We start from the raw sequence: 115,343 nt of genomic DNA on the forward strand, positions 1-115,343 counted from the left end.
CCAATTAAGTGATCGGGTACCGGAGACGAATTTCTACCGTCGTTTAAAAGGCGTTTTGGATCTGCGTTTCCTTTACATGCTTACCCGTCCGTATTATGGTGAGAGCGGGCAGAAGAGCATCGACCCCGTGGTGTTCTTCAAGCTTTGTCTTGTGGGCTATCCGGAGAACATCATCAGTGACCGTAAGCTTATCGACCATTGTTCGATGCGCTTGGACATCCTGTATTTCATTGGCTATGATATCGACGAGGAGCTGCCATGGCATTCCACGATAAGCCGTACCCGGCAACTCTACCCGGAGTCGGTCTTCGAGGAAGTCTTTACAAAGGTGCTGGCCATGTGCGTGGATGCGGGCATGGTGAGCGGCCATACCCAGGCCATAGATTCGGCCCCCGTTAAGGCCAATGCCAGTATGGACACCTTGGAGCTCAAGGTGCCGGAAGATGAACTTGACGAGCACCTGAGAAAGGTACGTGCGCTCAGTTCGATGGACAAAGGGGAACCGCACAGAAAGAGCAAGGGCGACAGGTCCGACAAGGGCCAGCGCACTATTTCGGCCAACAAGAACGAACTCGATACGATAAAGGGCCGCAACAGGAAGTGGGCCAGGACTAGGACCAAAGGCCGGGAGCCGGGAACAAGGTGGCCAAGTATACCAGTAACAAGACCCATTATAGCCCTACGGACCCCGATGCGCGCATCAGCGTAAAACCGGGCAAGGCAAGAAAGCTGAACTACCTCTCCCAACTGAGCGTGGATACGGCCCACCACGTGATAACGGATATCAGGGCCTACCACGCCGACGGAAAGGACAACCAACAGTTGCCCGATATCGTCGACAGGCTCAGGAAACGGTTGTGGCAACAGGGCCTTGTGTGGGAGAACTGTGTGGCCGATACCGGCTACAGTAGCGGCGAGAACTATGCCTTTCTCGGAGGAAAGGGGACTTAAAAGCTTCATACCGCCCCATGGCACCTACAAGGGCGGGCCCGATGGGTTCCAATACATCGGGGAACACGACCATTACCTATGCCCAAAGGGAAAGGTAATACCGTTCACCAAGGTGTTCGACGACTATCGCACGGGAACGAAAAAGAAGGAATATAGGGCAAGAAAGCATGTCTGTACCGATTGCCCACTGCGCAGGAGCTGTCTTGGTAAAAGTGCCCAGGAGAAGAAGTTCAGCGTCACCTATTACCGCGAGGAATACGAACGCAACATCGCAAGGGTGGAGAGCCCACAGGGCCGTTACATGAAGGGCAAAAGGCAGGGCACCGTGGAGCCCGTGTTCGGGACCCTGACCCAGTTCATGGGGCTAAGGAAGATAAATACGATAGGGCTAGGGCAGGCCAACAAGGTGATGCACCTATCCGCCATCGCATATAATTTGAAGAAGTACCTGAAATTCGACCAAAAACGGGCAGAAAGCGGGGTAATGACACCAGCTTTGGCAAGATGGGCCAAAAGTGCCCTTGAACCGTTGTTCGGTGCTTTTGTAAAGCATCGGAATTTGGACTTCCGTTTCTGACCGGACAAGAAAAAAGCCCCTTAGAGGGGCTTGTACGGATCCATTTTTTCACGGATTAATATCTTGTGCAACGGTTACCAATGTTGGCAATAGTTATAGTTTAATCTAGGCACATAGTAATTCTATAAACCAAATTACATCTTTCTTAAAGAAAAAAAGTTGCGCCTACTCTCATTGTATTGATATCATTTGTAAAGTTTGGATACCAGCCAGCGTTGACTTTAAATTTGTTAGGGGTAATTATGTAATTAAAATTAACTTCAGCTTGCCAAATAGTGTCAAAATCAAACATTGTAACAATAGGATTTAAAAAAACAAATGCTTGTTTGCTAAATTTCAAGCTCATATTTGTTTGAAACCCGAAACCACTTTCTTTAGGTTCTGTTAAATACACGTAATTAACCCCTGGGAATAGTGATATATTCTTATTTAATACTATACCAACTACTGCACCAGCTGCTAAAGACCAAGTGTCTGAACCAAGTCCATTGTCGACAGAACCTGTTGGGATACTAATGTCTGCAAAAGGTGCAATGGCGATAACAGTTTTTGATATATTCCGCTTGACTGCATTAAAGTAACGCACTCTTACATCCGAAAGCCCAAACTTATTAGTTGCATCATTATACAAAAGTGGAACTTCTGCTAATAAAAGGTTATCAGGGTTGAAGGCATATTGAAAATTAATTCTCGTGCCATAGGTAGCAAAACCATCATAGGCATTGTACTCACCTAAGGTATTTATTTGCGTGTATAGATTGGTAGGCTTAGAAGGGTCTATTTCTACCGAAGTATCTTGTGCCTGTGTGTATTGAAGGCATAAAGAAAATAACAAGCATATTAAATATATATTTTTCATCTCTAACTAATTTTTTTTGTAAATGGTTTCTCCTTCTTTAATGGTTTCAAGGACTTTGATTTCTTTAATTTTCATAGGGTCTACTTTCAAGGGGTTATTGTCCGGAATAACTAAATCTGCTAGCTTACCATTTTCTAAAGTCCCTTTTTTAGCTTCTTCAAAATACTGATAAGCCGCATTGATGGTAATTGCTTTTAAGGCTTGATATGGCGAAATCCTTTCGTCCGCACCTATAACTTCACCATTTCTTGAAACTCTGTTTACAGCCGTCCAAACAACCATCATTTGGTCTATGGGTGCTACATTGAAATCTGTGTGGTTGGTAGGTTTCAATCCTTTTGAAATTGCCGTTTTCATTGGGCTTATAAAAGACGCTTGCTCCAAACCTCTATTTTTTATATGGGCATCCGCAAAAAAGAAAGTATGCTCAGTGTAGAGCGATGGAATCATATTATACTCCACATATTTATCTAATTGGTCCGGACGTACAAATTGAGAATGGATAATTGTAGTTCTGCGTTCTTTGGTTGGATTTCCATTGCTAGCGAATTCGTGAGCTTTTATACACATATCTATGGCACCATCACCATTAGCGTGAAAAGTTGATTGTAAACCTTTATCATACACGTTTTTTAGCATTTGGTTGACTTCGTCCTGCGAAAATGTAGATTCTCCTAACCAGTTTTCTTCACCACTAGGGCCACCAGTTAAATAAGGTGTTGTAAACAATGCTGTTCGTCCTTGAGGCGAGCCATCTATGGTTATTTTAATACCACCTAGTTTAAATCGATTATTGTATTTACCAAAATCATCAGCACTATAAAGTTTAAAAATTGTATCGAATTCGGTTATAAAAGGATAGGAAACAACATCAATGAATAAAGACTTATTATCTGCACCTTTTTGAACGATTTGTATATCTCCTAAATGAGCCGCTCCATCTTGTGCAGTTGTAACTCCAGCCGCTGCATAAATCATTTGCCCATCTTTAATTTGTTGTAACAGCTCTTCTTCAGTTGGCTTAGGTAATTGAGAAAAAATGGGTAAAAATGCGGTTTCCATTATCAAGCCATAAGGTTTATTGGTTCCAGGTTTTCTTACGATAATTCCTCCGGGTGGTGTTTCGGTTTTTTCAGAAAACCCAAATTGTTCTAAAGCTTTAGAGTTTAAAACAGCTCCGTGCAAAGAAACGTGCATCACCATTACAGGATTATTTGGAAAGGCTTCATCTAAGTCGTCCCGATTTAATAATTTACCTTCCGGCATCACGGTATCGTCATAGCCATAGCCCATTATTAATTTACCATCTGGTATGTTTTTTTCTGATTGAAGGTTTTGTAAAGCTTTTACTACACCAGCTACATTATCAGCTTCTCCAACAGGTGAGGGCGAACAATTGGCCTGAGTGCTCATTCCTAATGAATTAATAAAATGAGAATGTGGGTCGATAAAGCTAGGCATTAAGGTTTTACCATTTAAGTCTATCATTTGATGACCGTTTCCTGCTATTTCCATAGCTTCACTTGAGTCACCTACAAATAATATTCTACCGTCCCTAACTACAATCGCTTCGGCATATTCGGGATTTTCTCCTGTCATAGTAATAATGTCTCCACCATAATAGACAACAGCATTATTTTCTACTCGTTGTTTTTCATTTTTTTTACAAGAGAATAATAGACATATTCCCAAAATCAGTAACAAGGTTTTTTTTGTTTTCATATTCTTTGGTTTTAATTATTGCCAACGCCAGAGCTATGATTAGTTGCGGCGTTCATTGCCCAAAATACGATAAATAGACGCTTGGTTTGAAAATCCGTCTAGGATTTTCATACAGTCCTCAGGCCGAGCAATTAATCATAGGTTTTGTTAGCGTAACCGTGGCGTTCCCCTTTTCATGGGCAGGTAAGGGACATTGCCATTTGTTCCCGTACCCTTTTTGCCCTTTTAATCCACCACGGAGTGGGAAGTCTGCGTTCTGCTTGCGTACCCCTTGCGAACAGATTGGAAAGCCTTTTCCCGTCCGAGTCGGATCCTTTCTGCGCAGCCCTTGCGTACCGGGGCAAAAAAGGGAAGGTCCCGAACCGATAATTATTTTTTTAAGAGCACCGAAACCAAAACAGGGAAGTACGGATCGGAGAAAAAAAGACCCTTAAATTCCAAAAAGATCCCCGACCAATAATAACGGCATTTACGCTAACGGTCTCGTATAACCGTCAGTTACGGGTTAATATGCGTTAATTTTCGGTTTGACACTGGCGTTAGCAATTCCGAGTGGATTCGGACGCAGTCGAATCCGCCGTAATTGCGGTTATACATTGTTGTGCGTAGTTTTTATTTCAGTCAAAATTTATTCGGCAATATTAATTTTCAAATTTCCTTCTATATTGTCATATCCGACTACTTTTCCATTTTCAAGCTTTACTGTGCTCAATCCATACCATAAAACTTTTCCAAATCTACCATTGTCATTATAACCTGTCGGATTTCCCATAACTTCCAAAACTTTTTTTTCCGTTGAGCCAATTGTAAAGAAATCTTTGTCCGTAACCTTTTCGGGCTCCACTGATTGAACTTCTTTAGTGTTATTTTTTAAATCAGTAATTTCTTGTTCGAGAAGTCTATTTTTTTCTTCGAGGTTCTTTATATACTCCTTTTCAGTTTGATTGGATGAATTACAGCTTAAAATTAGAGTAATCATTGGAAGAATTAAATAAATGCATTTAATAATATTTTTCATTGGTTTAAAGTTTTAAATCATTTTTTAGGCTGCTGATTTCAAATTACGCACAACGTTACGGCTATGATTAGTTGCGGTTTGAAATCCGACAGGATTTCGGCCCGCAGACTAAACATACTAAATACGCGTGGATTTTCCGAAGGGAAAATCCGCCCGCAATTAATTATAGGTCTTGTTGGCCATAGTTTATTTCTTTTTTAAAAATTTGAATTTCAGCATAATCTTTAATAGTTAAAATGTCCAGCAGTGAAATCCACCCAAGAATCCCTTCTTTAAAGTAGTGAACAAAAATTTCTTTGTAGACCTTGAGTCTTTGCCATTCCGTTTGTAAAAAATTCACTTCTATTTTTTTTCCGTTTTTTAAAGTCAAAACAAAGATATTATCCAAGCCATGAGAGAGCCTTGGACTAAAACTATAAGATATTTTGTATCTGTTTTGTATATCCGATGCAACTACAAAGTCTAATTTTAAAATTTCAGAAATTTCAAATTCATCTTTATCAATTTGAATTTTACTTTCCGAAAATATTATTTCTCCACAATATTCGCCGACTTCTTTTTGTTCAATAAATTGGTTCCGAATTTCCACTACTATAAAGGAAAGTAAGAGAAAACCCATAGAAATGAATATGTAATCTTTAAGGCTAAATTCGAATATGTATTCTATGCTTATTAATATTGCAATAATTAAGCAGAGAATGACAAATACCCAATGATGAGGATATAAATAGAGTCCTTTTTTCTTTTTAAAAATTTTTAGCTTTTTTGGTTGCATTTGAAAATTATGGCCAACGGTTTAGGCTATGAGTATTTGCGTGTATTAGAATTTAACTTTGGAAATACAACCAAACTGAAAATCCGAGAGGATTTTCAGAAGTAGGTGGGACTAAGCAATTACTTATAGGCATTGTTGGCAATATTTTTTTATCTCGGTTATGTGATTCTTTTGAAATATTATTTTCTTATCCTAAAGAAAAAACGTTGCTCCAATTCTAATTGTATTTATATCATTTGTAAAATTAGGATACCACCCTGTGTTGACTTTAAATTTATTTGGGGTAATTATGTAGTTAAAGTTAACTTCAGCTTGCCAAATAGTGTCAAAATCAAACATTGTAACAATAGGATTTAAAAACACAAATGCTTGTTTACTAAAACTTAAGCTCATGTTGGTTTGAAACCCTAAACCACTTTCTTTAGGCTCTGTTAAATACACATAATTAACTCCAGGAAACAAGGATATGTTTTTATTCAAAACAAGCCCGACCACTCCACCTACCGCAATAGACCAGGTGTCAGAGCCAAGACCCTTTTCAGCTGAACCTGTTGGAATTGTAATATCAGTAAATGGCGCAATGGCTATAATAGTGCTTGATATATTTCTTTTTACTACGTTAAAGTAACGCAATCTAACATCTGAAAGCCCAAATTCATTTGTTGCATCATTATACAATAGCGGTACTTCTCCTAATAAAAGATTATTAGGATTGAAAGCATATTGAAAATTAACTCTTGTACCATAAGTTGCAAAACCGTCATAAGCGTTATATTCACCTAATGTGTTAATTTGTGTGTAAAGATTAGTAGGCTTGGAAGGGTCTATTTCTTCTTTTGTATTTTGTGCTTTTATACTATGAAAACAGAAAGCTATCAAGATCAAACTTAAAAATTTATATTTCATATTATTTATTTTTGAGAGAATTCTTTAGTAAAAGACTAATAACAAGACAACAATTATTATAATGCTTTTTTCGCCTTTGTTATGTACAACATTTACATTTTATTATTATTTAAATAAACAAAAATTTTATATTTACTAATTAATAGAATGTTTTCATAAATTTTTTTTAAATATAATGAATAAACTTTTCACACTTTTCTTATTAATATTTGTTATTCACTATACAAGTTTCTCACAAAATGATTCTCTCGTGCTAAATAACGGAGATTTTATTGTAGGAGACTTAAAAAGTATGTTCAAGGGTGTTTTGACTATTGAACCATCATATTCAGACTCAGATTTTAAAATTAAATGGAAAGACGTTAAAGAATTAAAGGCAACTCAGCGTTACTTCATAGCGCTTTCTGATGGGCTAAGAACTAATGGAACATTAAAAAGTTCAGGTATTGGAAAACTAATAATTCACAAAGGGGAAGGGGATTACCTAACTGTTAATCAAAGTGATGTTGTTTACATAAAAAGTATAGATAGTGGTTTTTTAAGCCGTCTTTCTGCTAATATAGATTTTGGTTTCACATTAACTAAAGCTAATAACCAACAACAACTAAACGGTAATTTAAGGATGGGATATTTGGCGGATAAGTGGACGACTAGACTATTTTATAACACGTTATTGACCAAACAAGATGATGCGTCAGATATACGGAGAAATGATGCTGGAATTGAATTTCTCTATATTTTGCCTGAAGATTGGGTTCTTGGCGCAAGCGTAAATCTACTATCAAATACAGAACAATCCTTAGACTTACGCTTAACAAGTAAAATGGGAATTGGTAATTATTTAAAATATTCTAATACGATGTATTGGAATGTTTTGGCTGGTTTTGCGTATAATACTGAAAGCTTCTTACCTATTTTAAATCCGAGCAAGGAATTACTACAACAACACCGAATAGAAAATCATTTGAGGGATTTTTGAAAACAGAATTAAACATATATGATCTCGGTGATTTAGAGCTTTTCACCAATATAATTCTATACCCTACAATTTTTTCAGATACCAATGTTAAGTCTCGGTCGCACTAGAGTAGACTTTAGATTCGATGTAAAGTATGATGATCTCTTTATTGAGGATTTTTACATCAGAGCAGGTTATAATCTCAATTATGATAATAGACCAGCTGAAGCAGGAAAAGCATTAGATTATATCTTTACTACAGGATTTGGCTGGGAATGGTAAATTCTACTACAATCAAAAAAACACCAAACTTGGTATTAGGGTTACCTTTTATAAACTTGTTTACCCTCTTTATAAGTTTCTAAAACTATAATGTTTTTTATTTCTTCTTCAGGCACTTTTAAAGGGTTTTTATCAAGAATAACTAAGTCGGCAAGCTTACCTTTTTCAAGAGTTCCTTTGGTGTCTTCTTCAAAATGCTGATAGGCTGACCAATCTGTAATGCCTTTGAGCGCTTCGTAGGGAGTTGTCTTCTCATCCGCACCAATCACTTGACCTGAACGGGACTTTCGCTCAACTGAAATCCCGACCATCCTCATTAAATTTGGCAGGGCTACAGGTGCATCTGTATGGATGGTTATCCTCAAACCTTTATCCAAGGCTGTTCTCGGTAGGACTGATAGAGTTTCCAAGGCTATCTCCAATAATCTGTTTGTGCCAGTCTCCCCAGTAATAGGTATGTAGCGGAAATAATGAAGCAATGACATTCAATTCCATAAAAGAATCAAGTTGATCTTCCCGAACATATTGACCGTGGATAAGAACACTTCTTCGGTCATCATTTCCAAATTCTTCTATGGCAGGCTTCATTGTACGTATCATCTCGGTCCATTGCCGCATCACCATTGCCATGGGTGAAAACTTAACAGTTGTTTTTAAACGCTTTTTTATACAATGACGTCACAACACTATCACTAGGAATTGCTGGATAACCGCTGTAATCTAGGTCTGCCCCATCTGGTGGAATTAAATACGGCTGAGTTTGCCAAACTGTTCTTCCCTATGGAGATTCATCAAGTGTTAAAAAGATGCAAAGCACAGCAAGTAATTAATTACGTTTTATTCACATAATAATTCCTATTTAATCATTTTTATAAACGCTTTTGCCTTCTTCTATGCATTCTGTAATCTTTGTTGAATGTATTTGCATTGGATTTATTTTTAATGAGTTTTCATCAAAAATAAACAAGTGGGCCAAAGCTTACTTTTTCAAACGTTTACTTTCATTTATTCTCGTAATTTGGCCCATATTTCAACTTTTGCCCTTTTAGTAAATATGATATTCCCAGCTGAGTCATAATCAATTTCTAATTCTTTTAATTTAGTATCATTTCCAGGTAGCTTAAACGCAAAAGATGACATCCCATTGGTAAAAACACCGGTGCCTTTTGGAGAGAATTCTTTTTCTGTGCCGTCGGACATTTTGACGCGTAGCTTTTTAAGCTTAACGGTTCCCCGAATACACTTTAACTTTATTGTAGAAATGTTTTGTTTTTTGCCAAGCATATTGACTTTATCTGTTTCAGCCATGTAAGACACAGTTTTTTCCGATAGTTTTATCCAACCCTTTTCTTCAGACTGCGCGAAGGAACGAAGCCCAAACGCAACAATCAATACCGGAGCTAATAGAATACTTTTTTTCATTTTATTGATATTTTAATTTTGTTAACCGACAACAGCGGTTCAATTCTTTGAGTGTTTTCAATCCAACTTATTTAAATTAATCATAACCTTTTTGGTCAAAAAGAACTGTACAACCATACCAGATTTGATCTTGGTGATAGGATTTATTCTTAATTTCGGTTAAGCCATTTAGCTTCAGGCGGTTGGTTTAAATTGCCCACAACGACCTGCTAAACGCAGTTCAGGTATGATAACGAAGATACAATAAAATGGATAAAAATGCCATGATATTGGACTGTTGGCATCATGGCATTGTTTGTCAATTAGATGGCGCAGCTATCGTGGATTGCCATTTTATTGAATTGGGAGTTAGAGTGCCTGATCCAAATTGCATTTAGCTCCGTGTTATGGCACGTTGAGCACTTGAGTGCGTCAGCTGGAGCTGTAGATAATAGAAAGGGTTTTAGCAATTTGGTTTAGCAGGTCGTTATGGTCACACTTGCTTGTGGGGCGGGAGTGCGCAGCACGTAGCCACGCAAGTCAGCTTCAGCTGATTGTGACCATAACGGTTTGTGCAAATGCAGTAACCGACGTTTGGAGGATGTTGGCATTTTGCACATTGTTGGCATCAGTTATCTTCTTTTTAATCTCCTTTTAGAAAAGCCAATACTTCTTCATTTTCTTCATTCATCAAAATCAAATTCAGTCCTTCTAATTTATAAAAGGCTACTTGATTAATTGCTTTGATAAAAGCCTCAGCAGTATCCATTTTATGGCACATTTTCTTGGTGGAGGCAAGATTTCCAAAAACAATTTGGTTTTCGGTCACTTTCTTTATCCCTCCTGAGTATTGATTGCATCCATCATATCCGAACACCTTCAGGTCGGTTAGGTTAATTTCCATTCTCGGTATCGGTGACATACGGTTAATGGGGTTTCCATTTATTCTTGTAGTTACCCAAATATCATGAAGTCTTTGATTTGGATTATTTGGCTTTTCTTTTATGAATTCAAGAATTTTCTTTTCCGTTTTATCAAAAAATATAACCGTCTCGCCTTGTATTTGATAAGTCGATATGGAGTTAAGTGTTTTTTGAAACTCAGGTTCAACATTTTTGTTGATGCACGCTTTTTTAGTACCTGCCACTGTTCCTAAAGATATTTCGGAAGCAGTCAGAGTCTCTATTTGACCTGTAAAATTATTGCAACCTCCATTTGCTGCCAATACTTTTTTAGAGAGTTCAATGGTGATAGTTGGTATAGCTACCATTCTGTTAAGTGGTGCATTGTTCAGTTTTACTAAAGTCCAATCACCGTTCAGTTCTGAGCGAATATCTTTTTGCTTATCCAATACTTTTATAAGTTCGTATTTAATAGAAGAGCCGTCAGCAGGTACTTCGTTTTTATCTAATCGGGTTTCCTTGACCTCAATCTTTTGAAGATAACCTTCTTCAAATTCAAAGCCTTTTATAGAAGCATAGAAGTTTTCCCAATTAGGGTTGTTTATATCTTCTCCCCTATAAATGTTTAAACATTGCATTTTCCCTGCTCCCGCAGAACATTCGGTTTTTATACCGCTTACCCGTAAAACTTTATTCATTTTGTTTGAGCATGATTGAATTAGTACCAGTAAAAATAAAATTAAAAGTAATTTTGTCAGATTCATTATTATTGATTTTACTTTTTTTAATTGATGCCAACGGTTTTGTGTATTAGTAGTAGCGGATATTAACCCACTAAACTTTCAGATAGCACTGACCTTTGATGTATACTTTTATGTTTCACATTAGCACTACACCCGCTATTGCTTATACACAATGTTACCTGCATATGGCTGTATGGTTCTTCAGTGGTCATGAACAGTAACAATACGCTTAATATGATTCAAAGCTTCAAAAGCAAAAGAATCTGAGTCGAAATAACCATTGTATCCTATTGAACCTTTAATGTTTTTGTTTCCCACTGGCTGTTTTTTACCCTCTACCACAGTGCCCCAAACCTTTATGTCTTTTATCTTTAATGGATCACAGGTTATTGGGTTGTCGGACAGAATTGTAAAGTTGGCCAGTTTTCCTGACTCAATAGAACCAATCTGATCTTCCAATTTTAGTGAATATGCAGCCTCAATTGTAACTGCTTTTAAGGCTCCTTCACGACTTACTTTTTAGTCCGGTGAAGCAACTCTCCCACTGGTCGTGATTCGGTTTACCCCACACCACATTAAGTATAATGGATCAGCTGGTGCCATAGGCATATCGCTGTGATATGAAAAGGAAACACCTGCTTTTTCCACATCGCCCATGCGTACCATATTGTCTGCTCTCTCGGTCCTAATCCAAACTGGCTGTAGTTGTCCGCCAGTGCGGCGGTATAATAAGGGTTGCCACTAACAATACATCCCAGTTTGGCCAGCCTGTCCACCTGATCTTTCTGACTAACTGCAAAGTGAACTATCACTGTCCGGTGATCAAATCTTGGATTTCTTCGCAGATTTTCTTCCAACGTATTGAGCACCCTGTCTAACCCTGCATCACCATTTACATGAATGTGTAATTGATATCCTGCATCCCGTGAAAATCCGAAAGGCTCTTTCAAATACTTCCTTATCAGTCATCCATTCACCATGGTGATTATCGAGGTAGGGTTCTCTCACTTGCATAAGCTGAGAATATATTGCGCCATCAGAAAAAAGCTTAATCTGATTTTTAGAAAGCGATGTTTTGCCATAGTACCAGTTTTCTAATTTACCAGCTTCTTCCAGTACCTTTGCGTCATCCTTATACTTGTCGCAAAGAGTTTTACCGTCTGCAATAAAACTCCACCTGAAAGGCATATCATTACCCGACATCACTGAGTTAACAGCGTCCTGCAGTTGTTTTACAAGTATTCCACCTGGTTCATTGCCAAAGGTAATACCTTTCGAATGCATATAATCTCTCATTATTTTCAGACCGGTTTCCAGTTTTTCAGGTGTTGCCAATACGGTTGCAATTTTAGGTGCCACAGCGAACATACCTTGCTCCCGTAAACGTCCTTCTGCGAAGTTTGATTGTTTTTGAGGCGTTTCTCCCCATGTTTTTATAAAGGCTTGATTGATTCCATATTTGTTGAGTGCCTTTGTATTCAATACAATCTCATGGCAACTGCGCAACCAAGCCAGCACCGGCCTGGTTGTACTGATTTTATCCAGATCGGCTTTGGTAAGTGATCCATAAAAACTTGGATGATACCCCCAGGTAACCAATGGTTCATCGGAATCTTTCATAAGTTTCTCGGCAACGGACAGCCGTGTCATAAAATCGTTTTTATCTTTGACCCCTGGTTTTATACCGCCGGGTAAGGATCAATCTTCAATTGATAACACCTCAGAGGCCATTGTAAGAGCGGCAAGTACCGGGTGGTCATGCTGTGCTATAAAACCAGGAACGATTACTTTGTCATTAAAGGTTTTGTCAATCCACGTTGGTTGATCGCCTATTAATTTTTGCAATTCTTCCAATGTACCAACGGCAAGAATCTTTCCATTGACCACGGCAACTGCTTCCGCTTTTGGTCGTGCAAGATTCATGGTGATTATTTCTTTAGCGGTATATATGGTTATTTGTGGTTTAGATTGAATACTGCCACCAATATCTTGTAAAGTCTGTCCAGTTGCAGAAAAGTTTATACTAATAATGCTTGCGACTGCTAGTACAATGACTTTTATAAATCTGTTATTTTTTCTTTGAGTGACCATATTGTTGCTTATTTAAGTTTATTTCTATTTTTGTCATTGCAGGTAACGGTCGACGCTACAGCGTCGGTGTGGTTAATTATACCAAAAGTAAGCAAAAAAACGATAGCCTGGATAAAATCCGCAGGATTTTATCCAAAAGTTGACTGCCCGAACACTGCGTTGTAGCGATTGTTACCACGTGCTAACATCATTCCGCAAGTATTTAAAAGTTAATTTGAAGCGAAAATATTGAATTTTATAGACAGCCAAAACGCCCAAAACTTTCCCTATTGCTACGAACTGTGTTCTTTCTGCCAAGTTTACTACAGAATTTTAATAGAAGGAAATTTTGCTTTAATTTTTTTTTGTTTACAAAAAAGCGATTACTTGATTTTACTCAGCCCGAAACCAAATAGGGAAGTAGTTGTTTTTAACTTTTGGAAAGCAAAATTTTAGTATGTGGTAACGGTCTCGTGTATGAGCAGTAGCGGATTTAACCCACAAAACTGTCAAATTACACTGACCTTAAATTTACACTTTTTAGTTTCAAAATAGCACAGAACCCGCTATTGCTTATACACATTGTTAGCCACTGGCTTTTTTCTTTCTGCGTTGGAAAAGCCATACTCTTTTGCAATTTTTGGCTTGTGTGTCGGCTGAAGCGAATTGCAAATGTGTATGGCTTTAGCGTTGGTTTATTCACTCGGAATTCTAAACCGAACTCCTACATACAATTCTCTCCCGCGAGTTGGTCCCCAAACTGAACTTGTGTCAAAAAACTGACCGAATGGGTCTTGCCAACCTATAATCGGTCGTTCTTGCCTAAAGTCAAAAATGTTTTCGCAACCTGCATACAATTCAAACTTTTTCAGGTTGTATGTAAATTGAGCATTTACAAGCACATAATTTTCTGAAAAGTCAGGTCGTTGAAATTCCGGTGGATTGCTCTGCGTATTTGGCAATCGTTGTTGACCGTACCAATGGATATTCATATCTACGTGATACTTTTTGGATAATGGTTTGTAGCCTAAAGTCGTTACTACTTTATGTCTTGGATTGAATGGCAATAGCACTTTTTGTCCGTCAATTTCCCGATAAACATCTAAAAAGCTGTAGCCTGTTTTAAATTCAAACTGTCGCCAAAAATTTAGATAGACTTCTGCCTGAAATGTATTGCTTACGCTCTTTCCTGAGAAGTTTTCAATGATTGCCTTTGTTGGGTCTGTATCGTAATCGGGAAATATTTGGTTCTGAAAATCAGTTCGGTAATAGTCCGCACTAAAAAAACCTGTAACATTCTCGCCATTGAATTTCTGTGTAAGATTAATACCTGTATTCAATGCTTTTTCAGGTTCAAGTTGTTCTGAAAAAACAATGTCTCGTGAACTTACCAATAAACCAATATTTTCACTAAACAAATTGACCGTTCGCCATCCTGTTCCAATGTTTGCACGTACAATGGTGTTTGGTGCAATATCATATTTTAAAAGTGTTCTTGGCGTTACTATTGTGCCAAATTGATTGTGATTATCAACTCGTATTCCTGCAATCCAAGTCAGTTTATCGTTGAGTAACTTTAAGGTATTTTCTGCAAATACACCTGCAATGTTTTCGTTTCGCAAATAATTGCCTGCATACGTTCTTTGCAAGTTGTTATTTGTAAAGGAAATATCTTCATCCAAATTCAAATGACGAAAGCTAAACCCTGTCTTTAGCGAGTTGTTGCCGTAATTGAATTCATATTGAAGGTTTCCATAAAAGTTGGTCTCGGTTGGCATTATACTTTACAGTTCCGAAGTAGGATTTTTGGTCTTGATAAAAACTTGAAGCGAATAAAACAAAATTGTGTTGGTCGTTTAAGCGATAGCCTGTTTTCGTCCAAATTTCGGGCTGATTGATATTTACCGTTTGTCCATAAACTTCTGTACTTCCTTTATCATTGTTTTCGTTAAAACTGGTTTGTCCGCCAATCCGCTGTTCGTTTACATATCGCAATCCTATTCGGCTGTTCCAACCCCAATCTGCGTCATTTCCATATTTTAGTTTATTGGAAACCATATATCGAGTAAGTTTTGGTAAGTCGAGAAAATTGTCGTTATCCCTGTCAAACTCATTCGCTGGTTGCACCGTATGAAGAGCTGTCAAGTTGCTCCATTTTCCTTTTTTTATTGCATAATTGGCGTTCAAATGCTTTTCTGAAAAGCTGTTGATATAGGCATTTAGCAAAAGTTTGTCGGTTTTGTCAGGTTCTTTGGTCTCTACATTTATTTGTCCGCTCATACTCTCAAAACCTTGTAAAACGCTGTTTGCCCCTTTTGAAATGTAAATGTTATCTACTAAAGTTCCTGGAATACTGCTAATCCCATATGTATAGGTCAAGCCCTGTATCATTGGAAAACCATCAATCAAAACTTGATTGTACACGCCTGAAAGTCCAAGAATACGAAGCTCTTTTGAATTTGTTATGACGTTTGTGGTTTGTGGTTGAACAGTTGTTTGTGTTTCAAAGCATCCTGCCAAATCACAACAAGCGGCTTTTCCTAATTCGGTTTGCGTAATCTGTTCTGTCTTTATTGGATTGAGATTTGAAATAATTACTCCGTCTCGTTGTCCTTTTACAACCACTTCATCAAGCTCTTGAGACTGCTCTAACTTAAACTCTACAAATGTTTGGTTCGTTATTTCTATGGTGTCTGCAATATGTCCGACATAACGAGCTATCAGAAGTTTAGGCGAAATATCCTTTGTAGTAAGTTCAAACTCGCCTTTAATGCCTGTTGTTGTGCCAATGGTTGTGTTAGCCCAAAAGACACTCGCTCCAACAAGAGGTTCGTTTTTTTCGTTGGTTACCTTTCCTAAAATACTTTGTGCAAACAAGGCATACGGAAACAGCAAACCAACAATGAATATATATTTTTTCATTGTTTCTTTTTTAAATGAGTTGAAAAGCAAAGCGTAATTCAATTACGCTTTGCCTTAAATCTGTTTACTGCTTTATTTTGTATGGTCTTTCGTCAGGATTTTCGCAACTTCCTGTATTTTGAATTGCTGAATGTATTTCCTTTTCTGTAATCAGAGCTGGATTATACACTATTTCAAATGTGGTTGTTGGTCCTGTTTTTCCTGCTTTGCAAGTGCTTACACCTTTTAGTTTCTCGACATTTGCCGAAATCATTTTTAGGTCTGTCGAGCAAGTAATGCCTTTAACTTTGGTTGTTAAAGTTTTTGTGGTGTCCGCAATTTGCACTTTTTCTTTTGTCGATTGTGCAAAAGTTACTGTTGTTGAGGCTAACATAAATGTGATAGCCATAACGAAAATATTTGAAAATTTCATTTTTCTGAATTTAAATTGTTTAACTAAAAGTTGAACCGAAGTTTCGGTTCTTTTCTGTGGTCGAAAGTGTTGTTAAACAAATTGTGGCGGTTGCCAAAAGTCAGAAATGAATTGAGAAGCTATAAATGATTGGTATCCGAAGAACTCTTCGGTTGAAAAATCAGTCTGTAACGCTGGAAAAAAAGGTGTACTAACACAAATCAAAAGGCAAGAGCCACAAATTTGAAATGGATTACACATTCCGTTATCTTTTTGTTCGTTCTGATTTTCTGAATTATGATTGTCAGAAATTGGATTACACTTACTACTGCTACAGCAAGTCTGTTGGGTTTCTGACGAAAACGGAATAGCATCAATCGCTGGTTTTACCGAGAGAAAGATTACCGTGAAGGCTAATATGTAAGTTAAAATTTTCATCAGATTGTTGCAAAGCTACAAAATTTCAATGAGTTTCCTTTCGAGCGTTGGCGAAAAACAGCTCTTTTGGTTTTTTCTGCGTTGGCTTTCGTGTCGGCAAAAACCAAATGTGCTGTTTGTGCGGCTGGCTTTTTAGCTTGTGGCTAACGGTTCGTGTATGATTAGTGCGGGTTGAAACCCGTAGGATTTCGGCCAGTACCATCGCTTTTAAATATACGTAGATTTTCCGTTAGGAAAATCGGCCAGCATTAATTATATATATTGTTAGCGTAATTGTGGCGTTGCCCTTTTCATGGGCAGAAAGCGGACATTTTCTTTTGTCCCAGTGCCCTTTTTGCCCTTTTCATCCACCACGGAGTGGGAAGTCTGAGTTCTGCTTGCGTACCCCTTGCGAACAGATTGGAAAGCCTTTTACACGTCCGAGTCGGATCCTTTCTGCGTACTCCTTGCGTACCGGGGCAAAAAAGGGAAGGCCCCGAACCGATAATTATTTTTTTAAGAACACCGAAACCAAAACAGGGGAGTACGGATCGGAGAACAAGAGACCCTTAAATTCCAAAAATAACCCCGACCAATAAATTTGAACGGCATTTACGCTAACGGTTGGGCTATGATTTCGTTGCGGACATTTCCAACGGAAATTGTCCGGGAGAAATCGGGCCCTGTTAATGGTTTATAGTTTTAAATTTAGCGAAAATGCAGCAATGAATTATAGCCGGTGTTAGAGAACGGTTTTATTATTTATTTTTTACTGCCTGAACTTGATAAAAAGGGAGCGAACATTTTTCGATGGCCTCGCTTTACCTCCAAATACAAAATGGGTTTTCTTTTTTTATTTTTTCGTCCGAGTGGGAGGTCGGACTGGGTATTAATGGCGACCGAGTAAAAGGTCGGTTCAGGTTTTGTTAACGGTTCGTCCGTGCCATGTTTGGTCGGGCTTTGCCCCACTGTTCTCTAACGCCCGAGCTATGATTAGTTGCGGCGTTCACGGCCCAAAATACGATAAATAGACGCTTGGTTTGAAAATCCGTCTAGGATTTTCATACAGTCCTCAGGCCGAGCAATTAATTATAGGTTTTGTTAGCGTAACCGTGGCGTTCCCCTTTTCATGGGCAGGTAAGGGACACTGCCATTTGTTCCCGTACCCTTTTTGCCCTTTTAATCCACCACGGAGTGGGAAGTCTGCGTTCTGCTTGCGTACCCCTTGCGAACAGATTGGAAAGCTTTTTACAAGTCCGAGTCGGATCCTTTCTGCGCAGCCCTTGCGTACCGGGGCAAAAAAGGGAAGGCCCCGAACCGATAATTATTTTTTTAAGAGCACCGAAACCAAAACAGGGGAGTACTGACCGGAGAAAAAGAGACCCTTAAATTCCAAAAAGACCCCCGACCAATAATAACGGCATTTACGCTAACGGTTGTATATAGTAACAAGTTACTATATTTCTATTTTATCCGGACTAATCTAATGGATTTTTAATGTTCTTAAAGGTATTCGTCGCCACATGGGTGTATATTTCGGTAGTCTTGCTGGATCCATGGCCTAAAAGTACTTGGATCTGCCTAAGATCTGTACCTGATTCCAAAAGATGGGTCGCAAAACTGTGCCGTAATATATGTGGGGTGACCGTATTTCTTATACCAGCCTTTTCCGCTGCCTTTTTGACGATGTTCAATACACTTTCTGCGGTATATTTCGATGCCTTCCTTCCCTCGAACAAATATTCCTGAGGTTTCCATTCTTTGTAATAGAGACGAAGATCATCAAGTGTTGATTTTGATAATAAAGTATACCTGTCCTTATTACCTTTGGAACCTTCGACCCTGACCAGCATTCGCTTGCTATCTATATCGTTTATCTTTAAATTCAAAAGCTCACTTCGTCTAAGGCCTGAACCATACAAAAGTTTTACAATACAACGGTGCTTAAGATTATTGGTGTTCTCGATAATCGCAATGATTTCCTCCTTGGAAATGACCTTCGGTAGCTTTGATTCTTTTACGGGCCTTTCGATCTCATAAAAGCGGTTGGGCATACCTAAAACTACCTCGTAATAGAATTTAATGGAGTTAATCGCCTGGTTCAGATAAGAATTGGATACCTTCTTCCGTATAAGACACTGTAAAAACGCCCTGATATCACTCTCGTCAATCGTATGTAGCTCTTTTTCCTTATAATAGTTGATGAACATTTCAAAGAAGGATACGTAGGTCTTTACCGTACTAAACGAATATCGTTTTAACTCCAACTTCAATAGATATTCCTCGGGACAATATCTATAATTGGGAATAGGTTTTCTTTTCCTGAACCAGGACACATCAACAATTTCATTTTTGGTGTTTACCGGTCTATTGGTAAAAAATCGATTGTAGTTTATCCGGACCACACCTTTGAACGTATTGAAGACGATGCCAAGATTGGCCTTGGTATTGGGTATGTAGGCCATATTGTATTTTTCGCTCCATTTAGGATTTGGTAGACCCTTGATCAGGTTCTGTATAAGCCTATCCGGGGAAAACTTGATGCCTATCATTTTACGATCATCGATCATTAAATGGTAAAGCGTTATTGATTTCATTGCGTTCATAGAACAAGTTTATCGAAGTTTCATATTTTAATCGGTATATTATGTCTATAATATGCGTTTGTAAATGACTAACTCAAAAACTTGTCCTGTTTGTGGAGCTATCGTTCTAGGCTCAGTCCGATAAGAAGTTCTGTTCTAAAAAATGTAAGTCCATAGACCAATATGAGAATCGTCAGAAAACGGAGGTCTTTTACCTTGAGGTCGATAGGCAATTGAAATTGAACAGACGGATTTTAAAAAAGTACAACAAATCGGGGTATACGATTATCAGGAAAAGTGAACTGACAGGGGAGGGCTTTGACCCAAAATATTTTACCCATTATTGGAAGAATAAAAAGGGAGACGTTTATTTTTTTGTTTACGAATATGGTTTTCTATTGAAGAACGACAATGGAAAGGAAAAATATGTTCTCGTCATTTGGCAGGACTATATGACCACACATTGAGGATACTATTTATTATTTATTGCGAATGGGCTCACGAAGTATCTTTCAAAAAAGAAAGATAGCAAGCAGGAACCATGCGTTGCAGTGGTTCCTGCTTGCGCCTGCGGCGGGCCAACGCAGGCTATGCCTGCTTTAAGAGGTTATTCTGCAATTATAGCGTATTATAATTTTCTTATAACGAATGGTGCAATCAGTTGATTTTCAACACCTAATTTTATAGAAAGTCCTGCATCGGAAATCATTTTCTACAAACCCTCAAGATTTCTGATAACCAATTATTTACGGGTCTTGATATGCACCAATTACCCTAGTGCACGGGTTTCGCAGTTCCAAAAAAGGACATTTGGGAAAGGAATCGACATGCGGAAGAAGAGTATTATCATTAATGAAAGGAGTCATAGGGAACTCAAAAAGTTGGCCCAGGAGCACAATAGGAATATTGGAAAATTTACTGAGGAAATGATCCTCTATTTCCAAAAAACGGGAACCGACCCCCAAGCCATAAAAGGGAAGAACGCCAGCGAGATGATCAAGGTCATCGATAGGCGTATCGTTTCTTTCTTTAAGACCCAGGAATCGGAAATCCTATATCCCATTCAGACGCAATTGAACAAAAACGGGGAACGTACCGACTTTCTCTTCAAAAAGCTTATTGAGGAACTGAACAAGATTTTTGAACGGATAAAATTTGGGGGATGATGCCCGTAAGTATTGTTCATACCACTTCCCAAGACAATAAGGGCAGTTGCTCCAAATACGGACATTACCTGAATAAGGAAAATAAGGTGCTGAAGAAGGAGGGTCTAGGACATCGACAACAGTTTTTCTTCGACCAGGAACAAAACACGCTAACAACCATTAGGGCAATCGATTTGGTAGATAGGAATAGCAGAAATAAGGGGCTGGCAAAAAAGCAGGATCGATATTTTACGGTGACCTTGAATTTTAGCAAAAAGGAACTGGACCACCTGACATCGACCTTGGCCAAAAGACCCATAACGGACATAGGCGAATTGAACGATAGGGAGTTACAGGACTACAATGAGGTTATCCGATTGTTCACCCGACAGGCCATGCGTAATTATGCGGACAATTTTAATAAGGGAATTACAGAGAAGCAACTGGTTTGGTTTGCCAAGATCGAGCACAGAAGATATTATAAGGGAACCGATAGGGAGGTCATGGTCGGCAAGGCCAAAAGCGGGGAACGTAAAGAAGGGCTGCAGTCCCATGTACATATTACCGTTTCGAGAATGCACAAAGATTATCGGATAAACCTGAGCCCCTTGGCCAATGCCCGTAGTAGCACGAATCGGGTCTTGAACGGAAAAAAGGTAAATGGCGGATTTGACCGTTCACAATGGAAACAACGGAACGAGTACACCTTTGACGAGATGTTCAAATATAAGAGAGGCCTGGAGGAGAAATTTGAGACGCTTCGGGTTTTAAAGCATGGTACTCTAGAAGAGAAAGAGGTGTTGAAATTGGCCATACAACAGGAAAAGAATCAGACCATAGAAAATCCCTCTATTTCCAAAAAAATAAAAAGGCGCAATGGTATTGAAAAAGAGAGGATAAAAAGTAGGAACAACCAAATGACAAGATAAGCACATGGACAAGGCGGTATTTATGGAATTGCTGATGGGAGGGACGCACCCCATCATACATCTGTTAATGCGCTTTGTCGCTTTTGTAGTCTACTTTCTGTTTTTAAAGCGTGTCAGCAGGATGCACTTTTTTCTCGGCACTCTTTGTTTCTTTTCCCCTAACCATATTTTTTCCATTGGCACTTTTTATCCCATGTTTCGTCTTGGGTTGAATCGCATATCGGATATACGCTTTGGTACGTTCCCTGTTCAAGAAAAGCCCGGTAGTTATCGATGAGGTTGATGACAGTCCGGAGGGCTTCCGATTTACGGTTGATGACAAGAACGTTTTGTTGGAGAATCCATATCGGGGTATTTATATCCAAGGAGGAGCGGGGAGTGGAAAGACACTTTCGCTGATACACCCCATAGTAATACAGGCTGTTACCAAAAACTATTCGGGAATATGTTATGATTTTAAATCCCCTGAATTAACCCGATTGCTATTTGCTAATTTGAAAAAAGGGGAGGGGATAGTCCACCCGTATTTTATCGATTTCAAGGAAGCCCGGAGAAGCGCCCGGACAAATCCCTTACAACCCGAACTGTTACCTAAAATTGCCTACGCCCACGAATATGCCCGCACCTTGATGTACAACCTATCCCCCAAGAACATCAAGAACGAGGACTATTGGATGATGGAGGCCAAAAGTGTACTGACCGGGCTTATCTCGGTATCTAAAAATGGAGCATCCCCACTATTGTAGCCTTCCCCATGTGATAAGTTTGATATTGCACACCGATATGTCCCAATTGTTGGAACGGATATCGGCAAATCCGGAAGCTGCAGGTTTTACGGCCAGTTTAAAACAGGCGTTACATAAAGAGGCATCCAACCAAGTGGCAGGAGTGGTAAGTACGTTACGCACCAATTTAGCGAAGCTGAATACGCCCGATATTTTCTCGGATACTCTCCGGAAACGACCTCGATTTAAACATCAACGACCCCCTAAACCCAAAATTCCTTTGTATCGGCAATGAAAGCACCTTGGCTGAAACCTATGCCCCTGTAATTTCCCTGCTTATTTCCGTGGCTCTAAAACAGATGAATCAACCAGGTAAACATAAATCGGTGGTATTGGTGGACGAACTGCCTACGCTTTATATCAACAAACTGGAACAGACCCCTGCCACGGCCCGAAGCAATAAGGTGGCGACGGTTTTGGCCTGTCAGGATTTTAGTCAAATGGTTGACCGATATGGAAGGGACAAGGCTCAGGTCCTATTGTCCAACATGGGAAACCAATTTTTTGGTAGAACGGTAAATAAGGATTCCGCACAGATGATAACCCAAATGTTCGGCAAGGCGGACAAAACGTTTAAGACAATCAGTAATGGGGATAATTATTATCAATCCTCCATTTTTGGAAAGCACACCAATTCTTTGAACAAAAGTACCAACGAAACCGTTCAAGAACGGGACCGGGTAAAAACTACCGATATAATGAATCTTCGACCAGGGGAATTCTATGGTCTAATAGCGGAAGGCAACGAGAGGGAAATCTTAAAATCTGAATTTGTAATCAATAAGGAATTAGGAGATAGTGGTTTTGAATTTCCAATTAGGGCAACAGATATGGATATTCAGGACAATTACCAAAAGATTATTTGGCAGGCTAAAAGTATTCTCGAACCTATGGCTAAACAAGATGAAGATTTGATTCGGTTTTAGTTTTTCTCTTCGATGGCATGGGTTTGAATTAGAAAGTTGAACCATAAAACGCTTCAATAGCCGCAATTTCTTCATCGTTCAATTCATTAAATTCCTTAGTTCTTTTGTTCTTTGAAAGTTTGCCTTTATTCTGATTTAGGAATTTAATTAGAAGATCGACCTTGGTATCAGGTAGGGCTACAACGGAATTGATAAAGTTGGTCATTAGGTCGTACTTTTCTAAAAAGTCCAACTCTTCGGGAATAATCTTTTCGATAGTTTCTTCGACACATTCATAAAGAAATTCAGCTTGACGGGTTGCATCAAAATAGCGGTATAGATCAATCGTTTCATTGGTTATTTCAACGTTATGATCTGGAGTTGGTTTCCATTCGATCAAATCTAGTATAGGAGAGGAGTAGGCCTCCAAAACATCTTGATATTCCCCGATACGGTTCAGGATAGCCGAGGATACCGGAAAAATCATGTCCCGTTTCGTGTACCCCATTTTGACCAATATATGATGTATCAAATACCTATGGATTCTGCCATTTCCATCGGAAAAAGGATGTATGAACACAAAGCCAAAGGCAATGCTTGCCGCAGCCAAGACAGGGTCATAGCTGCTATTTTGAAGTCTATTATTGGTGTCGATGAGTCCTTGCATCAGCGAAGTCAAATCACTTGCTTTTGCAGAAATATGATCTGGCATCGGTAAAAGGCTTTCCCGGTCATGTTCGCCGATAAAGCCTTCCCCTATACGGATTCCCATATGCTTTAATTTCTTCGTGCCGATAACAATATCCTGTAAGCGCTCCAATTCATCTACGGACAAAGGTTTTTTTCCTGCCTGCCCAATAGCCTTGCCCCAATTTCTTGCTCGCAGGTTCGGGGGATATTCCCCCTCGATGGCAAAGGATGCCTTGGAGTCCTTCAATAATAGAAAAGCGGCCGTTCTGCGGATCAAGTCTTTGTTTCTTCCTTTCAAGCCCTTTTCCATGAGTTCAGGAAATTTGGTTGCCGTGAATTTTTCTAATTTTTCGATTCTTCGGATTAATGGACAAAATTCAGGAGTGCCAGGAAGATTGTTTTTTACGCGATGCCGGGTACTGTTTTCAATGGGGCCCTCATATTGAAGTTTTGGATTGACGATTTCGACATAGGTGCCTACCTTTAAATCGGGAATGTCAAGTTGTTTGCCCAATAACCATTCATACAGAAACCAAATGCGTCGTGAGTATTGACTGGTGGGTTCGTTCTTCATCATGGTCTTTACAAGGCCATCACCGGCATAAAGAAAGAATTCCTTTAAGATTAATAAATCAATGCCCTCGTATTTCAAGGCGAATGTTAAATGAGCGATCTCATCTTTTGAGGGCATATAACGATTTGCGAACACTTGCCATTGTTCGGTATTGTAGCGTTGTTGCTTATCAGTGACCATTGCCGAACATCGGGGGTTGGTAAACGTCTACCTGTGTGCTCTTCCAAAATTTGAAGTAAGAAGGCATAGCCTACTAAAACGCCCTCTTCAGGCAGGTCTCTACCATGAAAAGCGATTACTTTGCGTGAAAAGTGATTACTTTTTGACATTATTCATGAAATATGATTACAAATATAGTATGCAAAATGATTACTTTCCATGAAAAACAATTCCTTTTTATGCTTTATTATGAAAAATGATTATTGATACTTAGTGTTTAAATGTTTTCCATGTTCCTGCGGAAGTTGAAAAACCTTCACCTTCATTCATGCCCGAGCGGACACGCTTTGCTGGTCCGCCATTGGTCGTCTTTTCGGTTCCGGTCTTTCAACACCCTCGAAACCGCGCATAAACACAAACGAACGCAGTGAGCGTTCGTTCGCCTTTATAGTTGCCCTTCATTGGCCTAAATACGTTTGTAACTGGTAATTCTTTCTTCCCAAGTTGTTCAAAATTTTGCTTTGCAAGCTCCGAATTCTAAATGAAACGCCAAATGCGAACATTTGGCTTATTCATTTAAAATCCGGTGGACGCTCGCCATCAAAATCTTAAAACAATGGAAAGAGCGAACGAAATTCAAATCAGTTACAAGAACAATGGAAGTGCCAATCAATTAAAAATTACCGATGCCAGTAGTGCCAACAACATTATAATGGATTCCTGGGATCGTAATACCATTGAATTATTCGAAACCTTTAAGGTTGTATATCTGAACAACTGCAATACCGTAAAAGGAATCTGTACCATTTCCACGGGAGGTATTTCCGGTACCATCGTTGATATACGCTTGATATTTGCTACGGCCTTAAAGACCTTGTCTACGGCCATTATCTTGACGCATAACCATCCCAGTGGAGTCGTGGTTCCTAGTCAAGCCGATATTCAATTGACCCAAAAAATAGTGAAGGCTGGGGAGTTATTGGATATCAAGGTATTGGATCATATCATCGTTACACCACATGGTTCATTTTATAGCTTTGCAAATGAGGGGAAGCTTTAGATTCAAATCAATTAAGGTTTTTGTAGTGCCTTTAAGTGACGCGTGTACTAATTTCATTAATACAACACTTGCATTGTCCTCAAAAAAGGATTAAATTGAACCATAGTTATTAATATTGGTTCATTATGGCAGTAATAAGAAAATCTATCACTTTTACGGAACAACAAGATGCCTTTGTCAAAAGTTTGATAGAGCAGGGGTTCTACACTAACGACAGTGAATATATTAGGGACATAATTCGAAAGGATCAAGAGCGCAGAAAACGAATCGTCGATCTGAACGAGGCCCTTATCGAAGGTATCGAGAGCGGACCTACCGATGCTACTATAGATAGTATTTGGGAAGAAGCTATAAGCGAGCACAATGCCGGAAAATAATTATGTTATTAGTGCAAAGGCAAGGGACGATTTTAAGTCCATTGCCAAATACACGGTCGAAAAATTTGGGGAAACGCAATCCTTAAAATATGCAAAGGGCCTTAAAAGTGTTTTGACCGAACTTGGCGACAATCCGAACTTGGTAGGAGATATGTGGCCATAAAGGATAAAATGTTACTGCGTTACCGTTACAAGGCACATGTAATATTTTATTATCTAATGGAAAATCAAATTTTCATTGTAAGGGTATTGGGTGGTCGAATGGATTTTCCCAAACACCTTAAGTAAAGTTCAAAAAAAACGATACAATGAGCTCGAAATATACTAGATGGATTATTATTGGCTTCGTCGTTTGGCTCAGTTTATATTCTACATTTAGAATGACTAGCTTGTACGGATATAATGGTTTTTTGATTTCAATTTCAATAATAGTATTGTTATTGTTTCTTATTTATAGATTTCGAAAAAGTAAGATAAAATCAAAGTTCAAATGAAGAATAGATTGTTCTATTAAAAGGACTCAAATGCAAGCACCATACAATAAGTGCCCCCCATTTTGCCCCCTAAAAATTTAAAACCTCTGTAAAATATGGAGTTTACAGAGGTTTTTAGTGACCTCGGCAGGATTCAAACCTGCAACCTTCTGAGCCGTAATCAGATGCGCTATTCAGTTGCGCCACGAGGCCGGTTTGGAATTTTTACGTATTCCAGGACGTTTTATGCTATTTACAGGTAACCTATATTTCGGTGATTCCTGCAACCATCTGAGCCGTTATTAGATGTGCCATTCTCCCGATAGCTATCGGGAGTGCCACGAGGCCGTTAATGGGGTGCAAATATATTTCTTTTTACATTTACCACAAAATTAAGACCCTTTATAATAGATGGATTTTAAAAGCTATATCAGGGATGTGCCTGATTTTCCCAAACCCGGTATTTTGTTCAAGGATATAACGCCGCTCTTACAAGAACCCAAAGCATTGAAAATGGCAGCAGATGCCTTGGTGGAAGGGCTTACGGATAAAGGCATAGACAAGGTCGTTGGTATGGAAAGTAGAGGGTTTCTATTTGGCCCATTGTTGGCAGAACGATTGGGGGCCGGATTTGTTCCTATTAGAAAACCGGGCAAACTGCCCTATAAGACCCTAAATGAGTCCTATGATTTGGAGTATGGAACCGACACCCTAGAAATACATGTAGATGGAATCGAAGAGGGAGATAAGGTATTAATACATGATGATGTTCTTGCCACTGGGGGCACAGCCTTTGCGACTACCAAATTGGTGGAAAACTTGGGGGGTATTATCGTTCAATGTAACTTTTTGATAGAACTTTCATTTCTCAATGGAAGGGAAAGAATACATTCCTTTGAGGTAAAATCACTGATTACCTATTAGGACAAGGCACGCGTGGTCACATAATATCTCCATCCGATAATCGCAAGTTGAAATTTACTGGCTTTGGACAAATCCAATTGTTTTTTTGAATAGGAGGGAAGTAGGGCCTTGTTCAATTTCGCCAAAAACGTAAAGAAGCTCTTTTTCATCTGCTTATTTTAATTGTTTTTCATAGGTCAGATGTAATTCCCTATCTTGATAGTTATTGAGACATCTCCTTGTATATCGAGCCTTGATATGGCTCATTTCAAAACAACGTTTTAACAAACATACATAAAAAAAGATTGCGGTTTTAGACCGCAATCTTTGAAAGTTGGTGGTTGTTACTCCTTTTTGCCATCCATCATTTTTTTGGCCGGATCGGCCCCAATGAGCGATTGCAATAAATTACCGTCGCTGGTCTTGCCGGTACTTCCTTCAATGAATATCTCCGGAAGACTTAGGTCTTTTAGCTCACGGGCCACGTGCACGGAGGTTTTATATTCCCATTCCGCACGTTCCTGTGGGGTGAGACCAGCGGAAACCAATTTGGCGTTTTTATAGGATTCCGCATCGGCAGCTACCTTCTTGCTCAAAGCCTTGAACTTTTCTACCTCGTATTGCTTCTTCTCCTTCGTTAAGTTGAACTCGGCTACTTTGGCCTCGGTTTCGGCAGCAATGGTTTTTTGAATCTGCTCTTTTTCTAATCGGGCCCTTTCAACGGCTTTGTCCGCTTCCCCTCCGGCTTTCTCCTTTTGGGCACGATAGAATTCACGTTCCGCTTGCTGTTTTTCCAGCTGTGTCTGTGCCACCTCTTCCTTTTGTAACTGTAAACGGTTGTCAAAAGTTTCTTCCCAATCTATTTCCGTCACCACGGCTTGGATAACGGTAAGCCCATAGGCCTTTAGGGAATTTCCTTTTTCTCTAACGGGTTCTGCATCCTTGACTTGGATTCGGAAGCGCTTTTGTTTCGATTCCTTGTTCATTACTGTACGAACGGTGCTGCTATCACCTATGATTTCACGGTTTTGATTCTCGGAATACTCCTCCAGTACATACATTCCGTTTTCCAGTTGATCCTTAAAATATCGGTCGAAGTCAGACGCCTGCCCGGAAATATAATCTTGGGCATCCATAAGCTTGCAGGTATTCTTTATAGACTGGTCAATATTGGGAATGATGCGTGATCGGATCATATTCTGTTCCGTTTTATTACGATCGGCAACGGATAGAAACTGATTGTCATCATCTGTATTGATACCTATCACTACAGAAGTTGCTATTCTAGCTTTCACCGCATCACTAAAGGCCCAGTATTTTGCATCATCTACATTGGCATATTCACTCTGCTCCCCAAGTTCTCCATTTGAATTTGGAATAACATATTTAATAGGTAGCTCGAACTGAATAGGTATCAAGCGGCCCCACATTTTGGAATGGATACCTTGTCTAAAAACAGCCTTTTGCCCTCCCCAGGGATACTGTACGGCATAGGCCGTTCCAGGTTCTGCGTAGAAAAAGGCTCCGGTTATAATACTAAGAATTATTCCCAATAGTACTATTTGTAGACTTCGTTTAGGAGTTGCCCATCCCGTTAACTTGGTATTTCCAAAAATGGGTTTTGCCAAAAGGCCGAGCAACCCTACTACAATAATTAAAATTCCTATAAATGTTAACATGGTTTTTCAAGTTTAGAGGTTATACATTATGATACTTACAATTAGATATAATATGAGTTTAATAACAGTGATCATCTTTATAGTTTTAGGTTATACAATTGTTGTTTATAATCGATTATTCGAATAATATATAATGGAGTTTCGCTTCCATCCAAGAAATTTTAGTTAAATCGATATATTTGGATACAAGTATGTAAGTAAAAAAATGATATATGTTATAATATTTGTGACTAATCCTACAATAATGTGATAAAATGTAATACGTATATACCTTTTTAGTTATATTATATAAATTTTGTAGGGGTAAAATGGGATGTTTCCAAAAGTTGTAGGGGATTTTCATTAAAATTTCTTCGATTTTCTTCGATTTCATTTTTATGGGAAGCAAAAAAAAGACCCGGCCAAATGGATATTCCATGTGACCAGGTCTGTCTAAATCGACTATCTTGTAAAGGTTGTTACCCTCTAGTTGGTGGTTATTTCAATAACACCGTCGGTGGCTTTTTTACCGTGCTTTTTTATGGCTTCTGAGCCTTTTAAGACATTAATGGATTTTATGTTACTGGGATCTAGTTTTTTTACTTGTTTCTCATTACTCAGTTTTCCATTGATCAAAAACAAAGGTTTTTTATCTCCGTCGGTATCTATGAAGAAAAATCCATTAGACTCCTTTTCTATAATTTCGATATCATGATCTTCATCGGAATCAGATTTAATAAAGATATGTTTTTTAGAACCTGGTGATACTTTTCTGATGACGATGTTTTCTTTGGTAACATTTTCATCATCGGAATCAATCATGATAAAGGAGTTTTCATCGATATCCATATCCATCTCTTTTAAATCCTCAATGGAAACTTCTTCACCGTTAAGGGTCGCATATTTTTTTCCATTTATTTTTTTAACTATAATTTCTTTGTGGTCTTCGTTTCCGTCTGACCTGTGCACCCACACCTTGGTATGAGCATCGGTATGCAATACGTTACTCTTTCCATTACCTATGGTAACAGTATTGTTTTCTGTATCAATTAAAATATAGGTGGGGTCGATCGTGTCATCGTCCGATTGTGAATTATGACTACTGCTGAATTCCGCACCTTTTTTAGTACCTCCGGAAACGTGAAGGGAAAGTGATGAAATCTCTCCATCCCCGTTCCTCACCGTTGTATAGGAAAAGTCGATATTGTCCTTTTTGAGATCGTTCTTGATTTTTAGGAGCTCATCGTCCGTCGTAGTTTTGTCAATAACCAATTCTATAACACCTTCTTCTGATAGGTTTACTTGGTCTCTTTGAAGGACATACTTAGTTTTTACATTGAAACTTAGAAGGAACAAAGCCAAAAAAGGCAAAATAAATAGACCTTTAAGTGCTTTGAATTTGTGTGATGGATGTTGATTGATCATGACGATTCGTTTTTTGATTAATGAATTAAAAAATGGATTAACGATTGATAAATTCTGTGGATCAACGGCCTGTTTAAGTAAAATATATTGATACTCTTTTTTGTCCAATGAGGAAGTATGAATATTGGTGTCAGCGAGAAATTCCAAATTTTCCTTCAATGATTTTCGGTACAACCATGCAACGGGATTGAACCACTGTACTATTAGGCACAGTTCCATAAGAATTATATCCAATGAATGTTTTTGCTTGGAATGAATTTTTTCATGTTCAATTATAGCATCAAGTTCCTTCGGGAATGAAGGCAAGGGTTGTATACGATATAGGTAAAGAAGGAGAAGGGTGTTATTTTTTTGTTGCTCCGTACATAGGAGAAGCCATCTTGATGATTGACTGTTCCTCTCTTAATAATATATTTTAATTGAAAGATCTCCTTCGTTAGCCTAAGAACGAATAATAGGGCTCCCAGTGCATAGATTGTAAGTAGTAATACGGGCAGGCTACTGGTTGAAGTTATCTCATTAACCAAATTTTGAGGTTCATTTGAAAGTTCTTGTGGAGTAAGGTTTAAGGTAATGGTCCTTGTTATGGATATTATTGGCAATATCATGGAGGCCAACAAACCAGTTAAGAGAAATAACCTGTTGTAAACAAATAACGTTTCCTTTTTGAGCAGAAAGTAATGGACTATGTAAAATAAAGAAAGTAATCCACAAGACTTTAAGATATATATGAGTAGGGCTTCCATCTATTTCCGTTTTTCTATCAAGTCAATAATTTCTTTAAGTTCTTCTACTGAAATCTTTTCTTCTTTAGCAAAGAAGGAAACTAAGCTTTTATAGGAGTTGTCAAAAAAATCGACCATGCTACTATTAACGAACTGTTTACGATAATTCTCTTTGGAAACTAGTGGAAAGTATCTATGGGTTTTTCCAAAGGCCTCATGGCCCACATATTTTTTGTCTTCAAGGTTTCGTACAATTGTGGAAAGGGTATTGTAGTGTGGTTTTTCACCTTCAATTTCTTCCATGATTTCCTTAACAAAGCCCTTTTCCAGGCTCCAAAGGATTTTCATGACCTCTTCCTCTTTATTGGTTAATTTTTGCATGGTTTTAATTTTGGTCAAACCTATAACTATTTTTGTAGTTATAAAACTATTTTTACAGTTATTTAACTATTTATATAGTTTTTTATTGATTTTAAATGTTGTGCTTAGCTAACTTCAAGCCTTCCTTTATATTTGTTACCAAACCATTGAGATGCAAGATCTCCTTTTCGTCATAACTGGACTAGGATTATTGATTTTGGGAGGAAACTGGTTGCTGAAAGCTGCCGTGGATCTTTCTCTTAAACTTAGTATTCCAAAGATTGTCATAGGTATGACGGTGGTATCTTTCGCTACCTCCGCACCGGAGCTTATCGTCAGCATTAAGGCGGCGTTGGATGGTTTTCCGATTTGGCCTTGGGTAATGTAGTAGGTTCCAATATAGCGAATTTGGGTTTGGTGTTGGCCGTAACCATTTTACTTAGTCCCATCGATGTAAATAAAAGTTTCTATGGCACAGATTGGCCCGTAATGATGGTAGCCTCCCTTCTTTTTTTCTTCTTTATCTATTTTGATGGGGTCATAGATCGGTATGAAGGTTTGGTTATGGTGGTATTTTTACTGCTATTTTTGGTTTATCTTCTTCGCTTTCAAAAAACGGCCGTGGTAGACGAAATGCCGGAAGATGATGAATACTTGCCTTTGTACAAAACCGCACTGTTTTTGGGACTGGGAGGCTTGTGTCTTTGGGGAGGTTCAGAACTGCTGATTTCAGGAGCCGTTGGATTGGCAACCGCCTTTGGGGTAAGCGAAAGGGTCGTTGCCATTACCATTGTTTCTGTAGGCACCAGTATCCCTGAGTTGGCAGCATCCGTCATAGCAGTTTTGAAAAAGGAAAAGGCGATTTCCCTAGGTAATTTGATAGGTTCCAATATTTTTAATTTGTTGGCAGTACTTGGAATAACTTCTCTGGTCACCCCAATTAAGGTCGTAGACCCAGGGTTATTGAGCAATGATATTTTCCGGATGTTGGGCATCTCCTTTATAATATTTCCTTTGGTGTTTTTTCCAAAAGGATTACGGTTAGGTTGGCGAGATGGTATAATTCTTGTAGGAATTTATGTATCTTTTGTTTATCTAACCATTACCTGATACAATGTACACCAATCGATTACCCTTTATTGTATTTCTTCTAGTGGTATCGGTTTGTTGGGCTCAAGAAAATGACTTCATAAGAGGAAAGGTATTGGACTCTAATACAGGAGAGCCTGTGGTTTTTGCCACTGTGAGAGTAATGGGTAAGGCAAAGGGTGTTATTACAAATATGGATGGTAGTTTTCGTTTACCTAAAGAGTATATGGACGCTACGGATTCAATAGAGATTTCTTCCATGGGTTATGAATCAAAGGAAGTTTCGCGAGCTTTATTTGCAGATAATATCATTTTAGAATTAAAATTAACCCCTGCTTTGTTAGTTTTGGACGAGGTCATTGTAAAAGAAAGAAAACGTCGTGTCTTAAGAGGTCTTACGGCCAGGGAAATCGTTCATAAGGCAATAGAAAATCTTCCATTAAACGTTCCCCGGAGCTCATATTCCTATGTGGGATATTATAGGGATTATCAGCTTTATAATTTGGATTATCTAAACCTTAATGAGGCATTAATACAGATTTTTGACAGGGGTTTTGAACATTCGGATTATGAGACAACCGAACTTGGGTTGTTCAGCTACAAAAGGAATAGTGATTTTTTGATAGATACAATCGGATTAAAACCATATGATTATAAAAGTGGCCATAAAACAATTTCTGATGCATTTTTAGATAGTTATGGAGGTAATGAGTTGGTTATTTTAAAAATTCATGATCCTATTAGAAATCATGATAAAAATACCTTTGATTTTGTAAATGTTTTTCAAAGTGACTTTACCCGAAACCATACATTTAATAGGGAAGAAGATCAAATATTGGATGGATCCTATTTATATCACATATCCTTTTCCTCTTCAATTAAAGAATGGGATGTTAAGGGGAATTTGTATATCACAAAGGATAGTTTTGCAATACATGGATTTGAGTATGCAGTATTTTATAATACTAAAAGAATCAATAATGGTATTGACTTGCTTTTTGAAACGAAATTGGAGTATAAAAGGAAGGAAGGAAAGATGTATTTAAGTTACCATTCGATGAACAATTCATTTAGATTGGTCAAGCCGCCAAAATTGAAATTGGAACAAACCATACTGGATTTTAACAGAAATCAATTAGTCTTAGAATTTACTAATGATTTAGAGGAGGAATCCGCACTGAGACTTGCAAATTATGATATTAGATTTAATGGACAAAAGCTAAAATTTAAAGCAATTGTCCATATTGGTAATGAAGTTTCCTTAATTCCCGATGTTCAGAACAAAAGAACCAGAAATTTATTTAGGGAATTAATTTATTCGGTTAATAGTGATAAAATTAAGAGCGGTGATTTAATTGTTGACATTAAGAATGTGAAGGATGAAAACGGAAATGTAGTGAACGAACCCGAATACGAAAACAGAAAACAGTTTAGGGAATTCTTTGTGCAAGAACTTCAGTTAGGATCAACTACTATTCCAAGGGATGATTTCTTTATGGATAAGGGCAAACCAATATTTGTTGATCAACCAATTAAGAGACCCGAAAATTTTAGTGACTATTGGATGAACACACCGCTAAAATCCATTGAAGACTAGCGTATGAAGTTAAGGTACATCATTTGCATATTCTTTATACTTAATTGTGCATTTGTACATGCCCAACAGAATGAATTTTTTTTCGGTAAGATTGAGGATAAAACAACGGGAGAACCTGTCGTATTTGCAAATATAAGAATCAAGGACAGGGAGCTGGGCGTAATCACCAATGTAGATGGTAGTTTTAGGATTCCGGCAAGGTACAGGGAGTATGGTGATACTATAGTGATTTCCTCCATGGGCTACCGGACCAAGGAAATGCCTGTTACCGATTTTTTGCTTGGCGAACTTAATGTTATCAAATTAGAGCCGTCTACCTTTAACCTACAGGAAGCCGTGGTAGAGGCTAGGGATAAAAGAAGAAAAAGGTTAGGTCCCAAGCGTATTGTACAAAAGGCAATTGATGCGATTCCTGATAATTATCCTACTACTTCTTTTTCAACCATAGGATATTATAGGGATTATCAGTTTAAAGATGGGGAGTACATTAATCTTAATGAGGGTATCATGGAGGTGTATGACAAGGGGTTCGACCAATTGGACGATGAAACCTCTGAAATACAAGTTTTTAATTTTGAACTGAACAAGGATTTTAAACAGGACTCAATGGCACGGATAGCCTATGATTATGATAGTTACAAGAAAATTATAAAAAAAGCATATTTGGGGGCTTTAGGGGGCAACGAGTTCCGCATTCTAAGAATTCATGATGCCATAAGGAATTACAATACTTCATCCTACGACTACATTGGAACCTTAAAAAGAGATGTAATTAAAAATCATAATTTTCTCAGGAGTAAAGATTCATATAGCGATAATGAAGCATTGTATGGGATTAAATTTTGGGAAATACGACCAAATTATAGGGCCCATGGAGAAGTATATATATCCAAAACAGATTTCTCCATCCATAGATTGGAGTATACGATGTATGACGCCAAAAGGACAAATAAGGAAAATAAGAAAAACAGACACGGCCACAAGCAGCAGGTCATTTACGAAATTTCAACAGAATATAGGAAGGTAAATGGTAAAATGTATTTAAATTATATCTCTTTCTATAATACTTTTGAAGTAAGAAGACCTCCTAAATTCGAATTGGATTCCACTTTCGTCAATATGCCCGGTGGTTACTACGCACTTTACTTTAATAATACGGTCGATTCACTCTCTGCAGAAAACCCTAAGAATTATGAAATGATGTTCCGGAATAAGAAGTACGGAATTGAAAAGATAGAAGTGTTCGGTGACTCAATTAGATTATATGGGGATGAAGACTTTAAACAGGCGGTCTTTAATGCCAAGGGTGAAACAAGTGCTTTGATAAATAAGCGAAAAGCAAACGAAGTAGAGGACATGTTTGAAATAGGCATTGAAAATGTAATGGATATCCATGGGAATCGGTAAACAAGCCCGATCTGCAGGAATACCAGCAATACAGGGAATTTTTTGCGCAGCGTATAAAACCAAATTCAAGGTCACCATTAAATGGAGAGTATATGGACAAAAGAAAACCAATATTTCAAAATCAACCAATGGTAAAGCCAAAGGATTATAGGGAATACTGGATGAATACTCCATTGATGAATAATCTAAATAACATTGAAAGCCCATGAGGAGCTTCTTCGTATTTCTGATGCTTTTATTTGTCGGTACTTCTATATACGGCCAAAATGGGGATTATATTTTTGGGCAATTGGTGGACGGTGATAATAATGAACCGGTGGCATTTGCCAGTATCAGGATAAAGGATGCTGCTATGGGGGTTATCAGTAATGTAGACGGTACATTCAGAATTCCCATAAGGTATAAGTCGATAGGGGATGTTCTAGAAATCTCCTGTATGGGCTATAGTACCAAATTGATAGACATCCAGGAATTGAAGGAAACCGAGGCGAATATCATTCTTATAAAACCTTCGGCAATGGAACTTAGTGAAGCAACCGTGAGGGCCAAATTGAAAAAGCTAGATGCGAGGGAAATGGTGAGAATAGCCGTAGCGCGTATCCCTCAGAACTATTCATTGTCCCCTTATGCCATGGTGGGTTACTATCGGGATTATCAGATAAAAAATGGAAATTATAACAATTTGAACGAGGCGGTTCTAAATGTATACGATTCAGGTTTTTCCAACAAGGACAATTTTAGTAATGAATATGAACTGTACTCGTACAGTCCCAATCTTGAATTTCCTGTTGATAGTTTTGCCCTGCAGCCTTATGACTATAGAGGTTTTAACAAGGTAATTCCGCACGCCAAAATGGAGAACACCGGAGGCAATGAACTCGTTACTTTGATGATACATGATGCTATTAGGAACAATCAAATAGAGGTATATTCCTTTGTTGATAATATGGCGAAGGATTTTGTAGAAGGTCACCGCTTTAGGCTATTGGGAACTACCAATTTTAAAGATCGATCGGTCTATCAAATAGACTGCTCTTTTAGGGACAAGGATTATTATGTAGATGGCACCATTTTTTTGGATACCGGTTCCTTCGCTATTTTAAAATTGGATTACACGGTGTTCAGGCGTAAAAAACCTGGAGAACTGGATAGTGCTATTAACGCCAGGAGAACGCTTTTCCAATGGTTTTAGAAATATTAGCGCAGAGGAGCTATACAGAATAGTAACGGAATATTATAAAGGGGAAAACAGCAAAATGTACTTGGGGTATATTTCCTTTTACAACAAGTTAATGGTGCAGCGTCCACGAAATTCTATTCAAAGTTTGTTGTGGATTTGCGCGATAGGTCTTTCAAAATTCGAATAAATAAGGAACCTGTTGATTTGGATAAGATAAAAAAAATCGATTTTAAAATTAGTTATAAGGGAAATTTACTGCCTATCGAGGAATTTTATTACTATGAGGATGAAAGAATATTTACGGTGTGCCCGGATTTAGAAAATGAAAAGATGGCCAATGCTTACGAATATTTATTTACTGAGCAAGATAGCGCTATGGTTTCAGATCTCAAGTACTCCTATGGTCATATTAGAGATACATTGGGCAATAAACTCGACGAGCGAAAATGGGAATACATTCACCAGTATAGGGAGTTCTTTGTGCAGGAAGCCACTCTGGGCCATCAGTTGATTTCTGAAAATGAAGAAATGGCAAAAAATATGCCTTTGGATAGTCCAAAACAACCCGTCTTAAGAGATTACTTGGAAGGGAACTACTGGATGAACACCCCACTTCCTGATATCCAAAACTAAAAAAGCCTCGAAAAATTCAAGGCCTTTCTTATCAACAATTAATTTTTACTTTTTTAAACTTTCGCAGACTTCACGGTCTTAACGATTCTTCCTGCAATTTTGTATGGGTCACCGTTTGAAGCCGGACGTCTGTCTTCCAACCATCCTTTCCAACCACTTTCCACGGTTGCAATAGGAATACGGATCGAAGCCCCACGGTCAGAGATTCCATAACTGAAATCGTTGATGGAAGCAGTTTCATGCTTGCCGGTCAAACGCTGGTCGTTGAACTCGCCATACACCTCAATATGCTCCTTAACTACAGGTCTAAAGGCCTCACATATTTTCTCGTACACTTCTTTTGAACCGGCAGTTCTCAATGTAGTATTGGAGAAGTTGGCGTGCATACGAGAACCGTTCCAGTCCATGTCCTTGCCCAATGGTTTTGGGTGGTATTCAATGTAATATCCGTAGGATTCGGTAAGACGGTCTAATAAATATCGGGCAACCCAAAGCTCGTCACCTGCTTTTTTGGCTCCCTTGGCAAACAATTGGAATTCCCATTGTCCACACGCAACCTCTTGGTTGATACCTTCAAAGTTAATACCGGCCGCGATACAAAGATCGGCATGCTCTTCAACAATATCCCTACCGTGCGTGTTCTTTCCACCTACGGAGCAATAGTATAGACCTTGGGGTGCGGGATAACCACCTATTGGAAAGCCCAATGGCAGTTGGGTATGGGTGTCCATAATAAAATATTCCTGCTCAAAACCAAACCGAAGTCGTTATCATCATCATCTATTGTGGCCCTACCGTTTGACTCATGAGGGGTACCGTCAGCATTTAAAACTTCCGTCATTACCAACCAACCATCTTTTCTTGCCGGGTCCGGAAACAAGGCTACGGGTTTTAACAAACAATCCGAAGATCCTCCTTCTGCCTGTCTCGTGGAACTACCATCAAAGGACCACATTGGACAGTCTTCCAATTTTCCGCCAAATTTGTCGACCACCTTGGTCTTGCTTCTCATGTTTTGAGTTGGGAAGTATCCATCCAACCAAATGTATTCTAATTTAATCTTGCTCATAATTATTGGTAGTTATATTACAATTTAAAAAGACGACCAAAAATATGTTTTTTTCAGGTATCTAGGTATTTTTTGGGGGTTAAATCTCCAAGATTTCAATAAATAATATGATACCCCTAATTTTTATCGGGTATTTTGTCAAATAAATATTTTTTGCACTTAAATTTGTCGAATTAATAATTTACTATAGCATGTCCATACCCGGATTTGAAGCCATTGTCCGAGCCTAAAAAGAGAGGCCATTACCGTAGAGGAAAAAGGAAGACGTTCCGATATTTTTGGTTTGAATGTTTTCAATGAGGCCAAAATGCTTCAATATTTGACCAAGGATGCCTATGAGAGCTTGAAGGATGCCATTGTTACGGGTTCCAAAATTAACCGTAAGATTGCTGACCAGGTTGCAGAGGCCATTAAAGGTTGGGCAATTACCATGGGAGCTACCCATTATACCCATTGGTTTCAGCCTTTGACCGGTGCAACGGCTGAAAAACACGATGCATTTTTCGATCTAACGTTGGATGGTAGGGCCTTGGAGAAGTTCGGTGGCGGACAATTGGTGCAACAGGAGCCCGATGCTTCCAGCTTTCCAAGTGGTGGTATCCGCAATACTTTTGAAGCTAGGGGATATACCGCATGGGACCCTACATCTCCCGCGTTCATATATGGAACAACGCTGTGTATACCCACCATTTTTGTATCGTACACCGGTGAGGCCTTGGATAATAAGGCACCTTTGTTAAGGGCATTGAGTGCTGTAGATGAAGCGGCGACCAACGTGGCAAAGTATTTTGATAAAAACGTCACAAAAGTGAACGCTACCTTAGGATGGGAGCAGGAGTACTTTTTAATCGATAAGGCATTGGCACATTCTAGACCCGACATAATCATTACCGGCCGAACCCTAATGGGAGTATCGGCGGCCAAGGGCCAACAGTTGGACGATCACTATTTTGGGGTGATTCCACGCAGGGTATTGGGTTTTATGAGCGATCCGGAAAAAGAGTGCACCAAATTGGGGATTCCGGTGAAGACCAGGCACAACGAAGTTGCCCCAAACCAGTTTGAATTGGCCCCTGTTTTTGAGGAGGCCAATTTGGCCGTGAACTATAACTTATTGTTGATGGATGTTATGGATAAAATTGCGGACAGACATCATTTAAAAGTATTGTTCCATGAAAAGCCCTTTGCCGGAGTCAATGGTTCTCGGAAAGCATAATAATTGGTCCTTATCCACGGATACCGGAGTCAATTTGTTGAGTCCCGGTTCTACGCCTATGAAGAACTTACAGTTCCTCACCTTTTTTGTAAACACCATCAAGGCCGTGGATACTTATGAGGAAGTATTGAGGTCTTCGATAGCTTCAGCAAGTAATGATCATCGGTTGGGTGCCAATGAGGCGCCACCCGCCATTTTTTCGATTTTTATAGGAAAACAGTTGAGCAGCGTTTTGGACGAATTGGAAGGTGTTTCCCAAGGTAAGCTTTCACCTGAGGAAAAAACCGAACTTAAATTGAACGTTGTCGGTAAAATTCCTGAAATACTGTTGGACAACACCGACCGAAACCGTACATCTCCCTTCGCCTTCACTGGAAACAAGTTCGAAATGAGAGGGGTAGGTTCCAAAACAAATTGTGCAAAACCAATGACGGTTTTAAATACCATTGTAGCAAAGCAGCTCAAGGACTTTAAAAAGGAGGTTGATGTATTATTGGATAAGAAAGGGCTCAAAAAAGACGAGGCCATTTTCAATGTACTTAGGGAATATATAAAGACCTGTAAAAGAATACGATTTGATGGTGACGGTTATAGTAAAGAATGGGAAACCGAAGCGAAAAAGAGAAAACTGAGTAATAATAAAAACACTCCCGAAGCCCTCCGTGTGCTGTCTTCAAAAAATACTATAGACTTATTCAGGTCGATGAAGGTAATGAGCGAGGTAGAACTTGGGGCGAGAATGGAGGTGGAGTTGGAAACCTATGTAATGCACCTTCAGATAGAGGGTCACATGTACAAAGACCTGGTATATAACTCGGTGATTCCTTCTGCCATAGCATATCAGAATAAATTAATTACCAATGTAACCGGCTTAAAGGAGATTTATGGCGCCGCCCATAAAGGATTTACCGAAGCGCAGCTTTCTATGATCGAAGAGATAGGGGAGCATATAACCGCTTTGAAAAAGGTTACCGATACCTTAACCGATACACAGAATAAGGCAGACAAAATAAGGGATACGGCCAAAATGGCGGAAGCTTATTGCAATGATGTAAAACCTTTATTTGATACGATTAGAAATCACGCAGATCAATTGGAAAGGTTGATCGATGAACCAGTTATGGCCGCTGACAAAATATAGTGAGCTCTTGTTTATCAAATAATTTCAAAGTTGTTGTTTTAAATGGGGATATGAAATTTTATAGAGATTGATTTTAAAATCAATTACCCTATTTTTGCCACAAATTTATCCAAGATGTCCTCATCCCATAGTGAAAGATATAATCAGCGAGGTGTTTCCGCCTCTAAGGAAGACGTTCATAACGCTATCAAAAATATTGATAAAGGACTATTTCCCAAGGCCTTCTGTAAAATCGTTCCGGATTACTTGACCGGTGATGACGATTATTGTTTGGTCATGCACGCGGATGGAGCGGGTACCAAATCCTCATTGGCCTACATGTATTGGAGAGAGACTGGAAATCTTTCGGTTTGGAAAGGTATTGCTCAGGATGCGCTCATAATGAATATCGATGATTTGATTTGCGTAGGAGCAACGGATAATATCATGCTTTCCTCTACCATTGGGCGGAATAAAAACAAGATACCGGGAGAGGTTATTTCCGCTATCATCAATGGATCGGAGGAGTTGATCAAGGAACTACAAACTTTTGGGATTACCATTAGGTCTACTGGTGGGGAAACGGCAGATGTTGGGGATTTGGTGAGGACGATTATCGTGGATTCCACCGTAACTGCTAGGTTAAAAAGGAGTGATGTCATTAACAATGCCAATATTAGGGAGGGAGATGTAATCGTTGGGTTGGCCTCTTTTGGCCAAGCCAGTTATGAAAAGGAATATAACGGTGGAATGGGCAGTAATGGACTCACTTCTGCCGAGACATGATGTTTTTGCAAAATACCTTTCCGAAAAATACCCTGAAAGCTACGATAATGAGGTTCCCGAAGAATTGGTGTATTCCGGAAATAAAAAACTAACGGATGCCGTGGAAGGTACACCATTGGATGCTGGTAAATTGGTGTTGTCACCAACAAGGATATATGCTCCCATCGTAAAGAATATACTTTCCAGGTATAGCAAAAAGGAAATACATGGTATGGTCCATTGTAGCGGGGGTGCGCAGACTAAAATTCTTCACTTTATCGACAACCTCCATATTGTAAAAGATAACCTCTTTGATATTCCTCCGTTATTTAAGCTAATACAGGAACAATCAGGTACGGGCTGGAAAGAAATGTATCAGGTTTTTAATTGTGGCCACAGATTGGAAATTTATACCGATAAAGAGACCGCAAATGATATAATTTCCATCTCGAAGAGTTTTAACGTGGAGGCCCAGATCATTGGTAGGGTAGAGGCTTCCCCAACCAAAAAATTGACCATAAAAAGTCAATTTGGAATCTTCGAGTATTAAGGCATACGAATAGCTGGATACGTACGTTTGTATTATAAACATCTCGGCTATGGAAAGAAAACAATTTTTAAAGAGTTTAGGTGCGGGAGCTGCATTTGCCATTACTTTTCCGTGCTTGGGAAGTTGTTCCAAAGACAACGGCGAAAATGGCAATATTGTTGAAGAGCCTACGAATGTGGACTTTACTATTGATTTAAACTCAGCTGAAGCAGCTAACCTTGCAACCAACGGGGGTTTTATTCGAATAAATTTGGTGGTCGTAGTTAGAAACCTGGAAGGTGAATTGATTGCCGCAAGTCAGGTCTGTAGTCATCAAGGCTATGATGAGGTACGGTTTGCAAGTCAGAACGGAGGTATATTTTACTGTGATGTACATGGCTCGCAATTTGCCCAGGATGGTAGCAATCTAAATCCAGGTAATGGAAGGGCTACAAAACCTTTAAAAGTATATCAAACTGAACTTAATGGAGATATTTTAAGGGTTTTTGAATAACCCAAATGTAGTCCCAATTCTTTACTTATTTGAATTTATCTCCTTCCAAAACAGTCCAAGTAGTGGATAGTCACTACAGTTGGTTTTGTTCTAAAACCAATCATACGCTGTTATCCCTAAAATTTTGGGGTTTTCCTAGAATGTTAGACCCATTTAAAGTAACACTGCTTTGAGGTTTTGGGTTATCATACTGTCCATTTTATGCACTAGCACTTTGTTGGCACAAGAGAAGAATTATGTCACGGTAAAACAGACTGCCATCTTAATGGGCGGACCTTTTGAGATTACGGTCGTCTCAACCAATGAGGACTTGGGCTATATAAATATTCAAGAGGCCATTGGTGAAATTGCAAGAATTGAAAAACTGATCTCTTCATGGGACAAAAATTCCGAAACTTATTTAATCAATGAAAATGCCGGCATTAAACCGGTCAAAGTAAGTTTGGAGCTTTATAAGTTGATAGAACGTTGCAAACAAATTTCGGAAATCACCAATGGTGCCTTCGATATTTCGTATGCCGCTTTGGATAACCTATGGGATTTCAAAGGCACTATGTCCTCCATACCAACAAAACAAAAAATTAAGGAAGCGGTTGCCAGGGTCAATTACAATGCAATCCAGTTAGATGAATCTGAACTAACTGTTTTTCTTCCAAGACAGGGTATGAAAATTTCTTTCGGGGCCATAGGTAAAGGATATGCCTTGGATAAGGCCAAAGAATTATTGGTTTCCAAACAGGTGGTGGCCGGTATGATCAATGCATCCGGTGATCTTACCACATGGGGTACCAAGGCGACCGGTGAAAAGTGGTTATTGGGCATTGCCAATCCAAATAATAGGACAAAAGTATTTTACTGGCTGCCAATTGTTGAATCATCAGTGGCTACTTCCGGAAACAAGGAAAGGTTTATCGAAATCAATAATGAAAAATACACTGATATTTTAGACCCTAGAAGTGGTTATCCCATTCGTAGGAATGTTCAGAGCGTGTCGGTTTTTTCTAAAAATGCGGAATTATGTGATGCCTTGGCTACGGCAATAATGGTTATGGGAACTAATTCGGGTTTGGCATTGGTGAATCAATTGGGGGATACAGAGGTAATTATTGTCGATTCGGAAAACAAAATTCATAAAAGCTCCGGTATGATACTGGACAAAATACCCTGATTTCAAAATTTTTGGAAAAATACTTCCCCTAAAACCAAGTTTTTTTAGACTTAATTATTGATGATTTTTTGCACCTGGATAGGTATTGAATTACCTTAAAACAGTACCTAAAATTATTGTAATTTCGCAGGATAAGTGTAGAGGATAATGATTGATAAATTAAATATAGTAAAACAACGTTTTGATGAGGTATCGGATATGATCATTCAACCTGATATCATTTCGGATCAGGAGCGTTACGTAAAGCTTACCAAGGAATATAAGGACCTTAAGGAATTAATGGTCAAAAGAGAACAGTATTTGGAGTATAGCAATAACATTTCTGAGGCTGAGGAAATCATAGCCGATGGCTCCGACGAGGAGATGTTGGAGATGGCCAAGGTGCAATTGGAAGAGGCGAAGGCAAGTCTTCCTGCCTTAGAAGATGAAATAAAGTTAATGTTGATACCTAAGGATCACGAGGACGCCAAGGATGTCGTAATGGAGATTAGAGCAGGTACCGGTGGTGATGAAGCAAGTATTTTTGCGGGTGACCTTTTTAGAATGTATACCAAATATTGTGAAAATAGGGGATGGAAGACGAACGTTATCGATTTGAGCGAGGGAACCAGCGGTGGATACAAAGAGATTCAATTTGAGGTCACCGGGGAGGATGTTTATGGAACTTTGAAATTTGAAGCCGGTGTCCATAGGGTGCAAAGAGTACCGCAAACGGAAACACAGGGAAGAGTGCATACCAGTGCCGCCACTGTCATGGTTCTACCTGAAGCGGAGGATTTTGATGTGGAAATAGACCCAAAGGATGTCCGTATAGATTATTTTTGTTCTTCAGGATCAGGAGGACAGTCTGTAAATACTACTTATTCCGCAGTGCGTTTGACACACATTCCAACCGGATTGGTAGCTCAATGTCAGGACCAAAAATCCCAACATAAAAACAAGGACAAGGCTTTTAGGGTTCTACGTTCTAGATTGTACGATCTGGAACTGGCGAAAAAACAAGAAGAGGATGCCGCCAAAAGAAATTCTCAGGTAAGTAGCGGGGACCGTTCGGCAAAGATTAGAACTTACAATTATCCACAGGGTAGGGTTACCGATCATAGAATTGGGCTTACCCTTTATGATTTATCCAATATTATAGATGGGGACATTCAACGGATAATAGATGAACTGAGCCTAGTAGAAAATACAGAGAAACTTAAGGAAGCATCTGAAATATTTTAGTAATGAGGGTATAATAGCCGTACCTCCTGTAAGCATTTTAATTTTATGACCACCGAAGATTTGGTACAACAAATCCGTAAAAAAAAGACTTTTCTGTGTATTGGACTTGATACGGATTTGGAGAAAATTCCTCCACATTTATTAGAAGAAGAAGACCCTATTTTTGAGTTCAATAAAGCCATTATAGATGCCACCCACCACTTGTGTGTGGCATACAAGCCGAATATCGCATTTTATGAAGCCTATGGAATAAATGGTTGGAAATCATTGGAGCGAACCATTGAATATTTGAATAAAAACTATCCTGAGCAATTCACGATTGCCGATGCAAAAAGAGGTGATATAGGGAATACTTCCGCCAGGTATGCCAAGGCTTTTTTTGAAGATTTAAATTTTGATTCCATTACTATTGCTCCCTATATGGGCAAGGATTCTGTGGAACCTTTCTTAAGCTTTAAGAATAAGCATACTATTTTACTGGCACTTACTTCCAACATTGGTGCTTTTGATTTTCAAACAAAAAAGATAGATGGGAAGGAACTATATAAGGAAGTACTTGCTATCTCTAAATCGTACCATGGTTCTCAGAACTTAATGTATGTGGTAGGCGCAACTAAGGCGGAATATTTGACGGAAATTCGGAAAATAATACCGGAAAGTTTTTTACTTGTGCCTGGTGTTGGCGCACAGGGAGGTAGCCTTCAAGAGGTTTGTAAATATGGCATTACATCAGATGTAGGCCTATTGGTTAACTCTTCCCGAGGGATTATATATGCATCAACAGCAATGGATTTTGCCAACGCTGCCAAGGAAAAGGCCAATGACCTACAAGGTCAAATGCAGAAAGAATTAGAATCTAGGAATTTGCTCTAGACAAGGTTCTCCAAAGATTTTTGGATTTTTAATGCCCTTTGCTCAAAAAACTCGCTCAACTTTGTATTGGAATATCTCATCTTTGAGGCCTTGTCCACAAAGTTTTGATATTGATATTCCAGCAAAGTAATAACGTTTGGTTTTGCTGCGATTGGGGTAACAGTTCCGACTTTACAATATTGCTTTTCCATAGTTGAAGTTTTGTTCTTTCAAATATACGCTGCCAATCCCTTTTTGGATGTCACCTATCTATGCTAAACAACTAATTATTAGGTAATTTGTCTTTTTTTTAACATTGTGCTTGTTAAAAAAGGAAAAAAAGGACGAAAGTGGGTATAATTTATAGCTATAAGAGGTTTCAATTATAAAAGAATATCTACATTGTGTGGCTTTTCCTAAATCAAGGAAAAAAAGAGAACACTTTGTTAAGTCATACGATATACTTAAATCATAGCTCATTACCTTGGGTTACCTTCATTGATGGTGCGGGAGGTATATTCTCTTTGTGGGAAAAGCAATTACCGGAATTTAAACTTCATTACAACATATTGGTCATAGGTTTGAAGGATTTGGAAAGTCCTCTAAACTCAATAGAGGATTTACGGGTTGAGGCCATTTCCACTGGTATACTTCATGTTTTAGATTATAGGAATATAGATAGGTCCCATTTTATAGGATTGTCCCTAGGTACGGTTTTTATCAAAAATTTTGCCCTTAAATATCCAAATCGTATCGAGTCGATGATACTAGCTGGTGCTATTGCAAAAATAAATTACCGTCTTCGTTTCCTGTTTCAGATGCAAAAATGGGTCAAAACCTTGTTTTCGTTTTCTACTCAATTCAATTTTTTCACATACTTACTTTTACCGAATCGTAACCACAAGGAATCACGAGAATTTTTAAAGGAACAATCAATAAACTGGAACAATGAGGAATTTTTAAAATGGGTCCAGTTTACCAAAAAATTAAATCCTGTTTTGAAGTATCTTTATTCGGAGCAAACAAATGTACCCTCACTATATGTTATGGGTGAGGAGGATAGATTATTTCTTCCGGCTGTAAAGAAAATGGCGCCTCATAATTCGGGATCACTTCTTTTCATTATTCAGGATTGTGGCCATCTTGTCAATATAGAGCAAGCAGTACTTTTCAATAAAATGGTTATAGGATATTTGGTAGGCTTTGAGGGGGTACCGCTAAATAATAGAATTGGAATAGAATCAAGTAGTAAATGCAGCCCTGAGGAGGTATTGATAGCTAATTCAAATAACCACTCTAAAAAATAAGACAGAAGTTCTTTTTTAAGGTTGTCTCAGAGCTGCTTTATAATTACTATTGATTTTGATTGTTACTTCAAAAAAACTATGTTTTAATTGTTCAACGGGTAATCCCTATAAACATTTCCTTATCCGATGAATTTTTACCGATGTTTTACTAATTTTTTTAAAAATAATTTCATTTTGGTGGTGATTCATAAAAAAGTTAGCAAAAAATTTTAAAAATTCACAATTGTTTTCTCAATATTTATACGTTGAGTAACCTCCTTTTAGATGTCTAGCATATAGCTTTTATAACATTATTATTCCAAGGTTGTTAAAAATAAGAGCCGCCCTATTATTGATTGATGAATAGAGGCGACTCTCTTAATCCAACCATTTTAAAGATTGGTTAGTTAATACAAGGGGACGGGTTTGGTCCAAATGGACCTCTCACATCGCCATCTCGGGGTTGTTATAGTATACACATGTTCTTCCTCGAATGCGCCACTGGTGTATGAAATTACCAGACTTGAAGTACCAACAGGCACCTCAACATCGAAGGATGCTTCCGAACCAGCACCAAAGGTATAATTGGTAGACTCCCCGTCAATTTCAAAGGTCACAAATGCACCGTCCCATCCATCACCATAGAGATCTTGCATATCTATTGTCCATACCCCAGGTACTGTTGCGTCATTAATTGGAGAACATTTAATAAGGACTATAAAATTGTAGGCCTGTCTTTGTTCTTGTTGACCCGTGATGCTGCCCGTAAAATTCTCAAAAGCAAATACAGATCCATCCAGTCCGGTTGATTTCCCCAAAAACCGAATAAAATCACCTCCCGAGATATCATCAGTAGTTATTCCAAGAGCATCGGCTATATCCGTATACGGAATGGATATTTCAGTTGGGAAACTTGTCACGGTCGTCAACGGAACTGTATCACTTGCCACACCTCCTGATTCCCTACTTACGCTTAATTCCCAGGAACTTACATTATTATCTAATGCGTCCACTGTTCCGTTAAAGGAACTACTACCAATATCGCCAGCCGCTACAATAGTCTGCTCTACCACTATTCTAACATAGGGTGCCTTACTATTTTCGGGTTCAAGCAGATTCAACGGGTTTTTATCTTCCTCTTCACAGCCTACAAAAAGTAGGGATATACAAAGTAGACGAATTATTGAGTTTATTTTTCTTTTCATTGTTTTGTTTTTAAGATTGTTAATCTACGAAGCCTGCAGGGTTGGTATCCCAAAAAACTGGGGTGTCCGGAGCTGCTTTTTGGGTTATGTTGGTATTATTGTCTGATGCGGTTTGGGAATACCAGTTAGACCTAAGAAATGTACCGGTATCTTCCAAAAAGAATCCAGGTGTAAGGTTGTCCGGTTGTCCAGTTCTTCGGTATGTATTGTAGGCCTCTATTCCATTGCCCCAAAGTGCTATGAAGTATTGTTCCACAATAATTCTTAGTTTATCTGTTTCTGAACCTGCATCGTATGCATTTAAAATATTGGATATATGGCTGTCTATTGCACTAGAAGTGGGCACATATCCACTACCTTCCGCCGAGACTGGCCCCAAAAGCCATCACTTTACCTATAGATGCCCTTATACCATTTTCAAGATAAGTTCTAGCATCTCCTGTGCATTCCTAATGTAAGTGAAGCTTCCGCTAACATAAAATAGGTATAGGAAGACATCAAAAACGGGGAGATACCCGCTCCTGCCAGTCCTTCGTTGACCGCTGCAGAACCGGAAACATTTCTAAAGGAATTGTCATCAAATGGCCCACCTACCGGATATACTCCGAAGACCGTCCTAAATTGCTCGTCCGGCGGAATACCGTCATTATCCAAGTGGTTTCTTCCCCAAAGCCCATCTATTCCATTTATATTAGGAACTAGACAATAGGGTAGGTCGCCGCCCCACCATGAGGGTCCGGAAATTTCGGTCACACATTCCTTGGTAACAACATCGGCATCCGAAAAATCACCTACTTGACGATAAAAATAATATCTAATTCTTGGATCCGCCTCATTGTATTGATTCGCTAAAAGATTCATAAAGTAGTTACACATATAGAAGTCAGAACTAGGTCCCTGTCCATCAAAATTTGCTGCAAAGTATGGGTGTCTGCTATCTGGTGCAGCATTACTGGTCGCCCACTGAAACTGAAAATCATCTTCTGAGTCCAAGATGAGTTGTCCATCTGCAATAATTGAATTAATTGCACTAGTGGATGCTGATGCACCAAATCCACCATCGCTGGCCAACCTTGTCTGTAGATACAACTTAAGCCTCATGGTATTTGCCGCTTTTATCCATTTGCTTTCATCTCCTCCATAGTAAAGGTCATTAGTGGGTAGGGCAATTTCTTCCTTGTTTAAATTGGTGATAGCATCCAACAATAATTGATCAGCCGCCGCATAAATGGATGCCCCGGAGTCAACTATGGGATTTAGAATTCCTTCTCCACCACTTACGGCTTCTGAATAGGGAACATCACCGAAGAAATCTACCATTGACATCATCATATAAGCTTCCAAAATTTGTCCAATGGCTATATGGGTAAACTGTCCGGCTTCTTCCGCTAAAGGGTTCATCGTTCGTATGTCTATCAATGCACGGGCATAGACATTATCCCAAACCCTGTCAAAATCATCGGGATCGTTCAGTTCTCTATAGGTGGGTCCCCCACCATTGAGCATACGTACAGGCTGCATTCCAAATTGACTTAAACCGTTTTCATTTCGATCTTCTTCCCCGGAATGAATTTCCGCGACCTGTTGTTGAATTTGATTTAGAAAGAAATCTACACTTGCCTGTTCAGGATTAAGGGCATTTGGACTAGGAATCACTGAAAGTTCCGTGGTATCACAACCCGAAGTAATATCATTGCTATATTGGACAATAGTAGGCCAATTTTTTTGAATGTTTTTTTCATAATACTGTTTTTGTTTTTCATAGTTATTAGAAGGATGCCCTTACGGTAAAACCATACCTTCTTGTGGATGGACCTGTAATAAAATCAATACCCTGCCCATTGCCTACACCGGTACTTGATGCATTTGTGTCGTAATTCAAAGTGCTTTCAAAGTTCACAGCCTTGAACCATAGATTTGTTCCGGAGAGTGTGAACGATAAATTGCCAAATAGAGTTTTTTCCAACAATTTTTTTGGTATGGAATATCCTAGGGAAGCTTCTTGTAGTCTAATGGTTGTACCATCGAATACACTTAATTCATTGATATCACCACCAAAATAGGTGTTAAAGCCAAACTCTGTGGAACTGATCGCTACATCATTTGGGGAGCCATCAGCCTGCACTCCGGGCAATACATAGTTTGATTCCCTATCAATTGGATTATCGGCATCCACAGTTCCTCTTCCAAGTAGAGCGGCTGAGGTGACAGAATAAATATCACCCCCGTGTCGATATTGCAAGTTTGCAGAGAGTGTGATTCCTTTGTATGTAAAGGTGGGAATCAACGCAGTGATTCAACTGGGTTTGGGTCACCTATTTCGGATATATTATTATCGACCAAATAAAGTCCATTTCCTCCTACAATTCTGTCACCATTATCATCTTTTAGAAAAGTAGTTCCCAAGAATACACCGAAAGGCCTACCTTCTACAGCATAGTTGGCAGCTTCCCCGAAATAGCCTGTGTCAAAAGTATGTTGTTGGTACCCTCGGCTAAATCAGTGACGATACTTTCGTTAGCGGTAAAATTACCGGCAATATTAAAGCCAAATCTGTCTCCACCACTTTTTAATATGTCAATATCATAATCTACCTCTACCCCTTTAGATTTCATCTCACCGATGTTTACAAAAGTGCTTAGGAAACCTGTGGAACTATCCAAGGTCCTGTTGGTAATTAAATCCGTTGTAGTTTTATTGTACAAACTAACATTTAGGTTAAGCCTATTAAAAAACCGTGTATCTATACCTATTTCCAGTTCCTCTACTTTTTCCGGTCTTAGATTACGATTCCCCAAAGTGTTCGAAACTGTGTTTCCTGAAATAACATTGCCGTTGATATCCAAAAGATTTCTTGCCCCCAAGGTAAGTACGTCCCTGGTGTTGAACGGTGTTGGAAAACCAGCAGAGGAGCCATAGCCAAAACGTAACTTCATGTAATTGAGACCATTTCCTTGAATGTTGTCAAAAGCAGTGGTAGGTACAAAGGAAATACTGGCCCCAGGATAGAATAAGGAATTGTTTTCCCTTTCAAGAGTGGAGGACCAATCATTTCTTCCAACGACATTTAGATATAGGTAATCTTTGTAAGAGAAAGTGGCATCCAAATAAAGGCCTACTAAGTTTTCCTCAAAATCCTGATTCATATTCTGACTGGAAAATGAATTTATGGATGAAGGTGTGGTAAAATTATAGTGCTCCGAACACCGAATACCAGTTGACCTGTACTCTCCAAACCATCTTGTGAAAATGTATCCCTTCTGCTATTAGCTCCCAGGGTAGCCTGTAAGTTTAAATTTTCGGTAATATCTTTATTTGCACTAAGTACCAAATCATGGTTCCAAATGGAGTTTCTTACTACTGATGTTCTTAAAATACCTAGGGCAGGGCCATCCACACCACCTTTGTTTTGTCCGTAGGAATTCATTTCCGTATAGGTGTCAAGGCCCATTCTATAGGAGAGGTTTAGCCAGTCGTTAAAAGCATAGCTCAATGACATATTACCTAAAAATCTATCTGTGTTTTGAGAGGTTTTGGAATTGGCTATCGTCCAATACGGATTTTGGATATCATTACCGCGACCTGTAGTAGAGACTTCTACCATCCGCAGATTGAAAAGGTAGGTTGGTAAGGTCAACACTTCTAGGCGTATATAGGACATCACCAAATATTGCGGAGCCCTGAAAGGCAGCCCCACTTCCTGTACTCACTGCATTTGGGGGGGACTTGTAACCAGTTCTAATGAAATTAAAAACCCCGGATGCCGTTAAGTTATTGCTTAGCCTTGCATTACCTCCAATACTAAAGTTATTTCTGAGCAGATTATTTCCAGGAGTAACACCCGCATCTTCAGTTCTGCCATAATTTGCATTGAAGTTAATCCTTTCCGAACCACCTCTGACGTTGACCGAAGTACTGTATACGTATCCCGTTCTAAAAAATTCCTCTACGCCATTATAAGGTTTGTATTCATAAGGTTGACTTAATAAATCTTCATATCCTGCGATCAGGGATGGATCTGCTATATAATTGAAGGGATGCTGTAACAAAGCACTGCCGTTGCTTGCATCTCCAATATATTGACCTGCATTCGCAATACCATCGTCATCCGTTCTATCAAATCTAGATCCCCAGTTGCTAAAGAAAAATCCAAAACCTTGATGAAATCCACCTCCATAATTATCCTGGTATTCCGGTAGAATGGCTTTTGAGGCAAATACTGATTGACTGATGGTTACTTCGTTTTTTCCTTTCGTTTCTCCGGAGCTGGCATTCTTAGTAGTAATCAAGATTACCCCATTTCTACCCCTGTTTCCATAAAGTACGGTGGCACTCAGGCCTTTTAAGACACTAACATTTTCAATGGTGTTGGGATCTATATCCAAAAACCTACTGGATTCGGTGTTACCATCCAAATAATCGCTTTGTGTGTTGGTGCCAGAATCAAATGGAATCCCGTCCACAATGAACAAGGGTTGATTTGATTGGGTTGCAGAGGAATAACCCCTAATAATAATATTTGTTCCGGAACCAGAAAGGCCATTGTTCGAAGTTATATTGACCCCCGCAACTTTGCCACTAAGCACGCGACCGATATCGGCTTCAGGTCTAGATTCCACTTTATCCGATTCTACGGTAGTAACGGCATATCCTAGTGATCGTTTTTCCCGTACAATACCCTGAGCGGTTACGACTACTTCCTGTAGGGCCTGGGCATCTTCGACCATTGTGACATTGATAACATTTTCAGCACCAACGGTTCGTTCCTCTGTACTTTGGCCAATATAGGAGAACACCAATACATCTCCCGGTGAGACTTCAATGGCATAGTTTCCGTCAAAATCGGTTTGGATTCCTGAAGTTGTACCCTTTATCAAAATATTGACACCGGGCAAAGGAACACCTCCTTCGTCCACTACATTACCAGTCACGGTTTTTTGTTGTGAATATGCCCATGTTATTCCGGTTAGAAAAAGCATAAACAACCAAATACATTTTTTTTTCATACGTAAAGATTTAAATGAGTTAGCTATGAATCACTTTAAACATGCAATGGTCTTAATGGCCTGAACCCTTAGCGGGCATGTCGCATTTTAGAAAAGCCGATAGCGCTTTTTTGGATTGAACCTTTTAGGAACCATTGTTGTATTAGTCATTCAGGCCAAAGTAACAGGGTATGCCACCTAATATGGGAAATGCTTATAAACGTTTACCGTTCCGATAAATCTTTACGTCTTTTTTACATTTTGTAACAATTGGTCTTGGTTGCGTTATATTTTTAAAAATTGAAAATAAGGGGAAAGGATCTACCTATTTCTCGATTTTTAAGTGAAAATTATTGAGAATTGAAAATTCCTGCAGTTTTAAGAGGAGATTAAAAGGGAAATGTGTAAAAATAAAAATTGAAGTAAAGTGCAGCCCTAAAGGGTTTGATGACTAATTCAAACAAAACTCCTGAGGTTTTAAATACTATTTCCTTGGGAAGATGTACTTCAGAGCTGCTTTATACAATTATAGATTCACTTCAAAATAAAGGGCTATAAAGTGAACAAAGGGAAACACTTATAAACGTTTACGTAGCCGATTGAAGGTTACTAATCCTTTACGAACGAATTACTTGGGAACAAACGGTTCGTTGATATTCGCTAGGTGTAACTTGTGTGTCTTTTTTGAACGCCTTGTTAAAGGTTACCTTGTTATTAAAACCAACTTCGTAGGCAACATCGATGATGTTGAGGTTTTTTTGAAAGTCTGTATGGAATATTTTCTTTGCTTCGTTTATTCGATACTTGTTTACCAATTCGTTGAAGTTCATATCAAAATGCTCATTAATAACTTGAGAGGCATTGTGCCTTGAGGTATTGAGTCTTTCTGATATTTTTTCTAGGTTTAAGTCGTTTTCCTTGTGTATTTTCTCCACCTCAAAAAGTTGGATAAGTTGTTCTTTTAGCTCGTTTGAGAGGCTATTGGTCAATCCCGATTTTTCATATTTGAAGAATATTTTATTAAAGGATGAAGTTCCATTAAAAACACTGGGTTGTACGTTCGCACAATATCCAATATACATTACCATGGCGGCCATACAAATAATCTGAATGTGTATTAGGAAATCGGCCATTTGGTAGTTGGTGATTAAAAGCCCGTAGGCGGCATAGCAGAATACATAGGAAATGTGAATGAAATAGATGTTTCTTTGCCAAATTCTATTTTCTCTGTTGATTCCCTCCTGATTTTTAGATGACATGTAGAGTCTTCTTATATAAAATCCGTAAACCATTAAGGATATTAGCTTAAGAATCACAATTATCATGAGTTCGCTAGAGACTCCAAGATTTAAATTTCCACCAGCATTGGACTGCATCAAATCAAATTTTTCATCCGCCGGCAACATGTATATAGGAGTGGCATAAATTAGAAATGAAATAGTAGGCAAAAGATGCAGCAGGTCCTTAATCCTAAACTGATATTTTTGAGTGGTTCTTTTAAAATAAAAGTAGAGCAGTGGCCCATATAGGAAACTAAACCCCGTTGACATTAAATATGTATGGGGAAATTTGTAGTGATAATTGGTGATATTAAAACAAATGTGTAGTATAAAGAACGAGTGGATAAAAATGAAACTGCTAATAAGAACCTTGGCAACCTTATCTATTTTTTTGTTAAATTGAATAACAACGGCTGTATAAAAACCAATTAGGCAAACATATAGATACAGAAAAGACCGGACCGTAAATTTTGGGGTATATTTTTCTGATACTTCAACAAATTTTTCTGTTTCCCTAATCCCATCAAACCATGAATCTGCCAAGACGTCCGTATTAAAGTCAGCATGAAGATATTCTTCTATATAGGATATACTGTGATCTACATCTTTTAACGCAGAATAACTTTGGGCCACTTTCTTTAGAACGGGAGCATGTTCCATTTCCTCCATTTCTAGGACTTCCTTGTAGGATTCAATGGCCTCCGGAAATTTTTTCTCGGAAAATAGGATGTTTGCCTTGTCCAATATTGGTTGGGACACTTTTTTTCCATTGACCTTTAAAGGGTCGATAGTTATACTATTTTTGGAAAATCCATAAGCGCCCAAAAGTAAGAATGTGATTAAGATTCTTATTTGAAGCATGATTATTATTTAGATTGATGAATTAGCAAAGTCTTAAATTAATCATAATACAGGACACATTTCTTAAAAACCTCTTAAAATGGTAAGCCCCGATAATAATTTACCTCTTTAAACTGAAAAATTGGGAAGCTCCTTTGGCTTGAAGGAATATTTGCAAAACAAAAAAACCGGTGGGGACACCGGTTTTTTAACTAACTAACTCAAAAAATACTAACTCAAAAATTTGAAAAAATAAGAATTATCTTGAAAGGTGACTTTACCTTTAATAGACTGACATATAAAAAATTAACGTCAAAAATAGGGATATATTGTTGTGAGCGAAGAAAATTAATCCTGCAAGGCAAAAACCTTACGAAGCAGATCTGTTGTTCTTGCAGCCACATTATTTCTGATCTCTTTTTCCTCAAGTGAAATCATTGTATATACCCCATCTAAGGCTTCTTGGGTAACATAATCGGTCAAATCAGGATTTACATCATTGGTCAAAGGAATGGCATTATACCTATTTATTAAATTACTCCAAATTTGGTCTGCACCCACTTTTTCAAAAGAGGATTTGATTACTGGATTAAATTTGTCGTATAAAGCAGTGCTTGTTCGCTGCTTCAAAAATGCAGTAGCTGCATTATCACCACCAAGTAGTATGGATTTAGCATCATTAAAGGACATACTTCTTACCGCATCCACGAATATGGGAGTAGCCTCAGAAACGGCATCTTCAGCGGCTCTATTCAACACCTTTAGCCCCTCATCGGCCAAATTTCCCAACCCAATATCTCGAAGGGTTTTATCCACCTTTTTAAGTTCTTCCGGTAATAGAATTTTGACCAGTTCATTTTTAAAGAAGCCATCCGTCCTGGTTAGTTTGCTAACCTGTTCCGAAATGCCCTTTTCAAGAGCGGCCTTTAGACCATTTGCAATTTCGGCGTTTCCTAAAGTAGTTCCTGAAGGCAATTGATTAACAACTTGCTGTAATTCATTACAGGATACTAGCATAAATAAAAGGACGATAGTTCCAAACTTTTTGCTCATAAATTATAATTGTAAAGTGATATTAAATGGTTTACGAGAAAATCACAGTTTTATTGTTGTAAACCATTGTTTTTCTATGTACGTGTAGTTTAACGGCTCTAGAAAGGACAATTTTTTCCAAATCACGGCCCTTACTTATAAAGTCAGAAATAGAGTGTATATGGGAAACAGTTGTTACATCTTGTTCAATGATAGGGCCAGCATCCAACTCCTCTGTAACATAATGGCTGGTCGCCCCAATAATTTTAACTCCTCTTTCAAAAGCTGCATGATAAGGTTTGGCTCCGGCAAAAGCGGGCAAAAAGGAGTGGTGGATATTTATAATTTTGTCAGGATAAAGATTAATTAAGTTACTACTGACAATTTGCATATAACGTGCCAATACAATAAAGTCAACCTTGTAGTCTTCAAGCAGGGCTATTTGTTGCTTTTCACAGGCCTCTCGGTTTTCTCTGCTGAAGGGTACGTGGTGGTAAGGTATATCAAATTGATCCGCAACATATTTTAAGTTGGGATGATTACTAAGTATAAAAGGTATTTCAACAGGGAGTTCCCGCGAGTTAAACCTACTCAATAAGTCATAAAGGCAATGGTTGTACTTGGATACAAAAAGAGCCATTTTAGGTTTTTTGCTATCGGTATGTAGACTCCATTGCATTTGATAGGTAAGAGCCAATTGTAGTTCGAAGTTTTTCTCGGAGAAGATCCAAATCAACAGCTTCAAAATCGCTCTCCAAGCGCATAAAAAAAACATTAGCAGATTTATCTACATGTTGATCCGAGATAAACAATGTTGCCTTTATGATTATGTATAAACCCGGTAACCGAACTAATAATGCCTTTTTGATCGGGACAATTGATTAAAATAATGATTTTCAAAGCGAGTAGTTTAAAAATCAAAAATAAGTCATTCTACGTAGGACAAGGAAGTTAATTGAAGTTTCGTTTACTCCTTTTAAATGCTAATTATGTGATATTTGTGCGTTATCTAATGGAGACCTTCCATTTTCTATAATATTTTCTAAAGCTTTTTAGCTCGGAACGGAGTAGGTTGATATATTCCGTTTCTTTAACCCCATCCTTTTCTAAACCAAGGCAATAGGAGTGAATATTCCTAATCATAATATTAATGAAGGAGACGTTTTGTAATCGTTCGGAAGTGGAGCGAGACGATTCTACCAATGCTATTTTTTGGGGAATTAAAATCGCGTCAGTTAAGATAGAATTGGCAATGATATCCCTAAGACTATTACTTTCATATAGTCTCAAAAGATCCTTGTTAAAGGAAACATAGGAGGCTATTTCCCTGCTCATTCGGCAAAGTTCCAAAGCCTTTTTATATACTGGGATATTTCTAAGATTTTTATGGGACATCTTAAGTTTTTAGAACTTGATATACTATAAAATTACAACAGACCAATGGTTTTTATCTTTTGTTTGTTAAGCTATTTATTAAATTTACTTTATTTTGCAAAATATAATTGGTCAAAAAATTATGAATATAAAAATTGATGAGCTTAACTGGAAAATTTTGGAAAAGCTTCAGGACAATGCAAGAGAATCCTTTGCGCATATTGGTAGGTCTATTGGCTTAACGGCACCCGCGGTTGGGGAAAGGGTCAAGAAGATGGAGGATCTGGGTGTAATAACTGGGTATCACGCAAAAGTCTCCCATTCCCATACTGGGCATCAGTTGAAGGCCATTATTACCCTAAGGGCGTTTATGGGAAAATTGAAGCCATTTTTGGCCATAGTGAATTCTTTTGAAGAAGTAGTTAATTGTTATAGAATTACCGGTAATGAAAATATAGTTATGGAAGTTGTATTAAAGGACCAATTTCATCTCGGAAAGATTTATTGACAAATTAATCCAATATGGAGAAACTAGGACTAATATTGTTCTTTCGCAAGTGATTTCGAATGCACCAATGAATCCGGTTAGAAAAATTGAGAAACCACATTGAATTTAATAAAAGTGACCATATGAATCGGACTGAATATTTAATTATAGCTTAATTTTTGGCTAGATTTTTGTAGTAGTTTTAAATATGAAAAAATTATTACCCTTGATTTTTTTGGTTTTACCATTGACAGTTTTTTCGCAACAACTAAAAATTGCCAAAGGAACCATCAACGATAGTTTGGCCATAGCAATAGAAGGAGAAAATAATGAGTCGTTCTCCCTATATGTACCTACAAATTTTACCATGTCTAAGGCCTGGCCGGTTCTTTTTCTTTTTGATATGAATGGGAAAAGCAAGTCCGTGATTTCCATGTTTGCCACCGCAGCGGAACAGGAAGGTTATATTTTGGCCAGTTCTAATAACATAAAGGATACTCTGAGTCTGTCCCAAAATGTATTGATAGCCAATAGAATGTTTAATGCTGTTTATGAAATGATTCCCATACATAAAGAACGGACTTACGTTGGGGGAATAGGGGATGGAGGACGTTTTGCAACGCTATTGCCAACATTTATTAAAGATATTAGGGGTGTACTTTCATGTGGTGCGGCAATTGCGAATACGGAGGTCCTTACGCGAAAAAGTCCATTTTATTTTATTGGAATCGCTGGAAGATCGGATTATAATTATAGGGAGTTGTTAGAGAGCAAAATGATTTTGGACAATCTTAATTTTCCAAATTTATTGATATTGTTTGAAGGAGAACATCAATGGGCTCCGATGGAAGAGATAGCTTGGGCTTTAAGGTCGTTTACCCTATCTGAAATGGCCAAGGGAAATGTTCCAAAAAATGACAGCCTTATCACTGATTATTATGAGAGTTCCTTAATAAAGGCCAATAAATTACTATACAATGATAAGCCACTACTTGCTGAAAATGTCTTGGATAATTCAATAGAGGTGTACAACCCTTTAGGGGATTTAGACTCTTTAAAAATATCCAAAAAAGTTCTTAGAAGGAGCAAAACATATAGATCCAAGAAGCGCTTACAAGACAATTTCTTTTTAAAAGAATCCCTGACCAAGGAAGATTATGGGTATTACCTAGAAGAGGATATCTTTACCTATAACTACAATAATTTGGGATGGTGGAATTTTCAAATGTCCGAATTGGATAAGATGGACAAGAGCGGTAACGAATTTGAATTGAGGATGTCAAGTAGGCTTAGAGGGTTTTTAAATGCATTGATTTCTGATAATATTAATATTATTTCCACCAATCGGGAGGTTGATTTAGAGGCGTTGAATTTTTTGTATCAGCTTAAAACCATTACAGACCCTGATAGTCCTGAAAATTATCTAAGGGTAATTTCCTATAGCTCCCAAGTGGAGGATTATGGAACAGCTATATTTTATCCGGAAGAATTATTAAAGACTGGTTATGACAATAAGGAAGAGCTATATGGTCTTGAGCATACCGCACTATTTAGAATTACGCCGGAGTTTAATGCGATGATAGCAAAATATCTAAAGGATGCGCGCTATGATATCATCGAGGAACAATAATATTGGGATTTCCAATGTCTCTCAATTGATCAAATCTGTTTTCGTATAAAATCATATGGTACTTTAGTAAAAAATATAGAACAATGTATCGATTAATGATTTTTACACTTATTTCAATTTGTTTTTTAACTAGGTGTAAGGAAGAAAAGAAATATCACGACGCAAAACCCAATTTGGTAGCCCAGGCTCCTACCGATAAGATTGCCGATATACTAGCACATCAACAAAAACTTAATGATGAGTTTAAGGATCCGGAGGAATCCCCATTACCAGATAGATTTAGAAAAGATTTTAACGGGCTTGATTTTTTCGCTCCGGATACAAATTATGTTGTTGAAGCTGAGTTCATAAGAACCCCGGATGCCATCCCATTTTTAATGCCTACAACAACGGATAGGCAATCGGAAGAAGTGGTGTATGCCAAGGTAAGATTTGAAATTAATGGAAAGCCATTCAATTTAGAAGTTTACCAAAATTCTGAACTTATGAAGAAGGAAGGGTATGAAGATTATCTTTTTCTCCCTTTTACTGATTTAACAAATGGGGAAGAAACTTATGGTGGAGGACGCTACATGGATTTAAGGATCCCCAATGGAAGCACCATAATCCTAGATTTCAATAAGTCTTATAATCCTTATTGTGCCTACAATAAAAAATACTCCTGCCCATTAGTGCCATCCGTAAACCATTTGGATACTAAAGTTTTGGCTGGAGTCAAAAAATTTGATAAAAAATAAAAACCCGGTGATTCCACCGGGTTTTTCAACTTAAACAAAAAATCGATTAGTCCTTGATTTGATTCTGTTTAGAATGAGTAGATGGCGGCCAAGGCAAAAGAAGAAAGGCTGTTCGTGAACTCTCCATTGCTATTAAAAAATGGCTCATTATCCTTACCAAAGCTATCCAAACGAATTTCTGGTTTTATGATCAAATTTTCTTTTGTAAAGCTTCCTGTCAAGGTAAGGGCAGTCACAGGAACATCATCAAAGCCTTCTTCGGTGTACGCAAAATATTCACCTCTGAGGCCAATGGCAAAACTTTCTGATGTAGTTATCTGCGGATATATGGCTGCTCCATAGAATCCGCTATTCGTCTGTGAATTATCATTATATGCAGCATTGATACCAAAGAAAAAGCTATCGGAAAGGTCAAAACCTCCGGTATAGTCGATTTCGAAACCAAGTCCTCCTGCAACTTCACTACCACCATCGTAATAAACGTTCAAATATTGACCATAAACACCTAATTGTCCTCCAACAGCATAAACGCCTGAACCGCTAATATCATTGGTGTCCCAAGGGTTTGTGATGGCAAGCATTAAACTTACATCATCAGAAAAGGCGAAATCAGCTTTGGCACCAAGATGTGAAAAAGGATCGTTTGAGAACAAGTAGGATACACTGTAGTTGAAGTTTGCGGCTGGAGCAATAACTTCATACCCTACCCAAGTGTTAAAACGACCTATGGTTAAGGTAGTTTTTTCGGAAACATTCCAATAGGCATAGGCCTGGTTTATAATTCCATTTAAAACATCATTATTAAAGGTGGCCTCTGTACCTCTAGGTCCAAATACCAAGTCCACAACAACTCCTGTTTTTCCCATGTCGTAAGTCCCTATTAAATTGGCCATACCTAGAGCAAATCCAGTTTGATTGGCAAAAGAAGTTGGGGTAGCTGTTGTAGCGTCACCACCATCCATGAAGGTAGTCCTGTAATAGGCATCAATAGAACCGCTTAAAGAAAATTTTGAAGCACTTTCCTCTTCCTGTGCCATTATCGAAACCGCTGAAAAAAGGGCCAATGTTGACAAAAAGATATTTTTTACGAATTTTGTATTTATAATCTGTTTCATATGTTTAAATTTTGAATCCTTCGGATTATTTTTAAGTGATTAATTGTAAATAAAAATGAAAAGGTTATGTAACGGAGCGTTTGGCAGAACGCTCCGTTTTTTGTTCAATATTATTAATGTTGGTTCATTCTGAAGTCAGCATAAGCATCCATTCCGTGCTCATGGATATCCAGGCCTTCCAATTCCTCATCTCTCGGAAACTCTTAGACCCAAAGTGGCCTTAAGTATACCAAGTATAATACCTGCACTCACGACGCAGAAGGCTCCAATAATCAACACTCCATATAATTGGGTCAACAATTGATCTATACCTGCTTTGCTTCCAAAAATACCTACGGCCAAAGTTCCCCAAATACCACAAATCAAGTGAACTGCTATAGCACCAACGGGATCATCCAATTTTAATTTATCGATTAGTGCAACACCAAATACAATTAGTATTCCTGCCAAGAACCCTATCACGACGGCTTCATTAGGGGACATTAAATCTGCACCTGCAGTAATACCTACTAATCCACCAAGGATACCATTTAGGAACATGGTAAGATCAAGATTCTTATAAAGAATGGTGGAAGTTATCATAGCACCAAAACCACCCGCAGCAGCGGCTAAACTTGTAGTTACCAATACTAAAGAGGTCAATTCGGATCTGCTGAAAGTACTGAACCGCCGTTAAATCCAAACCATCCCAACCATAGAACTAAAACTCCCGCGGTCGCTAAAGGAATATTGTGACCTGGGATAGCGTTTGGTTTGCCGTCTTTACCAAATTTTCCAATTCTTGCTCCCAAAAGAGTAACAGCTACCAATGCTGCCCATCCACCTACGGAGTGAACTAAGGTTGAACCTGCAAAATCATAGAATCCCCATGAATCCAAGAAACCTCCACCCCATTTCCAAGCACCTACGATTGGGTAAACCAATCCTACATAGATAATTGTGAAAATCATAAAGGAACCAATCTTGATACGCTCGGCAACTGCTCCGGATACAATAGTGGCTGCCGTTGCAGCAAACATTCCTTGAAAAAGGAAATCTGTCCACCAAGTGTAGCCTCCATCAGCGTAATCAGGTGTCATACCACCTTCCGGTGCGCCGATTCCAAAACCTGCAAATTTCAAAATTCCTGCGTCCCCATCCTCAAAACCGGGATACATAAGATTGAATCCGAAGGCATAATACAATAAAAGTCCTCCGGTAATGATAAATATATTTTTAAATAAAATGTTAATCGTGTTTTTTTGTCCGGTTAAACCTATTTCCAAAAAGGCAAAACCGGTATGCATGAAGAATACCAAAGCGGTAGCCAACATCATCCATACGTTATTCGCTGTAAATAATCCTGCGTCCATTTTTTAAAAGTTTTAGTTAGTTGATTTTTTAGTTGATACCTGCGTGACCGCTTTCTTTTGTTCTAATTCGGTATGCCTCTATGACATCAGAAACAAATATTTTACCATCACCTACATTCCCGGAATAAGCGGTTTCCAAAATTGCGTTAACGGTTTTCTCTGCAAACTCGTCGGATACAACTATGGTTAGATATCTTCTTTGGATATCTGTGGTACTATAGGAAATACCACGGTATACATGACCTTGTTTTTCATTTCCAACTCCCGTTACATCCCAGTAACTAAAGAAATTGACCTCTATTTGATGCAATGCTTCTTTGACTTCATCAAACTTGGATTTTCTGATAATTGCCTCGATTTTTTTCATTGTACTAATTGTTTTAGATGGGCCAAATGTATGTTAAAATAATTAACACCCCTTCTTTTAAGGGGGGTATTGCCTTCATTTTTATGTTTATAATAAATAACCCCCCTAAAAATTAATGGTATTGATATTTGAACTGTATTATTTTATGAATTTGAATAACCAAACCTATGCAAATGAGGCATGTTTTGTAGATAATGCAGTAAAAAGCCTCTTTTTGGTGGAAATTGTTTAAAAAACAATTAAAAAGATGAAAAATGTTTGATAAATGATATATGAAGGGGCAGCTGTTAAAATTATAACAACTTGCAAATATATAGTCCTAAAGCTATCGCGAGGATACCGATTATTATACTTAGACCTAGATAAACGGACATATATAAGATGGAATGTTCCTTAAATAGGATATGGCTTTCCAATGCAAATGTGGAGAAGGTTGTAAAGCCACCACAAAAACCAGTTGCTAGAAATAAAATAAGGTTCTCGCTTAGGTAATTGTTCTTAATGGAAATTCCTATTAAGATACCTATTATGAAGCAGCCTAAAATATTGACTAAAAAAGTACCAAGGTAAAAATTGGGGTAATACGTATTTAAGGATTTGGAAATAATGTACCGTAGAAAGCTTCCTATACCACCACCAAGAAATATAAGCAAAAACTGTTTCATACCTTACAAAGGTATAAACTAAACAGCTTTTTTGTAGTTGGAAGTAATTAGATTAATCGGATAAATTACAGATTGATTTTCTTCTGAAATCATCTTTGTAGGTCTTTTCGACTTTTTACTAGCATTTTGTAAGCTTGCAATGACCATCGCCACATTAAGTCCGATTAATACCAACAAGATTGTAAAAAATGTCATCATAGTTATTGCCCCTTTGTAGATGAATAACGCAAAATTACGTTATTTGGTATATTATACGTGAAAATCAGGGGTTTTGTTGTCAAAAGGCCAATTTTTGTGGCGTACGTAAATTTTACGTTAATTATTGAGTAAATACTTAATACAAAAAAGGATAATTATGAATATTATAAAGAATATTCCCACCCACTTGACGCCTTTGTAATTTTTACTGGTGCAATTTTAAGTCCTTCTTGTACATTAACGTTATAATAACTATGAAAGTGATGGCAAATAGAACCGCAAAAACAATTTGTCCTGTGGTGAACATAATTTTTATTTTTACACAAAACTAAACGAAAACACAGGAAGTTTAATGTAATGTTTTATTCAAACTCATTGTGTTTGAATAAAACATTACATCTAACATTTAAAAAGTAATTATTATCGGATGAAAAGTAAGATTAACGCCGTACAACTATTTCATGAATCATTTGGTTTAGGCGTATCACATGAGATGAAGGCCAATTTGGGAAAATCCAAAAACCAGTTACGATTCAATTTGATGGACGAGGAAAATAAGGAATATTTAGAGGCCGCATCAAATGATGACCTTGTTGAGGTTGCGGATGCCTTAGGTGATATGCTTTATATACTTTGTGGAACTATTTTAGAACATGGTATGCAACATAAAATAGAGGAAGTCTTTAATGAAATTCAACGTAGCAATATGAGTAAATTGGGTGAGGATGGTAAGCCGATTTATAGGGAAGACGGAAAGGTTTTAAAAGGGCCCAACTATTTTAAGCCCGATATCTCCTCTATTTTGGATAAATAAAAAAAGGGCTCTGAAGCCCTTTTTTTATACATTCACTTTATATCGCCAGCCGTATTTATCTTCAGATTTGTTATACTGAATATCAGTAATTAATTTTTTCAACTTTGCTGCGTAACTGTTTTCTAATTACGGAAGATCATAATCCGAACCTTTATAGCCAAAAGCTGCAATAGGTGAAATAACCGCTGCGGTACCAGCACCGAACATTTCTTTTAAGCTACCATCCTTGGCTGCATTTACTACTTCGGTTACGGTAATTTTTCGTACTTCTGTGGGAATATTATTGTCCTTGGCAATTTCCAAGATGCTTTTTCTCGGTAATACCATCCAATATTCTATCACTGGTTGGTCCCGTAATTAAGGTATCATTGATTCGGATGAAGATGTTCATCGCACCCGCCTCCTCAATATATTCATGTTCTGTATCATCTGTCCGAGATAACTTGATTGTACCCTTTCTCAATAGCCAATTGAGTAGGGTAAAACTGACCCGCATAGTTACCTCCGGCTTTAGCGAAGCCAACCCCACCATTTGCGGAACGGGAATACGTTTGTTCAATTAAGACCTTTACTTTGCCGGAAAAATAGGATCCGGAAGGGGCGCAGGCAATAATAAACTTATACTCATCCGCAGGAGAGGCATGGAATCCATTTCCTGAAGCGAAAATAAAAGGTCTTATATATAAGGATGAACCTTCATTTGTGGGAATAAAATCACTATCCAATTCTAGTAAAGTGGTAAGACCTTCCATAAAATAGTCCTCCGGTAATTCGGAATGGCAAGTCGTTTTGCAGATATGTTTAACCTTTTTTGATTGTCCAAAGGTCTAAATAGGAAAATATCGCCATTGATGTCTTTATATGCTTTCATTCCTTCAAAGATGGCTTGTCCATAATGGAAAACCTTCGCTGAAGGGTCGAGCATTATTGGTTGATAAGGCATTATCTTCGGGGTCTGCCACTCACCATTCTTATAATCGCATACCAACATATGGTCTGTATATACGGAACCGAATTTTAAATTGTCGAAATCGACCTGATCTATTTTAGAAGTCTTTGCCTTCTCGATATTTATATTCACATTTTTAGTTTCTATGCTCATTCCAAAAAAATCTTTAATAGATTAAAATTAATCAAATATATGTACAGCCCCTTCTTTTTTAGACTAAAAATCAGCAGTTTTGTAATGGGAATCTAATTTTTAAAAATTATGAAAGGTTTTAACATTTTACTTGTCTTATTGTTGATAGGTTTCAAATCTTTAAGCCAGGAAAAGACATCTGTATCGAACGAATTAAACACATTTGGTGAATGGGTAGATGAATCAAATTTAGAAAGTTCCCAAGACATGATGGCTTTGTATAATGGTTTAACCTCACGGCGAAACATTAAGGGCTAAGTTCACTGGTAAAGTCAAGGAGGTTTGTCAAGCGAAAGGATGTTGGATGAAGGTAGAACTGACTGATGGAAATGAGGCTATGGTCAGATTTAAGGACTATGCTTTTTTTATGCCCAAAGATATTGCCGGTAAATATGTAACGGTGGATGGTATTGCATTTGCCGAGGAAATGAGCATAGAAGATCAAAAACATTATGCCAAGGACGGTGGTGCAACAAAAGAGCAATTGGAAAAGATTACTATGCCCAAAAAGACGTATGGTTTCGAGGCTAGTGGGGTACTGATTAAGAATTAGTTTGGAAAGAGAGATCATTACTACTGCTGATGGGTCTAAGACCATTCAAATAAAGGAATGGAACGAGCAATATCATTCGAAACATGGGGCCATACAGGAGGCCTATCATGTATTTATTAAAAACGGACTGGATTTATTTGAGCACCAAGATCTTGCAATATTGGAAATAGGGTTTGGAACCGGTCTAAATGCATTTATCACACTATTAGAAGGTTCAAAAAAATGTCTCAGCATACATTATGTGGCGGTTGAGGCATATCCAGTTAGTGTCGCTGAGATCAGTCAATTGAACTATGTGGAGGAACTCGATGCGCTGGAAAAACAGCGTGATTTTGAGAAATTGCACAGTAGTCCATGGCATGAAGCTTCATCTATTACAAAGGATTTTACGTTACAAAAGGAACAAAAGGATTTTAACGATATTCAGAGTTCTTCCCAGTTTGACCTAATTTATTTTGATGCTTTTGGTGCCCGAGTGCAACCAGAACTTTGGACTGTTCAAATTTTTGAGAAGATGTTCCGGGCATTAAAAAATAATGGAGTTCGCGTCACCTATGCCGCGAAAGGTAGCGTTAGAAGGGCCATGCAGGAAGTTGGTTTTGAAGTAGAGCGACTTCCCGGTCCTCCCGAAAGAGGGAAATGTTGAGAGCCGTGAAAATCCAATTGAAAATACGCACCGTTAATTTGTCTTAAAAACCGGCTTTCAATGTTAAATCCAAATTAAACCTACATTTGGCCTTATAAGAAAACAATATCTTTGGTCTATGAAGATATTAATAACAGGTGCGACCGGGTTGGTGGGGACAGAATTGGTATCTCAATGTCTTACCAAAGGTCACGAGGTAAATTACTTGACTACAAGTAAGGACAAATTGGAGTCAAAGACAAACTATAAAGGTTTTTATTGGAATCCAAAAAAGGGCGAAATCGACATTCGATGCTTTGAGGGCGTTTCTACAATTGTCAATTTAGCTGGTGCCAGTATTTCCAAAAGATGGACTACCAGCTACAAAGATCAAATCTTGCAAAGTAGGATTGATTCCCTAGATACACTGTATAGGTCGCTTAATCAATTGCCTAGTCACTCGGTAACTTCTATTATATCGGCATCCGCTATCGGTATTTACCCCGATTCATTATCCAATTATTATGAGGAAAGTGAGGAACAAATAGATAATAGTTTTTTAGGAAAAGTGGTTTTAGCTTGGGAAGAAAAGGCTGATGAATTCAAAAAACTTGGTTTGTTGGTTTCTAAAATTAGGACCGGGTTGGTATTGTCCAATAGAGGAGGTGCTTTACCTCGAATGGCACAACCTGTTAAGTACTATGCTGGGGCCGCATTTGGTTCCGGACAGCAATGGCAATCATGGATTCATCTTTCCGATTTGGCTAGAATGTTCCAATTCATTCGGAAAATGAATTAGAGGGTGTTTTTAATGGGGTTTCTCCTAATCCCGTTACAAATAATAGATTAGTGAAAGAGATTGCCGAGGTTTTAAAGCGCCCATTATTTTTACCTAATATACCTGAAATTGTCATGAAGGCCCTACTAGGGGAGATGAGTTATTTGCTATTTGCCAGTCAAAGGGTGAGCAGTAAGAAAATAGAGGGTGAAGGGTTTATTTTTGAATATCAGAATATTTGTTCGGCATTGGAGGCTATTTATCAAGTACAAGAATCTAATACAAAGATATCCAACGATATATCAAAGGAATATGTGTCATAAATCTGCAACCAAAATCCAGTAACAATACTAAGATCCGCTTTTGGCGGATTTTTTTATAAAGTTTGGTGACATTTTGACATTTTTAAAGATTTGGCAGTACTTTTGCCGACTCAAATCGGAAGATTAAATAAGCATTGAACATGAGCAATAAAGATAAAAGGGAGAATATAGAGGAAGAGCTTTCCCAAGACCAAGTTTTGGAACAAGAAGGTTTTAATGAGGATCGTGATTCAGAGGATACTTTGGGGGAAAAGGATGAGATGACCGAAGAAGAACGTTTGAAGGAAGAATTGGGCAAGGAGAAAGATAAGTTTCTAAGACTTTTTGCGGAATTTGAAAACTATAAGAAAAGAACTTCCAAGGAGCGTATGAATCTCTTCAAAACGGCCGGACAGGAAGTTATAGTTTCCCTTTTACCCGTTTTGGATGATTTTGATAGGGCGCTGAAAGAGCTTTCCAAATCAGAGGATACAGAAATGTTCAAAGGTGTTGAATTGATAAAGGTAAAGTTTCGGGAAACATTGAAGTCTAAGGGTTTACAGGAGGTTGAAGTTTCGGTTGGTGATGCATTTGATGCAGAAATCCACGAGGCCATTACACAAATACCTGCACCTGATGATAGCATGAAGGGGAAAATAATAGATGTGATCGAAAAGGGCTTCAAGCTTGGCGATAGAATTATTAGACATCCCAAAGTTGTCGTAGGAAACTAAAAGAATAGTATGAAGGAAGATTTTTATGAAATACTTGGTGTAAGCAAAAGTGCCTCCGCTGCCGATATAAAAAAGGCATATAGGAAAAAAGCACTTCAATATCATCCGGATAAGAATCCTGGTGACGCCAAGGCGGAGGAGATGTTTAAAAAGTCGGCCGAGGCTTATGAAGTACTGAGCGACCCAAATAAAAAGGCGAAATATGACCAATTTGGTCATGCGGCCTTCGAAGGAGGTGGTTTTGGAGGAGGCGGAATGAACATGGATGACATTTTCAGCCAATTCGGTGATATTTTCGGTAGCGCTTTTGGTGGCGGCGGATTTAGTGGTTTTGGCGGTTTCGGTGGCGGTGGTCAACGAAGGGTCAAAGGAAGTAATCTGCGTATACGTGTAAAACTTACTTTGGAGGAAATTGCCAATGGCGTGGAGAAGAAGGTCAAGGTTAGAAGAAAAATACAGGCAGAAGGTGTTACTTACAAAACATGTTCAACGTGTAATGGCAGGGGCCAAGTAACAAAAATTCAAAATACTATTTTAGGAAGAATGCAAACAGCTGCCACCTGTAATACATGTGGTGGGAGTGGACAAGTGTTGGATGGCAAACCCGGTGATGCGGATGCTCAAGGCTTGAAAATTTCGGAGGAGACTGTATCCATCAATATTCCTGCTGGAGTTGAGGAAGGAATGCAGTTAAAAGTTCCTGGTAAGGGTAATGATGCTCCCGGAAATGGTATTCCTGGTGATTTACTGGTTGCCATTGAAACACAGGAACATGAGACCTTAAAGCGTGAAGGTGATAATTTGCACTACGATCTTTACATAAGTATTTCTGATGCCATTCTAGGTACATCCAAGGAAATTGATGCTGTTGGTGGTAAGGTTAGAATTAAATTGGAACCTGGAATTCAATCTGGAAAAATCCTAAGATTAAGAGGCAAGGGAATCTCAAGTCTCAATGGATACGGTAGTGGAGACTTGTTGGTTCACGTAAATGTATGGACACCCAAAGAGTTGAGCAAGGAACAAAAGGAATTCTTTGAACGAATGCAGGGCAATGAAAATTTTGAGCCAAAACCTGAAAAATCGGATAAGTCATTTTTCGAAAAAGTCAAGGATATGTTCTCTTAAACGTCAAAATATTTGGTGTTTAAATAAAAAACGTATATTTGAAACAATATTGGGTAACCAATATTAATTTTCTTTTTCATAGCAATTTTTTTCCCATCCTTGATTCTTTTGAGGGTGGGTTTTGTTTTTAGGTCATTTTAATTGGGTGATTTGGTAAAATTCCTATGGAAGAAAAGGCTTATGGAAACAATTCAATATCTTTGAACAAATTGCTTGCATGAATCATGTTTTGGTCGCAAATAAGGTCTCCAAAAGGTACGGTGACCACGCTGCTTTGCAAAATGTTTCCATAGAAATTCCCAAAAATAGTATTTACGGTTTGCTAGGCCCAAACGGGGCAGGTAAAACAACATTGATACGGATTATCAACCAGATTACATATCCCGACCAAGGAGAGGTGCTATTCGAAGGCGAACCCTTAAGGAGCGAACATATTGCACAAATTGGCTATCTGCCTGAGGAAAGAGGTCTTTACAAAAGTATGAAAGTTGGTGAGCAGGCTTTGTATCTCGGCCCAACTGAAAGGGTTGTCCAAAAGCGACGCCAAGCAAAAATTAAAGTATTGGTTTGATAGATTGGAGATAGGGGATTGGTGGGATAAAAAAATCCAAGAACTTTCTAAAGGAATGGCACAAAAGATACAGTTTATTGTGACCGTACTGCACGAGCCCAAACTCCTAATTTTTGATGAACCTTTCAGCGGTTTCGACCCAATAAACGCCAACATAATCAAGGACGAAATCCTTAATCTTAAGGAGAATGGAACCTCCATCATTTTTTCCACCCATAGAATGGAATCTGTAGAGGAATTGTGCGAGTACATTGCGTTAATTCATCGCTCGGAAAAAATACTGGATGGAAAGCTATCGGATATAAAGCAGGCCTATAAAAAGAATATTTTTAAAGTAGCTATTGATACCACGACACCTTCCGGATTACTGGAACAATTAAAAAATAGTTTTACAATATTAGATTCAGCCACCATGAAAGGTCAATTGGATTTTTCCGTACAACTCCAAAATGGCACATCTAACAAGTTGTTACAATTTTTAGGGACTCAGGGTATCATTAAAAGTTTTACGGAAACAATTCCTTCCACCAATGAAATTTTCATTAGAACAGTAGAAAATAAAGGTGTTGCTCATGAGTAAGCTACCGTTAATTATCAAAAGAGAATATTTGGCGAAGGTCAGGAACAAGTCGTTCGTTATAATGACATTTCTTAGCCCCTTTTTAATGGTAGGTATGATCGTTCTAATCGCCTATCTTACAAAATTGAATGACAATGAGAAGAGAATAATCGCCGTTCTGAACGAAAGTGATTTTTTTGCCAATGAGTTTTTAACTTCAGAAAGTACTTCGTTTGTGAAATTCAGGGACATCTCATTGGAACAGGCAAAAGATTCGACAATGAACATGGGGTATTATGGGCTGGTCTATTTGCCCAATGAGACCAATTTGGAAAAAGTAAGCCAGCGATCTTTTTTTTATAGTAAGGATGCACCAAGCACCAATACCCTGGAACGATTGGAGAAGATATTTAAGGAAAGACTGAAACAGGAAAGGTTAAGGGAATTTGGTATTTCTGCCAGTGAATATGCAGAAATGGACAATGAGTATGAATTGAATATTTCAACTTTTGATGGGGAACATAACCTAAAGGGCATAAACGAGATAAAGGCCGTTATAGGTGGAGGCTTTGGTTATTTGATTATGATGTTCATCATCATTTATGGTGGATTTGTAATGCGCAGTGTTATTGAGGAAAAAACTAGTAGGATCATTGAGGTCATCATTTCTTCCGTAAAGCCCTTTCAGTTAATGTTAGGTAAGATTATTGGGACATCCTTGGCGGGTATCACACAATTTGGAATTTGGATAATTTCCGGTGGCATCCTACTTTTTTTGTCAATGGCAATTTTCAATATAGACCCTTCCGACATGTCAAAAGGAGGCATGGGTCGGGATTAGGCAGTGCACCTAATCCTATAATTTCTTCGGCAGACTCCAATATGATATTGTATGCCCAAGAAATTATGGATATACCCTGGGTTCTATTAATTTTCTTTTTTCTAATTTATTTCATTACGGGGTATTTAATATATAGTTCAATTTATGCGGCCATTGGTGCTGCGGTTGATAACGAAACGGATACCCAACAATTTATTTTTCCTATCATATTACCCCTGATGCTAGCCATTTATGTGGGATTCTTTTCGGTCTTTAGCAATCCACATGGGCCTATTGCCGTCGGCTTCTCATTATTTCCGTTAACATCTCCTATAGTAATGCTTATGAGACTTCCCGGAGGTATAGGGGAAGGTGGTGTTCCCATATGGCAATTGATCTCATCGATTTTGATATTAATAATTACCTTTATTGGTATCGTTTGGCTGGCCGCTAAAATTTATAGGGTAGGTATACTTATGTACGGTAAAAAGCCCAGCTATAAAGAGTTGCTTAAATGGCTTAAATATTAATAATGGCCCAAGAGGAAAAGGAAAAAATAAAGGAGATTATAGAGGAAGATATCACGGAGTCCATTAAGGAGTTTCTTGACCTAGGCTTTCATTATACATCGGGGGATAAATCGATTCACATTACTATTGGTCTGTTATTGTTATTGACCGTAGCATTTGTAGTTACAAGTTTTGTACTACAATGGGTACGCAAGTTTTTCACTAGAAGAATGGAGACCGATGATAAGTTGAAATTTATCAGCATCTTCAAATTCATAAAATATGTGGTCTACATCGTGGTAATCCTTTTTACCATGAGCGCCGCAGGAATTGATATTACTATCCTTATTACTGCATCGGCCGCACTGTTCGTTGGTGCGGGACTGGCCTTGCAGGAGTTGTTTCAAGATATTATTGGTGGCATATTCATAATTGTCGATAAGTCCTTACGTGTAGGCGATATTATAGAAGTAGATGGAAAAGTGGGTAAAGTGTTTGAAATAAAGCTGCGGATCACAAGGGCTATCACAAGGGATGACAAAATCATCATAATTCCAAATCATCATTTTATCAGCGAAATAGTGTATAACTACACGCAAAACCACAAGACCACCAGGGAAAGTGTTAAAGTGGGTGTTGCCTATGGCAGTGATGTCCAATTGGTAACTAGTATCTTGGAATCTATTGTTCGAGAGCAAAGAGGAGTGCTGAAAAGCCCTAAACCATTTGTCCTTTTTGAGGATTTCGGGGATTCCGCCTTGTTGTTTTCGCTCAACTTTTACATTAGTGATAGTTTCTCAGATCCTAGATTAAAAAGTGAACTGAGGTACAAAATCGATGCGGCATTTAGAAAAAACAATATTACCATACCGTTTCCTCAAAGAGATGTTCATATTTATCAGCAAACACCTTTTCAGCATAGTAATGTCCAAACAGATAGTAAGGAATGATGGGCAGATGTAGTTGGGCCCTAATATTTGTGTTTTTTGTAAACTTTACAAACTGGGCGCAAACCCCTGATGTTTTTAGGGCGGAATATATGTTGATGCCAGAAAACCGTGCAGGTGTGGAAACATCTAGGATTAAATTACTGGCGAACGTTCCTATTGCTATCCAAAAGAAAAGAGATTTTATAGTTTTGGGCAGTGAATATAATCGTTACAATTTTGAAGTGCCGGATACTTTGTTCTCTAATGCGGGAGACCTAAGAAAGCTGCATGTTTTTGACCTGAACTTTGCCTACGTTTATAAATTGTCCGAAGAATGGAGAATGGTAGGGGTAGTCACTCCAAGATGGTCCTCCAATTTTGTGGAGGAGCTCCAAGAGGACGATTTCAATATAAATTATACATTGGGAGCCTACCAAGACAAAAAGAATATAGAAAAGCCTTTTCGTTTGGTTCTAGGGCTATCCTATAATTCTAATTCCCCGGTTCAAGTACCTTTGCCCGTTTTGTATTATGAAAAGCGATTTCATCCCAATTGGTCCTATATCTTGGGAGTTCCAAAATCCGGAATGAAATATTTTACCCCAAAAGGTCATTTTTTCCGGACGGAATTGTTTGTGGACGGATATTATGTCAACATCCAAAACAATATATTGCTTTCACGGAAACACTTTATCTACGGATGTTTCTTATACGGCATTATTATTGACATTGGGATATCAGTATAAGATTACCAAGGATATGTCCGTTTATTTGGTTGGGGGGCACTCCCTTTTTCAAAATGGGGCACTTAGGGATAACGAAAGAAAGGATATTTTTACATTGTACGATGAAGCCGGGCTATATTTTAGAACGGGATTCAGAATAGGAATTTAAAGAAAGTAGTATGTCAAAGATTTTAGTGATTGAAGATGAGGCTGCCATTAGAAGAGTATTGGTGAAAATACTCTCCGAAGAGAGCGATAGTTATATGGTGGAAGAAGCGGAAGATGGTCTTAAGGGATTGGAGACCATTAAAAATAACGACTATGACCTAGTTCTTTGCGACATTAAAATGCCTAAAATGGATGGCGTAGAAGTTCGGAAGCCGCTCGAAAAATAAAGCCTGAAATTCCGTTTATTATGATTTCGGGTCATGGCGATTTAGACACGGCTGTAAACACTATGCGTTTGGGTGCTTTCGATTATATATCAAAACCACCTGATTTGAATAGATTATTGACAACCGTTAGGAACGCATTGGATAGAAAGGACTTGGTCGCCGAAAATAAAATTCTCAAGAAAAAAGTAAGCAAGAACTTTGAAATGGTGGGGGAAAGCGATGAGATTTCTGCCATAAAGGAAATGATAGAAAAGGTGGCCCCAACGGATGCCAGGGTGCTCATTACTGGGTCAAACGGTACCGGTAAGGAATTGGTAGCTCATTGGTTGCACGAAAAGAGTGCAAGGAGCAAGGCACCTTTTATTGAAGTGAACTGTGCCGCCATTCCTTCTGAATTGATAGAAAGTGAATTGTTTGGTCATGTAAAAGGAGCGTTTACTTCGGCGGTAAAGGATAGGGCGGGTAAATTTGAAGCTGCCAATAAAGGAACCATATTCTTGGACGAAATTGGGGATATGAGCCTATCTGCCCAGGCAAAAGTGCTAAGGGCCTTACAAGAAAATAAAATTTCAAGGGTAGGGATCGATAAGGACATTAAGGTAGATGTTAGGGTATTAGCGGCCACAAATAAAAACCTTCAAAAGGAAATAGAGGAAGGAAGGTTCCGTGAAGATTTGTATCACAGGCTTGCAGTCATTTTGATCAAGGTCCCAAGTCTTAATGATAGGAGGGAAGATATTCCATTGTTGATAGAACATTTCTCCAATAAAATTACTGACGAGCAAGGTATGCCTTCTAAAACATTTTCGGAAAAGGCGGTCAAACTTTTAAAGGCTTATGACTGGACGGGAAATATAAGGGAACTTAGAAACGTGGTGGAAAGACTCATAATCTTAGGAGGTACTGAGGTATCGGAAGAAGATGTAAAGCTTTTTGCCAGCAAATAACCATGATTTTATTTACCGTAGCAGTCACTTAGCTTCTCAAGGGCGTTCGCCGTAATTTCCTTTGTTCTAAGGTAATAGTATTTTTTGCCTTCCGTTAAGTTTTCTATCAATAGTTGGCTTTCACATTGTTGAATAATGTTTTCCACAAAACTGCTGGCTTCCTTACAGTTAACGGTTTCAACAACAGTATTCAGGGATTTTCTGTACTTCTCCAAGGATTGGTCTATTTCCTTATAAATTGGATTTACAGATTCCGGTTTTTTTGATGCTTCATTGTGTGATAATGAATTTTGGGAGGCATCCCTATTTTGTTCTTCGTGGTATTCATGTTCGGAGAGCGAGTTTAAACCTTTCATGATATTTTCCAAAGAATTTAATAATAAGTCCTTAGCCTTAAAAAGTTTCTCTTGTTTTGTTGCTGATTTTAGGTTTTTAATACCTTCCTCCAAATCTTTATTGGCGAATTCGCAACCGCAATTGGTAAGTTTTTTTTCGGTTTTCTGTATTGCACCTATAGCCTTATAAGTATGGTATTTTAACAGATTTACATCGGGTTTTTCCAAAGCCATTTCTATCTGCGATTTCGCAAATTGAATGTTGGCTTCGGCATATTCACATTCTCTAAGGTTTTCAAATGAACTCAAAGAAATGAAGAATATTACTAGGATGAGGTTTATGTAGGTTTTGTTCATTCTAATAAGTTAGGTTGTAAAATTTGGGATTTTACAGGCTATAAAGTTACTATTCAGAGCCGCTCCAAATACTATTTTTTCGATAGGACATCGCAGTTGTTCGTTTAAAAGTCCATCGGTTCATTTTATAGGGTAAAGGGGTATTTTTATTAACAGTTGTAGCTATTTCACCAATTAAAATTCTATATTTCAATATGGATTATATCGATACGGAAAAATATAGGGTACGCGAAAGTATACAAATGGCCAAGGTTCCCAGCTTTGAGGACTTTGGAAGAACAGATAAGCAACTAAAAAAGGATCTTAGCAAGATTAGAAGGGAATTGGGTGAATTTCAAGATACGCTCTATGCCCACAATAAGTATAGTGTACTTATCTGTTTGCAAGGTATGGATACTGCTGGTAAGGATAGTTTGGTGCGGGAGGTATTCAAGGACTTTAATGTTAGGGGCGTACAGGTTCATAGTTTTAAGGTCCCTACCGAGCTGGAATTGGACCACAACTATTTATGGAGGCATTATTTGGTATTACCTGCAAAAGGAAAATTTGGGGTATTCAATAGAACACATTATGAAAATGTTTTGGTTACCAGGGTACATCCGGAATATATTTTAAATGAGCGTATACCTGGTATACACGAGGTAGATGATATTGATCAAAAGTTTTGGGACAAGCGTTTTGAACAGATAAATAATTTTGAAAGGCACCTGCACGAAAATGGTACTATCATCTTCAAATTCTTTTTGAATCTTTCCAAGGAAGAACAGCGGCAGCGATTACTGAGAAGATTGGCAATAAGGGAAAAACATTGGAAATTTTCTCCTGGAGATTTAAAGGAGAGAAAATTATGGGACAACTATCAATTCTGCTACGAAGAGGCGATAAACAATACTACCAAGGAGCATGCCCCATGGTTTACAATACCGGCAGACAACAAAAAGGCGGCCAGGGTGATAGTCGCCAAGATATTGTTGGAAAGGTTAAAAAAATACAAAGATATCAAGGAGCCCGTTCTGGAAGATGATATTATGGCTAATTTAGATGATTATGAAAATCAACTTCGTAGTGAAAAGGACGATTAAACTTGTTATTGCTTGCCTTCTGTTTGTTCAAATTGGTTTTGCCCAAAATTCAGATGAAGAATTCATTAGGAAAATTTATGATGCTGCACTTACCAACGGCAAGTCCTATGATTGGTTAAACCATTTATCAAATCAAATAGGTGGACGCCTTTCAGGGTCCGTCCAAGCCCAACAGGCGGTTAACTACACAAAGCAGGAATTGGATTCGCTTGGTTTGGATAAGGTCTCGGCTACAACCTGTAATGGTTCCAAAATGGGTGAGGGGAATACCGGAGTTTGCTTATTTTGAAACCTCACCTGGAGTCACGACCAATGTTCCAATTACAGCACTTGGAGGCTCCATTGCCACGCCGCCTAATGGCCTGAAATCAGAAATTGTAGAGGTAGACGGGATTGAAGAACTGGCAGTTCTTGGAGAAGCAAAGATCAAAGGCAAAATAGTTTTTTACAATCGTCCTATGGATCCTACTTTGATCAATACCTTTTCTGCATATTCAGGTTGTGTGGATCAACGATATGCCGGTGCCATGGAAGCCTCTAAATATGGAGCTATTGGAATTATAGTAAGGTCTATGAATTTGCGATTGGACGATTTCCCACATACTGGTTCTATGAGCTATGGGGATTTGCCCGAAAACGATAGAATTCCAGCGGCCGCTATCAGTACCAATGCTGCGGAGTTATTAAGTGCCACCTTAAAACTAGACCCCAAGATTAAATTTTATTTCAAACAAAATTGCAAGCAGTTTCCCGATGTGGAATCTTATAATGTAATCGGTGAGATAACTGGAAGCGATTTTCCGGAGGAAATTATTGTTGTGGGCGGGCATCTCGGATTCCTGGGATTTAGGGGATGGATCGCACGACGATGGCGCGGGTTGTGTGCAGAGCATGGAAGTATTGCAAGTTTTAAAACAGATAGGATATAAACCGAAAAGAACCATTCGAGCGGTACTATTCATGAATGAGGAAAATGGTTTAAGGGGAGGAACGGAATATGCTCGAGTTGCGGCGGAAAAGAATGAAAACCACATTTTTGGTTTGGAAAGTGATTACGGCGGTTTTACGCCACGGGGTTTTACTTTTGATGGTCCGATTCCAGTTTTCAAAGAATTCAAAGTTGGAAGAATCTTTTTGAGCCTTATCTAATCCATCTGTTCGAAAAGGGTGGAAGTGGTGCTGATATAGGTCCATTGAAAAATGATTTGATTACACTAGCAGGCCTTCGACCTGATTCACAACGGTATTTTGACTATCATCACGCGGAAAATGATACGTTTGAGCAGGTAAACAAGAGGGAACTGGAGTTGGGTGCCGCAACAATGGCCAGTCTAATTTATCTTGTTGATAAATATGGTTTAACCCCTTAATTGTAAGTTCAATCATTAGTGCTAGACTTCAATTTATTCTTTTAACTACCTTTGCACTTCATTTAAAATATGCAAAATGGAAGACGGATTATATGCGAAATTCAATACTAGTAAAGGTGAAATATTGGTAAAGCTTACTTATGACAAAACACCTGGAACAGTTGGAAATTTTGTAGCCTTGGCCGAAGGTAAAAGGAAAAACAAGATTAAGGAACTGGGCGAGCCTTATTATGACGGATTAAAATTTCATAGGGTCATTCCGGATTTTATGATTCAAGGGGGCTGTCCTCTTGGAACTGGTACAGGTGATGCGGGCTATAAATTCGATGACGAGTTTCATCCGAATTGAAACATAATGGCCCTGGAGTTCTTTCTATGGCTAATGCCGGTCCTGGTACCAATGGAAGTCAATTTTTTATAACCCATGTCCCCACACCTTGGTTGGACGGAAAGCACACTGTTTTTGGACATGTAGCCGCTGGTCAGGAAGTTGTGGATTCCATCGCTCAAGGGGATATTATGGATTCCGTAGAGATTGTTAGGATTGGGGAAAAGGCCGAATCTTGGGATGCAGTAAAGGCTTTCGAGAAGTTTGAAACTTCAAAAGCCGAGCGCTTGGCTGCCGCTAAAGCAGCTCAAATAGCCGCATTAGACAAGATTGCCGCTGGGTTTGATGAAACAGATTACGGGCTTAGATACAAAATGATACAGAAGGGAGATGGACCAAAGGCCGAAAAAGGTAAAAAGGTGTCGGTTCATTATGAAGGGGCCTTGGTTGATGGCCAAGTTTTTGATTCTTCGTATAAAAGAAATTCACCTATTGAATTTCAATTGGGAGTTGGTCAAGTAATCCCGGGATGGGATGAAGGTATTGGTTTGCTTCAGGTAGGGGATAAGGCGCGTTTTGTTATACCGTCGGATTTGGCTTATGGAAGTGCCGGTGCAGGAGGTGTTATACCTCCGGATGCCACCTTGATTTTTGACGTTGAGTTAATGAAGGTGGGGTAAGAATTAAATCTAGTTCGTAACATAAAACACCTCGGATTTTCCGAGGTGTTCTTATTTCGTCCTGAGATAACTAGAAATCAGGATAAGGGCATTGAACAATACCAATACGAAAACAATAGCTAGAAAGGTTTTCATTTAAGATAGGGTTAAAAAGTTAACAAAATGAATTTCAGATTTATCTGAATAACAATTTGAACTTTGAAAACCCTACTCGAATTTAAGCGATTGTTAATTTTTCTTCCTCCTCAAACTGGTTGCCAACATAACGATATTTACGAGAATCAAAAATAGAAGAACTCCAAAGAAAGTATTCATAGGTCAGTTTTTTAAGTGGGGAAACTGAGGTGCTTTTAGGTAGGATTCAAATACTTAAAATGGTTGCGTAAATTTTATCAAAAAATAAAGCCCGAACAAATTGTGCGGGCTTTTGAACTATAAAAAAGATAATTTGTTACCTAGTCAATAACTTTCACATTAACGGCATTCAATCCTTTTTTACCTTGTTGTAGTTCAAATTCTACAACATCACCTTCACGAACTTCATCGATTAAGCCGTAAATGTGTACAAAATGATCTGTGTTTGAACCATCTTCAGTGATGAAACCATAACCTTTGGAATCGTTGAAGAATTTTACTGTTCCTTTACTCATAATAAAAATATTAATTTAATTAAAGCGCGAAGATAACGTTTAATTATTTATCTAATAGCTTTTTAGCAAGTTATCTTATCATAATGAATTTATGATTACAATTGAAAATCTTCTATTTAAATTCTTATGCTGTTGGATCTGGAGTCATTCGTAGGTAGGGCTTTATTTCTTCAACTCCCTTGGTGAAGATTTCCCTAGCCTCCGCAGTGGGTATTGCTGGGCTCACCACAACGTCATTGCCATGTTCCCAATTAGCGGGTGTCGCCACTTTATGATAAGCTGTAAGCTGCAGGGAATCGATAACTCTCAGTAGCTCATAAAAATTCCTACCTGTAGAGGCAGGATAAGTAAGTGTAAGTTTAACGGTTTTGTCAGGCGCAATAATAAATACGGAGCGTACAGTAAGATTGCTATCCGCTTTTGGATGTATCATGTCATAAAGTGTTGAAACTTTTTTATCCTCATCCGCTATAATTGGAAAATTAACCGTCGTATTTTGAACTTCATTAATGTCCTTTATCCATTCATTGTGGGAAGCTGCACCATCAACGCTTAAAGCCAACATTTTTACGTTTCTCTTATCAAACTCAGGTTTAAAATTGGCTGCTGTACCCAATTCGGTTGTACAAACAGGGGTAAAGTCCGCCGGGTGCGAAAAAAGAATCCCCCAACTATCCCCTAAATAATCATATAAGTTTAAAGTTCCCATGGAACTGTCTGCTGTAAAATCCGGTGCTTTATCACCTAATCGTATTGTTGCCATTTTATATCAAATTTAATTACCCTATAAAATTACTAGATTATTAATGACTTAAGTGGCAATTGTTGGTTAAATCTCTATTAAATTTTTATTTTTATGTGATGGAGGACTTGGAAAAATTACGATATCCCATAGGACACTTTTCTTGTCCGAAAACTATCACTAGGGTGGTAAGGGACTCTTGGATACATGAATTGGAAAATTTACCAAGAAGATTGGGAGCCTTAGTACTTCCTTTAAACGATACACAGTTGGATACCCCGTATAGACCACAAGGATGGACGGTAAGACAAGTGGTACATCATATTGCGGATAGCCATCATCACAGTTATACACGCTTTAAATGGGCACTCACCGAAGAGGCTCCTTTGATAAAAGCCTATGAAGAAAAGTCCTGGAGTGATTTATTCGATGCGAAAACAGCTCCTATTTCTCTTTCGCTGAGTTATTTGGAGGCACTGCACGCCAAACTTGTGTTTTTATTAAATGGATTAAAGGAAAGTCAATTTGAAAACTACTACTTTCATCCAGATGGTCACGTAAAAGTTACCGTTGCAGAAAATATTGGCAAATATGCGTGGCATGGAAACCATCATTTGGCACATATACAAAATTTAGTGAATAGAAAGGGTTGGTAAATTAATGAAGCTCCTTTTTTAAAATGTACATGGTTTTCTCATTTTCAATTACCTTTTCAAAAGGTACTTTACTATGGGCCACAATGGAAAAATGATTGGCCAAATAAAATGCAAGAGCTGTATTCTTTTTGCATGCATTCTAGAAAAATGGCCTTTTTTGAGAGTTTTTTTGCCTTCTCCTCAACGAATTTTATACACTTAGAACCAATGCCCCTACCCGAAAATTCTTTAAGAATGTAAATCTTGTCCAAAAAAAACGCTTCCGATTTCGGATAGGTGAGAACATCTTTATGGAGCGTTATCTTAAATATTCCTACATACGAATCATCCAATTGTATTAAATAAAGTTGGGTGTTCATATCCATTTCCTCATTTAGAAGTACCGCCCTAGTAAAGCTATATTCTATATAAGTTGAGGTATCTCCATTGGGCCAAAGATGTTTATAATGTTGATTATAGGCCCTTGTCCCAATGGTAATGTAGTGGTGATATAAGGTTGGCGTCAATGCAACGAACCGGAGATTGGTTTCTAAGTCCATAACATTCTAAATCAACTACAAAAAATAGCAAATCAATTCGTTTTCCACTTAATGTTGCAACCAATGCTTGGTTTTTGGGTGTCCGGAACTGGAGTGCCATTCAGAAGTGCTTCTATGGAATTGGATAAATCTTCACCAGTAAGGGGAATGCCATTTTCTCGGACGTGAGTCATCCAATTGCCCTCTATATACAAGTGACAGATTTGAATCGAACAAATAAAAGTCCGGAGTACAAGCAGCGTCGTATGATTTAGCTACCTCTTGTGTTTCATCGTATAAATAAGGAAATGGGTAGCCTTCTTGGTTGGCTTTCACTTTCATAAGCTCAGGAGCATCCTGAGGGTACTTTTCAATATCATTACTGGAAATGGCGATGAACTGGATACCTTTTTCCCTGTAGACTTTGGCCAGCTCCGTTATTTTAGGATTCACATGTATAACAAATGGACAATGATTGCAAATAAACATTACTACAGTACCCTTATTTCCTTTTAGCTGTTCTAGACTCAACATATTTCCGGATACAGTATCCAAAAGGTTAAAACTAGGAGCCTTTGTACCTAGGTCCAACATGTTGCTCGGTGTTCTTGCCATAATTATATTTTATATTCAAAGTTATAAAAAGTAAAAGTGTTGTGATTGGCATAATCTATTGTTAACTTATAGGAACTTAAAATAGCTACATGAAAACTTCATATATATCACTTTCAGAGGCAATAAACGATTTAAAAAAAGAGGGATTTACCGAAGATTTTAACTTGTGTGATGCCGGAATCGAGAACAAAGCAAAAAAGAATATCCACAAAGCGGTAGACCTCAATGTTATTAAATACTATCGTTTTGAGGGACAAACCAATCCGAGATGATAGTACTATTCTTTATGTCATAGAAACTAGCAAGGGCGAAAAAGGACTCTTAGTGGATGCTTATGGTGTTTATGCGGGAAATGTTTCTAGGGAAATGATTGAAAAACTCAGGATTCAATAATTACTTTTTCTGAACCAGGCATAAATAGCTTTTTAACACTATTTTAGTATATTGCCTATTAGTCCACTTAAGGTAGGTAAACATTTAATCTTTGTTAAGATTAGACTGATTTTAATTATTGTTTCTTGATCGAAAATACCCTGGATAGTGTCCAAATTAATTTTGATGCCGAAGCCCTTTGGCTACTAAACATAGTCCTAGCGTTGGTAATGTTTGGTATAGCACTTGAGATTTCTATTAAGGATTTTAGGCAACTATGGATAAAACCAAAGCCTGTTTTCGTAGGTGTCGTGAGTCAATTTCTTCTTTTGCCTCTTATAACCTTTTTATTGGTTTACTTATTAAAACCATATCCAAGTGTGGCATTGGGTATGTTCATGGTAGCTGCTTGTCCTGGAGGTAATATTTCCAATTACATTACTCATTTAGGTGGTGGAAACACGGCACTTTCCGTTTGCCTTACAGCCATTGCAACACTATTGGCCATCATAATGACACCTCTTAATCTAGAGTTTTGGGGCTCCCTTTACCAACCTACCTCGGTTATTTTGAATTCAGTGGCCATTGAACCTATGGAAATGGTGAAGTTGGTGGCCTTATTGTTGGGAGTACCCTTGGTTCTTGGAATGTGTGTGAATCATTGGAAACCATTGTTGGCTTTAAAGTTAGCTAAGTTTTTCAAGGTATTTTCCTTAATGTTTTTCATTTTTTTGGTGTTTCTCGCGTTAATAAATAACATCTCTATTTTTTTGGAGTATGTGCTGTATATTTTTTGGATTGTACTAATTCATAATTTACTCGCATTTTTAGGAGGGTTCGGAATGGCTAAGGTGTTTAATTTGAATTATCAAAATAGTAGATCCATTACCATTGAAACGGGAATTCAAAATTCAGGTCTTGGGCTATTATTAATTTTTACTTTTTTTGATGGTTTGGGAGGGATGGCTATTTTAGCTGCTTTTTGGGGAATTTGGCACATGGTTTCAGGATTGCTTTTGGCAAGTTATTGGAACGCGAAATCAGTAAAAGGTAAGACGCTTGCATGAAAAACTTTCTATATAGCTTGGTAAAGGTCTACATAAAAACAGGCTTACATTCTTATCATAAGAAAATTGAAGTTTTTGGATTGGAAAATGTACCTCCGGAGAAGCCGGTCTTGTTTTTGCCCAATCATCAGAGTGCTCTAATGGATGTATTGCTGATAGCGGTCGACTGTAACAGAAAGCCATATTTTTTAACGCGTGCGGATGTCTTTGGTAAACCTTTGTTGAACAAAATATTCAAGTTTTTTCGGATGATTCCGGTTTATCGTATTCGTGATGGGCGGAGCTCCTTGAGTAAGAACGATGAAGTTTTTGATAGATGTTCCGAAATATTGGGACAGAATAAGGCCCTGGTCATGTTCCCGGAAGCCAATCACAATCTAAAACGCCGTGTACGGAATTTAAGTAAAGGCTTTACAAGAATTGTTTTTAGAACATTACAACGGCATCCGGATATCGATTTACAAATTGTTCCCGTGGGCCTAAATTATAACGATGCGACCAGTTTTCCGGATTCCGTTGCTCTTTATTATGGCAAACCTTTGGATGCTCGATCGTTATTTGATGAATCGGACATTCAAGAATCTGAAAAAAGGACAAAAAGGGCGGTTTCCAATGCCCTGAAAAAGCTAACGACGCACATAGAATCCGAAGAGGATTATGACAGAATACTTTCATTTTTAGAAGCCAAGAAACTTTCCTATTTACGACCAAAAACTATTAATGAAAGAATAGAAGACTTTATTAAAGTGGACAGTGAAGCTATCAAGTATTCGCCACCTAATCATAAAGGGAATTTTTTCAAAGTTTTAATAGGGTTCATAAACTTTCCTGTTTGGCTCGCTTGGAAAATTTTTATGAAACCCAAGGTCCGGGAACCCGAATTTATGGGTACTTTGAGATACGCCACTGCCCAAGTAGGTTTTACAGTCTACTTTATGGTACTTTTTATTGTATCAACTTTCTTGGTGAGTGTTAAAATAGCATTGGCTCACGGTTATCGGTATTTATCTGCTAAATAGACTACTGGTAAAATTGGCTTAATTTTTACAAGAATAAAAAATGCCCTTAAAATAAAAAAGACCCTATTGCAGGGCCTTTTCTAATTTTTCTAAGGGTCATTTAAATATCGTCAAAACTTACATCGGTGAAACTACCACTTGAATTGGAGTCACTAGCGTTACTTGTTTCTTCTTCCTCTTTTTTAAAGTCTTTTTGATGTCTTTCTGAAATTACCTCCTGACCTTTTTCGTCGATTATATAGTCCATCATTTCCTCTACATTTTCCTTAAAGGCCTCAAAATCTTCTTTGTAAAGGTAAATTTTGTGTTTTTTGTAGTGGAAGGAACCATCGTCATGAGTAAATTTTTTACTTTCTGTAATTGTTAAATAATAGTCTCCGGCCTTTGTGCTTCGTACATCAAAGAAGTAAGTTCTTCTGCCCGCCCTTAAAACTTTAGAGTGAATTTCCTCTTGATCCATTAAATCTCTGTCGCTCATTTCCTAATTTATATTCTATGGTTAGTCTACCAAAAATGAAAAAAAAATAGTTATTCGGCAACTAATTTTTAGTTTTCTTTATCTGATAGTTGATTCTTATAAAGCTCTTTATAGTAGCCTTCTACTGTATTTAATTCTTCATGTGTTCCTTCTTGAATAAGCTCCCCATCTTCTAGGACAAGGATTTTATCGGCGTTCTTGGCCGATGAGACTCTATGACTTACAATAAGTGTAGTCTTTTCCTTAGAGGCTTTTTTAAGGTTGTTCAATATTTCTTCCTCTGTTTCTGTATCAACAGCTGAAAGACAATCATCGAAAAGATAAATTTTTGGGTTTTTTAATAAGGCCCTTGCAATTGAAACTCGCTGTTTTTGTCCCCCACTTAATGTGATACCTCTTTCACCCAGTACCGTGTCATAATTTTTAGAAAAGCCCATGATGTTCTCATGGACGACCGCTTCCTTGGCTTTCAAGATAATTTCTTCATCCGTGGCCTCTTCCTTGCCGAATTTTATATTGTTTTTAATACTATCCGAAAATAGAAAAGCGTCTTGAGGAACGGCCCCTATCGCTTTTCTTAAACTATTAATTTCATAGTCCCTAATAGGCTTCCTGTCAATCATTATTTCTCCTGATGAGACATCATAAAGACGTGCTACCAAATCCAATATGGTTGATTTGCCTGAACCGGTTTTACCTAAAATTGCCGTCGTTTCTCCAGGATTTATGGTAAAGGATAAGTTTTTAAGGGCATTTATCTCAGTATCCTCATAGGTAAAACTGACATTCTTAAACTCAATTTTACCTTCAACGTCCATTAATTCAACACTCCCGTTTTTAAGTTCCGATTGCTGATTCAAGAACTCATTGATTCTTTTTTGGCTGGCTTCCGCGGTTTGGACAATGGAGGTGAGCCACCCTACAATTGCTACTGGCCAGGTAAGCATATTTACATAGAGAATGAATTCTGCAATGAGGCCTACGCCGATATATCCTCTTAGATATTGCATACCCCCAATATAGATAACAAGGATATTGCTGATTCCTATGAGAAGAATCATCAATGGAAAGAACCAAGCATTTACCCTGGCCAAGCTCATACTTTTGTCCTTACCATCATTGGCAAGTACTTTTAATTCTGCATTGGTCTGTGGTTCTAGAGTATAAGCCTTTATAACGGAAACTCCTGAGAACACTTCTTGGGTGAATGTGGATAGGGTGGATAAATATTGCTGAACGATGGTACTTCTTTTATGTATTATCTTACTTATTTTATAGATCAATATAGAAAGGATGGGTAGTGGTAAAAGAGTATAGGCGGCTAGGGTTGGGGCCTTAATAAACATTAATGGGACCAGGACAAGCGAAAAGGGTCAGGGTTTGAATACCGTACATAATGGCAGGATCCGCATACATTCTAACCTGATTCACATCCTCACTGATACGATTCATTAAATCTCCCGTCCTATTCTTCTTGTAGAAATTCAGGCTTAGGTTTTGATAATGGTCAAAAATCTCATTTTTAAGGTCATATTCGATATATCGGGATACATTGATGATGGTCTGCCTCATCAGGAAAGTAAAAAAGCCGGATAATAAAGCGGCGCCCACAATAATCAATATATATTCCAATAAAAGGGACGTGGCCTCGGTTTTGGCTATTGCTGCATTAAGAAATTGCTCTACTACGGTAATGATTTTATTTACGTAGGATGGCATTACCAATTGGAAAACCCTAGCTATAATGGTGATTATGATTCCTACGAAGAGTTTAAGCCAGTATTTTCTAAAATATTTGTTGAGGTGCCTAAGTTCCTTCATGAAAAGTTTTGGTCGTGGTTTTAAATTTTCAAAGATAGGTCTTTTGACTGCTATTTAAATGTTATAAAATCCCTAAGATTATACAGTTTTGGGCTCTAAATGGTAGTTTTTTTTATAGACATTTAGAATGAGTCGAAAATAAAAGAACTTAAATCCAACAGTAGCAAAAAAATAGCGCTAAATGGTTTGGTATGCATTTAAATAGATGCGTATTTTTGCCCCAGGAAATATTGATCAAAACCAAAGTTCATTAACATGCTTACAAGAAGGCATATTAGGGTCAAGGTAATGCAGTGCATTTACGCCCTAATTCAATCCAAGGATGACTCTCTCCAAAAACAAGAGAAATTTTTAACTGTAAGCATAGAGAACACTTACACCCTTTATCTTTTATGGCTTAGTCTTTTTAATGAAATTCATCAAAAGGCCGCAGAACAACTAAACTTGTCCTCCAAAAAATATTTGACGGACACCACTGATAATCAGTTTCCAAACAAATCTAAGTTTGTAAACAACAGACTTCTTGTTCAAATTCAAGAGAATCCTTTGGTCAAAGAAGAACTTTCCAACAGAAAATTGGATAACTGGTACTTGAACGAGGAATATATTAGGCTCATATATAAAGCGATTGTAGATAGCGATATGTACAAAGAGTACATGGCGAAACCGAGACACAGGCTATGATCATGACAAAGAATTCATCATTGCACTCTTTAAGGAGGTCATAGCTCCCAATGAAAAAATATACGAGTATTTTGAGGATAATAAGCTTACCTGGGTAGATGATTTGCCAATTGTAAATACTTTTTTGGTGAAACAATTAAAAAAGGTAAAACCTAATCAAAATCACAAATTCTTTCTTCCCAAACTATTAAAAGATAAAGGAAGATATGGATTTTGCCAATAAATTATTGAAAAAGACGTTGTTGACAAATGAGGTACTGGAAAAAGAGATTGAGGGCAAAACTCCAAACTGGGATAAAGATAGAATTGCGGATGTGGATTCAATTTTATTGAAAATGGCCATTTGTGAGTTGCTCAATTTTCCGTCCATACCAGAGCGAGTTACCATTAATGAATATCTTGAAATCGCTAAGGAGTATTCGACTCCAAAAAGCAGCATTTTCATCAATGGAATTTTGGACAAGCTCACAAAGGAATATAAGAAGGAAGGAAAGCTAAATAAAATGGGCCGTGGTCTGTTATAAAAATATTTTCTAATTTTGTTTCAATCTAAAAAAAATCAATAATGAAAAGAGTAATTTTTGCCGTTGGTGCAGTTGCGTTGTTTGCATTTACCTCATGCAAGGACAACGCGTCCAGTAAAATTAAATCAGATAACGTTGCAGAAGCCGCAGTAAGGGACGAAGCTGCAAAGGCAGTTCCTGTTATGACCTTTGAAAAGGCCGAACATGATTTTGGAACCATTGAACAAGGAACGCCACAAGAAACCGCATTTAAATTTACCAACACAGGTAATGCGCCTTTAATCATAACAGATGCTAAAAGTAGCTGTGGATGTACAGTGCCAAACCCTCCTAAAGATCCGATCGCTCCAGGTGAGTCCAGTGAATTGGTTGTAAAATTTAATGGGTCCGGTCAAAACCAGGTAACCAAGACCATAACGGTTACCGCAAATACAGAAAAAGGTTCAGAACTTTTAAGAATAAAAGCATTCGTGAATCCAAAAGGAGCTGCTCCACTAGGACCGGTAAAATAATTCGGTTGACATAAATAAAGAATACTATTATGGGTGATATTGGACAGTTTCTTCCAATGATTTTGATATTTGTGGTTGCTTATTTTTTCATGATAAGACCGCAAATGAAAAGGCAAAAGGACGAGAAGAAATTTGCCGCGGAATTAAAACGTGGAGATAGGGTGATAACCAAAAGTGGTTTACATGGTAAGGTGGTTGAATTGAACGATAAGGACTTCTCCTGTATTTTGGAAACAATGGCAGGAAAATTAAAATTCGATAGGTCTGCCATTTCCATGGAGATGAGCAAAAAGCTGACCACACAGGATAGCAAGTAATTTCTCCCTCTTAAGATAATGAAGGCACCAATTTGAAAATTGGTGCTTTTTTTATGGTGAAAATCCCTATATTCCGAAACAAAATTTTTGACATGTTAGGTAATAGAAGAGATTTTATAAAAAAGAGTACTGCCGGTTTAATTGTCTCAGGCGCCACGTTTATGTTTCCCATGGAACTTTTGGCAACTATGAGGAAAAAGGTCGGGCCAAATGATACAATTAACGTGGGGCTTATCGGTTGTAATGGTATGGGGTTTTCTGACCTGTCTTCATTTCTTAAAATGAGTGATATTAATGTTATCGCCCTTTGCGATGTTGACGAAAATGTCTTGCAAAAAAGAACTGCCGATTTGGCAAAGGCCGGTATCAAAAAACCAAAATGGTACAAAGATTATAGAAAGCTTCTCGAGAATAAGGATATTGATGTCGCAATTATTGGAACACCAGATCATTGGCATTGTTTACAATTGACCGATGCCTTACAAGCAGGTAAGGACGTGTATTGCGAAAAGCCCATTGCCAATTCTGTACAGGAAGCCAATATTATGTTGGACTATGTGGGTGCCAGTGATAGAATGGTACAGATAGGTCAATGGCAACGTAGCCAGCCTCATTTTGTGGATGCTATCAATTATGTGCACTCGGTAAATTGGGAGAAATTCGTCCGGCGAAGGCTTGGGCATACCAAGGCTGGATGAAACCCGTTCCCATAGTTCCGGATAGTACAGCACCTGAGGGTGTAGATTATGATATGTGGTTGGGATCAGCACCTCAAAGACCTTTTAATCCAAATCGTTTTCACTTTAATTTTAGATGGTTACGGGACTATGCGGGAGGTCTAATGACTGATTGGGGCGTACATCTTATCGATTATGCTTTGTATGGAATGAAAGCCGGCACACCTAAATCCGTTATGGCTCTTGGAGGTAAATTTGCGTATCCGAGATGATGCTTCAGAGACACCGGATACCTTACAAACAGTTTATGAATTTGATGGATTTTCTATTCTATGGGAACATGCTACTGGCATAGACGGTGGTAACTATGGACGAAATCATGGAATCGCCTTCATAGGAAATAATGGGACCTTGGTATTGGACAGACAAGGTTGGGAAGTAATACCGGAAGAAGAGTTCCAAGGTTGGGGCAAGGAAGGTATTCCTAAAATGGAAGCCATGAAATTCGATAATGGAGGACAAAGCGGTTTGGACCTTCATACTCAAAACTTTATGGCGGCCGTAAAAAGCAGGGATGCCTCCAAGCTAACTGCACCTATAAAGGTGGGTTATGATGCTGCATTGGTCTCGCACATGGGTAATGTTGCTTTTAAGACCGGAAATAGAATTTATTGGGACGACGCAACCGGTAAGTTCAAAAATGACGATGCTAATAAATTTTTGATGGCAAACTATGAAAATGGATGGAAGTTGCCAATGGTCTAAAGTTTACCTGTATTAGCTATTAGCGGTATTTGTCATTCAAGCCCTGTCCTTCAAGAATCATAGGAAGAATTTTGGCCAATCCGGAAATTTTCGTTTTTTCCAGTTTGGCTTCTTTGATATAGTCCGCATAATCTCTTTGCTTGTATGGAGCTAGGGAGTCAAACGCCTTTTTAGTCTTAAGTTGGTTTTTGAGTGCTGTTTGTAGTATATCGGGTAATACAAGCTTGGCAGATTTCTTCTTTTTTAAGGGAGGTGGTTCAATCCCCTTTTTTTGGTTTTCAATCGCTTCTGAAATGTACTGCGATATTTTCTCTTCGTTTATTTCTTCAATATTGTAGAATTTCCAATGCCTCATGGCCATTGTTTTGCCCTCTTGGGCATTCTCCAAAACCTTATAGGGGTCTTTAAGTAAGACGCCGTTAAAAAACCAAATACCAAAATGTTCTTTAAATCTTCCAATGGACATTATATTTTTGTCATCTAGCGTATACGTCGGAAAGCTCCATTTAAATGTTTCTTTTAATCCCGATTTCAGAACGATTTCCCTTAATTTTTCCACAGCATTTTTAAATGGATGTTCTTCAGTATAGAATGCTTTTACTTTTTCGGATCTCTCCATCACGTTAACTTTTATGAGCTGTAAGTTCGCAAATTTTTACGATGACCTCAATGGCCTTTACCATACTCTCTACGGGAACATATTCATATTTTCCATGAAAATTATGTCCCCCGGCAAAAATATTAGGGCAAGGTAGTCCCATATAGCTGAGCTGAGATCCATCAGTACCACCCCTAATGGGTTTAATGATTGGGGTTACACCCACAGCTTCCATTGCTTCCTTGGCAATTTCAACAACATGGAAAGCAGGTTCAATTTTTTCCTTCATATTGTAATACTGATCTTTAATTTCCATATGAATGGCATCTTGATGAACTACCTTTAATTGTGATACAATTTTCTTTAATATCTCCTTTCTATTTTCAAAGCCGGATTTTGAATGATCACGAATGATGAGTTCAATTTCAGCATGTTCTATTTTTCCTTTAAAATGGTGCACATGGAAAAAGCCTTCGGTACCCTCTGTTTTTTACGGAACTTCGGCTTACGGTAGCATGGAAATAATCTTGTTGGCTATGAGTAGTGCATTTACCATTTTGTTCTTAGCGTACCCAGGATGGACACTTTTTCCTTTGACGGTAATTTTAGCACTCGCGGCATTAAAGTTCTCATATTCCAGCTCCCCAATTTGGCTGCCATCCATGGTATAGGCCCAATCGGCACCGAATTTCTTAACATCGAAATGATGTGCGCCACGGCCAATTTCTTCATCGGGAGTGAATCCTACTTTTACCGTACCATGTTTAATTTCACGGATGGTTGATCAGATATTCCATGGCCGAAACAATTTCGGTAATTCCGGCTTTATCATCTGCGCCCAACAATGTTGTTCCATCCGTAGTAATGATAGTCTGCCCTTTATATTGCTTTAAATCTTCAAAGTAGTCCGATGAAAGAAAGATTCCCTTTTCTTCGTTCAAGACAATATCATTTCCATCATAGTCCTTAATGATTTTCGGATGTACGTTTGCACCAGTAAAATCAGGGGATGTATCAAAATGCGATATGAAGCCTATCGTGGGTACCTCATACTCTAAATTACTTGGTAATGTTGCCATGATATAGGCGTTATCATCGATTGTTACATCGCTCATGCCTATTTCTTCAAGCTCAGAAACAAGTTTGTGTGCCAAATCCCACTGTTTTTCCGTACTTGGGGTTGTTTTGGAAGATGGGTCACTCTGGGTGTCGATAGTTATATAGCTTATAAACCGATCAATTATGTTTTGCATAAGGTAGTTTTGAATCAAAAATAGGTTTTAAATTGTATTTTAGCCTCTAAGAAAAGGTTCAATATATCTATGTTAATTCGTTTTTCGATTTTACTTATTTTAAGTCTTTCCCCTATTTCCTTGATGTCTCAGGCGGATTGTGTACTTGGAGTTGGAATCACTGAAAATGAAACCATAGCGGACATATTTCAAATGAATGATTCCCAAAAGGAGCAACTCGCCAATGCTGGGGCGGAGTTAAAATATAGGAATGAATTATTGAACAACCGACTTGAAAATCTTTACAACAGGCATCCCCAAAGTACGGTCGAGGAGCTAAACCAATTGGCCTTAAAATACAGAAGTGTCATGGATAGCATGGAATTGGTACAATCCATGATCGATAAGAAGGTGCTTTCCCTTTTTAATCAAAAGCAGTATGACTTGTATTTATCGCTTTGCCAACAAGCTTCTAGGTCGCCCCATATAATAACGCCTATGGTTTATGCGGATAGTGTTTATAAAAAACAGTAAGTATACGTTTACCTTTAGCCCTATTTAAGGAAATAATTATCCCCGCACTTCGTATTTTTGCCAAAAATCCAACCCATAATGTATAAGTCGGTAATTCGTCCCATATTATTTTTATTCGACCCGGAAAAAGTACACCACTTCAGTTTTACTTTAATAAGAATCGTTTCCAAAATAGGTCTATTGGGGTTGATAAGACCTATTTTTAATGTGGAGGACAAAAGGTTAGAGCGTGAGGTTTTTGGGATAAAGTTTAAGAATCCCGTTGGATTGGCTGCGGGATTTGATAAGAACGCTGTACTCTATAATGAACTATCAAATTTTGGTTTTGGTTTTGTGGAGATAGGTACCCTTACTCCAAAACCACAGGACGGAAATCCGAAAAAACGCTTGTTTCGTTTGAAGGCTGATAGTGCTATTATCAACAGAATGGGTTTTAATAACCTTGGTGTATTTGAGGCTGTAGAGAAACTAAAGAAGGAACATAAGGTACTGATTGGGGGAAATATCGGTAAGAATAAAATAACTCCGAATGAAGAGGCCCTAAAGGATTACATGATTTGTTTTGATGCTCTATTTGACTATGTAGACTATTTCGTGGTCAATGTCAGTTCTCCCAATACACCGGGCCTTAGAGAACTTCAGGATAAAGGACCTTTGACCAGGCTATTAAGAGAACTTGAAACAACCAATAAGAAAATGGCCTCGGAAAAGTCGGTAAAAAGAAAACCGATATTACTGAAAATAGCCCCGGACTTAACCAATGACCAATTGTTGGATATTATCGATATTGTTGCAGAAACAAAAATCGATGGTGTAATTGCTACAAATACCACTATTGAACGTAAGAACCTTAAATCTCATGGATTGCTATTGGAAGAGGCAGGTGGATTGAGCGGTAAGCCATTAAAGGATAGAAGTACAGAGGTAATTCGATTTTTATCCGACCATAGTAACAAAGCGTTTCCCATAATAGGGGTTGGTGGCATTCATTCTCCTAAGGATGCGTTGGAAAAGTTGGACGCCGGTGCCGATTTGATACAATTATGGACTGGGTTTATTTATGAGGGACTCTATTTTGGTCAAGAAAATAAACAAAGCAATCCTAGACCAAAAAGTGTAAACGATTATTTGGTCCAATAATCCATTACATGCACATCGTCCAAATGAGGACCCAATACGGCTCCAAAGGCCTTATGGTCCGGATGTGGTAGATAAATCGCCCTGTCTTCCTCACTTTTAAAAGTTAAAAAGAAAATATGGGTAAACCCTTTGTCCAATCCTTCCGGACTATTATTGATTCCCCACTCGTATCCTGCAATCTGCGGAATTTTGGAGGGTAGGGCGTGAAAAGCATCTTCCACTTTTTTGATATCCTCCGGGGAAGTGCCGTCCTTAAACTTGAATAAGACCACATGTCTTAGGATACTATCATTGGATTGTTCCTTCTTTGTACTCATTGTTAGGTTATTTTCATTGAAATTGGTAAAGCTGTAACTAACAAATGCCAAAACCACAACTATTCCTAATATTTTTAATGCTCGTTTCATCGGATGTTAATTTTTGGACAAGATATAAAAAATTGGTTAGGCTATTATTTGTATTTTTCAACGATTGATAGAAAAGGAAAATTTGAATTATTCCATACTGATAGCTTTTTCTATAGCCACCGCAGCATTGGCCATATCTCCTGGGCCTGACAATATTTTTGTATTGATTCAGAGTATGGTCAATGGCAAAAAGCATGGTCTTTCAACAGTTGCGGGTCTTATGACCGGTTGTTTGGTGCATACCACCTTATTGGCTTTTGGGGTTTCCGCTTTGATTAAGGACAATCCAACTTTGTTCTATGGAATAAAGGTCTTCGGGTCTATGTATCTGTTGTATTTGGCCTTTAAGGTGTACAGAAGTAGTGGTGAGATTACCGTAAATGGGAAGACTGAGAAAAATAAGGGCCTATTAGCTCTTTTTAAACAGGGGTTTATAATGAATGTATTGAACCCTAAGGTTACTATTTTTTTTCCGGCTTTTTTCCCCGGCTTTTTATTTTCTAAGGATATGAGTAACATACTTCAATTCTATATCCTAGGTTTTCTTTTTATTACTGGTTTCCTCTTTGGTGTTTGGCTCGATAGCTATTTTGTCAGGGAAGATAGGAGTTATGGTTAAAAAGAACGCAGGTATAGGGATATTTCTTAAATGGCTTCAAATCATTGTTTTTTTAGGGCTGGCTGTTTATTTGCTTATTGGGTAAGTGTTTAGTAAAATCGTATGGATTCTTGATCTTCTTGTTTGTATTTTTACGGTATGTCCATAACCAAGGTAAAACTAATAGAATGTCCAAGAGATGCCATGCAGGGTATAAAGGACTTTATACCTACGGATGAAAAGGTAAGGTACCTTCAATCCCTATTGGGTTGTGGTTTTGATACCTTGGACTTTGGAAGTTTCGTTTCTCCTAAGGCAATTCCACAAATGACGGATACTGCGGAGGTATTGTCAAAATTGGACTTATCAAGGATCAAGAGTAAATTATTGGCAATTATCGCCAATGTGCGAGGTGCGGAGGATGCCGCAAAGCATTCGGAAATTGATTATTTGGGATTTCCATTTTCCATATCGGAGAACTTTCAGATGCGTAACACGCATAAGACCATTGCACAATCTGTAGAAACGCTCCAAGAGATTTTCAACATTGCCGATGCCGCCAATAAAGAGGTGGTCACCTATATATCCATGGGTTTTGGAAATCCGTACGGTGATCCTTGGAATGTTGAAATCGTTGGTGAATGGACGGAAAAATTGGCCTCCATGGGCGCTAGGATCTTGTCACTTTCCGATACTGTGGGAACTTCGGATCCCGAAAATATCGAGTACTTGTTTTCCAACTTAATTCCCAAATATCCACTCATAGAGTTTGGGGCACACTTGCATACCACGCCCGCCAAGTGGCATGAAAAGGTGGATGCCGCCTATAAAGCGGGCTGCCGTAGGTTCGACGGAGCTGTACAGGGTTTTGGGGGATGTCCCATGGCCAAGGACGAACTTACTGGCAACATGCCCACCGAAAAACTATTATCCTACATGACTGCGCAAAAAGCGGAGACCAACGTAAACTGGATGGTATTTGAGGCCGCTTACAACAAAGCTACGGAGCTATTTAGTAAATACCACTAAGTTTCATCAATCAATTTAGTACCGTAATTCCGGACCTCCGAAAACCCCTAATGGCATACCGGGTCTTAGGCCGGCAGGTACACGGGCTACGGCATAGGTTTCGTTCAAAAGGTTCATTGCATTTGCGGTTATTGTGATATGATCGTTATACCGATATTTAGTACCCAAATCCAGAATTATATTGGAATCGACTTTCTCATTATCGGGAATGGAACCCGTTCCCGCTTTGGTCCTGAAGGCTCCGTTAAAACGTCCATTAAGGTGGACTTCAAACTTATTGAACTCGATACTGGCGGCAGCATTAAATTGATGCTTCGATAAATAAGGTAATTCGTCACCTTCACTTACCGTGCCCCATATATCGTTATCACTTCCAAAACTATTTTGGAATTCCGTGTCTGTAAAGGTATAGCCCAATGTAATTGGCATTGAAATATTTTTGGCGGATGATAAAGGATCATAGTTCATTAATACTTCGATTCCCTTTACAATAACTTCTCCTGCATTGAATTGGTCCAAGGAACCTGTACCTCCGGTTGCAGCTAAGTCACTTCCCAGTAGATTGCTGTAGTCATTGTAAAAACCGACCAATTCTCCGAGAAATTCCTAGATAGGAAAAACGTGTGCCCAATTCATAATTGACACTCTCTTCCGGTTTTTCTCCTTCTTGATTGCTGGGCGGAGAAAATCCTTTATGAACGCCTCCAAAAAGTGATATTTTGTCAAAATTATAATTGAAACCAATTCCAGGTATGACCACGTCTACCGTATTTTCTCGGGTTGAAATATTAGTTCCGGAGCGTCCAGGATCATTACTTCCGTAATCAGTTCGACCCAATTGCATAGTTTCATAGCGGAGACCAGGGGTAAGTGTTAGGTCGTCGTACTTCAATTTATAAAGCATATAGGAAGAAAATGCTTTAGCGTCACTTATTCTATTGGCATCTGTACCAGGTAAACGTCCAACGACCAAATCCATTATACCGTTGGTAATACTGTAATCATCCACCCATTGAAAGCGGTCCTCATCGTCATAATGGTACCTTAGGCCTATTTCTATATCATGAAAAGTCTTATTCGTACTCCAACGGTGATTCAGCCTAGATTGGATCCCAGTGGATAAATACTCCCTATTGTTGGCTTTAACGGCAATGGCATCATTGTCGGTCGTATTAACATTGCCATTTATTACGTTATAATATGTAGGTAGGTTCTCCGGGTTTTGAATAATGTTGGCAATACTCTGTCGTTCACCATTTAATGTCAAATTATCAACTTTATACCAATTTCGGTTAAAATCATTGAGGTAGACCGTAGTGGTTATTGAAGTATTTCTTCCCATAATAAGAGTGTGGGTGCCCATAACCTGGAAGTGCTCGGTATTCATTTCATCTTTTTGGGAACCGGCATAACGTCTAAATGGGGTAGCTGTAAAATCAGTTTCCGTAAGACCTAAGTATGTTTCATTGGAATCTTCATTGGAATATTGAAATTTCAGCTCGAAAGATTGTCCAATTTTGGAATCAGGGCTGGTGTTAATTCTAAATTTTGCTACAAGATCATTTTTATCAAAACCGGTATTGTCTCCATTATCCAACTCTTTGAATCCATTGGAATTATAGTTTAAATATTCTATGGCATAACCAAAGTTCTTTCGGCTATCACCTAGTTGGGTATGTAATCGGCCACTATTGAAACTACCGTAACTAGAATTCAAAAAGATGCCGAAACTATCCGGCACTTCCGTCGATATCATATTTAAGGCACCTCCAGTAGTATATGGGCCATATTGTACCTGGCTACTTCCTTTAAGAATTTCTACAGCCTGCATTCGACCAATAGTTGGGAAGTAGTAGGCAGAGGGTGCGCTATAGGGTGCAGGAGCTATAAGTACTCCGTCTTCCATAAGGGTAATTTTGGAACTGCGCTCGGGAGAGGTTCCCCTAAGGCTGATGTTTGGTCTAAGACCAAAACCATCTTCCTCGTAGACATTTACACCTGGAACACCTTTAAGCGTTCTATTGATATCGGTATAATTAAATTTTTTGATTTCTTGAGGCGAAATATAAAAGGCCGAACCCGTTCTGTTCTTTGCTTCAAATTTACTACCTAATATGGCATTTGCTTTTAATGTTATCTCGTTCAAATGGATAGAGTCCATCGTTGGAGTTGGAGTTTGTTGTGCTTTTAACGATAAACACCATAGGAGAATTGAAATGGAAAATAAACCTCTCATTTTATTTAGACTGATTTAAAATAAAAATTTTGGCAAATGTAAGGGCCGAGAGTTATATCTCAAAATTTATTTAGAATAAATAAAAATAAATACTAAAAAATACTTGTTGTAGCACTTTGTTGGAATTATTGAATACTCCAGCTATCCATAGGGAAAGCTTTTGGAATTCAATATTAGCACTTGGAATCATTTTCAATTTACAAGTTTTAACATCACGATTAATGATGTGAATTTTGTATTTTACTCTTAATAATTTGTATTTCATTTTATTAGTGAAACCTTACTGCCTAATATTTTTTTTCTTCATTTTGATGTCCTGTCAAAATTCTCCCGCTTTAAAGGTAAAATCACTTTTTAATGGTACGGACTTTTCTGGTTGGGAAGGGGATACTTTAACTATTTGGAGAGTAGAAGATAAAACGATTGTCGGTGGCTCTTTAAATAACACAGTTGCACATAATTACTTTTTGTGTACTATTGATACCTATGATGATTTCATTTTAAAACTTAAGATAAAACTTACGGGAGACGAGGGCTTCATTAATTACGGAATTCAATTTAGGAGTAGGAGAATGAATGACCCGGATTACGAGATGGTGGGGTATCAGGCAGATTTTGGAGAGGCTTATTGGGTAAGTCTCTATGATGAATCTCGCAGGAATAAAACCTTAATCGCTCCTGACGCTGTCAAGGTTTTGGAGTGGGTTAATAGCAATGATTGGAACGACTACGAAATCAGGGCAGAGGGGAGAAGAATTCGTTTATTTATCAATGGACATCAATCCGTGGATTATACGGAAGATGATTTAAATATTCCACAATATGGACTCATTGGAATACAGATTCACGGCGGAGGAAAGGCACAGGTTTATGTAAAGGATATAACTATTCAGGAATTAAAATAATACCAACTCTATCAATCAACTTCATGAAAAAATTAAAGTTTTCGGCGGTTTACCTAGAAATAATCCTAATTCTGTTTTTTGTGTCTTCTTGCAATCAACATAAGGAAGGAAAGGAAATGGCAGAACATGTTGAAAGGGATTCTACCACTATCAATAGGGAATATACGCTCGAGGCCAGTATGTTAGGTTATTTTGCTCCCGACGGTACCCGAAATCCTACGCTTAAAGCAAACAAGGGAGATCGTGTGCGTATTACCATTATTAATATGGAAAATATGACCCATGATGTGTCAATGGAAAAATTGGGGGTCAAGAGCAACACTCTAAATGAAGTAGGGGAGAGTACCAGCATTACTTTTTGGGCAGAATCGGATGATACTTATTTCTGTACGATTCCCGGCCACCGTGCCGCGGGTATGGTTGGTGATTTCAAAATAGTGGAGGGGAATTTTAGTAGCTCGGTAATCGCAGGGATAGTCCCGTTTAAGAATGGAAAACCCATAAATGTGGGGTTTGAAAGGGGAAATCTAAGTGATTGGCAAGCACAAGGTGACGCCTTTAAAAATCCACTTTTTACAAGGAATGATTCCATCCATAAACTGAACACAAAAATTGGGTTTGATGGGGATTACTTCCTAAGTAGTGGGGGAATAGGGATTCTGAAAAAACGGGAATATTAACTTCCGTTCCTTTTAAAGTAATACAACCCTATGCCTCTTTTAAAGTTTCGGGGGGAGCCATGGCGGAAACCCGGGTAGAATTGGTATCCAAAGAAAACGATGAAATTATTTTTAAAACGACCGGTCAAGGAAGAACCAATATGCAACCCGTGGTGGTCGATTTGACAGATTATTTGGACAAGGAAATATTCATCCGAATTATAGATAACGAGACTGGACTTTCTCCAATTCCTTATATCAGACCTGATGAGTTGGCACATATCAGTTTTGATGATTTTCTTTTCTATCCGGTTAGGCCACAGTTTGATAATGAATTAAAACAAGAGGACATTATTGTTATGCCTCCTTTGGACCCCATTATTAATGCCGGACTTTCCGGTACAGAAGCGGCAAAGGCTATGACCTTGCCAAAGGGTTTCGAGATTACTCCGGCGGCATCGGAACCGGATGTGGTCCGTCCAATTAGTTTCACTATCGATGCAAGAGGACGGCTTTGGGTTGTTGAAGGGCATACGTATCCGGTTCCAGCAGAAGAAGGCAAGGGTAGGGACAGAATTCTAATTTTTGAGGATACCAACGGTGATGGTACTCGGATAAGAGAAAAGTATTCATGGAAGGACTAAATATGGCCAGTGGTATAGAATTGGGAATGGGTGGTGTTTGGTTGGGAGCTGCGCCGTATCTGATGTTTATTCCTGCTGACTTTGAAAATGACAAACCTACTGGAGAGCCGGAAATTTTGCTTGATGGTTGGGGCCTCCAGGATACCCATGAAGTGCTCAATAATCTAAGATGGGGACTGAGATGGATGGCTCTATGGAGTACATGGGGTTTTTACCCATTCCAAGGTGGGCAAACCAGGTACACCGGAAGAGGATCGAACCAAAGTGAATGCAGCCGTTTGGCGGTATCATCCAATAAAACACGAATTTGAGGTCTTTTCCCATGGCACAAGTAACCCATGGGGAATTGATTTCAATGATTATGGACATCCATTTATTACCGTCTGTGTTATTCCCCATATGTATCATGTCATACAAGGGGCAAGATATCAGCGGCAAGGCGGGGAACATTTTAATCCGTATACGTATGACGATATTAAAACCATTGCGGATCATAGGCATTATTTGGGAGATAGAGGGCCACATGCCGGTAACTTTAGGTCGGCCGCCGCGGGTGGAGGGCATGCTCATGCAGGAGCCATGATTTATTTAGGGGGTGATACTTGGCCTGAAGAATATAGAAACACCATTTTTATGAATAATATAAATGGAGCTATTATGAACAATGATCTTCTTACAAGAGATGGCTCCGGTTATGTGGCCTCTCATAAAAAGGATTTTATTGTTATGAACGATTCTTGGTCGCAATGGCTCAATTTCAAGTATGATGCCAGTGGATCTGTATATGTGATAGATTGGTACGACCAAAATCAATGTCATAGCCCCAATCCTGATGTACACGACAAGACCTTAGGGCGTATTTTCAAAATAAGCCATGAGAATGATAAATGGGTAAATGAGAATCTATATAAAGCTTCGGATGCGGAGCTGGTTAACTATCAATTGCATGCCAACGAATGGTACGTGCGTCAGGCACGGACCATTTTACAGGAACGAGGAGGTAATTCAGAGATATATAGTTTGCTGAAAAATATTGTCGAGAAAAACCAAGAAGTAACCAAAAGACTCAGAGCTTTATGGACACTTCATGTTACAGGTGGAACGGATGAGGATTACTTGAATAAATTACTGGATGATGAAGACGAATACATGAGAAGCTGGGCTATTCAACTTGTAACGGAAGACAAGAAAATTTCTGAAACTACATTGTCAAAATTCAGTGATTTGGCTAGCAAGGATGATTCGGCTCTTGTTAGACTATATTTGGCATCCGCTTTGCAACGTTTGGAACCATCGAAAAGATGGGACGTTTTGGCTGGGTTATCAAAAAGGGAAGAGGATGTACAGGACCATAATCTTCCTCTGATGCTTTGGTACGCTACAGAACCATTGACAGATTTGGATGCGGAAAAAGCTTTGGAGCTAGCAGAAAATTCAAATTTCGATTTGATATTGGAGTATACATTGAGAAAGATATCGGAGGGAGAAGATGATACTTCTCAAAATATCTTACAAAAGTTTAGAAACAAAAAGTCTGAAAAATCAGAGGTCTATGGGGGAATGATAGATTCTCTTTTGTCAAAGTAAAAAGAATTGAGATGAGCAGAAGAAAAATTAAAAATATAGCTTTTGTGCTTTTAGGTTGTGTTACCGCGTTTACATCATCATGGGCTCAGACTATTGAAAAAGACAATTTTAAAAAGACGGTTTTAACAAGGGATTTCATCTCTGAAGGTGTAGCTGTTGCTGACTTGAATAAAGACGGTCTTACAGATATAATTGCCGGATACTATTGGTTTAAGGCACCTAATTGGGAGATGTATGAGCTGGCTCCATCAAGAAAATTTGACCCATATAAAGAGTATAGTGAGTCCTTTCTCAATTTAGGAATGGATGTAAACCTTGACGGATGGGAGGATGTCATAATTATAGATTTTCCAGGTAAGGCTGGTTTTTGGTTTGAAAATCCGAAAGGGGAAGACCAACCGTGGAAAAAACACATGATAGCGGATTCCATGGGTATTTCTAATGAATCACCTGGTTTTATTGATGTTGATGGAGATGGCCGATTGGATATTTTATGTGGGGATGTAGATAAGAAACAAATTGTTTGGCTACAAGCTCCCTTGAATAAAGGTGAAACTGCATGGAAAAGGCATGCCTTAAGTGAAGAAAATGTGCCGGGAACCAATAATTTTTCACATGGTATTGGCTATGGAGATATCAACAAAGATGGCATTGAGGATGTAGTGATTGTGGAAGGTTGGTTTGAGGGACAGAAGGATAAAAATTCGGGAAATTGGAAATTTCATAAAACCAAATTAGGTGAACCTTGTTCACATATGCAGGTATTGGATGTTAATGGAGACGGCACTCAAGACGTTGTTAGTGCATCAGCACATAAACTCGGAATTTGGTGGCATGAACAGCTGTCCAACGGCACTTTCAAAACACATCTCATGAGTGAGACCACTGCACAAACACATGCATCGATTATGTCAGATCTTAATGGGGATGGTCGAAAGGACTATATTACAGGAAAGCGTTTCTTGGCACATAATGGTAGGGACGAAGGGGATGCGGACACCCCTTATTTGTTGTGGTTCGAATTTATACCTGGAGTTTCGCCTTATTACAAAGAGCATGTTTTGGATGAAGATTCAGGGGCTGGTCTTAATATAGTAGCTCAGGATATCAACAAAGACGGAAAGCCGGATATCATAGTAGCCAATAAGAATGGCGTTTTTCTATTTGAAAATAATATTTCACCATAATGGGTTGGAAAAACATTTTGCTAATAGCAATCTGTTTTCAATTGCCCGTTGCCTTCGAAATCGCTTAGGGGTGTGGCAAGGTGTTCCAAGGTGCCTTTTTCAAGAATTTCCAGTACATCGTTCTGCATACGTAATGCTCCACAAATCATGACGACCGCACCGTTTTCTAGGCTCTTGGAAATGATTTGTAAATCTTTTTTCACCAGGTCCTGAACATATGAATTAGATCCTTCTGTACGCGACAAGGCCACGTGTAGGGTTTTCATTTTTCCGGCACTTTTAAGATGCTCCAAATATGGAGTGTAGATTTCCAGGGACGCTGTGTATCGGCCACCCCAATACATGTGGATTGGAATTTTTTGGTCGTTCTCCGATATAATTCCTAAAAAAGGTGCTATCCCGGTACCATTGGAAATACAGATAATCTCCTTCGCCTTTTTGGGGAAGCGAAAATGGGGATTTGGTTTAATGGAAGCTTTTAGGATTTCGCAAGGTTTTAGCGAGTTTAGGTAATTTGAAACGACCCCAAATTCGTGTTTCTTGATGCTAAGTAAAATCTCCTGACCTATTTTGGCAATGGAAAACCACCTTGGGATTCCATCCTTCGGGGTCGGTATTCCAATAAATCCCCGGATTGGAATTTGCATTTTCCTTTTGCATTAAGTCGAATTACAAAGGTATCGTCCCTATTGGGTTCGGTTTTGGATACCACTTCAAATTCATGCAGTTTTAGAATTTTATTTTTGATACCCAAAGCTGGAAGTTCCAAATGCTCCCCCGTAGCTTTGCTCCATTGTATGGCCCATTCCCTAAAGGTATCATAGGATTGGTTGTTAACTTTATATAGGGGAATCGTTTGCTCAAAACCGGATGTTGTAGCGAGTCCATTTTCAACATCAATGGCGTATTTGCAATAGTTGGGATAAAGGGTGGAGCCAAAACCGATGACAGCATATTTCAACGGATTTGGTTGCTTTACGGTCACCAATAAATCCAAAAAGTTTCGGCATTGGTGGGAGGGTCTCCTTCCCCGTAGGTCGCTGTCAGGATAAAAAGATGTTCTGCATTTTTATAAACATCATAGTCGTTTAGTTGGGCGACAAGCACTTTCTTCCCCGATTTTTTTAAAGCGCTTTCAAGTGATTTAGCAAAGCCGAAAGTAGTTCCGGTTTCGGAGCCTACCAAAATAATGTGTGAACATACATCGGCATTTTTGTTGTCAAATTTTACGGAGTTTTTGATGCGTTTTCGCCACATCACAAATCCCGAGTATATAAAAAACAGGGTGGATGCACTTGCCAATAATAGAACTAGAGACCAGCCAATGGAACCTTGTCCCGTATGTAAGTTCAGGCTTAATTCACTTGCCAAGAACGTAAAGGGATATGGTTTTTCGCTTAAAATTTCTCCTGTGTATTGGTGGACATAGATTTCCCTATCTCGGAGCGAAACTTCAAAATAATCCTCTCGGAAATGGCGTAAAAGGAAAGTTCACTTTTCTTACATCGGCCAAGAAAATTGTTTTGAAAATGTCCAATTCTTGGGTCCTTACCGATTCGTCCACGTCTATATCGGGATTAACCCTATCATGAACAACGAGCGTGCGGGGAAGCAAGGAGAATTTTTCCGCGGATAGGTATGCTCCGGTCGCTGTCAAAATTAGAATCGGAATCAGAAACCAACGCCCTAGAATAACATGGTATCGCAATTCAAAATAATCCTTCTGGACCTTGGAAAATAATTTTGAAATCCCTCCTTGTCTTTTTATGATAAGTACGAGACCTGTCGCTGCAATAAGGCAAAGCAGGAGGGAAACAAGGCCCACGAAAAATCGACCTATGCTCTTTAAAAAGAGAGATCGGTGCAGGTTCGTCGTAAATTGAAAAATAGGATGTTGCGGGGAGGGCTGGCCCAGTGCCTCACCTGTTTTGGGATGGATGTATAGCCGTTTGCCCTCGCCATCTTTGGTAAGCACATCGGCAAGGACAAAATCGTTCGCATCCACTTCTATGCTCAAAACCTCCTCGTACTCCGCTTGAAGTATACCTATAGTTTCGGACAGGGTCACTTTTGACACCGCTACCGGATTATAGGGTTTCAACGCTCCCTGTATAGGTTCAAAAGCCAATATAATCCCCGTAATGGACGCCAATATCAAAAAAAGGCCCGTGGATAGGGCCAAAAGTAAGTGACTATACCTCCAAATAGAGATGGTCATACACGCATTTTATTGTTGAATCATTCGTACATACCGGATAAAACCCTTGCCTTCCTTTTTGGACGCAAGATTTTCCGTGGTAAGGTCAAACTCCGGATCATCCTTATAATATTCCTGGTCCTCCACGGCGGATTCAAATCGGATTTTATATCCGGAATCGATTTTATCTGTCGGGATGTTCAAAACGGTCATTTTACGTTGCCCCCCTGTAATGGTCTCACCCACAATAGCATCGATGTTTGGCCGCCTGATACCAAAGATATTCTTCCACCATTCCTCCAGGTCACGGTACCATTCGTTGTCATCGCCCTGAACATAAAGGGTTTCCTCATAGTTGCCTTTGCTGTCCAAAATGGACACCACGATGTAGGCCCCTTCGCCCTCGTAATTGGTCAGCTGGATCATACATTTGTAGGAGGTGGTTTCGGAAGCTGTGCCAAAGGCTAAGAGAGTTAAACAGACTATGGCTATTACGGGTATAAAAAACTTTTTCATATTCTTAATTATATTTTTAAAAAATCCAATGTCACGTTGTGCTTTTGCAACAATTCATTTTCACTCGCCAGATCGTAGGGCGTTTCTTCAAATTCGGTTTTTGCGCTCACGTCCGCACCCATTGAAATCAGATATTTTAACATGTCTTCATTATCGGATGACATGGCGGCAAAGTGAAGTGCCGTGATGCCATCCTCATTTTTTTGATTCACGTCGATTTCCAAATCCTCCAATCGCTTTAAGAGTGCCAAGTTGTTGGCCTTGGCCGCAAGATGAAACAGCGTGTTACCATTGCCCTGCTTTCCGGTCATTTTTAGACCGGCTTCTTGAAGTACGTTCCACTTTTCTTCAAACTGAGCGGTATTTTGGGGATTGTAATTTTGAATCACATAATAGGCTACGGAATTTCCGTCGGTATCCAATGCGTTTACATCCGCACCACTTTCCAATAGGAAATCGACCACCTCGGTACTATTCCTTTCCACCGCCATCATTAGCGCATTTCTACCTTTGTTATCGATTAGATTTATATCCTCCACATGTTTTGCCAAAAGCTCCACAACCTCAAGGACGTTTCCGGATGCAGCGATCATAAATGGGGTTTGGCCTTCCTTGTCCTTCAAATTTGTAGAAACTCCCGATGCTATAAAATGTGCGAACAAGGGAAGGTCCTTATTCCTTCCGGCAATTAAATGCAGCAGATTTCTACCTTCCTTGTTGATCAGTTGGTTGGAAAGGCCAAGGCTCTCCAAATAGTCAAAGACCTCCTTGCTGTTTTGCTTCCGTCGGGTTCCCCTAGCGGCCATGAATAGGGAATTCTCTCCTTCCATGTTCACTTTTTTATACTCCAAACCTTTTTCGGCTAGGGTTTTTAACACGGAAATATTCCCGCCACGGGAGGCATACTGGAAGACTCCGTTACCGGTATCGTCCGTACTATCCAATGCCAGGCCCTTGTCCACGAAGTAGTGTATAACATCCAAGTTTTTCGCACCGGATGCCGCAAGAAGCAGAGCGTTCGCGCCCTCATGAGTGGTAGCGTTTATATCCGCTCCTTTGTCCAATAGCGTTTCATATATGTTCGTTTCGTTGATGCCGGAATTGGCGGCAAAGTTGATTACGGAATAGCCATGGGCGTCCACTGCTGCGGCATCAGAACCTTTGTCGAGAAGGTGTTTGACCAATTCCAAGTTTCCGGCATACGCGGCCCAATGCAGATAAATTCTACCATCATGGGTCAATTTAGCGACACCATTGCCTTCTTTGGCAATGATATGTGCCATAGTTTTGGTATTCACCTTCTGTAGAATGGCGTAGGTAGGACCATCAAAATAGGCGGCATTTCGCTCCGTAATGTCATGGCCTTCCTGTATCGAAGCCTCTACTTCCTCCTGGGATGGATCGCTGTTCCAATATTCCCTTTTCAAAAAAGGGTTTTCCTGTGCTGCCATGCCCACATAAAATACGGCCGTGAAAATCGCGCTTAAAATATTCTTCATGACTTATTTACTTTTAAGGGCTACTTTGGAATTTTTTTCTACGACAAAGGAATCTATGATATCTCCAATTTTATCGGGGCTGGAAACTTCGTCATCGAATAAATACTTGTAGAGTACCTTATTGTCTACTTTATGCTGAAGCACTAAATCGGTATTTTGGGCAAACACACTGTCCCATTTGTCACGTACCATGGCCCATTTATCATCATTCGCTGTCCACCAATCGGCCGCAGCTTTACAGCGCGCATCCGGAACCTTTACATAGGTATTGTACCCTTTTTCCTTGGCCAATAGGATATCGGCCTCCCCATCCTTACGGACGATTTTGGAATTGTCCTGATCATGCACCCAACCATCGGCTGTAATTTCATGTCGGTTACCACGCATGGTGAGGTTGTAATCGCCTCGGGTCGTGTATTCCCTTCGGGCAATGGGGCAGGTGTTGTGTTTTCCCAATAACTGGTTCCATCCACATGCACCCAAGAGGCACTCCCTTCATACCTTGGACTGTCGTCTACTTGATAAACTTTTTGTGTCCACTGTCCTGAGACTTCATTTTTAGTTTTTTGGGTGTAGTTCCATTCGTTATCACCATTGTATAAATAGAAATCCGTGTTTTCATACAACCAATCCTGTCTCCAGTGTTTTACGATCATGGGTTCTGCAGGATTCCCTACCTGTAGTATATGCTGAATTACGATCTTGTCGTCTTCATCGGTTACCAATTGGGCCCATTCCGAGACCTTTATCCACCTTTGTCTTTGAAGGTTTATATAATGAATCCTGACTGTAATTAAAGGTTTCGGCAAAGTTGAAGGTGACTTCGAAACAGCCGCACATCTCCTTTATGGAATTTTGGTCCTTCTCTTTTTTGGTCCGGGCAAAAACATTCGCTCCCATTAGAACGAACATTACGGTAAACAACTGTACTCTTTTCATTTTTATAGATGTTAAAGTTTAGGATTCGTTGAAATTTTTATTCTATTTATTTAGACTGATTTAAAATAATAATTATTTTTGAGCCAAATTTATATAGAATGAGTCTAAATAAAAATAATTTAACATTAATTTTTTTCACACTTTGTATAACATTGGTCTCGGGGCAGGTGGAAGAACAAAGAGACTCCATTCTGACACAAGATTTGGACGAAGTTGTGGTAACGGCTACACGGACCGTCCGCCAATTGTCGTCCCTGCCCTTGCCTGTTACCTTGATTCCTAAAACCCAGTTGGAGCAAACAGGGGTCACTCGGTTAAACGAGATTTTGAACGAACAGACGGGGATTATCATGACTCCCGATGCCACCGTCGGTGGGGGAGAGGGTGTACAGATACAGGGAATTGCCTCGGATTATGTCCTAGTACTTATCGATGGAGTCCCCGTTGTAGGGCGAAGTTCCGGTAATTTGGATCTGAGTCGGTTTGCCATTGGAAACATTAAGCAAATAGAGGTGGTCAAAGGGCCCTCAAGCAGTCTCTTTGGTTCTGAAGCACTTGGGGGGGTCATTAATATCATAACCGAAAAACCATCGACCGAAAAAATAAGCGGACAGCTAAGCCATCGCATGGCAACGTTCAACCATCATAACAGCAATTTTAGCATCAACCAACGAAAGGAGGACTTTGGTTACTCCTTTTTTGTGGATAGGCTCAGCACGGATGGTTATGACCTCGCCTCCGGCGATGTAGGGCAGACGGTGAATCCTTTTGATAACTATACGTTGAGCGGACGCCTTTTTTACGATGCATCGAAAAAACTTGATTTCTTTGTCTCCGGTCGATTCTTTCATCAGGACTTTGATATAGCTCCTAGTACTAGCATGGAACAGGATTGGAACCTTTTGGTACGGGCGAACCACGACCCTTCCCCAAAAACGAATGTGCAGTACGAACTGTACTATACCAATTATATTACTGATGAGGAATCGTTGGACCTACTTACTGATGAAGTGCTTTTGTCGAACGATTTCAATCAGAAACTGTTCCGTCCGGAGGTCCGGTTTAACCAAAAATTTGGGGAAAATACCTTAACGCTGGGCGTAGGGGGCAATTTGGAAACCTTACAGCGCAACCTTTTTGCGGACAATGTTTCCTTTTTTTCGCAATATGTCTTTTCCCAGTATGATTTTACCCCTCCGGAAGGCCTGAATGTGATTGCGGGCCTTCGATTTGACAATCACAGCGAATACAATTCCCAATTCAGCCCAAAGCTTTCCGCACGTTATGAAATATCGCCAAGCCTCGCCGTTAAAGGTTCCGTGGGCAGCGGCTTCAAGGCTCCGGATTTTAGGCAGTTATACCTTGATTTTACCAATGCGTCGGGCGGGGGGTATTCTGTTTTTGGCAAGGAAGTGGAGGCCCAGGGCATTCGGCAATTGCAGGAAAATGGAGAGATTTCCAATTTGGCCGTAAACCCCTCCCTGTTAGGGGAAAGATTGAATGCTGAAAGTTCCGTTGGATATAATTTGGGGCTAACCCTAAAATGGGGAAAATTAACGACCGATGTAAACCTGTTCCGAAACGATTTCACGAATCTTATTGACACCCAAATCCTTGCCTCCAAGACCAACGGTCAGAACGTTTTTGGCTATATCAACAGGGAACGGGTGTATACGCAGGGACTTGAAACCGATATTAAATTCAACGGCATTAAAAACCTCAATCTTTCTGGTGGATACCAATTGCTTTTCGCTTATGATAAGGATCAGGAAGATTCCTTAGATCAAGGCGAGGTTTTTGCTCGGGAACCTGAGACCCTACAAACCGTGCGTTTGGAGCGAAGCCAGTACTTTGGTCCGGAAAATCGCTCCCGCCACACCTTTAATTTCAAGGTTTTCTATGAAATCCCAAAATGGGACGCAAACGCCAACCTCAGGGTCGTTTACCGAAGTAAGTTCGGGCTTACCGATAGAAACGGCAACAAACTTCTAGACGATTTTGATAACAGTTTCGTGGATGGTTACTCCTTGGTGAACCTTTCCTTGGGAAAAACACTTTTCAAGCATTACCAACTACAGTTGGGTGCGAACAATCTTTTGGACTTTAGGGGCAATAACCCACTCGCTTTACAGGATAACGAGGTTCTGATAAATCCTGGTATACAATTATTCACTCGATTAAACATTACATTTTAAAATTAGATTTACATGAAAACAACTTTTAAACTTTTTACACTTTTATTGGTGATTTTTTCCTTTTTGGCCTGTAGCGATGATGATGGCGACGCGGTATCGGAATTTACGGTGTCCACCATTTCGCCGAATCCGGGACTGTAGGTACAGAAATTAGAATTACAGGCACCGATTTCCCTTCCGATGCTTCTGATATCTCCATTTCGTTCAACGGAATTTCCGCTGATATAACTTCAGTAACCAATACTGAAATTATGACAACGGTTCCTTCGGCGCCGCTACTGGCAAAATAGAAATTTCCGCGAATGGGTTTACAAAAATATCGGCGGCAACTTTTACGGTTTTATCAAATCTAGTAAAGGAGACCATTACAAACTTGGAGGCACCGCAGACCGGTGGGCAGGGCCAGCCGATAGGAGGCCCCTTTACAAAATTTAGTTTTGAAACCGGAGCCGTAACGGATAGTGAAACGGATTGGGACATTGCCTTTAGAGGTACCTCCATTGCGGTGAATGGCGGTACAGCCACTGGAACGAATGAAGAGCCGGCGAGGAACGGCAATGCCGGGGCCACGATACAAAATGGGATTTTTTCCGATATCACAAATGCCGCTGGACTCTCCTTTGATCAGGATGCAGCAGGTTCTTTTGCCGTACCTGCTGGAAGTGGCGAAGGATGGTACAATTACAATCCAGCCACCTTTACAGTGACCCCCATACCGGGCAGGATATTGGTATTTAGAACCCATGACGGTAAATTTGCCAAGATTGAGATTGTAAGTTATTACAGGGATGCACCTGCGGAACCGGATGCATTTTCGGATGAATCGAGGGTATACACCTTCGATTATGTGTACAATCCCAACGAAGGCGAAACCGCATTAGAATAAAATAGGTATCAAGAATTATTAAGACCGAGTATTTCTTCATGGATAGCTCGGTTTTTTTATGCGGAATATGAATATCGGTTAAATAAAGTTGACTTAAAAAATACAAATGATTGAATGCTTTTATCGGGATTTAGAAGTATAGGATTCCTTCGTAGCCATTTTGTTGGAATACGCCTTTGTATCGAATGAATTATCCAAATTAAAAAGCGTATATTTGCACGCAATTAAATCCTTAATTGCATGGAAGCTCACCTAAATAAAATTCTCGGAGAAGGTCTTACCTATGATGACGTACTCCTGGTACCTTCTTATTCTGAAGTATTACCCGGAGAGGTCAACATTCAATCAAAATTTACGAGAAACATTACCATCAATGTGCCCATTATATCGGCTGCAATGGATACGGTAACCGAGTCCCGAATGGCCATTGCGATTGCCCAAGAGGGAGGAATAGGTGTGCTACATAAAAATATGACCATTGAACAGCAGGCCTTAAAGGTTCGTAAGGTAAAAAGGGCTGAAAGTGGTATGATATTAGATCCTGTTACCATGCCTCTAAACTCTAAGGTTAAAGATGCCAAAGCGAATATGAAAGAGCATAGTATTGGGGGTATTCCTATTGTTGATGATGAGGGAAAGCTGATCGGTATTGTGACCAATAGGGATTTGAGATTCGAAAAAAATAATGAACGACCTATTTCGGAGGTAATGACGTCCGAAAACTTGGTTACAGCAAAGGAAGGAACTTCCCTTTCCGAAGCTGAGGATATACTCCAGGCCCATAAAATTGAAAAATTACCGGTAGTTGATAAGGATTATAAGTTAATAGGACTAATCACATTCAGGGATATTACCAAATTGACACAAAAGCCAATTGCCAACAAGGACCAATACGGAAGGTTGCGTGTGGCGGCAGCATTAGGCGTGACCATGGATGCAGTGGATAGGGCAGAGGCTTTGGTGAATGCAGGTGTTGACGCTGTAGTAATTGATACTGCACATGGTCACACAAAGGGTGTTGTTACGGTATTAAAGGAGGTGAAAAGTAAGTTTCCGGATTTGGATGTGATTGTGGGTAATATTGCAACTGGGGAGGCTGCAAAATACTTGGTGAATGCCGGTGCCGATGCTGTAAAGGTAGGAATTGGACCGTGATCCATTTGTACGACCGGAGTTGTAGCTGGGGTAGGCTTTCCACAGTTTTCCGCAGTTTTGGAAGTGGCTGCAGCCATTAAAGGTTCTCGGCGTACCGGTCATTGCAGATGGAGGTATTCGATATACCGGTGATATCCCTAAAGCGATAGCTGCTGGAGCGGATACGGTTATGCTGGGTTCATTACTGGCTGGAACAAAGGAATCACCAGGAGAGACCATTATATATGAAGGAAGAAAATTTAAAAGCTATCGTGGAATGGGGTCTGTTGAGGCCATGAAACAGGGAAGCAAGGATAGATACTTTCAAGATGTTGAGGATGATATTAAAAAATTGGTTCCTGAAGGTATTGTTGGTAGAGTGCCATACAAAGGCGATTTATTCGAAAGTATCCATCAATTCATAGGGGGACTAAGAGCTGGTATGGGGTATTGTGGAGCCAAAGATATCAATGACCTTAAGGAAAATGGTCGATTTGTGAAAATAACGGCTAGCGGAATTAATGAAAGCCACCCGCACGATGTCACTATAACCAAGGAATCCCCTAATTACAGTAGATAGACTTCATTAAGGTTTTATTGCTTTTCTTAAAAGTTGTACCCTTCTCAGGTCATCGGCAGCTTGCCATAATTTACTTTTAAGAGACGGATTTAATTCGGATTGACGTCCAAATAATCCTGCATGATTAGATAGGCCTCTTCGGAAGTATGATTTCCAATGGTACTGCTAAGCCAACGTTTGGGAAAGAAAATATCACCAGTTTTTTGTATCTCATCCAAAAGATCTAGACTTTCCCTAAGCTTTTTAAGCGCATAGTTTTCATGTAGCGGATGATTAATGTTGTTCAATGCCGATGCCGTCCAGGCCTCCTTTGAACGGTTCTTTTCAAGTTTCAGGGATTCCATAAAGTCGCTTTTAACCGATGCATCCTGGGAAACGGAAGGTAGCAGGAAGTTGAAGCGTTCCAATTTGTCCGGATTGTCAAGGGCATTTTTAGCCGTTTGCAAAATTTCCTGTGATTTAGGATGTTGATAGAGTGCTAGGTCCAAGGCCATTTCGGTAAAGTCATCCTTGTTCAGTCGAAGATTGGATATTTCGATTTTTTTGGACCAAATGTCGTACAACTGTTGGATGGAAGCTCCTGTGTAAGCCACCGACTGGAAGGTTGAGAACAAGGTCTTTTTCTTGTTCGGGGAAAGGTCCTTTTGCAGTTGGGACTATAAATTATCGGTGATTTTGGACTGCTCCAAACGCCGTTCTTCTTCCGTCAGGTATTTCCGAACAAGCTTTTCGAATACCCCGATAACAAATTCGCTAACAATTCATTCCCTTCCGGATACAATCGGTTTTCATAAAAACGGAGTAGCTCCAAAGGTTTTATAGTTCCATTTAAAGCATTTTCATAGGCGTTTATGTACAAGGAGCCTCTAGCGACTTCATTCCCTATAATCGCTATAGTCTCAAAAGCTTCGGATTTATTGGAAAGACGCCATATCCCATACCATCTGAATTATAAAGGACTGCGAGTGGTTTTGGAAGT

Annotated in this window: 104 protein-coding genes, 1 tRNA gene and 25 pseudogenes (1 of these 130 only partly in view); 69 read left to right on the top strand and 61 right to left on the bottom strand. The window is 38.8% G+C overall.

Annotation, left to right across the window (positions count from 1 at the left end):
* Positions 1-1,435: pseudogene (locus tag NYZ99_RS22790) on the top strand (IS1182 family transposase) (its annotated part extends 44 nt beyond the left edge of the window); the annotation flags it as partial.
* Between the two features lie 238 nt (positions 1,436-1,673).
* On the opposite strand, the gene NYZ99_RS04890 reads toward NYZ99_RS22790, so the two are convergent.
* From NYZ99_RS04890 to NYZ99_RS04910, 5 genes are all read right to left on the bottom strand, one after another.
* Complete coding sequence (locus NYZ99_RS04890) at positions 1,674-2,387, bottom strand: hypothetical protein (protein WP_260574034.1); 714 nt, start codon at positions 2,385-2,387, stop codon at positions 1,674-1,676.
* A gap of 6 nt (positions 2,388-2,393) precedes the next feature.
* On the bottom strand, positions 2,394-4,109 hold the full coding sequence (locus NYZ99_RS04895) for an amidohydrolase (protein ID WP_260574085.1): 1,716 nt from the start codon (positions 4,107-4,109) through the stop codon (positions 2,394-2,396).
* Positions 4,110-4,737: 628 nt separating this feature from the next.
* Positions 4,738-5,127, bottom strand: coding sequence for a hypothetical protein (locus NYZ99_RS04900; protein ID WP_260574087.1), 390 nt, complete (start codon positions 5,125-5,127; stop codon positions 4,738-4,740).
* 163 nt (positions 5,128-5,290) lie between these two features.
* Complete coding sequence (locus NYZ99_RS04905; RefSeq protein WP_260574089.1) at positions 5,291-5,902, bottom strand: hypothetical protein; 612 nt, start codon at positions 5,900-5,902, stop codon at positions 5,291-5,293.
* 192 nt (positions 5,903-6,094) lie between these two features.
* The gene (locus NYZ99_RS04910) at positions 6,095-6,808 is read right to left on the bottom strand and encodes a hypothetical protein (RefSeq protein WP_138259773.1); all 714 of its coding nucleotides are present in this window, start codon (positions 6,806-6,808) and stop codon (positions 6,095-6,097) included.
* 250 nt (positions 6,809-7,058) lie between these two features.
* On the opposite strand from NYZ99_RS04910, the gene NYZ99_RS04915 reads away from it, so the two are divergent.
* Positions 7,059-7,787 carry a DUF481 domain-containing protein gene (locus NYZ99_RS04915; protein WP_260574092.1) on the top strand — a complete coding sequence of 243 codons (729 nt, stop codon included), beginning with the start codon at positions 7,059-7,061 and terminating at the stop codon, positions 7,785-7,787.
* Positions 7,788-8,089: 302 nt separating this feature from the next.
* On the opposite strand, the gene NYZ99_RS04920 is transcribed toward NYZ99_RS04915, so the two are convergent.
* The 12 genes from NYZ99_RS04920 to xerA form a co-directional block, all read right to left on the bottom strand.
* Positions 8,090-8,425 (bottom strand): amidohydrolase family protein, encoded by a 336-nt coding sequence (locus NYZ99_RS04920; RefSeq protein WP_260574100.1) that lies wholly within the window; start codon positions 8,423-8,425, stop codon positions 8,090-8,092.
* The gene (locus NYZ99_RS04925) at positions 8,418-8,678 is read right to left on the bottom strand and encodes a hypothetical protein (RefSeq protein ID WP_260574102.1); all 261 of its coding nucleotides are present in this window, start codon (positions 8,676-8,678) and stop codon (positions 8,418-8,420) included. The genes NYZ99_RS04920 and NYZ99_RS04925 overlap by 8 nt, the downstream gene beginning before the upstream one ends.
* Before the next feature lie 375 nt (positions 8,679-9,053).
* On the bottom strand, positions 9,054-9,470 hold the full coding sequence (locus NYZ99_RS04930) for a hypothetical protein (RefSeq protein WP_260574104.1): 417 nt from the start codon (positions 9,468-9,470) through the stop codon (positions 9,054-9,056).
* Between the two features lie 622 nt (positions 9,471-10,092).
* The gene (locus tag NYZ99_RS04935; protein WP_260574106.1) at positions 10,093-11,115 is read right to left on the bottom strand and encodes an META domain-containing protein; all 1,023 of its coding nucleotides are present in this window, start codon (positions 11,113-11,115) and stop codon (positions 10,093-10,095) included.
* A gap of 180 nt (positions 11,116-11,295) precedes the next feature.
* Positions 11,296-11,553 (bottom strand): amidohydrolase family protein, encoded by a 258-nt coding sequence (locus NYZ99_RS04940; protein ID WP_420845185.1) that lies wholly within the window; start codon positions 11,551-11,553, stop codon positions 11,296-11,298.
* Between the two features lie 116 nt (positions 11,554-11,669).
* The gene (locus NYZ99_RS04945) at positions 11,670-12,044 is read right to left on the bottom strand and encodes an amidohydrolase family protein (RefSeq protein ID WP_338039317.1); all 375 of its coding nucleotides are present in this window, start codon (positions 12,042-12,044) and stop codon (positions 11,670-11,672) included.
* On the bottom strand, positions 11,980-12,714 hold the full coding sequence (locus tag NYZ99_RS04950; protein WP_260574114.1) for an amidohydrolase family protein: 735 nt from the start codon (positions 12,712-12,714) through the stop codon (positions 11,980-11,982). Before NYZ99_RS04950 ends, NYZ99_RS04945 begins: the two co-directional genes overlap by 65 nt.
* Positions 12,715-12,792: 78 nt before the next feature.
* The gene (locus NYZ99_RS04955) at positions 12,793-13,185 is read right to left on the bottom strand and encodes a hypothetical protein (RefSeq protein WP_260574115.1); all 393 of its coding nucleotides are present in this window, start codon (positions 13,183-13,185) and stop codon (positions 12,793-12,795) included.
* Positions 13,186-13,859: 674 nt separating this feature from the next.
* Entirely contained in the window at positions 13,860-14,942 is a 1,083-nt protein-coding gene (locus NYZ99_RS04960; RefSeq protein ID WP_260574123.1) for a TonB-dependent receptor plug domain-containing protein, read from the bottom strand.
* Positions 14,902-16,086 carry a TonB-dependent receptor gene (locus NYZ99_RS04965; RefSeq protein WP_260574125.1) on the bottom strand — a complete coding sequence of 395 codons (1,185 nt, stop codon included), beginning with the start codon at positions 16,084-16,086 and terminating at the stop codon, positions 14,902-14,904. The genes NYZ99_RS04960 and NYZ99_RS04965 overlap by 41 nt, the downstream gene beginning before the upstream one ends.
* Before the next feature lie 64 nt (positions 16,087-16,150).
* Positions 16,151-16,498 carry a hypothetical protein gene (locus tag NYZ99_RS04970; protein ID WP_138259784.1) on the bottom strand — a complete coding sequence of 116 codons (348 nt, stop codon included), beginning with the start codon at positions 16,496-16,498 and terminating at the stop codon, positions 16,151-16,153.
* A gap of 1,874 nt (positions 16,499-18,372) precedes the next feature.
* The gene (xerA, locus tag NYZ99_RS04975) at positions 18,373-19,500 is read right to left on the bottom strand and encodes a site-specific tyrosine recombinase/integron integrase (protein ID WP_260574126.1); all 1,128 of its coding nucleotides are present in this window, start codon (positions 19,498-19,500) and stop codon (positions 18,373-18,375) included.
* 218 nt (positions 19,501-19,718) lie between these two features.
* Between xerA and NYZ99_RS21355 the strand changes: the two genes are divergently transcribed.
* The 6 genes from NYZ99_RS21355 to NYZ99_RS05005 all read left to right on the top strand — a co-directional run bounded on the left by NYZ99_RS21355 (position 19,719) and on the right by NYZ99_RS05005 (position 23,264).
* Positions 19,719-19,946, top strand: a complete 228-nt coding sequence (locus NYZ99_RS21355; protein ID WP_338039318.1) for a hypothetical protein — start codon at positions 19,719-19,721, stop codon at positions 19,944-19,946.
* Between the two features lie 360 nt (positions 19,947-20,306).
* Positions 20,307-20,645: a BfmA/BtgA family mobilization protein gene (locus NYZ99_RS04985; RefSeq protein WP_260574127.1), complete on the top strand. Its 339-nt coding sequence runs from the start codon at positions 20,307-20,309 to the stop codon at positions 20,643-20,645.
* Positions 20,642-21,553 (top strand): DUF5712 family protein, encoded by a 912-nt coding sequence (locus NYZ99_RS04990; protein ID WP_260574128.1) that lies wholly within the window; start codon positions 20,642-20,644, stop codon positions 21,551-21,553. Before NYZ99_RS04985 ends, NYZ99_RS04990 begins: the two co-directional genes overlap by 4 nt.
* 233 nt (positions 21,554-21,786) lie before the next feature.
* Positions 21,787-22,299: a type IV secretory system conjugative DNA transfer family protein gene (locus NYZ99_RS04995; protein ID WP_260574129.1), complete on the top strand. Its 513-nt coding sequence runs from the start codon at positions 21,787-21,789 to the stop codon at positions 22,297-22,299.
* Complete coding sequence (locus NYZ99_RS05000; protein WP_260574131.1) at positions 22,277-22,573, top strand: hypothetical protein; 297 nt, start codon at positions 22,277-22,279, stop codon at positions 22,571-22,573. The genes NYZ99_RS04995 and NYZ99_RS05000 overlap by 23 nt, the downstream gene beginning before the upstream one ends.
* A 7-nt stretch (positions 22,574-22,580) precedes the next feature.
* Positions 22,581-23,264 (top strand): type IV secretory system conjugative DNA transfer family protein, encoded by a 684-nt coding sequence (locus NYZ99_RS05005; protein ID WP_260574133.1) that lies wholly within the window; start codon positions 22,581-22,583, stop codon positions 23,262-23,264.
* A gap of 28 nt (positions 23,265-23,292) precedes the next feature.
* On the opposite strand, the gene NYZ99_RS05010 is transcribed toward NYZ99_RS05005, so the two are convergent.
* On the bottom strand, positions 23,293-24,687 hold the full coding sequence (locus NYZ99_RS05010) for a Fic family protein (protein ID WP_260574135.1): 1,395 nt from the start codon (positions 24,685-24,687) through the stop codon (positions 23,293-23,295).
* Positions 24,688-25,282: 595 nt separating this feature from the next.
* Between NYZ99_RS05010 and NYZ99_RS05015 the strand changes: the two genes are divergently transcribed.
* The 3 genes and pseudogenes from NYZ99_RS05015 to NYZ99_RS22795 all read left to right on the top strand — a co-directional run bounded on the left by NYZ99_RS05015 (position 25,283) and on the right by NYZ99_RS22795 (position 26,391).
* A complete protein-coding gene (locus NYZ99_RS05015) occupies positions 25,283-25,726 on the top strand; it encodes a JAB domain-containing protein (protein ID WP_260574137.1) in 444 nt (147 codons plus the stop codon).
* Positions 25,727-25,851: 125 nt separating this feature from the next.
* Positions 25,852-26,103: a type II toxin-antitoxin system ParD family antitoxin gene (locus NYZ99_RS05020; protein WP_260574139.1), complete on the top strand. Its 252-nt coding sequence runs from the start codon at positions 25,852-25,854 to the stop codon at positions 26,101-26,103.
* Positions 26,090-26,391, top strand: a pseudogene (locus NYZ99_RS22795) (type II toxin-antitoxin system RelE/ParE family toxin). Before NYZ99_RS05020 ends, NYZ99_RS22795 begins: the two are co-directional and overlap by 14 nt.
* A 324-nt stretch (positions 26,392-26,715) precedes the next feature.
* Here NYZ99_RS22795 and NYZ99_RS05030 read toward each other — a convergent pair.
* A tRNA-Arg gene (locus NYZ99_RS05030) sits at positions 26,716-26,789 on the bottom strand.
* Positions 26,790-26,987: 198 nt separating this feature from the next.
* On the opposite strand from NYZ99_RS05030, the gene NYZ99_RS05035 reads away from it, so the two are divergent.
* Positions 26,988-27,500 carry an adenine phosphoribosyltransferase gene (locus NYZ99_RS05035; RefSeq protein ID WP_260574143.1) on the top strand — a complete coding sequence of 171 codons (513 nt, stop codon included), beginning with the start codon at positions 26,988-26,990 and terminating at the stop codon, positions 27,498-27,500.
* Here NYZ99_RS05035 and NYZ99_RS05040 read toward each other — a convergent pair.
* The 4 genes from NYZ99_RS05040 to NYZ99_RS05055 all read right to left on the bottom strand — a co-directional run bounded on the left by NYZ99_RS05040 (position 27,497) and on the right by NYZ99_RS05055 (position 31,668).
* A complete protein-coding gene (locus NYZ99_RS05040) occupies positions 27,497-27,649 on the bottom strand; it encodes an SsrA-binding protein (protein ID WP_260574145.1) in 153 nt (50 codons plus the stop codon). The genes NYZ99_RS05035 and NYZ99_RS05040 overlap by 4 nt on opposite strands.
* Before the next feature lie 174 nt (positions 27,650-27,823).
* Positions 27,824-29,158 carry an SPFH domain-containing protein gene (locus tag NYZ99_RS05045; protein WP_260574152.1) on the bottom strand — a complete coding sequence of 445 codons (1,335 nt, stop codon included), beginning with the start codon at positions 29,156-29,158 and terminating at the stop codon, positions 27,824-27,826.
* Between the two features lie 465 nt (positions 29,159-29,623).
* Positions 29,624-30,796 (bottom strand): hypothetical protein, encoded by a 1,173-nt coding sequence (locus tag NYZ99_RS05050; protein WP_420845186.1) that lies wholly within the window; start codon positions 30,794-30,796, stop codon positions 29,624-29,626.
* 512 nt (positions 30,797-31,308) lie between these two features.
* Positions 31,309-31,668 (bottom strand): BlaI/MecI/CopY family transcriptional regulator, encoded by a 360-nt coding sequence (locus NYZ99_RS05055; protein ID WP_260574156.1) that lies wholly within the window; start codon positions 31,666-31,668, stop codon positions 31,309-31,311.
* A 151-nt stretch (positions 31,669-31,819) separates the two neighbouring features.
* On the opposite strand from NYZ99_RS05055, the pseudogene NYZ99_RS05060 reads away from it, so the two are divergent.
* The 5 genes and pseudogenes from NYZ99_RS05060 to NYZ99_RS05080 all read left to right on the top strand — a co-directional run bounded on the left by NYZ99_RS05060 (position 31,820) and on the right by NYZ99_RS05080 (position 37,553).
* Positions 31,820-32,757, top strand: a pseudogene (locus NYZ99_RS05060) (calcium/sodium antiporter).
* A 4-nt stretch (positions 32,758-32,761) separates the two neighbouring features.
* Positions 32,762-34,333, top strand: coding sequence for a carboxypeptidase-like regulatory domain-containing protein (locus tag NYZ99_RS05065; RefSeq protein WP_260574157.1), 1,572 nt, complete (start codon positions 32,762-32,764; stop codon positions 34,331-34,333).
* A gap of 3 nt (positions 34,334-34,336) precedes the next feature.
* The gene (locus NYZ99_RS05070) at positions 34,337-35,740 is read left to right on the top strand and encodes a carboxypeptidase-like regulatory domain-containing protein (protein WP_260574158.1); all 1,404 of its coding nucleotides are present in this window, start codon (positions 34,337-34,339) and stop codon (positions 35,738-35,740) included.
* 205 nt (positions 35,741-35,945) lie between these two features.
* Positions 35,946-36,932 (top strand): carboxypeptidase-like regulatory domain-containing protein, encoded by a 987-nt coding sequence (locus tag NYZ99_RS05075; RefSeq protein ID WP_260574159.1) that lies wholly within the window; start codon positions 35,946-35,948, stop codon positions 36,930-36,932.
* 192 nt (positions 36,933-37,124) lie between these two features.
* On the top strand, positions 37,125-37,553 hold the full coding sequence (locus NYZ99_RS05080; RefSeq protein WP_260574161.1) for a hypothetical protein: 429 nt from the start codon (positions 37,125-37,127) through the stop codon (positions 37,551-37,553).
* A gap of 53 nt (positions 37,554-37,606) precedes the next feature.
* Here NYZ99_RS05080 and NYZ99_RS05085 read toward each other — a convergent pair.
* Positions 37,607-38,622 (bottom strand): annotated as a pseudogene (locus tag NYZ99_RS05085) (glutamine synthetase beta-grasp domain-containing protein).
* Positions 38,623-38,863: 241 nt separating this feature from the next.
* Between NYZ99_RS05085 and NYZ99_RS05090 the strand changes: the two are divergent.
* The 6 genes and pseudogenes from NYZ99_RS05090 to pyrF all read left to right on the top strand — a co-directional run bounded on the left by NYZ99_RS05090 (position 38,864) and on the right by pyrF (position 46,031).
* A pseudogene (locus NYZ99_RS05090) lies at positions 38,864-41,001 on the top strand (glutamine synthetase III family protein).
* Between the two features lie 92 nt (positions 41,002-41,093).
* A pseudogene (locus NYZ99_RS05095) lies at positions 41,094-42,273 on the top strand (AIR synthase related protein).
* A 49-nt stretch (positions 42,274-42,322) separates the two neighbouring features.
* Positions 42,323-42,766 (top strand): QcrA and Rieske domain-containing protein, encoded by a 444-nt coding sequence (locus NYZ99_RS05100; RefSeq protein ID WP_260574163.1) that lies wholly within the window; start codon positions 42,323-42,325, stop codon positions 42,764-42,766.
* Between the two features lie 169 nt (positions 42,767-42,935).
* On the top strand, positions 42,936-43,934 hold the full coding sequence (locus tag NYZ99_RS05105; RefSeq protein ID WP_260574165.1) for an FAD:protein FMN transferase: 999 nt from the start codon (positions 42,936-42,938) through the stop codon (positions 43,932-43,934).
* A gap of 147 nt (positions 43,935-44,081) precedes the next feature.
* Entirely contained in the window at positions 44,082-45,158 is a 1,077-nt protein-coding gene (prfA, locus tag NYZ99_RS05110; protein WP_260574169.1) for a peptide chain release factor 1, read from the top strand.
* Between the two features lie 45 nt (positions 45,159-45,203).
* Positions 45,204-46,031 (top strand): orotidine-5'-phosphate decarboxylase, encoded by an 828-nt coding sequence (gene pyrF, locus NYZ99_RS05115; RefSeq protein ID WP_260574170.1) that lies wholly within the window; start codon positions 45,204-45,206, stop codon positions 46,029-46,031.
* Here the strand turns inward: pyrF and NYZ99_RS05120 are convergent.
* The gene (locus NYZ99_RS05120) at positions 46,028-46,222 is read right to left on the bottom strand and encodes a hypothetical protein (protein WP_260574171.1); all 195 of its coding nucleotides are present in this window, start codon (positions 46,220-46,222) and stop codon (positions 46,028-46,030) included. The genes pyrF and NYZ99_RS05120 overlap by 4 nt on opposite strands.
* Positions 46,223-46,453: 231 nt before the next feature.
* On the opposite strand from NYZ99_RS05120, the gene NYZ99_RS05125 reads away from it, so the two are divergent.
* Positions 46,454-47,317, top strand: coding sequence for an alpha/beta fold hydrolase (locus tag NYZ99_RS05125; protein ID WP_260574173.1), 864 nt, complete (start codon positions 46,454-46,456; stop codon positions 47,315-47,317).
* A 386-nt stretch (positions 47,318-47,703) separates the two neighbouring features.
* On the opposite strand, the gene NYZ99_RS05130 is transcribed toward NYZ99_RS05125, so the two are convergent.
* From NYZ99_RS05130 to NYZ99_RS05180, 11 genes and pseudogenes are all read right to left on the bottom strand, one after another.
* On the bottom strand, positions 47,704-48,501 hold the full coding sequence (locus tag NYZ99_RS05130; RefSeq protein WP_260574175.1) for a hypothetical protein: 798 nt from the start codon (positions 48,499-48,501) through the stop codon (positions 47,704-47,706).
* A 19-nt stretch (positions 48,502-48,520) separates the two neighbouring features.
* The gene (locus tag NYZ99_RS05135) at positions 48,521-48,880 is read right to left on the bottom strand and encodes a SusD/RagB family nutrient-binding outer membrane lipoprotein (RefSeq protein ID WP_260574177.1); all 360 of its coding nucleotides are present in this window, start codon (positions 48,878-48,880) and stop codon (positions 48,521-48,523) included.
* A 50-nt stretch (positions 48,881-48,930) separates the two neighbouring features.
* Positions 48,931-50,157: a SusD/RagB family nutrient-binding outer membrane lipoprotein gene (locus NYZ99_RS05140; protein ID WP_260574182.1), complete on the bottom strand. Its 1,227-nt coding sequence runs from the start codon at positions 50,155-50,157 to the stop codon at positions 48,931-48,933.
* A gap of 112 nt (positions 50,158-50,269) precedes the next feature.
* On the bottom strand, positions 50,270-50,743 hold the full coding sequence (locus NYZ99_RS05145) for a hypothetical protein (protein ID WP_260574183.1): 474 nt from the start codon (positions 50,741-50,743) through the stop codon (positions 50,270-50,272).
* Between the two features lie 187 nt (positions 50,744-50,930).
* Complete coding sequence (locus NYZ99_RS05150) at positions 50,931-51,752, bottom strand: TonB-dependent receptor domain-containing protein (protein ID WP_338039436.1); 822 nt, start codon at positions 51,750-51,752, stop codon at positions 50,931-50,933.
* A complete protein-coding gene (locus NYZ99_RS05155) occupies positions 51,668-52,105 on the bottom strand; it encodes a hypothetical protein (protein WP_260574185.1) in 438 nt (145 codons plus the stop codon). The genes NYZ99_RS05150 and NYZ99_RS05155 overlap by 85 nt, the downstream gene beginning before the upstream one ends.
* Positions 52,074-53,507: a TonB-dependent receptor plug domain-containing protein gene (locus tag NYZ99_RS05160; protein ID WP_260574187.1), complete on the bottom strand. Its 1,434-nt coding sequence runs from the start codon at positions 53,505-53,507 to the stop codon at positions 52,074-52,076. Before NYZ99_RS05160 ends, NYZ99_RS05155 begins: the two co-directional genes overlap by 32 nt.
* Before the next feature lie 596 nt (positions 53,508-54,103).
* Complete coding sequence (locus NYZ99_RS05165) at positions 54,104-55,627, bottom strand: helix-turn-helix domain-containing protein (protein ID WP_260574189.1); 1,524 nt, start codon at positions 55,625-55,627, stop codon at positions 54,104-54,106.
* Positions 55,628-55,954: 327 nt separating this feature from the next.
* Positions 55,955-56,659: a DUF4197 domain-containing protein gene (locus NYZ99_RS05170; RefSeq protein WP_260574190.1), complete on the bottom strand. Its 705-nt coding sequence runs from the start codon at positions 56,657-56,659 to the stop codon at positions 55,955-55,957.
* A 31-nt stretch (positions 56,660-56,690) separates the two neighbouring features.
* Positions 56,691-57,538, bottom strand: a pseudogene (gene purU, locus NYZ99_RS05175) (formyltetrahydrofolate deformylase).
* Positions 57,539-57,643: 105 nt separating this feature from the next.
* Positions 57,644-58,033, bottom strand: a complete 390-nt coding sequence (locus NYZ99_RS05180; protein ID WP_260574192.1) for a hypothetical protein — start codon at positions 58,031-58,033, stop codon at positions 57,644-57,646.
* Between the two features lie 121 nt (positions 58,034-58,154).
* On the opposite strand from NYZ99_RS05180, the pseudogene NYZ99_RS05185 reads away from it, so the two are divergent.
* The 3 genes and pseudogenes from NYZ99_RS05185 to NYZ99_RS05195 all read left to right on the top strand — a co-directional run bounded on the left by NYZ99_RS05185 (position 58,155) and on the right by NYZ99_RS05195 (position 60,866).
* A pseudogene (locus NYZ99_RS05185) lies at positions 58,155-58,623 on the top strand (Lrp/AsnC family transcriptional regulator).
* Between the two features lie 84 nt (positions 58,624-58,707).
* Positions 58,708-60,129, top strand: coding sequence for an alpha/beta hydrolase (locus tag NYZ99_RS05190; protein ID WP_260574194.1), 1,422 nt, complete (start codon positions 58,708-58,710; stop codon positions 60,127-60,129).
* A gap of 83 nt (positions 60,130-60,212) precedes the next feature.
* Complete coding sequence (locus tag NYZ99_RS05195) at positions 60,213-60,866, top strand: DUF1684 domain-containing protein (RefSeq protein ID WP_260574196.1); 654 nt, start codon at positions 60,213-60,215, stop codon at positions 60,864-60,866.
* A gap of 68 nt (positions 60,867-60,934) precedes the next feature.
* Here the strand turns inward: NYZ99_RS05195 and NYZ99_RS05200 are convergent, their stop codons facing one another.
* The 4 genes and pseudogenes from NYZ99_RS05200 to crcB form a co-directional block, all read right to left on the bottom strand.
* Positions 60,935-61,981: a porin gene (locus NYZ99_RS05200; protein ID WP_260574198.1), complete on the bottom strand. Its 1,047-nt coding sequence runs from the start codon at positions 61,979-61,981 to the stop codon at positions 60,935-60,937.
* A 113-nt stretch (positions 61,982-62,094) separates the two neighbouring features.
* A pseudogene (locus tag NYZ99_RS05205) lies at positions 62,095-63,333 on the bottom strand (ammonium transporter).
* 28 nt (positions 63,334-63,361) lie between these two features.
* A complete protein-coding gene (locus NYZ99_RS05210) occupies positions 63,362-63,700 on the bottom strand; it encodes a P-II family nitrogen regulator (RefSeq protein ID WP_260574200.1) in 339 nt (112 codons plus the stop codon).
* A gap of 293 nt (positions 63,701-63,993) precedes the next feature.
* On the bottom strand, positions 63,994-64,365 hold the full coding sequence (gene crcB, locus NYZ99_RS05215; RefSeq protein WP_260574201.1) for a fluoride efflux transporter CrcB: 372 nt from the start codon (positions 64,363-64,365) through the stop codon (positions 63,994-63,996).
* Between the two features lie 625 nt (positions 64,366-64,990).
* On the opposite strand from crcB, the gene NYZ99_RS05225 reads away from it, so the two are divergent.
* On the top strand, positions 64,991-65,377 hold the full coding sequence (locus NYZ99_RS05225; RefSeq protein ID WP_260574203.1) for a nucleoside triphosphate pyrophosphohydrolase family protein: 387 nt from the start codon (positions 64,991-64,993) through the stop codon (positions 65,375-65,377).
* Between the two features lie 24 nt (positions 65,378-65,401).
* Here NYZ99_RS05225 and NYZ99_RS05230 read toward each other — a convergent pair.
* A pseudogene (locus tag NYZ99_RS05230) lies at positions 65,402-66,479 on the bottom strand (branched-chain amino acid aminotransferase).
* Positions 66,480-66,816: 337 nt separating this feature from the next.
* Here NYZ99_RS05230 and NYZ99_RS05235 point away from each other — a divergent pair.
* From NYZ99_RS05235 to NYZ99_RS05285, 12 genes and pseudogenes are all read left to right on the top strand, one after another.
* Positions 66,817-67,071, top strand: a pseudogene (locus NYZ99_RS05235) (DUF4920 domain-containing protein); the annotation flags it as partial.
* Between the two features lies 1 nt (position 67,072).
* Positions 67,073-67,764 (top strand): annotated as a pseudogene (gene mnmC2, locus NYZ99_RS05240) (tRNA (5-methylaminomethyl-2-thiouridine)(34)-methyltransferase MnmC2).
* A gap of 71 nt (positions 67,765-67,835) precedes the next feature.
* Entirely contained in the window at positions 67,836-68,495 is a 660-nt protein-coding gene (locus NYZ99_RS05245) for an epimerase (RefSeq protein WP_338039319.1), read from the top strand.
* A 50-nt stretch (positions 68,496-68,545) separates the two neighbouring features.
* Entirely contained in the window at positions 68,546-68,797 is a 252-nt protein-coding gene (locus NYZ99_RS21360) for a DUF1731 domain-containing protein (protein WP_338039320.1), read from the top strand.
* A gap of 140 nt (positions 68,798-68,937) precedes the next feature.
* Positions 68,938-69,510, top strand: a complete 573-nt coding sequence (locus NYZ99_RS05250) for a nucleotide exchange factor GrpE (protein WP_260574205.1) — start codon at positions 68,938-68,940, stop codon at positions 69,508-69,510.
* Positions 69,511-69,519: 9 nt separating this feature from the next.
* Positions 69,520-70,638: a molecular chaperone DnaJ gene (gene dnaJ, locus NYZ99_RS05255; protein ID WP_260574206.1), complete on the top strand. Its 1,119-nt coding sequence runs from the start codon at positions 69,520-69,522 to the stop codon at positions 70,636-70,638.
* 217 nt (positions 70,639-70,855) lie between these two features.
* Positions 70,856-71,789 (top strand): annotated as a pseudogene (locus tag NYZ99_RS05260) (ABC transporter ATP-binding protein).
* Positions 71,782-73,118, top strand: a pseudogene (locus NYZ99_RS22800) (ABC transporter permease). Before NYZ99_RS05260 ends, NYZ99_RS22800 begins: the two co-directional pseudogenes overlap by 8 nt.
* Before the next feature lie 2 nt (positions 73,119-73,120).
* Entirely contained in the window at positions 73,121-74,047 is a 927-nt protein-coding gene (locus NYZ99_RS05270; protein ID WP_260574224.1) for a mechanosensitive ion channel family protein, read from the top strand.
* On the top strand, positions 74,044-74,772 hold the full coding sequence (locus NYZ99_RS05275; protein WP_260574226.1) for a hypothetical protein: 729 nt from the start codon (positions 74,044-74,046) through the stop codon (positions 74,770-74,772). The genes NYZ99_RS05270 and NYZ99_RS05275 overlap by 4 nt, the downstream gene beginning before the upstream one ends.
* Complete coding sequence (locus NYZ99_RS05280; protein WP_260574228.1) at positions 74,756-74,920, top strand: hypothetical protein; 165 nt, start codon at positions 74,756-74,758, stop codon at positions 74,918-74,920. The genes NYZ99_RS05275 and NYZ99_RS05280 overlap by 17 nt, the downstream gene beginning before the upstream one ends.
* Before the next feature lie 10 nt (positions 74,921-74,930).
* Positions 74,931-76,093, top strand: a pseudogene (locus tag NYZ99_RS05285) (sigma-54-dependent transcriptional regulator).
* A gap of 8 nt (positions 76,094-76,101) precedes the next feature.
* On the opposite strand, the gene NYZ99_RS05290 reads toward NYZ99_RS05285, so the two are convergent.
* Complete coding sequence (locus NYZ99_RS05290; RefSeq protein ID WP_260574229.1) at positions 76,102-76,785, bottom strand: hypothetical protein; 684 nt, start codon at positions 76,783-76,785, stop codon at positions 76,102-76,104.
* A 194-nt stretch (positions 76,786-76,979) separates the two neighbouring features.
* On the opposite strand from NYZ99_RS05290, the gene NYZ99_RS05295 reads away from it, so the two are divergent.
* The 3 genes and pseudogenes from NYZ99_RS05295 (at position 76,980) to NYZ99_RS05305 (ending at position 80,245) form a co-directional block, all read left to right on the top strand.
* Positions 76,980-77,867: a PPK2 family polyphosphate kinase gene (locus NYZ99_RS05295; protein ID WP_260574230.1), complete on the top strand. Its 888-nt coding sequence runs from the start codon at positions 76,980-76,982 to the stop codon at positions 77,865-77,867.
* Positions 77,833-79,237: pseudogene (locus NYZ99_RS05300) on the top strand (M28 family peptidase). Before NYZ99_RS05295 ends, NYZ99_RS05300 begins: the two are co-directional and overlap by 35 nt.
* A gap of 76 nt (positions 79,238-79,313) precedes the next feature.
* A pseudogene (locus NYZ99_RS05305) lies at positions 79,314-80,245 on the top strand (peptidylprolyl isomerase).
* A 455-nt stretch (positions 80,246-80,700) separates the two neighbouring features.
* Here the strand turns inward: NYZ99_RS05305 and NYZ99_RS05310 are convergent.
* Both NYZ99_RS05310 and NYZ99_RS05315 read right to left on the bottom strand, forming a co-directional pair.
* Complete coding sequence (locus NYZ99_RS05310) at positions 80,701-80,895, bottom strand: cold-shock protein (protein ID WP_260574232.1); 195 nt, start codon at positions 80,893-80,895, stop codon at positions 80,701-80,703.
* A 124-nt stretch (positions 80,896-81,019) separates the two neighbouring features.
* A complete protein-coding gene (locus NYZ99_RS05315; RefSeq protein WP_260574234.1) occupies positions 81,020-81,658 on the bottom strand; it encodes a peroxiredoxin in 639 nt (212 codons plus the stop codon).
* A 98-nt stretch (positions 81,659-81,756) separates the two neighbouring features.
* On the opposite strand from NYZ99_RS05315, the gene NYZ99_RS05320 reads away from it, so the two are divergent.
* The gene (locus NYZ99_RS05320) at positions 81,757-82,293 is read left to right on the top strand and encodes a YfiT family bacillithiol transferase (protein WP_260574236.1); all 537 of its coding nucleotides are present in this window, start codon (positions 81,757-81,759) and stop codon (positions 82,291-82,293) included.
* A gap of 71 nt (positions 82,294-82,364) precedes the next feature.
* On the opposite strand, the gene NYZ99_RS05325 is transcribed toward NYZ99_RS05320, so the two are convergent.
* A complete protein-coding gene (locus tag NYZ99_RS05325) occupies positions 82,365-82,832 on the bottom strand; it encodes a GNAT family N-acetyltransferase (RefSeq protein ID WP_260574237.1) in 468 nt (155 codons plus the stop codon).
* 32 nt (positions 82,833-82,864) lie between these two features.
* Positions 82,865-83,426, bottom strand: a pseudogene (locus NYZ99_RS05330) (thioredoxin family protein).
* A gap of 89 nt (positions 83,427-83,515) precedes the next feature.
* On the opposite strand from NYZ99_RS05330, the gene NYZ99_RS21375 reads away from it, so the two are divergent.
* The 4 genes from NYZ99_RS21375 to NYZ99_RS05345 all read left to right on the top strand — a co-directional run bounded on the left by NYZ99_RS21375 (position 83,516) and on the right by NYZ99_RS05345 (position 85,884).
* Positions 83,516-83,698, top strand: a complete 183-nt coding sequence (locus NYZ99_RS21375; protein WP_338039323.1) for a hypothetical protein — start codon at positions 83,516-83,518, stop codon at positions 83,696-83,698.
* Positions 83,673-83,819 (top strand): hypothetical protein, encoded by a 147-nt coding sequence (locus NYZ99_RS21380; RefSeq protein WP_338039324.1) that lies wholly within the window; start codon positions 83,673-83,675, stop codon positions 83,817-83,819. Before NYZ99_RS21375 ends, NYZ99_RS21380 begins: the two co-directional genes overlap by 26 nt.
* Positions 83,820-83,944: 125 nt before the next feature.
* Positions 83,945-84,865: a bile acid:sodium symporter family protein gene (locus NYZ99_RS05340; RefSeq protein ID WP_260574239.1), complete on the top strand. Its 921-nt coding sequence runs from the start codon at positions 83,945-83,947 to the stop codon at positions 84,863-84,865.
* Positions 84,862-85,884: a lysophospholipid acyltransferase family protein gene (locus NYZ99_RS05345; RefSeq protein ID WP_260574240.1), complete on the top strand. Its 1,023-nt coding sequence runs from the start codon at positions 84,862-84,864 to the stop codon at positions 85,882-85,884. The genes NYZ99_RS05340 and NYZ99_RS05345 overlap by 4 nt, the downstream gene beginning before the upstream one ends.
* Positions 85,885-85,984: 100 nt before the next feature.
* On the opposite strand, the gene NYZ99_RS05350 is transcribed toward NYZ99_RS05345, so the two are convergent.
* Entirely contained in the window at positions 85,985-86,362 is a 378-nt protein-coding gene (locus NYZ99_RS05350) for a PUR family DNA/RNA-binding protein (RefSeq protein ID WP_260574242.1), read from the bottom strand.
* Between the two features lie 68 nt (positions 86,363-86,430).
* Positions 86,431-88,183, bottom strand: a pseudogene (locus NYZ99_RS05355) (ABC transporter ATP-binding protein).
* Between the two features lie 255 nt (positions 88,184-88,438).
* On the opposite strand from NYZ99_RS05355, the pseudogene nusB reads away from it, so the two are divergent.
* From nusB to NYZ99_RS21395, 6 genes and pseudogenes are all read left to right on the top strand, one after another.
* Positions 88,439-89,391 (top strand): annotated as a pseudogene (nusB, locus tag NYZ99_RS05360) (transcription antitermination factor NusB).
* Between the two features lie 41 nt (positions 89,392-89,432).
* Positions 89,433-89,903, top strand: coding sequence for a DUF1573 domain-containing protein (locus NYZ99_RS05365; protein WP_260574243.1), 471 nt, complete (start codon positions 89,433-89,435; stop codon positions 89,901-89,903).
* 29 nt (positions 89,904-89,932) lie between these two features.
* Positions 89,933-90,220: a preprotein translocase subunit YajC gene (gene yajC, locus NYZ99_RS05370; RefSeq protein ID WP_260574245.1), complete on the top strand. Its 288-nt coding sequence runs from the start codon at positions 89,933-89,935 to the stop codon at positions 90,218-90,220.
* Between the two features lie 92 nt (positions 90,221-90,312).
* Positions 90,313-90,918 carry a Gfo/Idh/MocA family protein gene (locus tag NYZ99_RS21385; protein WP_338039325.1) on the top strand — a complete coding sequence of 202 codons (606 nt, stop codon included), beginning with the start codon at positions 90,313-90,315 and terminating at the stop codon, positions 90,916-90,918.
* Positions 90,915-91,169, top strand: a complete 255-nt coding sequence (locus NYZ99_RS21390; protein WP_338039326.1) for a hypothetical protein — start codon at positions 90,915-90,917, stop codon at positions 91,167-91,169. Before NYZ99_RS21385 ends, NYZ99_RS21390 begins: the two co-directional genes overlap by 4 nt.
* Positions 91,141-91,662, top strand: a complete 522-nt coding sequence (locus NYZ99_RS21395; protein ID WP_338039327.1) for a hypothetical protein — start codon at positions 91,141-91,143, stop codon at positions 91,660-91,662. The genes NYZ99_RS21390 and NYZ99_RS21395 overlap by 29 nt, the downstream gene beginning before the upstream one ends.
* A gap of 19 nt (positions 91,663-91,681) precedes the next feature.
* Here the strand turns inward: NYZ99_RS21395 and NYZ99_RS05380 are convergent, their stop codons facing one another.
* A complete protein-coding gene (locus tag NYZ99_RS05380) occupies positions 91,682-92,281 on the bottom strand; it encodes a YdeI/OmpD-associated family protein (protein WP_260574247.1) in 600 nt (199 codons plus the stop codon).
* A 4-nt stretch (positions 92,282-92,285) separates the two neighbouring features.
* Positions 92,286-93,513: pseudogene (gene pepT / locus NYZ99_RS05385) on the bottom strand (peptidase T).
* Positions 93,514-93,636: 123 nt separating this feature from the next.
* Here pepT and NYZ99_RS05390 point away from each other — a divergent pair.
* Both NYZ99_RS05390 and NYZ99_RS05395 read left to right on the top strand, forming a co-directional pair.
* Positions 93,637-94,026 carry a hypothetical protein gene (locus NYZ99_RS05390; protein ID WP_260574254.1) on the top strand — a complete coding sequence of 130 codons (390 nt, stop codon included), beginning with the start codon at positions 93,637-93,639 and terminating at the stop codon, positions 94,024-94,026.
* Between the two features lie 78 nt (positions 94,027-94,104).
* Positions 94,105-95,146, top strand: a pseudogene (locus NYZ99_RS05395) (quinone-dependent dihydroorotate dehydrogenase).
* A 4-nt stretch (positions 95,147-95,150) separates the two neighbouring features.
* Here NYZ99_RS05395 and NYZ99_RS05400 read toward each other — a convergent pair.
* On the bottom strand, positions 95,151-95,573 hold the full coding sequence (locus tag NYZ99_RS05400) for a Dabb family protein (RefSeq protein WP_260574255.1): 423 nt from the start codon (positions 95,571-95,573) through the stop codon (positions 95,151-95,153).
* An 82-nt stretch (positions 95,574-95,655) separates the two neighbouring features.
* Between NYZ99_RS05400 and NYZ99_RS05405 the strand changes: the two are divergent.
* Positions 95,656-96,277: pseudogene (locus NYZ99_RS05405) on the top strand (LysE family translocator).
* A 53-nt stretch (positions 96,278-96,330) separates the two neighbouring features.
* The gene (locus NYZ99_RS05410; protein ID WP_260574257.1) at positions 96,331-97,200 is read left to right on the top strand and encodes a hydroxymethylglutaryl-CoA lyase; all 870 of its coding nucleotides are present in this window, start codon (positions 96,331-96,333) and stop codon (positions 97,198-97,200) included.
* 15 nt (positions 97,201-97,215) lie between these two features.
* On the opposite strand, the gene NYZ99_RS21400 is transcribed toward NYZ99_RS05410, so the two are convergent.
* Both NYZ99_RS21400 and NYZ99_RS05415 read right to left on the bottom strand, forming a co-directional pair.
* Positions 97,216-97,791: a TonB-dependent receptor domain-containing protein gene (locus NYZ99_RS21400; RefSeq protein WP_338039328.1), complete on the bottom strand. Its 576-nt coding sequence runs from the start codon at positions 97,789-97,791 to the stop codon at positions 97,216-97,218.
* Entirely contained in the window at positions 97,772-99,361 is a 1,590-nt protein-coding gene (locus NYZ99_RS05415; RefSeq protein ID WP_338039329.1) for a TonB-dependent receptor family protein, read from the bottom strand. Before NYZ99_RS05415 ends, NYZ99_RS21400 begins: the two co-directional genes overlap by 20 nt.
* Positions 99,362-99,747: 386 nt before the next feature.
* On the opposite strand from NYZ99_RS05415, the gene NYZ99_RS05420 reads away from it, so the two are divergent.
* From NYZ99_RS05420 to NYZ99_RS05445, 6 genes are read left to right on the top strand one after another with little or no spacing between them, the layout of a single operon-like run.
* Positions 99,748-100,341 (top strand): 3-keto-disaccharide hydrolase, encoded by a 594-nt coding sequence (locus NYZ99_RS05420; RefSeq protein WP_260574259.1) that lies wholly within the window; start codon positions 99,748-99,750, stop codon positions 100,339-100,341.
* Between the two features lie 23 nt (positions 100,342-100,364).
* Positions 100,365-101,021 carry a cupredoxin domain-containing protein gene (locus tag NYZ99_RS05425; protein WP_260574261.1) on the top strand — a complete coding sequence of 219 codons (657 nt, stop codon included), beginning with the start codon at positions 100,365-100,367 and terminating at the stop codon, positions 101,019-101,021.
* A gap of 59 nt (positions 101,022-101,080) precedes the next feature.
* Positions 101,081-101,644 (top strand): DUF7133 domain-containing protein, encoded by a 564-nt coding sequence (locus tag NYZ99_RS05430; RefSeq protein ID WP_260574263.1) that lies wholly within the window; start codon positions 101,081-101,083, stop codon positions 101,642-101,644.
* The gene (locus NYZ99_RS05435) at positions 101,632-101,955 is read left to right on the top strand and encodes a DUF7133 domain-containing protein (RefSeq protein ID WP_260574265.1); all 324 of its coding nucleotides are present in this window, start codon (positions 101,632-101,634) and stop codon (positions 101,953-101,955) included. The genes NYZ99_RS05430 and NYZ99_RS05435 overlap by 13 nt, the downstream gene beginning before the upstream one ends.
* Positions 101,870-103,231, top strand: coding sequence for a PVC-type heme-binding CxxCH protein (locus NYZ99_RS05440; RefSeq protein WP_260574267.1), 1,362 nt, complete (start codon positions 101,870-101,872; stop codon positions 103,229-103,231). Before NYZ99_RS05435 ends, NYZ99_RS05440 begins: the two co-directional genes overlap by 86 nt.
* Positions 103,232-103,242: 11 nt before the next feature.
* Entirely contained in the window at positions 103,243-104,418 is a 1,176-nt protein-coding gene (locus NYZ99_RS05445) for an FG-GAP repeat domain-containing protein (RefSeq protein ID WP_260574283.1), read from the top strand.
* Between the two features lie 20 nt (positions 104,419-104,438).
* On the opposite strand, the gene NYZ99_RS05450 is transcribed toward NYZ99_RS05445, so the two are convergent.
* From NYZ99_RS05450 to NYZ99_RS05480, 7 genes and pseudogenes are all read right to left on the bottom strand, one after another.
* On the bottom strand, positions 104,439-105,065 hold the full coding sequence (locus NYZ99_RS05450; protein WP_260574285.1) for a ferredoxin reductase domain-containing protein: 627 nt from the start codon (positions 105,063-105,065) through the stop codon (positions 104,439-104,441).
* Positions 104,984-105,415 (bottom strand): NADPH cytochrome P450 oxidoreductase family protein, encoded by a 432-nt coding sequence (locus NYZ99_RS05455; protein ID WP_260574287.1) that lies wholly within the window; start codon positions 105,413-105,415, stop codon positions 104,984-104,986. Before NYZ99_RS05455 ends, NYZ99_RS05450 begins: the two co-directional genes overlap by 82 nt.
* Entirely contained in the window at positions 105,400-105,789 is a 390-nt protein-coding gene (locus tag NYZ99_RS05460; protein WP_260574288.1) for a flavodoxin domain-containing protein, read from the bottom strand. The genes NYZ99_RS05455 and NYZ99_RS05460 overlap by 16 nt, the downstream gene beginning before the upstream one ends.
* 82 nt (positions 105,790-105,871) lie before the next feature.
* A complete protein-coding gene (locus NYZ99_RS05465; protein WP_260574290.1) occupies positions 105,872-106,636 on the bottom strand; it encodes a PepSY-associated TM helix domain-containing protein in 765 nt (254 codons plus the stop codon).
* Positions 106,637-106,645: 9 nt separating this feature from the next.
* Entirely contained in the window at positions 106,646-107,131 is a 486-nt protein-coding gene (locus NYZ99_RS05470) for a DUF2271 domain-containing protein (protein ID WP_260574292.1), read from the bottom strand.
* 8 nt (positions 107,132-107,139) lie between these two features.
* Positions 107,140-108,630, bottom strand: coding sequence for an ankyrin repeat domain-containing protein (locus NYZ99_RS05475; RefSeq protein WP_260574294.1), 1,491 nt, complete (start codon positions 108,628-108,630; stop codon positions 107,140-107,142).
* A 3-nt stretch (positions 108,631-108,633) separates the two neighbouring features.
* Positions 108,634-109,569: pseudogene (locus tag NYZ99_RS05480) on the bottom strand (DUF6607 family protein).
* 98 nt (positions 109,570-109,667) lie between these two features.
* On the opposite strand from NYZ99_RS05480, the gene NYZ99_RS05485 reads away from it, so the two are divergent.
* From NYZ99_RS05485 to guaB, 5 genes and pseudogenes are all read left to right on the top strand, one after another.
* Complete coding sequence (locus NYZ99_RS05485) at positions 109,668-111,764, top strand: TonB-dependent receptor plug domain-containing protein (RefSeq protein WP_260574296.1); 2,097 nt, start codon at positions 109,668-109,670, stop codon at positions 111,762-111,764.
* Positions 111,765-111,776: 12 nt separating this feature from the next.
* A complete protein-coding gene (locus NYZ99_RS05490) occupies positions 111,777-111,905 on the top strand; it encodes a hypothetical protein (RefSeq protein ID WP_260574297.1) in 129 nt (42 codons plus the stop codon).
* Positions 111,906-111,919: 14 nt separating this feature from the next.
* Positions 111,920-112,054, top strand: a complete 135-nt coding sequence (locus tag NYZ99_RS22805) for an IPT/TIG domain-containing protein (protein ID WP_420845214.1) — start codon at positions 111,920-111,922, stop codon at positions 112,052-112,054.
* Between the two features lie 83 nt (positions 112,055-112,137).
* Positions 112,138-112,650: an HmuY family protein gene (locus NYZ99_RS05495; RefSeq protein WP_260574298.1), complete on the top strand. Its 513-nt coding sequence runs from the start codon at positions 112,138-112,140 to the stop codon at positions 112,648-112,650.
* Positions 112,651-112,890: 240 nt separating this feature from the next.
* Positions 112,891-114,364: pseudogene (gene guaB, locus NYZ99_RS05500) on the top strand (IMP dehydrogenase).
* Positions 114,365-114,453: 89 nt separating this feature from the next.
* Here guaB and NYZ99_RS05505 read toward each other — a convergent pair.
* Positions 114,454-114,978, bottom strand: coding sequence for a hypothetical protein (locus NYZ99_RS05505; protein ID WP_260574300.1), 525 nt, complete (start codon positions 114,976-114,978; stop codon positions 114,454-114,456).
* Between the last annotated feature and the right edge of the window lie 365 nt (positions 114,979-115,343).

The organism is Maribacter litopenaei (genome assembly GCF_025244665.1).
GTDB classification, from domain to species: Bacteria; Bacteroidota; Bacteroidia; order Flavobacteriales; family Flavobacteriaceae; genus Maribacter; species Maribacter litopenaei.

Excerpts from the sequence above, each read along its gene's own strand:
- NYZ99_RS04890 (WP_260574034.1), bottom strand. The coding sequence starts at position 2,387 with ATGAAAAATATATATTTAATATGCTTGTTATTTTCTTTATGCCTTCAA.
- NYZ99_RS05400 (WP_260574255.1), bottom strand. The coding sequence starts at position 95,573 with ATGAAACGAGCATTAAAAATATTAGGAATAGTTGTGGTTTTGGCATTT.
- NYZ99_RS05130 (WP_260574175.1), bottom strand. The coding sequence starts at position 48,501 with ATGAAAAGAAAAATAAACTCAATAATTCGTCTACTTTGTATATCCCTA.
- NYZ99_RS05245 (WP_338039319.1), top strand. The coding sequence starts at position 67,836 with ATGAAGATATTAATAACAGGTGCGACCGGGTTGGTGGGGACAGAATTG.
- NYZ99_RS05415 (WP_338039329.1), bottom strand. The coding sequence starts at position 99,361 with ATGGACTCTATCCATTTGAACGAGATAACATTAAAAGCAAATGCCATA.
- NYZ99_RS04935 (WP_260574106.1), bottom strand. The coding sequence starts at position 11,115 with ATGAATCTGACAAAATTACTTTTAATTTTATTTTTACTGGTACTAATT.
- NYZ99_RS05320 (WP_260574236.1), top strand. The coding sequence starts at position 81,757 with ATGGAGGACTTGGAAAAATTACGATATCCCATAGGACACTTTTCTTGT.
- prfA (WP_260574169.1), top strand. The coding sequence starts at position 44,082 with ATGATTGATAAATTAAATATAGTAAAACAACGTTTTGATGAGGTATCG.
- NYZ99_RS05120 (WP_260574171.1), bottom strand. The coding sequence starts at position 46,222 with ATGGAAAAGCAATATTGTAAAGTCGGAACTGTTACCCCAATCGCAGCA.
- NYZ99_RS05155 (WP_260574185.1), bottom strand. The coding sequence starts at position 52,105 with ATGGTAGAAGTCTCTACTACAGGTCGCGGTAATGATATCCAAAATCCG.
- NYZ99_RS05180 (WP_260574192.1), bottom strand. The coding sequence starts at position 58,033 with ATGTCCCATAAAAATCTTAGAAATATCCCAGTATATAAAAAGGCTTTG.
- NYZ99_RS05100 (WP_260574163.1), top strand. The coding sequence starts at position 42,323 with ATGGAAAGAAAACAATTTTTAAAGAGTTTAGGTGCGGGAGCTGCATTT.
- NYZ99_RS05200 (WP_260574198.1), bottom strand. The coding sequence starts at position 61,981 with ATGAAACAGATTATAAATACAAAATTCGTAAAAAATATCTTTTTGTCA.
- NYZ99_RS21385 (WP_338039325.1), top strand. The coding sequence starts at position 90,313 with ATGTTAGGTAATAGAAGAGATTTTATAAAAAAGAGTACTGCCGGTTTA.
- xerA (WP_260574126.1), bottom strand. The coding sequence starts at position 19,500 with ATGAACGCAATGAAATCAATAACGCTTTACCATTTAATGATCGATGAT.
- NYZ99_RS05430 (WP_260574263.1), top strand. The coding sequence starts at position 101,081 with ATGGCGGAAACCCGGGTAGAATTGGTATCCAAAGAAAACGATGAAATT.
- NYZ99_RS05410 (WP_260574257.1), top strand. The coding sequence starts at position 96,331 with ATGTCCATAACCAAGGTAAAACTAATAGAATGTCCAAGAGATGCCATG.
- NYZ99_RS05020 (WP_260574139.1), top strand. The coding sequence starts at position 25,852 with ATGGCAGTAATAAGAAAATCTATCACTTTTACGGAACAACAAGATGCC.
- NYZ99_RS05365 (WP_260574243.1), top strand. The coding sequence starts at position 89,433 with ATGAAAAGAGTAATTTTTGCCGTTGGTGCAGTTGCGTTGTTTGCATTT.
- NYZ99_RS05450 (WP_260574285.1), bottom strand. The coding sequence starts at position 105,065 with ATGCAAATTCCAATCCGGGGATTTATTGGAATACCGACCCCGAAGGAT.
- NYZ99_RS05170 (WP_260574190.1), bottom strand. The coding sequence starts at position 56,659 with ATGAGCAAAAAGTTTGGAACTATCGTCCTTTTATTTATGCTAGTATCC.
- NYZ99_RS05015 (WP_260574137.1), top strand. The coding sequence starts at position 25,283 with ATGGAAAGAGCGAACGAAATTCAAATCAGTTACAAGAACAATGGAAGT.
- NYZ99_RS05325 (WP_260574237.1), bottom strand. The coding sequence starts at position 82,832 with ATGGACTTAGAAACCAATCTCCGGTTCGTTGCATTGACGCCAACCTTA.
- NYZ99_RS04990 (WP_260574128.1), top strand. The coding sequence starts at position 20,642 with ATGATGCCCGTAAGTATTGTTCATACCACTTCCCAAGACAATAAGGGC.
- NYZ99_RS05045 (WP_260574152.1), bottom strand. The coding sequence starts at position 29,158 with ATGTTAACATTTATAGGAATTTTAATTATTGTAGTAGGGTTGCTCGGC.
- NYZ99_RS05210 (WP_260574200.1), bottom strand. The coding sequence starts at position 63,700 with ATGAAAAAAATCGAGGCAATTATCAGAAAATCCAAGTTTGATGAAGTC.
- NYZ99_RS04930 (WP_260574104.1), bottom strand. The coding sequence starts at position 9,470 with ATGAAAAAAAGTATTCTATTAGCTCCGGTATTGATTGTTGCGTTTGGG.
- dnaJ (WP_260574206.1), top strand. The coding sequence starts at position 69,520 with ATGAAGGAAGATTTTTATGAAATACTTGGTGTAAGCAAAAGTGCCTCC.
- NYZ99_RS05010 (WP_260574135.1), bottom strand. The coding sequence starts at position 24,687 with ATGGTCACTGATAAGCAACAACGCTACAATACCGAACAATGGCAAGTG.
- NYZ99_RS04950 (WP_260574114.1), bottom strand. The coding sequence starts at position 12,714 with ATGAAAGATTCCGATGAACCATTGGTTACCTGGGGGTATCATCCAAGT.
- NYZ99_RS21375 (WP_338039323.1), top strand. The coding sequence starts at position 83,516 with ATGAAAACTTCATATATATCACTTTCAGAGGCAATAAACGATTTAAAA.
- NYZ99_RS05055 (WP_260574156.1), bottom strand. The coding sequence starts at position 31,668 with ATGCAAAAATTAACCAATAAAGAGGAAGAGGTCATGAAAATCCTTTGG.
- NYZ99_RS04985 (WP_260574127.1), top strand. The coding sequence starts at position 20,307 with ATGCGGAAGAAGAGTATTATCATTAATGAAAGGAGTCATAGGGAACTC.
- NYZ99_RS05275 (WP_260574226.1), top strand. The coding sequence starts at position 74,044 with ATGATGGGCAGATGTAGTTGGGCCCTAATATTTGTGTTTTTTGTAAAC.
- NYZ99_RS05445 (WP_260574283.1), top strand. The coding sequence starts at position 103,243 with ATGAGCAGAAGAAAAATTAAAAATATAGCTTTTGTGCTTTTAGGTTGT.
- NYZ99_RS05425 (WP_260574261.1), top strand. The coding sequence starts at position 100,365 with ATGAAAAAATTAAAGTTTTCGGCGGTTTACCTAGAAATAATCCTAATT.
- pyrF (WP_260574170.1), top strand. The coding sequence starts at position 45,204 with ATGACCACCGAAGATTTGGTACAACAAATCCGTAAAAAAAAGACTTTT.
- NYZ99_RS04960 (WP_260574123.1), bottom strand. The coding sequence starts at position 14,942 with ATGCCAACCGAGACCAACTTTTATGGAAACCTTCAATATGAATTCAAT.
- NYZ99_RS05250 (WP_260574205.1), top strand. The coding sequence starts at position 68,938 with ATGAGCAATAAAGATAAAAGGGAGAATATAGAGGAAGAGCTTTCCCAA.
- NYZ99_RS04925 (WP_260574102.1), bottom strand. The coding sequence starts at position 8,678 with ATGGCAATGGTGATGCGGCAATGGACCGAGATGATACGTACAATGAAG.
- NYZ99_RS05420 (WP_260574259.1), top strand. The coding sequence starts at position 99,748 with ATGTCCTGTCAAAATTCTCCCGCTTTAAAGGTAAAATCACTTTTTAAT.
- NYZ99_RS05270 (WP_260574224.1), top strand. The coding sequence starts at position 73,121 with ATGGCCCAAGAGGAAAAGGAAAAAATAAAGGAGATTATAGAGGAAGAT.
- NYZ99_RS05000 (WP_260574131.1), top strand. The coding sequence starts at position 22,277 with ATGGAGCATCCCCACTATTGTAGCCTTCCCCATGTGATAAGTTTGATA.
- NYZ99_RS04955 (WP_260574115.1), bottom strand. The coding sequence starts at position 13,185 with ATGGTCACTCAAAGAAAAAATAACAGATTTATAAAAGTCATTGTACTA.
- NYZ99_RS05035 (WP_260574143.1), top strand. The coding sequence starts at position 26,988 with ATGGATTTTAAAAGCTATATCAGGGATGTGCCTGATTTTCCCAAACCC.
- NYZ99_RS05350 (WP_260574242.1), bottom strand. The coding sequence starts at position 86,362 with ATGAGCGACAGAGATTTAATGGATCAAGAGGAAATTCACTCTAAAGTT.
- NYZ99_RS05470 (WP_260574292.1), bottom strand. The coding sequence starts at position 107,131 with ATGAAAAAGTTTTTTATACCCGTAATAGCCATAGTCTGTTTAACTCTC.
- NYZ99_RS21390 (WP_338039326.1), top strand. The coding sequence starts at position 90,915 with ATGAAACCCGTTCCCATAGTTCCGGATAGTACAGCACCTGAGGGTGTA.
- NYZ99_RS05040 (WP_260574145.1), bottom strand. The coding sequence starts at position 27,649 with ATGAAAAAGAGCTTCTTTACGTTTTTGGCGAAATTGAACAAGGCCCTA.
- NYZ99_RS05485 (WP_260574296.1), top strand. The coding sequence starts at position 109,668 with ATGAGTCTAAATAAAAATAATTTAACATTAATTTTTTTCACACTTTGT.
- NYZ99_RS05225 (WP_260574203.1), top strand. The coding sequence starts at position 64,991 with ATGAAAAGTAAGATTAACGCCGTACAACTATTTCATGAATCATTTGGT.
- NYZ99_RS05490 (WP_260574297.1), top strand. The coding sequence starts at position 111,777 with ATGAAAACAACTTTTAAACTTTTTACACTTTTATTGGTGATTTTTTCC.
- NYZ99_RS05075 (WP_260574159.1), top strand. The coding sequence starts at position 35,946 with ATGAGGAGCTTCTTCGTATTTCTGATGCTTTTATTTGTCGGTACTTCT.
- NYZ99_RS05195 (WP_260574196.1), top strand. The coding sequence starts at position 60,213 with ATGTATCGATTAATGATTTTTACACTTATTTCAATTTGTTTTTTAACT.
- NYZ99_RS04910 (WP_138259773.1), bottom strand. The coding sequence starts at position 6,808 with ATGAAATATAAATTTTTAAGTTTGATCTTGATAGCTTTCTGTTTTCAT.
- NYZ99_RS04900 (WP_260574087.1), bottom strand. The coding sequence starts at position 5,127 with ATGAAAAATATTATTAAATGCATTTATTTAATTCTTCCAATGATTACT.
- NYZ99_RS04905 (WP_260574089.1), bottom strand. The coding sequence starts at position 5,902 with ATGCAACCAAAAAAGCTAAAAATTTTTAAAAAGAAAAAAGGACTCTAT.
- yajC (WP_260574245.1), top strand. The coding sequence starts at position 89,933 with ATGGGTGATATTGGACAGTTTCTTCCAATGATTTTGATATTTGTGGTT.
- NYZ99_RS05390 (WP_260574254.1), top strand. The coding sequence starts at position 93,637 with ATGTCTCAGGCGGATTGTGTACTTGGAGTTGGAATCACTGAAAATGAA.
- NYZ99_RS05315 (WP_260574234.1), bottom strand. The coding sequence starts at position 81,658 with ATGGCAACAATACGATTAGGTGATAAAGCACCGGATTTTACAGCAGAC.
- NYZ99_RS04965 (WP_260574125.1), bottom strand. The coding sequence starts at position 16,086 with ATGAAAAAATATATATTCATTGTTGGTTTGCTGTTTCCGTATGCCTTG.
- NYZ99_RS05345 (WP_260574240.1), top strand. The coding sequence starts at position 84,862 with ATGAAAAACTTTCTATATAGCTTGGTAAAGGTCTACATAAAAACAGGC.
- NYZ99_RS05165 (WP_260574189.1), bottom strand. The coding sequence starts at position 55,627 with ATGCTTCAAATAAGAATCTTAATCACATTCTTACTTTTGGGCGCTTAT.
- NYZ99_RS05475 (WP_260574294.1), bottom strand. The coding sequence starts at position 108,630 with ATGAAGAATATTTTAAGCGCGATTTTCACGGCCGTATTTTATGTGGGC.
- NYZ99_RS05435 (WP_260574265.1), top strand. The coding sequence starts at position 101,632 with ATGGAAGGACTAAATATGGCCAGTGGTATAGAATTGGGAATGGGTGGT.
- NYZ99_RS04895 (WP_260574085.1), bottom strand. The coding sequence starts at position 4,109 with ATGAAAACAAAAAAAACCTTGTTACTGATTTTGGGAATATGTCTATTA.
- NYZ99_RS04970 (WP_138259784.1), bottom strand. The coding sequence starts at position 16,498 with ATGAAATTTTCAAATATTTTCGTTATGGCTATCACATTTATGTTAGCC.
- NYZ99_RS05190 (WP_260574194.1), top strand. The coding sequence starts at position 58,708 with ATGAAAAAATTATTACCCTTGATTTTTTTGGTTTTACCATTGACAGTT.
- NYZ99_RS05070 (WP_260574158.1), top strand. The coding sequence starts at position 34,337 with ATGAAGTTAAGGTACATCATTTGCATATTCTTTATACTTAATTGTGCA.
- NYZ99_RS05465 (WP_260574290.1), bottom strand. The coding sequence starts at position 106,636 with ATGACCATCTCTATTTGGAGGTATAGTCACTTACTTTTGGCCCTATCC.
- NYZ99_RS05310 (WP_260574232.1), bottom strand. The coding sequence starts at position 80,895 with ATGAGTAAAGGAACAGTAAAATTCTTCAACGATTCCAAAGGTTATGGT.
- NYZ99_RS05065 (WP_260574157.1), top strand. The coding sequence starts at position 32,762 with ATGTACACCAATCGATTACCCTTTATTGTATTTCTTCTAGTGGTATCG.
- NYZ99_RS05160 (WP_260574187.1), bottom strand. The coding sequence starts at position 53,507 with ATGAAAAAAAAATGTATTTGGTTGTTTATGCTTTTTCTAACCGGAATA.
- crcB (WP_260574201.1), bottom strand. The coding sequence starts at position 64,365 with ATGAAACAGTTTTTGCTTATATTTCTTGGTGGTGGTATAGGAAGCTTT.
- NYZ99_RS05380 (WP_260574247.1), bottom strand. The coding sequence starts at position 92,281 with ATGGAGAGATCCGAAAAAGTAAAAGCATTCTATACTGAAGAACATCCA.
- NYZ99_RS05295 (WP_260574230.1), top strand. The coding sequence starts at position 76,980 with ATGGATTATATCGATACGGAAAAATATAGGGTACGCGAAAGTATACAA.
- NYZ99_RS05290 (WP_260574229.1), bottom strand. The coding sequence starts at position 76,785 with ATGAACAAAACCTACATAAACCTCATCCTAGTAATATTCTTCATTTCT.